The sequence below is a fragment of the Litoreibacter sp. JB4-2 genome, assembly GCF_055693445.1.
The window spans coordinates 3,823,719-3,936,026 of the sequence record NZ_CM146334.1 but is presented as its reverse complement, the minus strand read 5'-3'; the positions used below and the strand labels follow the sequence as shown (position 1 = coordinate 3,936,026).

Here is a 112,308-nt window from a genome sequence, read left to right as displayed (position 1 = left end):
GTATTTGCTTTGGCCATCAGATCATTGCGCAGGCTTTGGGTGGGCATGTCGAAAAGTTTGATGGCGGTTGGGCGCTGGGGCTGAATGAGTATGATTTCGGCGCAATGGGGCAACTCAGGCTGAATGCTTGGCATCAAGACCAAGTCACGCGCTTGCCCGAAGGTGCCACGCCCATCGCAGGGAACACATTTTGTGAAAACGCCGCGCTGATCTATGACAACCGCGCCTTTACAATCCAGCCGCATCCCGAATTTGCGGGGCCAATCATTGCAGACTACGTGACACTAAAGCGCGGCACGCTGGATTATGACGATCAGCTTTTGGACCGCGCCGCGGAAAAAGCGCCGGAACCGGATGACAACGTCAAGATTGCGGAACAGATCGCGTCTTTCTTCCTAAACGCCCGCGCGCTCAGCCATGCCTGACAGTTGGACCGACGCCTTGCCCCAACCGGCACAAACCTATCTCGAAGGCCGCCGGCTTGACGAGGTGGAATGCGTGATCGCGGACTTGCCGGGGATCGCGCGGGGCAAAGCCGTTCCGGCCTCCAAATTCGCACGTCAATCACAGTTTTTCCTACCCAATTCGATCTATTTTCAAACCATCACCGGCGGCTGGGGTGAAGCTGCGGGCGAAGAGGGATTTACCGAACCCGACATGGTTCTGAAGCCCGACATGGACACGGCCACAGTTGCCCCCTGGACCGGCGATTGGACCCTGCAAGTCATCCACGACGCCTATTTTCAGGACGGCGCGCCAGTGCCCTATTCACCGCGCAATGTGCTGAAACGGGTCTGTGCGCTCTATGAAAAAGAGGGTTGGACGCCGGTCGTCGCCCCGGAAATGGAATTCTTTCTGGTCGCGCGCAACATCAACCCGGCCGAAGAGATCGAGCCAATGATGGGCCGCTCTGGCAGACCAGCCGCCGCGCGTCAGGCCTATTCCATGTCAGCCGTGGACGAATTCGGGCCTGTCATTGACGACATCTACGACTTCGCCGAAAGCCAGGGTTTTGAGATCGACGGCATCACCCAAGAAGGTGGTGCAGGTCAATTGGAGATCAACTTGCGTCACGGCAACCCGGTGAAACTGGCAGATGAGATTTTCTATTTCAAACGCCTAATCCGCGAGGCCGCGTTACGTCACAACTGTTTTGCAACCTTCATGGCCAAACCGATCAAAGGTGAACCCGGCTCGGCCATGCATATCCATCATTCGATCGTTGATAGTGTGACGGGTAAGAACATCTTTTCAGGGCCGCGCGGCGCTGAAACCCCGGCGTTTTCACATTTCATCGGCGGGTTGCAACAGCATCTGCCCTCCGTCATCGCGCTGATGGCGCCCTACGTGAACAGCTACCGGCGCTATGTGAAAGATCATGCGGCCCCCATTAACCTTGAATGGGCCCGCGACAATCGCACGACAGGTATCCGAATTCCGGTATCAGACCCTGCCGCGCGTCGGGTTGAAAACCGGTTAGCGGGGATGGATTGCAACCCGTATCTGGCAATTGCCGCCTCGCTGGCCTGCGGATATCTGGGTCTGAAGAACGAAATCAAACCGAGCAAAATGTTCAAGGGCGACGCCTATGACGGGGATGATACGATCCCGCGCGACCTGTTCTCCGCGCTCGCCCTACTCCGCGCAAATAAGGAAATGGCGGAGATTCTTCATCCAGAGTTCGTGCGCGTTTTCTCCATCGTAAAAACCGCTGAGTATGATGAATTCCTGCAAGTGATCTCCCCCTGGGAACGCGAGCACCTGCTTTTGAACGTATGAACCTGCTCGACGCCAATGACCGGCGCGGCAGCTATCCGGCGAGCTTCTACGCGGCAAACGCCCAAGCGCTGGATCCATTCAAACAACTGAAAGGGCGGATCAGGGCAGATCTCTGCGTGATCGGTGGCGGCTATACCGGGTTGTCAGCCGCTTTGCATGCCGCCAAGGCCGGGCGCGATGTGGTGCTACTCGAAGCACAGCGCGTGGGTTTTGGCGCTTCGGGTCGCAATGGTGGACAGGTTGGATCGACATTCAACCTCGATCCGCAAGAGCTTGAAAAGATGTGTGGTTTGGAGAACGTCAAAGCACTGTTTTCGCTCGCTCAGGAAGCTGCGGTGTTGACCCGCGACTTGGCCGCCAAGCACGCCCCTGACGCGGGTTACCGCCCCGGCGTGATCCATGCTGACCGGTTTAAACGCGACGCATTGCATACAAAAAGCTCCATCAGTTATGCGCGCGATGTGTTCGGCGATATGTCGGTCACAGCTTTGGACCGCGCAGAAATTTCCGGGTTGATCGGAACCGATGCCTATGCGGGCGGCGCGCTTAACATGGCAGGCGGGCATCTGGACCCGCTGCGCTATGCATTTGGCTTGGCGCGGGCTTGCCGCGACGCAGGCGTGCGAATTTTTGAGCTGTCGCGCGTCCATGACCTAGCGCAGGGCGCGCCCGCTGTCGCGCGCTGTGATCAAGGTCAGGTCAGCGCAGATCAGGTCGTCGTCGCGACCAACGGCTATAGCACCAGCCTGGATCGCGGCACCCGCGCCCGTGTGATGCCGATTAACAATTTCATTATTGCGACTGAGCCGCTTGGTGCGCGCGGCCCATCCATTCTTAGCCAAGATCACTGCGCCTATGACGACCGGTTCGTGGTCAACTATTTCCGCAAAACCGAAGACAATCGGCTGCTTTTCGGTGGCGGCGAAAGCTATGGCTACCGCTTCCCAAAGGATATCGCCGCCAAGGTACGCAAGCCGATGATTGAGGTGTTCCCGCAATTGGCCAATGTCAAAATCGACTATGCTTGGGGCGGCACTTTGGCGATCACCATGTCACGCTTGCCCTATCTGGCCCGCCCTGCGCCTAACATTTTCGTCGCCAGCGGATATTCGGGAAGCGGTGTCGCGCTTGCCACTTTGGCTGGCAAGATCATGGCTGAGGCGCCGTCAGCCGCTTTTGATCTTTTGGCGGCGCTACCTACCCCGACCTTCCCGGGCGGCGGGGCATTCCGGACACCGATCCTGGCGCTCGCCATGTCTTGGTATGCGATGCGTGACAGGTTGGGCGTGTAGAAAAACTTTACGACAATCAAAAATGATGTTACCGAAATTCCGAAACTGTGTTTTCGAAAAAGGTGCATGTCATGCGCGACTTTCCGTCCGAAGCCCCAGACCTCCACGAAGCCGAACCTATTCCAGAAGCTGCGAAAGCCGCGATAGAGGCACTGCTGCGATCCGGTGATTTGTTCCGCTACACCGCGCCTGAAAACGCTCCGGTAGCACTTCTGGAACAAGAGTTTGCGCAGATGATGGGCGTGACATACGCGCTCGCGGTCTCGTCCTGTTCGGCAGCTTTGTTCTTGTCGCTCAAAGCATTGGACTTGCCAAAATGCGCGAAAGTGCTGATCCCGGCCTTCACATTTGCTGCAGTGCCATCAGCGGTCGTGCACGCTGAGATGCAACCTGTTCTAGTTGAAGTTGGGATGAACTACCGCATTGATCTTGCTGATTTCGAAGCCAAAATCAAAACCGCTGATGCCGTCCTGATCAGCCATATGCGTGGCCACACATCCGACATGGACGAAATTCTAGCGCTTGCCGATAAGCACAGCCTACCAGTGATCGAAGACGCTGCACATTCGCTAGGCACGGTCTGGAACGGGCAAAAAATCGGCACGCTTGGCCATGTAGGATGCTTTTCTTTCCAATCCTACAAGATGATCAACGCAGGCGAAGGCGGCATCCTAATCACCGATGATGCGGAACTTGTTGCGCGCGCCGTGATCATGTCTGGCGCCTATGAACACAACTGGAAAAAGCATGGCGATATCGCTGATGCTGCGCAAAAGTGGCAAAACAAACTGCCGCTCTACAATCTGCGCATGCAGAACCTGAGCGCGACAGTCATTCGGCCACAATTGGCAGAGCTGCCGCGCCGTGTGCGCGACGGGTTGGCCAATCACGACTATGTGGCGGCCAAGCTGCAAGCGAGCGGCTATTTTGATGTCCCCGCTCCACTAGGCCCCGAGACCCGCGCACCAGATTCAATTCAATTCAACCTGGTCGATTTTTCCGAAGAACAGGCTCGCTCCTTTCTCAGCACTGCAAAAACACGCGGCATAGGGGCGCAGGTCTTCGGGCTCAGCACCGACAATGCGCGCGCGTTTTGGAATTGGCAGTTCATTGACGGACCAGTACCAGACCTGCCAATGACCCGCGCGATGCTGGCGCAGGCCTGCGATGTGCGTTTGCCCGTGCGGCTGACGAAACCCGACCTAGATTATGTCGCGGACGCACTTATCGCCGCAGCTCAGTCGGTGAAAGGCTAGCCCAACACCCGCATTTGATCGCCTAGCCACGGCATACGGCCATGGCAGAATTCCAAAATTTCTTCGGCAATCAACGGGCGCAGCTGCCCGGCAAGCGTACTCGCCATATCATGGGCATCATCACGCCGCGCTATCAGTGAAATCTGGCGGCTGAGCGGTGCGAAAGGCAGCGGGAAAGCCTCCACCCGGTCCATGAAACGCTTGGCGCGCATCACGCCCAATGGGGTCAGAATTGTCCAGCCTTCGCCGCGCGCAACCATCGCCATGATCGAATGGTAGCTATCCAGCTCAAACCGATGCGACAGGACCAGATTGTGCCGTGTCAAATGCGCCGCGATCTGGCGTCCCATGACGTGGCGCGAAGTGTATTGGATGAGCGGATGCGTGCGCAGTACATCGAGCATCTTGTCGGGGTCACGGATCAGCCGTTTCGGCGCGACGACCACATAGGGGTCTTGCAGCAGCGGATGCACCTCAAGGGCGGCGGCCAGATCAGTGGGTTCAGCAGTCACGGCTACATCGAGGCCTCGTGTCTCCAACTTATCAAGCAGACGATGGCTAGCCCCCGTCTCCAGCAAAAACCGCGCTTTGGGCATGGTTTCTGACAATTGCATCAACAAAGCAGGCGTCACATCCGCATCGAAATCTTCGATCATTCCAAGGCGCAAACGCACGCGGTTTGACATGTCTGCGACAGTGAGTTCGGCGGTCGCTTGCGCGGCCTCATTCAAGATCGCATGGGCGCGTTTGAGAAACATCTCGCCGGCCGGCGTCATAGGCATTGGCCGCTCAGAACGTTCTAACAACCGCGTGCCCAATGCGCTTTCCAAGTTCGACAATTGTTGGCTGACGGCGGAATTTGACGCGCCCAAGCGGCGGGCGGCGGCGGAGATGGAGGCCTCTTCAGCCGCCGCCACGAATATCTCGACCTGCCACAGCGTGATTTTGCCCGGAGTGTCGACCATCTGTTCCACCTTTTGTTCAAGACGGATTGCCCCGCCGTGCCGCACCCTTTAGCCTAATTTTTGATCTTCAGGGAGACCCCAAATGCGCGATGACGCCCCCAATTCATGGGAAGCCCGGGCGGATGCCCATTCCTTCTACGGCTTCACAGATTTACCTTCTGTTGAGAGCCGTGGCGCGGTCGTGCTGACCCATGGTCAGGGACCTTACGTGTTTGACGTCCATGGGCGCAAATATCTCGACGCGAATTCGGGGCTTTGGAACATGGTCGCGGGGTTCGATCATCCAGGCCTCGCAGAGGCCGCAAAGGCGCAATATGATCGCTTTCCCGGGTATCACGCGTTTTTCGGGCGCATGTCCGACCAGACCGTGATGTTGAGCGAGAAGCTGATTGAAGTCTCTCCGTTTGAGCGCGGCAAGGTGTTCTACACCAACTCCGGCTCTGAAGCGAATGACACGATGGTCAAGATGCTGTGGTTTCTAAGCGGCAGCGAAGGCAAACCCGAACGGCGCAAAATCCTGACGCGCAAGAATGGCTATCACGGGGTGACGGCCGTGTCGGCCTCCATGACTGGAAAGCCTTATAACGAGGTGTTTGGCCTGCCATTGGATGGGTTCGTCCACCTCACCTGCCCGCATTTTTGGCGCGAAGGGCATGACGGGGAAAGCGAGCTGGATTTCACGGCGCGCCTGGCCCAAGAACTGGAAGACGTTATTGCCCGCGAAGGGGCGGACACGATTGCCGGTTTCTTTGCTGAACCGGTGATGGGCGCAGGCGGGGTAATCCCGCCCTCGGATGGGTATTTCCAAGCGATCCAGCCGATCTTGAAAAAACACGGCATCCCGCTGATTGCGGATGAAGTGATTTGCGGGTTTGGCCGCTGCGGGGAGGTCTGGGGCAGCGACGCTTTCGGGTTTGTGCCCGATGCAATCATCAGCTCTAAAAACCTGACGGCCGGGTATTTCCCGATGGGTGCCGTGATCCTTGGGCCCGAATTAACCGACAAGCTGCAAGCGGCCTCAGACGCGATTGAAGAGTTCCCGCATGGCTTCACCGCCTCCGGCCACCCCGTTGGTTGCGCAGTTGCGTTGAAAGCGATCGACGTGATCCTGAATGAGGGATTGATGGAGAATGTGCGCGCCCTGACCCCGAAATTTGAGGCCGGACTAAACTGGCTTCTTGAGCATCCAAATATAGGCGAAGCACGCGGAAAGGGTCTTATGGGGGCTGTTGAAGCTGTTCGTAACAAGGATGAAAAGACCCCGTTTGAGGGCCATCTCAGCGTTTCGGAGCGTATCGCAAACACCTGCACGGATCATGGGCTCATATGCCGCCCGCTGGGTCAGGCCGTGGTTTTGTGCCCGGCCTTCGTCATGACCGAACCGCAGATGGACGAGATGTTTGAAAAGCTGAAAACCGCATTGGATCAGGTGTTCGGCGAACTCACTTAAGCGATTGCGAACAACCACACGGCGGCAAACAACAAGGCTGACCCTGCCACCACAAATGCGTGCCAGATCGCGTTTGCGTATTTCAGCGTCTCCCAGCGGAAGAAGTAAATGCCGATTGTATAGGTGAGCCCACCTGCAACGACGCACCATCCGGCCGTCGCTGAGACTTGGGAAATATTCCAGATAAGCGTCACGCTGATCCAGCCTAAACCCAGATATATGAACGGTCCAAACGCACCCGGGCGGCGCCATGTGAACAAACGCCGGCCTGCGCCAAACAGCGCCAACAACCAGACCACAGCCAGCACTGCATAGCCGAAGCCAGTGTCCAGAACGACCACAAACGGCGTGTAAGTTCCTGCGATCTTGACGAAAATCATGGCTTGATCTGCCCGACGCAAGCCTTCGCGCAAATGTTCCCATGGGGTCATGTGATAGCAATAGCTGGTTGCAAGCAGCACTATCAGACTGGTCGCATAGAGCCCAAGCGCCGCCAGAACGGGCACGTCCATTTCGCCCCCATGGAGCGTCAGAAACGCCGTTACGGCCACCAGTGCCGCGCCGATGCCCAGCAAATGGACAAAGCCATCTACTACTTTTTCGGAGGTCGCGTAATCTGGATACTCACTAATTGAAACTTGGGACATGCCTAAAGCCTGTCCCAAAATGATTTAAAAAGCGAGAATATCCACAGGAAACACAGCGTTTACGTTTTTACGACTTTCCCATTTTCAACAGGGCGGCCTGCATATCAGCGAGTTGCTTCTTGATTTCTTCCAACTCAGTCGGGCTGGTGGTATCGTCGTCATCATCAGCCTCAGGTTGCGGGACAGAGCCCGCGGCCCAGCCCCCCATCATCGTTTTCATGAAGGCCTCTTGTTGCTGTTTGATCTGATCAAAGCCAGGCATCCCACCCATCGGTGAGGACATGCTTTCCATCATCTTTTCCTGCCCGTCGCGCAGCATGTCGAAACTTGCCGCGAGGAAATCTGGCACCATCGTCTGTGCGCCCTCGGTATAGCTGCGCACCAGGTCAGTCAGCACATTGGTGGGAAGCACGTTGTCGCCACGGCTTTCCCGCTCGGCAATGATCTGCAGCAGGTATTGCCGGGTCAGGTCGTCGCCGCTTTTCAGGTCAACAATCTGGACATCGCGCCCTTCGCGGATGAAACCTGAAATGTCATCTAGGGTCACATAATCGCTGGTCTCAGTGTTGTAGAGCCTGCGGCTCGCATAGCGTTTAATGAGCAACGGTGTGCTTTCGGACGTGGCCATGCAAACTCTCCCAATATTGCAGTGCAGAAAACGCTAGCGCAGCTGCGAAAGAAAAGAAAGGCCTGCCACCTACCCCGCGAAATATAAAAAGGCGCGCCGTAATTGGCGCGCCTTCTCAAAGTCGCGATCCATGAGGGAGGATCAGGATCGCGGAACTCGTGAACCGATTAAGCTTAGGCTGCTTTGGCAGCTTTCTTAGCTTGGGCGGTCAGGTCGTCAGTCGCTTTTTTGACAGCGGCAGTTGCTTCTTCAGAAGCGTCTTTGCCAGCAGCCATCAGCAGCTCAACAGTTTCCATTTGCGCTTTTTTCGCAACTTCAGCGAAAGCAGCCATGTGCTCAGCAGCAGATTCAGCTTGGGCCGAAGCGAAATCAGTCACGGCTTTGGAATAGTCAGCCGGCTCTTTTTGCGCTTTAGTGACCGAAGTCATTTTGGTGATTGTTTCTTTTGCGAACTTAGAAGACAGCTCAGCGGATGTTGCTGCGGCGTCCAATGCTACTTTCGACATTTTTTCGTTGAAAGCGGCGGTTGTTTTGAAGGCATCGTTGAACGCAGTCATGTCGACTGGGAATGCGGATGTCATGTCTGCGAATGCTTTAGTGAAGTCAGCTTGTTTAGCCATTGGTTTAGTCTCCGAATAGGTTGGGACCTAAATCCATGGTCCCGCTTCTGTTTGCGTCTGCAGCATAGATAGACGCTGCATCGCAGCATTTCAAGCATTTTTTCTGCGGTGCAGCAAAAAAATTTTGGTGAGATTTTCTGCTTTATTCAGAAGTCTTTACCTTTCGCAAAACATAGGTTCCGGGGGCTTTTGCCAAAACTGGATGAGATTTTATTCCCGGGATTCGCGCTTTGACCTGTCCGCCAGAATGCGATTTGAGCCACCCTTCCCAGCGCGGCCACCACGACCCTTCCTGAAAGTCAGCGCTTTGCAACCACTCTTCCGGCGCACCTGCAACGCGCGGATTGGTATAGTGGCCATATTTCTTCTTGGACGGCGGATTTATGATGCCGGCGATATGACCGGATTGCGACACGATGAACGACTTGTCTTTGGAACCGAACTGTTTGACTCCGTTAAAGCAGCCCTTCCAGGCAGCGATGTGATCGGTTTCACAGGCAATCGCACAAACTGGGTGCTGAACCGTATCCAAGCTCACAGTTTCGCCCAAAATCTCCATCTCACCGTTTGCAAATTTGTTCTTCTGGCACAGCGCGCGCAGGTACTCGACCACGAAGCGTCCGGCCAGGTTGGTGCTGTCACTGTTCCAATACAGAAGGTCAAAGGCCGGCGGGCCCTCCCCAAGCATGTAGTTTCGGATTGCAGGCTGATAGATCAGATCATTGGCGCGCAGGTAAGAAAAGGTGCGCGACATGTGGTAGGAATCCAGGTAGCCGGTGTCAGCCACCTCCCGTTCAATCCCATCAACAAAGTCATCATCCAAAAAGACACCCATCTCACCCGGATCTTCAAAATCCGTGAGCGTAGTAAACAAAGTGGCGGATTTGATCGACGTATCGCCGCGTTTTTCCATCAGCGACAAAACCATCGACAGCATGGTACCAGCGATACAATAGCCGACGACGTTGACCTGTTCTTGTTTGGTGATCTTCTTAACCTCGTTCACCGCAGCCAAATAGCCGTCCGATACGTAGTCATCGATGCCAACTTCGGCATATGTCTCGTCTGGGTTAACCCAAGACACGATAAATAGGGTGTAGCCTTGATCAACGATCCACTTGATCAGTGAATTGGCTGGCTTCAAATCCATAATGTAGAACTTATTGATCCATGGCGGGAAGATGATCAGTGGGGTCGCATGCACTTTCTCAGTGGTGGGGGTGTATTGGATCAGCTCGAACATACGGTTGCGAAAGACCACTGCGCCGTCGCTTGTTGCGATATTGCCACCGACTTCAAATGCGCTTTCATCGGCGAGGCTGACCAGCAGGTCACCATCATTGCGGTCGATATCCGCCACCAGATTTTCGAGCCCCCGAACCAGCGACTCCCCGTCTGTCTCAACCGCTTTTTCCAACGCGTCCGGGTTGGTGGCCAGAAAATTGGTCGGTGCCATCATATCCGTGATCTGCTGAGCGAAGAACGCTACACGGTCCTTGTCGTTGCCTTCCAACCCAGTCAGATCGCCCATCGATTGGGTGATAGCTTCGCTGGAATAGAGGTATTGCTGCTTGATAAAATTGAAATAGGGATGCGTATCCCAGAGCGGGTTCTTAAAACGACGGTCCGTGGGGCCTGTGTCTTCCGGCGGCTCCAGCTTGCCTGTCGCAAGCTGTTGTTGCGCCTCAACGTAGTGTTTTAGCGATTTTCCCCAATACCCGACCTGCTGTTCGATGATCTTGGCCGGGTTCGACATCATCTCCGCCATATAGGCGGCAGCGGCTTTTGCATAAAGCTCCTGCCCCGGCCCTTGCAGCCCGTGATCGGCGTGTTTTTTGCGTCCCATTGCCGACACAAGGCGTTTGCTCAACTCATCCATACGCGCCAAATTCGCGTTGAGGCGCTCAAGCCGCTCTTCTGAAAGTATCTCGTCAGGTTCTTTACTTTCAGTTGTCATCGAAATTCTTCCGCTCTAGTGTTGATGCTGCAGATGCATAATACCCTTAACACGGTAGTATCCTCCTGCTGGTATGACGAGTAGATGTGTTTTTGGTATTGCAGCTATGATAGCTGCGAAAGGAGCCCGATGTGAAGTACATGGCAACATATGATCTGATGGAGTCGATGCGGCTTACAAATCAATGGCTTGGAGCAACTGCGCAAGCCTTTGGAGCGCACCCCGTCGTTGCCATGGCTCCGCACCCAATGTTCAAAATGCTCGATGCTTGGGGCCAGGTGACAGAGCGCACATTTGCGCGGATGGTTGCCAAGCCTGACTGGAACATCCCTTCGGTCGTAGGCGAAGATGGTCGAGATCACTTGGTCGAGGTTGAAACCGTTTTGGCCCGCCCCTTTGGCGATTTGATCCGCTTTAAAGTCACAGAACGCTCCGCAAAGCCGCGCAAAATCTTGCTAGCGGCACCGATGTCGGGCCACTATGCGACCTTGCTACGCTCGACCGTATTGTCACTGCTACCTGACGCTGAGGTTTACATTACCGATTGGCACAACGCCCGCGATATCCCTGTCTCCGAAGGCAAATTCGACATCGAAGACTACACGCTTTACCTCGCTGATTTCATTCGTGAAATGGGTCCGGACACCCATGTGATCGCAGTCTGCCAACCTGCTCCGCTGGCGCTTGCCGCAACGGCCTATCTGGCGAGCGAAGACCCCGAGGCGCAACCTGCTACTTTGACCCTGATCGGTGGCCCAATTGATCCAGACGCAGCCGCTACAGACGTGACCGACTTTGGCCGCCGCATCACGATGGGCCAACTAGAGCAAACTGCCCTGCAGCGCGTGGGCTTTAAATATAGTGGCGTCGGCCGGATGGTTTACCCGGGCTTGCTTCAACTGCAATCCTTCATGTCGATGAACGCCGAAACCCATAGCAAAGCGTTTACCGAACAAATCCTGCGCATCGCCAAAGGCGAAGCCAGCGATCATGACCGCCACAACAAGTTCTATGACGAATACCTCGCTGTCATGGATATGACTGCTGAATTCTACCTCTCCACCGTGGAACGCATCTTCAAAAAGCGCGAGATCGCCAAAAATGCCTTTGTCGTCAATGGCACCAAAGTAGATATTGGCAAAATCACCGACGTCGCCGTGAAAACCGTGGAAGGGTCGAAAGACGATATCTCGGCACCCGGCCAATGCATCGCAGCGCTTGATTTGCTGACCGGGCTTCCAGACGCGAAAAAGGCGAGCCATCTGGAAGATGGTGCTGGCCACTACGGCATTTTTGCTGGGAAAAGTTGGCGTAAGAATATTCGTCCGTTGGTTCTGGACTTTATCGACGCCAATAGCGATACGCGCCCTAAGAAGCCTACGAAGACAGCGCGCAAAACGGCCAAGAAAACGGTCGTTGCGAATAAACCAGGGCGCTTGGCCAGCTAAGTTACCCTAAAGCCTTTCCAACCATCGCGACATTTCTTGCGTCAGACGGTCGGGCTGTTCCAGCGTCGGCAAATGGCCAGCACGTTCAACGACGACAAGTTCGGCAGGCTCGATAAGTTCCGCCATGAATTCGTGGCGGCGCACTGGGCAAAGCGCATCATCCTCGCCACACAGGATCAGCGTCGGCACATGCAGTTTTCGTAAGGTGGCTTGCTGGTCACGGCGTTTCTGCAGCGCGCGGGATTGGCGCAAAAACACGCCCTCCCCTTGATCGAGCGCCATTTCCAAAACCAGATCGAGAATGGCATCGCGTTCTGGAATATCGGCAAGGTAGTTCGGCTTCATTTCCTCGCGCATAACTTCAGGCAAAAGCCCGGCCATGACGCGCGCGATTTGCGGCTCCCTATTCGCCGCGACTTGCGGCGTCTCGGCCAGAGGGTTGGTATCCATCAACGCCAACCGGCTAACCCGTTCCGGCGCAAGGCGGACGACTTCCATCGCAATAATTCCGCCCAATGATAACCCTGCCAAGGCAAATCGGTCCGGCGCATCGCGCAAGACGTCGCGCGCAATGGCCTCGATATTATCGTGCTGGCCAACAGGAGGCAGATGGATAGCGCGGTCCTGCCCAAGTGCTTTGATTTGCGGCCCATAAAGTCGCGCGTCGCACATCATTCCCGGCAGCAGAACCAACGGTTCTTTCACCGCCGGGCGCAGGATAAGTGGCTCGCTCACAGACGCGCCCCGGCAATTTCAGCACCTTCCACGAGCGATCCGAGCTTGGCATAGGCGATATCAGGATCAACAGCACCAAACCCGGCAAATGTTCCAAAACCACAATCTGACGAGGCAATCACTCGCTCAGCACCCATAAAAGGTAGAAAACGTTCAAGCCGCTGTGCGACGACTTCCGGATGTTCGACGAAGTTTGTAGTCGAGATCCACAACGCCGGGGACTAAAATCTTGTCATCCGGGATCTCTGCCTCCCGGTCGCGAAACACGGTCCATTCATGGGCGTGACGCGGGTTGGACGTTTCAAAGAGCAACTGCGATGCATTTACGTTCATCAAGGTCGGGAAGACCTTCGCCATGTCGATATCACATACATGCGGGCCCTCGTAATTGCCCCAACAGATATGAACACGTACGCGGCTTGGGTCGATGCCTTCCAAAGCGTGATTGAGCGCTTCCACATGAGTTCCGGCGATCTTAAGAAACTCGTCGTCGCTGAGGTCCCCAAACAGCATGTGGCGCGACAAGGCCAGATCTGGGCAATCGAGCTGCAGGTATAGCCCGCTATCCACGATGGTGCGGTATTCCTCAGCCATGGCGTCGGCTAAAGCGGCTAGATATTCGTCACGCGAGGGATAAAAATCATTCTGCAAAAACAACGAAATCACACCTGGTGAAGCGGCATTCATGAAGCCCTCTGACACGCCATGCGTCGCTATCCCGGCCTTGAGGTTTTTGATATCGGCCAGCAGCTCATCCTGACCTTTCGACTTGACCGCTCCGGTGCACATTGGCCGCGCATATTGCGGTGTGCCCCCATCATCAGCAAGCCGTTTTAGGAATGACGGGAACAGTTTTAGATCCCCCGGCGCGTTGCGCGGACTGTCTCCCGAGAACCCGGTATAACGATCCTTAACATATGTGGCGTAGCTGATCTTGGAGGTCTCACCATCGCTCACAATACCGATCCCGGCATCAGCTTGGCGCTTTACCGTCGCGGCGCAGGCATTGGTCATTGCCGCATCAAATTCCGCCTGATCAAATGGTTGATCGTTCTCACGCGCGAAGATTAGGTCCACAACCTTTTGCGTACGTGGCAAGCTGCCAACATGGGTGGTTTTGATGGTCATGACTACTCCCCCTTTTTCTCTGATATCATCACGAAAAAGAGAGCGCCGAAACCCCTAACCGGCGGTCCACCCTCCGTCGACCAAAATTGAGGTGCCAGTCACAAGGCTGGAGGCGTCGGACGCGAGATAAACGACGGCGCCCATAATGTCTGCCACTTCTCCAACGCGAGGCAGTTTTATCTTCTCATCAATCCAAGCGCGTTTCGCTGGGTCGGCGAACGTGGCCTCTGTCAATGGCGTCAAGATGAAGGTCGGGCAAACGGAATTAACCCGGATATTGTCAGGTCCAAATTCGATCGCCATGGCTTTGTTGATACCTTCAATCGCATGTTTGGTGCCGCAATAAACGGCGCGTTCTTGCCCGCCAACATGCCCCATTTGACTGGAAATCTGAATGATTGACCCGCCGCGATCTTTCATGCCAATCGCGGCTTGCTGCGCCAAAAAATAGGCCGCTTTGACATTGATCGACATCACGGCATCATAATCCGAAGGATCGGTATCCACAGTCTTGGAATGACGCGCCAGCCCTGCGGAATTGCACAAGATGTCAAACGGGCCATGTGCAGAGAACGCTTCTTTGACCGCATCCAAATCGGTGACGTCCAACGCGATCCCCTTTGCTGACATGCCTGCAGCGACCATCTCAGCCACGGCGGCATCGACAGCTTCCTTGCCCCGCGCAGCGATGACAACATGGGAGCCCGCCTCAGCCAAGGCAACGGCACACCCCAGCCCGATGCCGCGCGATCCACCGGGCACCAGCGCGCGTTTTCCATCAAGGCGAAAGGACGGGGTTTTGGGCAAAGTCATTGAGGACACTCCTATCTTGGCGCAGGAATAGCGGGTTGTGTGACGCCACGGAAGGGCGGAAAATCGGCGTAACGTTTTTGGCGATCCGCCAAAGCTTCATCCGGATTGGCACCGGCTGCCAAGAGCTTGCCACGCGGCGCGATGTAGCTAGAGATCGTGCGGCGCGGATGCGGCTCCCACGTGAGATTGAAGGCTGCGAGCTTGGGGAAATACCATTGTTCCGAGTAGGGGATGTGGTCGTGTATCCACCATGCCAGGTCACGCCAATCGCGGCCCTGCGCATATTGATCGGCAAACCATGGGATCACAATCGAAGCGCCCCCGATGCGCGCGTCGCCCATGCCCCGATCCCAGATGTGGCATTCCCCAGGATAGTCATTGCGCGCGCAGTTGAGCTTATTCTCATTCCCAAACTTGTTGAGCGTCGGTGACCGGTAACCTGACCGAACCGAAACGCATCCAAAAGTCTCATGCAGCGGATCCAGAAGTTTTGTGCAAAAGGCGCGTCCGACCTCAATAGCCAGGTCTGGATTTTCAGGAATGTTTTTCTTTTCGTGAAAGTTGGAAATCTCGGAAAAGAGAAATTCCCGCATGAAAAAATACTTTGATAGCCGCACTCTGCCCAGCGTTTCCAGCGACCACATGGAAGCCGGTTTGCGCATCAGCCGTGTCCGTTCCAGCGAAACGCCCCGTCCTCGCTCAGGGGCGAAAACGGGTTAAACGCGACTTCCCAAAGATGCCCGTCCAGGTCTTCAAAATAGCCGTGATGGCCACCCCAAAAGACGTCTTGCGCGGGTTTGAGCACCTTGCCTTTGGCCGTTTTCACAAGGTCGAGCACCTCGGCCACCTGTTCCTTTTCACGCACATTGTAGGCCAAAGACATAGCCGCACGGCCTGACAAAGACCCCGGTGGCAAACCAAGCTCTTCTTCTAGGCCGGCACGCGGATAGAGCCCCAAGGTTTGTCCAATCAGATCAAATGCAATCACGCCGTCCTGGCTTTCGACGCGTTGCCACCCAAGCGCCTCATAGAACGACGCGGCGCGGTCCATGTCTTCGACGCCCAGAGTGATCAGGCTGACGCGTTGGTCCAGCTTCATGGCAATGTTCCAATCCAATCAAGTATCAATGCAACCGTGTCCACGTTTTGGCTCGGGCTCAGGATATCGCCGGCGATGACATGGTTAAATGGGTCATCCTCCGGGCCCATGACGCGCGGCGCGAGTGTTACGGGGCCGCCCCATTTGGTGCTCATTGCGCGGGTAGTTTCGGCATCGACGACCGCGTCGTCATCGGAAAACACGAACAAGGCCGGCGTCGGCACATCGGCGTAGTCCGCGTCGCGTGCATGTTTCACAATTGCCGCCATGGGGATCAGCGCAGTGGTCGGGTAGATCGTCGTCCAGTATTTGGCATGGCCTTCATTTTGCGGATCAAAACTACGTTCTGCTCCTGCAATCATTGTGCTGACGCTGCGCGCCAACGGCCATTCGAGAATGGTGGAGGTTGGGTTCTTGATCCGAAAATTCGGCGAGACAAAGACGATACCTTTTACGTTTTCGCGCAGCATCGGGTCTTTGGCCGCAATCGCTGCAACAGTGCCGCCGGTGGAGGTTGACAACACTATCACTTCACGGCCCAAACGTCTGCCAATTGCCAGTGCTTCGGCCATGTCCTCCATCCAATCGCCAGCGACCGGTTCCGCCATGGCAAGTGCGCCGCGCCCATGGCCGCGCAGCCGCGTGTAGAACAGATTGGCACCCAATTCTGCCGCGATCATGTCAGGCACAGGGCGGATTTCTTCTGAGGTCGCCGAAAATCCGTGAACATAGATCACTGCCAAGTCGGTCTGCGCGCCCTCCTGCCCGGCCCAAATGATGCGTTTTTCGACACCGTCATTGATGTCATCATAGCGCGCCTCGGATTGCGCCAGATACACATCCAGATTTTCGGGCAACACCCTGGCGTCAAAAAGAATATCCGTATCGACCGGTTCGCGTGGCCAGAATATCCAAATCGCAACAAGCGCGATCACGAATCCCAGCAGCACCCGTCCCAGCCATCTGCCAAATGACCTCATCCGGTTACCTCAATCACATTGCGGATGGCGTCTTCGATCAATTTCAGCGCAACGGGATCAGAGAACCGATGATCACCGCCCTTTAGTACGACCAAACGCATATCATCGCCGCTTGCATGCCCAATCAGACGCAATGCCACTGACATATCGACATCAGCGTCATCTGTGCCTTGCAACATGCGGGTCGGAAAAGGCAATTCCAGCCGGTTGCGCAACACCAGATGTTGGCGCCCGTCTTCGATCAGCTTTTTGGTTATGATGTAAGGCTCACCATAATCCGAGGGTAACGCGACCTGCCCCGCCTCCAGCTCAGCTTTCTGGGCAGCTGTAAACCCGCCCCACATACTGTCTTCAGTGAAGTCAGGAGCCGCCGCAATCGTGACCAAAGCAGCGATTTTTTCTGGGATACGTTTGGCCATCAAAAGCGAAATCCAACCGCCCATTGAGGACCCTACCAAGATTTGCGGCCCCTCCGTCAGTCCAGTGATAGCAGCCTCCGCATCCTCGGCCCAATCGCCAATGCAGCCATCGGTGAACGCCTCGGACGAATTGCCATGTCCGGAATAGTCGAATCGCAAGAAAGCGCGGCCTTGGGCGCGGGCCCAAGCCTCCAAATGCACCGCTTTAGTGCCGTCCATGTCCGATTTGAAACCACCCAGAAAAACCAAGCCAGGACCCGTTCCCTCGTGCCGGTGGTAGGCGATCTTGCGGTCCGATTTTGTCTGCAAAAACGACGGCATAGCGCGTCTCCCCTCTGTCTGGGGCAAAGCCTATGCGAGGCGTGTCTCAAAGGGAACCGCAACATCGCGTCAGATAATTTATTTAGGTGACTCTATTGTCACGTGATTATTTAGTCACCTATAAGCGATTCCATGGACGCGATTTTTAAAGCCCTCAACGACACCGCCCGGCGCGATATTCTGGACAGTCTTCGCAAGAAAGACGGCCAGACACTTAGCGAGCTGGAGGTCCAGTTCGACATGACCCGGTTTGGCGTCATGAAACATCTGGGAGTTTTGGAGGAAGCAAATTTAATCACGACCAAGAAAGTTGGGCGCTTCAAACATCACTACCTGAACGCCCTGCCCTTGCAGGAGGTCGTGGATCGCTGGGTGGAGCCGCTGCTGGCAAAACCCCTGATCCGCGGCGTTCTGGACCTGAAAACACAGTTAGAAGGAGCTGCTGACATGACTGAGAAACCTGATTTCCGGATGGAAACCTATATCCGCTGCACGCAAGACGCGTTGTGGGACGCCCTGACCGACCCGGAGAAAGAGGCGCAATACCACTTTGTGTGTGACAAGATCACCAAAGACGGAAACACGCTCACCTATCACACGCCCGACGGCGGTGTGATGTTGATCTGCACCGAAACGCATCAGGAACCGAAGACCCTGATTTCCTCGACCTTCGAGCCGAAATGGGAAGGTCCCGACATGACCAAATCGCGTTTTGACTACCTCATCGAGCCACAAGGAGATTTCTGCAAATTCGCGGTTGAACACTATGATATCCCGGCGGGTCAGGAAGGTGTCGCGGATGGATGGCACCGCATGGCAGCCGGGCTGAAAACATTCCTGGAAACCGGCGAAACCGCCAAATTTGGGTATGGGGGCTGAAATGGATTTTCCGACCGAACTGGGCATTCTCACGTGCCTGTCGATCCTCGCCGCGACCCTTTGGATGCCCTATATCATTGGAGTGAACAGCGCGCCAAAAGGGTCAATCCCGGCGAACGCCCCTGACGGGTTCACGCGCCCACCCGATCCGTCTTTTCATCGACCGTGGGTACACCGTGCATACCGCGCGCATCTTAACTTGTTGGAGCAATTCCTGCCCTTTGCGGTGATCGTCTTGCTGCTCGACCGGGTCGGCGGGTTCAACGCCATAACCTACTGGATTTGCATCGCATTTTTCTGGCTTCGCGTTGGTCACGCCGTGGGATACACGACCGGCTGGACCAAATTCCCGGCGCGCCCGATCATTTTCACACTGGGCTGGATCTGCGTTCTGGTCCTTGCAAGTCAGGTCTTTATGGCGCGCTAGAAAACGTCGAAATGAAAACCAAAAACGGCGGCCCCAAGAGCCGCCGTTTTTCATTTGGCTACGGTGACAACTACCCGCCGATATAGGCTTCCGTGCGCGGGCGGTAGAACACTTTTTGATTGTGCAACCGGCCCAGCAATTCGTGCGTTCCGCGTACAGCCGCCTCATTCACTTCGCACCCTTTTGACGCTTCGTCGACCATCTGCCGCTGCTTGTCGCGCAAGGCCGTTTCGATCAAATCCAAATCATTAGGTGTTAGGTCAAATGTCTTGTTATAGGCGGGCATATCCACTCCAACTTTAATGTTTCGTAGGTTTCCTATAGGCAACAATACACCACGCCATGCGCTTACGCACAATGCCAAATTGTCGCAAATGGCATGAATTATGTCGAAAATGGCGCATGCAGCTGTATACCGACGACCGCGCTTGACCCGCCAGAAACCCGGTGTAAAAGAGCTGAACACATAACCCGCAACCGGGCGTTTTGTAGGCGCCAAACAGACGAGGAGACGCCCAAGATGGCCTCTATTTCCCTGACTTTCCCCGATGGCAACGCCCGCGAATATGACGCCGGTGTAACCCCTGCAGAGGTCGCCGTATCCATCGCGACATCGCTGGCAAAAAAGGCTATTTCCGCGACGGTCAATGGCCAGCACTGGGATATGCAATGGCCGATTGATGAAGATGCATCCATCGCGATCAATACAATGAAAGACGACGCCCCTGCGCTTGAGCTGATCCGCCATGATCTGGCCCATATCATGGCCCGCGCAGTGCAAGAGATCTGGCCCGACGTTAAAGTCACCATCGGCCCCGTGATTGAAAACGGCTGGTATTACGATTTTGACCGCGCGGAGCCGTTCACACCCGAAGACCTCGGCGCGATTGAGAAAAAGATGAAAGAGATCATCAACAAGCGCGACGAGGTGCGTACCGAGGTCTGGGACCGCGCCCGCGCCGTGAAGTTCTACGAAGACAATGGCGAGCCCTACAAAGTTGAACTGATCGACGCCATTCCCGGGGACGAACCCTTGCGCATGTACTGGCATGGCGATTGGCAGGATCTGTGCCGCGGCCCGCATTTGCAACACACAGGCCAAGTGCCCGGCGATAGCTGGAAGCTCATGTCCGTCGCTGGCGCTTATTGGCGCGGGGATTCAGACCGCGCGATGCTGCAACGCATCTACGGCGTGGCCTTCCAGAACAAAGAGAAGCTCAAAGAATATCTGCACTTTCTTGAGGAAGCCGAAAAACGCGACCACCGCAAACTGGGCCGCGAAATGGACCTCTACCACATGCAGGAAGAGGCCCCCGGTCAGGTCTTCTGGCACCCCAATGGCTGGACTATATACACAACGCTGCAAGACTACATGCGCCGCCAGCAACGCAAAGGTGGCTATGTCGAAGTGAACACCCCGCAAGTGGTCGACCGCCGCCTTTGGGAAGCGTCAGGTCATTGGGAAAAGTACCAAGAGAACATGTTCATCGTCGAGGTGGATGAGGATCATGCGCGCGAAAAGGCGGTCAACGCGCTCAAGCCGATGAACTGCCCGTGCCATGTACAGGTTTATAACCAAGGCTTGAAATCCTATCGCGATTTGCCTTTGCGCATGGCCGAGTTCGGCTCCTGCGCCCGGTATGAGCCTTCCGGCGCTTTGCACGGCATCATGCGCGTGCGTGGCTTCACCCAAGATGACGGCCACATATTCTGCCGCGAAGACCAGATCGAGAGCGAGACAGCCGTCTATATCGACTTCCTGTCTTCCATCTACAAAGACCTCGGATTTGAAAACTTCCGGGTCAAATTCTCGGACCGCCCAGAGAGGCGCTCGGGCTCGGATGAAGTTTGGGACAAGGCCGAAGCGGCTCTGCTCTCGGCCACCCGCGCAGCAGGGATTGAGCCGGAAATGAACCCTGGCGAAGGCGCGTTCTACGGGCCCAAGCTGGAATTTGTACTGACCGATGCCATCGGCCGAGACTGGCAATGCGGGACACACCAGGTCGATTTCGTTTTGCCGGAACGGCTCGACGCCAATTACATCGGGGAGGATGGCGCGAAGCATCGCCCCGTCATGCTGCACCGCGCAACACTGGGCTCTTTCGAGCGGTTCATTGGCATTTTGATTGAGGAACATTCGGGCAAATTGCCGCTCTGGCTGGCCCCGCGACAGGTGGTCGTCGCCACCATCGTGTCGGATGCCGATGACTATGTGAGGCAAACAGTTGAGACCTTGAAAGCTGCGGGCATCCGGGCAGAGGCCGACATTCGCAACGAGAAGATCAACTATAAGGTGCGCGAGCATTCCGTGGCCAAAGTCCCGTATATCCTCGCCGTCGGGAAAAAAGAGGTTGAGGAGCAAACCGTTACGGTCCGGCGTCTGGGTGAGAAGCACACCAAGGTCGAACCGCTCATCGACGTCGTGTCAAGTTTGGCGGTCGATGCGACCCCGCCTGATTTACGCTGATTAAAGAAGGGCGTCCTGGACGTCCTTCTTCCATCCCAAATATAGCGCGTCAGCCTCAATCACTGGGCGTTTCATCAGGGTCGGGTGTGCGGCAAGAAGGTCCAAGGCAGGCTTGGCGCGTTCGCTTTCGTCCAGTCCGCGCCAGGTCGTAGAGCGCGTATTCATCAACGCATCGCCAAATTTTTCAGCGAACCGCTCAAGCGTGGAAGGCGGCAAAGGAGCTTCCCTTACGTCAACAAATTCAACGTCGTGGCCGGCGCTTTCCAATGATTTCAGCGCCTTACGACACGTATCGCATGCTTTGATGCCATATAATTTCACGGAAAAGCCTCCATCATTTGCGCCCAAAACACTGAGCGATAACCCGCCTAGAGGGAATCCCGAAGGCCTTGTCGTTGATTTTTTACATTAACCAACTATTTTTGGAAGTGTGACACAGACTTTACGTTTCGGCCCTCTTCTTCATGCGGATGTCCAAAGTAAGACTGACAGCCACCAGTCCGCCGGATGATCTGGGCGGAGCAAGAAGGAGAAGCGGTATGGCCACTGGCACCGTAAAATGGTTCAACACGACCAAAGGTTTTGGGTTTATTGCACCTGATGATGGCGGAAAAGACGTTTTTGTCCATATTTCTGCTGTAGAACGCGCCGGGATGACCGGGCTGCGTGATGACCAGAAAATTCAGTACGAAATGATTGAAGGCCGCGACGGTCGGCAATCTGCGGGCGATTTGGTCGCGCTGGACTAAAGCTTACTTACTGAGCTCAAAGACGAAATAAGCCCGCTCTGGCGGGCTCATTTTAGTGGTGTGACGGCGCCGCATTCGCGGAAGCCGCGGTCTAAACTGATTTGTTTTTACGACGCGACACTGCGCCAAAGACCAGCAGACCGCCCGCTAGCAAAGGCAATCCGCTCGGTAATGGCACAACAGCAAGGCTTGGAAAGCCCGACACGGAGACATCCGTGAACTCCAGAGCGACACTTCTGATAAGCAGCCCTTCGGACTCGTCCCATTCCTCGTCAAGGCGTCCCTTGCCACCTTTACCCAATTCGAAAAACGATGCGTTGGTAAAGTCGGTTGACTCAAACTGTGCGAACGTACTCGACGGTGTCGGCAACTCGAACGTTTCGATACCTGCATAGAGACAACTGAAACCGCCAATATCGCATGCTGCCTTTTCGACCGTCGTGCCCCAAGCATCAAAGCTGACGCGTAACTCCAATGAGCCCGATTTGATCATGTCTTTGGCAAACCCAAAAAACGGAGTCTTGTCAGCGCTCGGCACATCCAGCTTCGCAGGGCCGGAATCGAACACCAGAGCATCCGACACATCTGTCACCTTGGCGTCAAAATCAAAAATGAGGTCAAACGTCTGGCCCGAAAAATCATAGGGGGCCGTTGCCGCGTGAACACCTGACGCAATTACCGATACGGCAAGTGCGCCGAAAAAGGATTTGTACATAATAGTTCGCTTCCGCAAAAGATTGGTTAACCAACCATTCACAAAGCCGAGAAACATGTCAAAAATGAGGCGGCAAGATATTGCTAAAGCGGTGGCAAAAGACCGCTGATCACCAATATCATAAGGCCTATTGATACCTTTATTGCGATCTTAGTTTCCGCAGGAGCGGAAGCCAAAACACAGCCCCCAGTAACAGAATGATGCTTGCAGGGAGCGGCACTTGGACGCCGACTTTTTGGACCCAAAGCTGGCGCATCGACCAGGTTGAGCTGACGCGCATGCTGTATGGATCGTTTTGCGATCCGGCCAATTTGATGGGGTCGCCCAAAACCCAGTTCTCGTAAATCATCATGCTGCGACGATCAAACAAGGTCGATGTCGGGCCGCCATCGGTTAACAAAAACTGGTCATAGAAGTCGATCACACCATCATAGACGCCGCGACAAGCTAAGACCAAAGTGCATCGCGCCGATATTTCGCGCCCCTCTACACGGATTTCGATGCGTTCCTGCACTTCCATACCGACGGCAACGTTGTAGGGATTTGGTTGCCGCTCGGGCTGTGACCCCAAGGAGGATACGCGTGCATTGGCTTGTCGCGCATCAGAAAAAACCGGTTTGTAATCAACCTGTTCGAGGCGCGCTTTGAAGTTGATCGTAAAAAAATCGACGGGGGCAGCTTGGATGGGAATGGGGAGAATAATAAGAAATAGGAGAAATGATAGGCGCATGGGACCCTCGGGATACAAAAAATTAACACAGATTAATGCGACTAGGTTGAGACCTGGGGACGGCTCGATCAACGGTTAAGAGTCATTATGATTAACGCGGCGACGCGCCTGGGAAATTTGGCGTGTTTTTTAATCAAGCGCCCGGTTTGCAGGCGGGGCGTGTCGAAATTAACGTATAATCGCTGCGACGCAGCATGGCCTGGGCGTCAGGGAAGACGACCGCTCACTCTTTGATTTGCTCGGAGTTTTGTACAAATTGGGGCATTTTTTTTGGAGCTACACCCATTTTGTACAGAAGTTTTTTGGCCCATTTGGACTGATTTTGGGACGTTTTGAGTTGGAGTTCTTGGTTAAGAGAGTGTTGACCTGTCGGGCATAGTTTGGGTTTGAGCGAACTATGTCGAGCTAAGTGAAATGTGGTCGCTTAGTTCAATGCCCCGCGCCCGAACCGAGAGGTTCAAGCCGTCTTGGAAAGCGTCCGGTGGACGGTTTCAGGCTTGCACGGGCGGAGCCCCGGGGTGCATCGCGCCCGCCCGTGTGGGGGTCGGAAGGCTTCACAGAAACGGTCCGGGGGACCGTTTCGCCTGACGACAGGCGGAGCCCCGGGGGTGAGATATGCCTCGGAAACTGTCCAGTGGACAGTTTCAATATCGAACGCGCGAAGCGCCCGATCCTAGTTGGGTATCAACCCAATACCTCAACCGTCAATGGATATGGCTCGTGGGGTTTTGCAGTCAAAGTACGCCAATATTCTCTGAAAAAATTCTCGCAGTACATATTTGCCAAAATTATTCTTTTATCATAGTTTTTTGAGGAGATTTTAAAAATTTCGGCCAGCTCATTCTTTATTATCCGTTGGTCACTTGCAGAAACGCCACTTGCTGTCGCTAGAATCTCAACATCGGGGTTTCCTTTAATTTCAAGTAGGTCCAAATTTTGTCTATGAAACGCTGAGCCCAAGAAAACTATTCTCTCTGCATTCCTCAGGTCCTCCTGCATCTCGGCTTTCTGATTTGAGTCTTTCATACCTTGAGTGAACGTTCGGATATCTAATGCAGCAGCAGCGAGACTTTCGGACGAACCCCCGCCAAATTTTGACGCGGATGCGTCGCCATATTGCCAAGGAAGTTTTCCTGCAATCCCGTAGGGGCGATGAATACGAAGCTCCTGAACTAGCTCTTTGGTGACTTCTTCTGAGATTCCGTAGTAGTTCGCCAAGGATTTGGGTAGATATTGCTCAAGACATCGGTCGTAGTTGAAAGAAACGAAGCAAACATTCTGAAAAATGTTGTCGATATCATCATGTTTCCGGTTCTCGCAGATAATTTTGGTAAGGTGTGAATACCAGGTTTTTTTGAATTTCCTTAAGTCTAATTCTCCAGGACGTTCTTGCCTTTCCTGAAAGTAAACACTCTTTCCTTCAGCGGCGTGAATAGCGCGTACAATCCCTAGTTTTGCTACACGCTCAATCTGACTATCGTCCAATGCGTCAACGATGTTGTCAATTGAGATAGCCTGTTGGCCAGATGCAATTATCTGCCTCGCTGATTTTAGGTGTTCGTTATATTTCTCTACTGAATCTCCTTCATCGATCGATATCTTGAGTGCTTTCGCGATTAAACTATCGCCTTTTACAAGACGATTAAAATCGTACCGTAAATCGACTAAAGACGAGATCTCCTCCAAGAGAGTGTCACCGACGGGGAGGCCAACTTCGGCGCTTGCTCCTGCTCCGAGTACAAAGACTGTCTTTGCTCGAAACATAGCCCTACTTCAAAACCCCCTCAAACTCCCGCCACTCTCCTTTGCTCATCCCGGAGTTCTCCTGCGTGACCTCTTCGCCTTTCAGCATGCGGCGGAGGCAGTCGAGGGCTTTGCCGGATAGAGTGGCGCCGCCTAAGCGGTAGTCCTCGAACGCGCCGTAGGCGGCGGGGACCCAGTCGGCGACGATGTTACAAATCGCATCCGCGTAAACTCTAATTTCATATTGTGCATGTTTATCTGCCCGCAGGCGCAGGAAATGAAACAGATTATGGAGGTCCACCTTCCAGTACCATTGAGTGTAGATATTGGCCGGCAGGTTCATGCGGGCGAGTTCGCGGGCGAGGCCTTGTTGGCCCTCCTCGGAGATCATTTCCTCGTAGTGATCATAGGCGCGCATGCTGTCATCTTTGAGGTAGCGCAGGACGCGCTCCGCCTCCTCGCCTGACAGCGCTTCACCACGGCCCTGATTGTTGATGACGGATTGGGCGTTCAGATGCTCGGTCGCGGGGATGTAGAATTCGCGGTCCAGGATCGAATAGCGGGCAGAGTATTCGTTGACGTTGGCGGTGCGGTGCCGGATCCATTGGCGCGCCACGAAGACGGGCAGTTTGACGTGCAGCTTGATCTCGCACATTTCGAACGGCGTGGAATGCCAGTGGCGCATCAGGTAACGGATCAGGCCTTCGTCATTTTGCACCGATTTGGTGCCCTTGCCGTAGCTGACGCGGGCGGCCTGACAGATCGCGCTATCATCGCCCATATAGTCGATAACCCGCACGAAGCCGTGGTCGAGCACATCATGGGCTTTATAGAGATGCGCCTCCATCCCCGGCACGGTGGCACGCAGGGTTTGGGACGTTTCGCTGCGCAGAGCGTTGATTTCTTCCTGCTGCTCGGGGGAGATGGGCATTGCGGGGCCTCTTTTCTGCGTTTGTAAAGCCACATATTGGGGGCAAAGCGCATAATAGATCAAGATAATGTGGCGAGTTATCCCCAAGAGAATGGCGTTGCAGCGCCGGGCGCGCGCGGGCAGATTGCGGGTCATGGCAGATTGGGGCACACGCGCGTTGGAACATCGGCTGGGAGAGCGGCTGCGCGCCGCCCTGCCCGGCTGGGCGTCCGAAGTGGTGATGTTTTTCGCAAAACAGGCCTGGGCCGCGCTGTTCGGGCTGCTGTTTCTGGCGGCGCTGATGATCTCCAAGGCGGTGTGGCAGGAGAGCTGGGTGATCACCCGGTTCGACGGGCTGTTCATCTTCGCGGTGCTGACCCAGGCCTTCATGCTGTGGACCCGGCTGGAAAACTGGGAAGAGGCGCGCGTGATCGTCATCTTCCACCTGACCGGCACCATCATGGAGTTCTTCAAAGTGGCGCAAGGCAGCTGGTCCTACCCCGAAGAGGCCTGGATCATGATCGCAGGCGTGCCGCTGTTTTCGGGCTTCATGTACGCCTCCGTGGGCAGCTACGTGGCGCGGGCGACGCGGATTTTTGACATGCGCTACGCCCCCTACCCGCCCCTGTGGCTGACCTTTGTGTTTGGCGCATTGTGCTACGTCAATTTCTTCGCGCATCATTTCACCTATGACATCCGGATCGGCTTGTTCGTGGCCTCGGTGGTGATTTTCGGGCGCACCCGGGTGTGGTTTTTCGCCGGCAAAACGCCGCGCTGGATGCCGATGCCGCTGGCCGCGCTGATGTGCGGTTTCGTTTTGTGGGTGGCCGAATTCGTCGGCACCACCGTCACGGCCACCTGGGTCTACGCGGGCCAGGCGCGGTGGGAAATGGTGAGCCTATCCAAGATGGGGTCTTGGTACCTGCTGCTTTATGTGGCGTTCATCACGGTGACGCTGGTCAGCCGCTCGGCACTGATCAACCACCCGATCAGGCCACAAGACCGCGACGCCATTATCGGCACCGAACACATCAAACCGGGTGCTGGTCCCGCCCGCCCCGCAGGCTAAGTCAAACGCAAAGGAGACATGTTATGAAAATCGAATATTTGCACACGATGGTGCGCGTGAAAGACCTTGAGGCGTCAATCAAGTTTTACGAGCTTCTGGGCCTGAAAGAGCGGCGCCGCACCGATCATGAGGGCGGCCGCTTCACGCTTGTGTTCATGTGCCCCCCGGCCAGGAAGACGGGCGCGCGGATGTGGAGCTGACCTACAATTGGGACGGCGACGACGCGCTGCCCGCCGATAGCCGCCATTTCGGGCATCTGGCTTACCGGGTCGAGGATATTTACGCGAAATGCCAAGAGCTGATGGATGCCGGCGTGACCATCAACCGCCCGCCGCGCGACGGTCATATGGCCTTTGTGCGCTCGCCCGACAATGTCTCGGTTGAGTTGTTGCAGATGGGCGAGAGCCTGCCCGCGCAGGAGCCTTGGGCCAGCATGGAAAACACCGGTCATTGGTAAGGCTGCTTTGTCTTTGCGCGATCCTGATCGGGGCCGCGCCCGCAAGCGCCGCGTGCCGCCTGGCACTGGCCTTAGGTATGGACGTATCAGGGTCCGTCGACCCGGTTGAATACAGGCTGCAATTGGATGGGCTGGCCAATGCGTTGACGGACGCAGAGGTGCAGGCCCAAATCCTATCCGCCCCGGAGACCCCGATTTGGGTCGCGGCGTTTGAATGGGCCGGGCGTGGCAATCAACAGCTGTTGGTGAGTTGGACCCCGCTGGACAGTCCAACTGCGATAGCTGAGGTCGCAGCGGCACTGCGCAGCGCGACCCGCAGCACCGGCTCCAACTCGACGGGGTTGGGCGAGGCGCTGCTTTTCGGCGAGGCCTTGTTTGCACAGCGCCCCAATTGCTGGAGCTACACGTTGGATATTTCGGGCGACGGCAAAAACAATGTGGGCCCAGAGCCGGGTCAAGCCCGTCAAAATCTTGCGGGCCGCACTATCAATGCGCTGGTCATCGGTAGCGATCTGAGCGTGGGGCGCGACGAGCGACAAATGGAGATTATGGATCTGTCTGCCTATTTCCGAAAACTGGTGATCCAAGGACCAGACGCCTTCATCGAGGTTGCCCAAGGCTTTGAAGATTTTGAGCGCGCCATGACCCGGAAGCTCTTGCGCGAAACGCGTGGGATGGTGGTTGGCGCTTTGAAATAGGCGCGCGCCATCCCAGATCACTGTCCCACTACGCCGACAAGATCACGCTCGCACAATCACACAAACGGTAGAATTGGTGTAGGCTACGTCCCTTGCAGGACGCCGCGTTCGATCTGGTCGGCTTCGATGCTTTCAAACAGCGCCTTAAAATTGCCCTCGCCAAAACCGTCGTCACCTTTGCGTTGGATGAACTCAAAGAAAATCGGCCCAATCACAGTTTTGGAAAAAATTTGCAAAAGGATGCGTGTTTCTCCGCCGCCTACGACCCCTTCACCATCGATCATGATACCATGCTTCATCATCCGCTCCAGCGGTTCCTGATGACCTGTGACTCGGGTTTTGCTGAGTTGGTAGTAGGTCTCGGGCGGGCCTTTCATGAACTTAATGCCTCGCGACGCGATTTCGTCGGTTGCATCGTAAATATCGCGCGCGCCTACTGCGATATGCTGAATGCCTTCTCCATTGTAGCGCTTTAGATATTCGACGATCTGACCCTTTTCGCCGCGATCTTCATTGATCGGGATCCGAATGCGCCCGCATGGCGATGTCAACGCGCGGCTCAAAAGGCCGGTAAATTTGCCCTCGATGTCGAAAAAGCGAATTTCACGAAAGCCGAACAAATCGCCATAAAACTTGAACCAAACGTCCATTTGTCCTTTGTGAACATTGTGGGTCAGATGATCGAGATAGTGAAACCCGACGCCGGCTGGATGGCTCTCGGAAACCCAGTCGAACTCGGAGTTGTAAGGGTTTGTCTCGTAGTAATCTTCGATGAAGTAGATCAGGGAGCCGCCAATACCGACAATCGCAGGCACATCCATTGTCTTTCCAGCACCCTCATAGGGCGTAGCGCCTTTGGAAACGGCGTGCTCGAAAGCATGCTGCGCATTCACGACGCGCCAAGCCATTGATGGCGCGCAAGGGCCATGAATGCCCACAAAAGAAGTCGCATGGCTGTTTGGCTCGGCATTGATCACATAGGTGATGTCTCCCTGCTGCCAAAGCTCAATGGCTTTGGATTTGTGGTTGGCCGTGTGCACATACCCCATTCTCGCAAACAGATCGCGCAGGACCTCCGGCTCGGGATGTGCGAATTCAACAAACTCAAACCCATCGGTGCCAGCTGGATTGTCTTTCGAAATTTTCGCTTTCGGCGCGTCGTGTGGAAAAGGACCCATGATATACTCCTCTGGTTTGGTGAGAGTGTAACAAAAACCACATGCGATTTTCGCCCGGTAAACGCCCCTTCAGAAAGAATTGCGCGTGAAACTTGCATAAACCAGCCAACTAACTCAATATTGACGCATGCACAGACTAGACGCCAAAGATATAGTGCTTTTGTCCGCCCTGCAGAAAGATGCCCAGGCTTCTGTGCAGGAAATGGCCGAGAAACTCGGCATGTCCGCCTCACAAATCGGGCGTCGGCGGCAGCGGCTGGAGGCGGAGAACTATATTCTGGATACGCCGGCGCGATTGAACCCGGAACTTCTTGGCCTCAATGTACAGGCATTTATCCAGATCCAAACCGCTGCACAGACAGCTCAAACCCATGCAGATGTGGCGCGCTTGATCAACACCCAACCCGAGATAATCGCCGCGTGGACAATGACAGGTGAGGCTGACTACATTTTTCGCGTCTTTTGCGCAGATCTGTCACGGCTAAACCAGTTGGTGCAAGACATCTTGCTACCCCATCCCGCCATCGGGCGGGTTCATAGTCAAATCGTTATGGACCAACTGAAAGACAACACCGTTCTGCCCCTACCAATGTGACCGGAAAAATTATGTCGGGCCAGACTAGGCCGCCGCACCCGCCTCATCCTCAGAAAGCTGCCTGTGCCAGAGTTGCGAATAACGCCCTTCGCTTGCGAGCAAGTCGTCATGGGTGCCGCGTTCGGCGATTTGGCCGTTTTCCAGCACGACGATTTCGTCAGCATTGGCGATCGTCGACAGGCGGTGCGCGATGGTCAGGACCGTGCGTCCCGCGCCCAGGCCTTGTAGGGCCTCCTGGATGTCGGCCTCCGTCTCGGTATCGAGGGCCGATGTCGCCTCGTCCAGCAGCAAGATTGGCGGGTTCTTCAGCAAAGTGCGCGCGATGCCCACGCGTTGCTTTTCACCGCCCGACAGTTTCAGGCCGCGTTCGCCCACCGTGGTCTCATACCCATCTGGCAGGGACTGGATGAAGTCGTGGATCTTGGCGTCTTTGGCGGCTTTCTCAATCTCGGCGCGGGTGGCTTCGGGGCGACCATAGGCGATGTTATAAAGCACCGTATCGTTGAACAGCACCGTGTCCTGCGGCACGACGCCGATCTGGGCATGCAGGCTGTCCTGAGTCACGTCGCGCACGTCTTGCCCGTCAATGCTGAGCGCCCCGCCATTGACGTCATAGAAGCGAAACAGCAGCCGCCCGATGGTTGATTTGCCCGAGCCGGAGGGTCCGACAATGGCCACGGTTTTGCCAGCGGCGACTTTAAGCGATACCCCCTGCAAGATGGGCCGCGCGGCGTCATAGCCGAAGAAGACGTCCTTCAGCTCGACCTCCCCCTTGGTGACCTCAAGCGTGGTGGCGTCGGATTTGTCCTGCACCTCAGCCGGTTGGCCGAGCAGGTCGAACATTTCCGCCATATCGACCAAGGCCTGACGGATTTCGCGGTAGACCGTGCCAAGGAAATTCAGCGGCATGGTGATCTGGATCATGTAGGCGTTGACCATGACGAAATCACCGACCGTGAGGACGCCGTTTTGAACACCGATGGCGGCCATGACCATGACGGCGATGAGCCCGCCGGTGATGATGAGCGATTGACCGAAATTCAGAAATGCCAGCGAGTAGGAAGTTTTCAGCGCGGCGGCGACGTATTTCTCCATCGCGCCGTCATAGCGGTCGGCCTCCCGCTGCTCGGCCCCGAAATACTTGACGGTCTCGAAATTTAGCAGGCTGTCTATGGCCTTTTGGTTCGCGTCGGTGTCTTGGTCGTTCATCTCCTTGCGCATTTTCACACGCCATTCGGTGACCGCGAAAGTGAACCAGGTGTAAAGGACCAGCGTGACAAGAACGACGACCAAGTACCAGATATCAAAGACAAAAGCCAATATGACGGCGATCATCAACAGCTCAAGGATCAGCGGCCCGATGGAGAAGAGCAGGAAGCGGAGCAGGAATTCGACGCCTTTGACGCCGCGCTCGATGATACGGGACAAGCCGCCCGTTTTGCGCGTGATGTGGTAGCGCATCGACAGGCGGTGGATGTGGGTGAACGTCTCCAACGCGAGCATGCGCAGCGCGCGTTGACCGACGAGCGCGAAGACCACGTCGCGCATCTGCTGGAAGCCCACATTGATAAGACGCGCTACGCCGTAGGCGACAGTGATGCCAATGGCCCCTGCCCCCAACATCCAGGCCGGGCCAGCGCCCTGCCCACTGAGCACATCGGTGGCCGCACCAAAGAGCGGCGCTGCGAGTACGGCGACGACCTTGGACAACAACAAAAAGCCCAGCGCGATGACAACGCGGCGTTTCACCCATGGCTGATCATCAGGCCAAAGATACGGGATGACGCGCTTGACCACGCGCCAGCCATCTTTTCGCAGATCCTGGTTGAGGCGGGCGTCGGAGACTTCAGTGACCATGGGGGAGGATTTCTGACTGCTTCATCGGACCCCAGTATGTAGGGCCGCGCCCGAGCAATTGCCAGCCCCGCCGCGCGATGCAGCCCCGAATGCGGGGCCGCAGCTAATTGATTTAGGCAGTCTCGGTGGTTTTCTTAGCTTTTGAGGCCGTCTCCAGTTTGCGGGTCTCCAAGGCGAGACCCACGCCAGAGGCGCGCAGAGATTTGTTGAAGGCACCAAGATCCATTCCGGCCGCTTGCGCCATGGCAAGCATCGCGGCGAGGGTTTCGGGGTTGAACTCCTCAGGAATAAGCGCGCCGACGGATTGCTCCAGTTCCAGCGCGTTGCCGAGCCCCGGGAAGACCAGCCCGGTTTGCGGGATGATTTCATTGAGCGCGGCACCCGACGCGGTCGGCACACTGGCCTGCGTCTGGTCATTGATCGTGCCATCCGCGCCGAAATATGTCGCGCGATTTTGCGGCGTCAGCAACACTTGCACAGGCCCGTCCGCCTGCGGCTCGAACCCGAAGACCGGGCCAAGTGGGCCTTGGGAAATCTGCAACTGCGCAGGCAGGCTGATTTCGACATAGCCGCGGGCCTCAAAGTTTGGGGTTGGCGGTGGGCAACCGGGCATTGCAAATGGATCGCTGGGCAGCACCGCGACAAGTGCGGTCGCGCAGGCATCAATTGTGACCAGCGGGTTCAGGCGGAACCGCTTGGCCTCAGCCGCGCCCGACAGCGCGAAATCGAAGTTGTTGTTGTCGTCAGGCGTGTCGACGATGACAAATGTATTGTCGAACAGCGACCGGTCAGGATCGGTGGTCGATGAAGTGATATAGTCCAGCCGGAAAGACAGCGGCTGGTCTTCCAGATTGGTGATTTCAAGAAAATGGCCCTGAAGGACGGTATCGGCAGGGCCCGCCGGGGATTGGGGTTTGTAGATCAGCTCAAAATGAGAGACTTGCATCGAAATGCTCCTTAAAAAAATGGGTACATCAAAAGACAGCGGCTGCTAAAAATATGTGCAGCGGCTGAGGAAGTGTACCACATTTCAAGGTCGATCCCAAACGCACCCATACAGAGTGGCGTAAAGGCGCCTAGCCTTCGGGCAACTCGAATATTTGGCCGGGGTAGATGAGGTCGGGGTCACGGATCAGGTCGCGATTGGCCTCGTAGACGCGCACATACTCCACACCGGAGCCGAAACGATCCTCCGCAATAGCCCATAGGGTGAAGCCTTTTTGGACCGTTACGGCATTCGGGCGGCTGGCGGCCTCGACAACAAGCTCGGGCTCTTCGCGCTGAAACGGTGTCTCGACGCGGCTGGTGACGGTGCCTGCGGGATCAACTTCGTCGATACGCAGGCGGTAGACACCCGCATCCACGTCAGGCAGCGGCGCTTCCCACGTACCATCGGGCTGGATTTGTACCGTGTTGATAGGCGCATCATCGACATAGACCCGCGCGAAGCTTTCGCTGTCGCCACGCCCGGCAAGGGCAACATCGCCGGTCGCATCATAGGTGATCGTGTCGATCACCAGATTGGCTACAGGTTCGGTCGTCACGGCCTCTTTTTGCGGGGCGAGCGGTTGAGGTGCAGGTTGCAGGACCTTCACGCCGCTTTCATCGGCCAGCACGATAGTGGGGCTGTCTGGCACGGCGGGTTCCGCTGGCGCGGGAGTTTCTTCGACGCTGGCCACAACCGTTTCGTCAGTGGCGGGCGAGACCTGCGCGGGTGTTTGCGCCTCGGCGACGATGTCCTCGGCGGTCGGTTCTACCGTTTCATCAATGGCAGCGTCTGCCAGTTGTGGCGCTGCTGGCGCATCGTCAGGAACGGTCGGCGCTTCAACGACAGGCGTCTCATCTGGGGCGGCCTCGGCGGCTGGCGCGCTTTCGGCAAGGGCGGTCTCGGCGTCGGGTACATCTTCGGCGGCTGGAGTCTGCGCGACTTCAGTCTCTGGCGCCTCTTCCAGGGGTAGGTCTTCGGGTTCGGCAGCCGCAACTTCCAGCTCGGCTTCGTCAGCTGTGTCGACCACGGCAGGTGCGACTTCAGCCACGGCGACCGGACGTGTCGGTGCGATCAGCACTGTCCCGCTGGAAGCAATGACCGCGCCATCCGCGCCATCAAATTCCGCTGATAGGCTGCGCGGGTTTTCTGATGCTGGCAAATCGAACAATGCAACGAACTTCCCGCTGCGATCCGCGATAGCTTCGGCAACGACTTCACCATCGGCCAAAAGGCGCACCGTGGCGCCCGGTTCTGCATCGCCCGCGATCACAGCACCGCCGGTCGGGTCGATGCGAACAACGTCAAAGCTGGGGGCAATCGGCGCAACAGGTGCTTCGGGCGCAGCAGTAGAGGTTTGCTCGGCCACCTCTTCCGCCTCGACTTCTGCCTCGGTGGTCGCAGGATCGGGGCTGGCATCCGCTGTCTCGGCAGGCTCAGAGCTTTCGGGCACCGGCGTGATTTCAATTGGCGCTTCGGCAATACCCGGGCCAGCGTCACGGCCCCCGAAAAAGACAACGTAATTTGCCACTGCCAAAGCAATAATGCCCAGAAGCAATACCAGGTTACCGGCTGTCCATTTTGATCGCGGTTGATCCGCCATTTTGTGATCCTTTTCCCCGTCGATACCCCTTCCCCAAGGGGTGGCAGCGCCTTCAATCAGGCTAAGCTTGTACGTTACTAGCAGCCCCTCTATCACAAGGCAAAACACCAGACATCACCAAGACATCACAAGGGCCGAAGCGCGATGAACCAGCAACACCCAAAATCCGTTTGCGTCTATTGCGGCTCACGCTTTGGGGCCAACCCCGCCTACCGCGCCGCGGCTGACGCCGTTGGCACCGCGATTGCCCAAAACGGCTGGCGCCTGGTCTACGGCGCCGGGGACGTGGGATTGATGGGCGAAGTGGCCAATGCATGCCAAGCCGCAGGCGGTGATGTGTTTGGCGTCATCCCGATCCATTTGTTTGATCGGGAGGTCGGAAAACGCGACCTTACCAGCTTTGTGATCACCGAGAATATGCATGAGCGCAAGAAGGTTATGTATATGAATTCAGACGCAATTGTCGTGTTGCCGGGCGGCGCAGGCTCGCTTGATGAGCTGTTCGAAGTGCTGACCTGGCGGCAATTGGGCCTGCACGAAAAACCGATCTACCTGCTCAACACGGAAGGCTACTGGGACAAGCTTGTTGGGCTCGTCGATCATATCATCAACGAGGGTTTCGCCGACGCCACGCTGCGCGACTATATGAGCGTGGTGGACAGCCCCGCCGCGTTGACAGAACAGCTTCAATCGGCCCTGGCGCGTTAACACATCGCGCGCTTCCCCAAGTTGTGATGCGGCAATCCGGCGCTTGGCTGGTAAAGATTAACCAGAATCAAAAAACTTCAGGGAGACCCCATGTATCTCAGATCAACCTTGGCGGCATTGACCGCCGCGGCCGGGTTTGCCGCCCCCGCCTTCGCGGCAGAGGGCGAGCGGGTGCAAATCACCGGCGAAATCATCGACACGTGGTGCTATTTTTCGGGCGTCATGGGCGGCACGGACGCGGTCGTGGGCTCGGCACACCATACCTGCGCGCTTTGGTGTTCGGCTGGCGGGATCCCTGTCGGGCTGCTGGGCGATGACGGTGAGGTTTACATGGTTCTGAAGATAGAGGGCGACGACCAGTCGGCGTCCGGCGATACGCAGATGACCTTGGCCAGCCACGAGATCGTAGCCGACGGGATGCTCTACAAGCGTGACGGGCTGAACTATCTGGTGGTCGAAGCTGTGGTCGAAGATCGCGGCATCACCAACCTCAACCACGAGGATTACGGCGTCGTGCCGCCCTTCGCAATTCCGAAGCCAAAGAAGTGAGGGCCCTGATATGAAACGTTTTATTGCTCTTCTCGCCGTTGTGGCAACGCCTCTCACAGCACAGGATTTTTCGGAAGGCTCGAACGCGCGCGAATGGAACCTTTACGCCGAAAGCCCCGCTACATTTGAGGCCACGGTCGTCGATTTGCTCTGCACCGTTGCGGGCGACTGCGCCAATGAATGCGGCGACGGGCGCCAGTTGGGGCTGCTGCGCAGCGTAGATGACGTGTTGGTCTACCCCAACAAGAACGCGCAAAGCTCGTTCAACGGCGCGGCTTACGATTTGCACCCCTATTGCGGCAAGCTGGTCGACGTCGACGGGTTGTTGATCGAGGATGAAGATATCCCCGGCGCCAAGAACATTTACCTTGTGCAAACCATTAAAGAGGCAGGCGCCGACGAATGGGAAAAGGCAAATAAATGGACCAAAGTCTGGGCCGCGAAACATCCCGACGCCAAAGGCAAAGGGCCATGGTTCCGTCGCGACCCACGGGTGAACGCCTTTATCGCGGCTGATGGCTATCTTGGCCAAGGCCTGACACCCGAAGAGGCATACGAGATCACACAATGATCAAAGCGGCCCTGTTAACATTTGCCATGGCGACCCCCGCCATGGCCGAAACACCCCTGCCCTTCAATCTTGGTGGCAGCTTCGCCTTGACCGACCAGTTCGGCGCCGCCCGCACCGAGGTGGACCCAGACGGCAAGCACCAATTGCTGTTCTTTGGCTACGTCAATTGCCGTGAGATTTGCTCCGCCGTGTTTCCAATGATGGCGCAAGTTGTCGACGAGGTTGAAGCGCGCGGCATGGACATCACGCCGGTTCTGATCACCGTCGACCCCGCACGCGATACGGTCGAAACGATGGCCGAAGGGCTGGCCGAGCATCACCCCGATTTTGTGGGCCTGACCGGCTCTGCCGCGCAGCTTCAAGTGGCCTATGACGCCTATGCGATTGAGACTGAAGAAGTGTTCGTGGACCCCGAATACGGGCCGGTTCTGGCGCATGGCAGCTTTGTCTATCTGCTGGACGGGGACGGCAAGTTCCTGACGCTGGTCCCCCCCATTGTGACCCCTGACCAAGCGGCCGGGATCATCGCGAAATACGCCGGAGAAACCGGATAATGCCAAATAGCTGGACGCGGCGCGCGCTGCTTGGCGCCGGCATTGTCGCCTTGGGCGGCTTGGGGTTTTACGCTGTTGGCGGCCAAAACCTGTTCTATGAGGTCATCACAGAGGCTTCCGCCGCAGAGGCGCTTGATCCGGAAATGGCGCATCAGATGGCGGGTCAGGGCCAGATCGTTTTGGTTGATATTCGCAGGCCCGACGAATGGGCCAAGACCGGTTCGGGTGAACACGCTGTGCGGCTGGATTTGCGACGCGATGACTTTATCGAGCAGTTGGACCTGCTGGTCGCGGGCGATCGTGGAGCGCCTCTGGCGTTGATCTGCGCACGCGGCGTGCGCTCAGCGCGCGAGAACAACAAGCTGATTGCGGCTGGGTTCACCAACGTGATTGACGTGCCCGAGGGTATGCTCGGCAACAAGAAAGGCCCCGGTTGGATCAAACGCGGGCTCCCGTTAAACAAGGCTCCCTGACATGAAATTTTTTCTCTCGGCCTTCGCGCTATTTGCTTTTACCGGTGGCGTACACGCGGGCTGCGCTGACCTAGAAGACACCTGTAAAACGCAGCTGGGCGAATACCACATTGCCCTGCCTGAGGGCGTGGAAAACCCGCCGGCCTTGTTGTTTTTACACGGCGCCGGTGGCAGCGGCAAAATGGCAATTAACATGGACGCAGCGCTGCAACGCGGATACGCGCTGATCGGCCCCAATGGGCTGAAACGTCCCGGTACAAATTTTGGCCCCGGCTGGTCTTTCAACCCGGCGCGCGAAGAGCTGCGCGATGAAGAAGCTTTCATGCGTGAAGTCATCGCCGACGCCACCGAAAACCATGGGATCGACCCCGACCGCGTGCTTTTGGCTGGGTTTTCGATTGGCGGGTCGATGACCAGCTATCTGGCCTGCGATGCCCCAGACCTGGCCGCCGCATTTGCCCCTGTCGCGGGCAGCTTTTGGCGCCCCCACCCTGCGCTGGACGCTTGCGCGGGGCCTGTGCGGCTGTTTCATACCCATGGCTGGCGCGACATGACGGTCCCCCTTGAAGGGCGACAGCTGTTTGGCGGGGAGATTGCACAAGGCGACGTCTTTTTCGCCATGCAGATCTGGCGCGAGACCAATGGCTGCGACAACTGGCGCGCGAATGAATTTCAAACGGATGCACAATTTTGGCGCCGCGAATGGACCAATTGCGCCGCCGGCGCTTTGGAATTTGTGCTGCATCCCGGCGCGCATGGGGTGCCGAAAGGCTGGTCCGACATGGCGATTGATTGGTTTGAGGCGTTGCCTGACACCTAATCCCTGATCCCATAACGAAAAACGGCCTCCCGGGGGGATACCGGGAGGCCGTCTTGTGACGCGGATCGTGAGGGAGGGCACGATCCGTATCTGGTTATTCAGGTTATTTCACGTGACGCTCAGCAGCTGAGTCGTTGCCCAGTGCGAAGAATGCTTGGACTTCTTTGACGTCAACCGAACGGGCGCGGTCGAAGTTCACTGTGGTTTCAGCCGGGCTGTCGTTCACCAGAGCCAGGGCTTCAGCAGCACCGATTGGGTTGCCGACAGATGTTTCCGAGACGATGCGCTCAGCGGCGCTATCGTTGCCCAGTGCGAAGAATTCTTGCGCTGTTTCAGCGGCAGCAGGAGCGGCCAGGGACAGGGATACGAGGGCGGTTGCGATGATAGTTTTCATTGTGTTTCTCCAGTGTGTGTTGCCCGTCTTGGGCTTTGTGTGTGTCGGCGTGTTGCCGTTTGATGAGATGAATATGCGCCTTGTGCGGGCTCATCTCAATACACCAAAATACCCAAAATAGTATATTTAAGTGCGTATACGCACATATAGATCCCCCTCCCGCGCAACCCATCACGCCCGCGTGAGAAGCCGATCACAACGCGTGAGATCGGTGAAATAGGGCGATAAGTCGACCGATTCCGCCCAGCAGTTCAGCTCTGAATGAGAGTGGCTTTATTCCGCTGCGACACGGTCCGCATCAAGCACGTCGCGCATTTGCGCGCGCTCGCGGCGGGCGGCGCGGATGATGGCGGGGGCGTTAAAAACCTCCGCGGTGCCCATCTGACGGGCCATCCATTTGTGCCGCGTCAGTTTGAGCCCAGACAGCATCGACAGCGGCACCGCGCCAAGCAGGCTCACGGCAATTGGCGTCAGCCACAGCGTGATGATGCCTTCATACATTCCAAACACCAAAGCGGCGCCGATCACCGTTTCCGCCGCGTGGAATTTGATATGGGCCAGCAGGGAATAGCGCCCACCGGCGCGCTGTTGCGGCACCCAGGTCTCTCTCAGGCCCGCATAGGTGCGCAGCACTGCTATGGTTTGCTGCACCATCAGGATCGGCGCGTAGAGCACAGAGATGATGATCTCGGTGACAAAGCTGAAGGCGAATTGCAGCGGACCACCCAGATCACGCAGCGACAGCCCGGTACGTCGGAAGGCCGTGGCGCCAAGGAACTTCGGCGCGAGCAGCATGCCATACATAAAGAGCAGGATGAAAACGTTGTTCACATGGTTGATTTCGGGCCAGGAGACCTGCGGGTTCTGCCCCGTGAAATAGCGAATGACGTTTTCTTCCGCGCTGACGCCCATGACAGCCCAGACAGTGAGCAGCGCAAACCATGCAGGGCTGAGCAGGTAGCTCATCGCGCCGTGAAAGAGGTGGAAGCGTGTGACCGAGTGAAACCCTTTTGAGCCGAGAATATTGAGGTGCTGCAGGTTGCCTTGACACCAGCGGCGGTCGCGGCGGACATAGTCGATCAGGTTTGCGGGTACTTCTTCATAGCTGCCCTTGATGCGCGGCAGGAAACGCACCGCCCAACCGGCGCGGCGCAAAAGCCCGGCCTCAACGAAATCATGGCTGAGGATCAGCGCGCCCTTGGAGCGGAACGTATCTAGCTTGGGCAGCCCCGCAGAGGCCGCAAAGGCGGCGGTACGGATGATGGCGTTATGTCCCCAATAGTTGCCCTCACGGTCGGACCATGTGGCCAGCCCCTCCGCCAGCACAGCGCCATATACGGTGTTGGCAAATTGCTGCACGCGGCCAAATAGCGTGTCCGCCCCGATCAACTGCGGCACGGATTGGATCAGGCCAGCGGACGGGTCAGCCGACATCTCATCGGTCAGCGCAATGATCGCCTCCGCGCTCATCAGGCTGTCGGCGTCAAGCACCAGCATTGCGGCATAGCCCCCGCCCCAGCGTTCGACCCAATCCGCGAGATTGCCGACCTTGCGGTCGATATTGTCGTCGCGGCGGCGGTAGAAAACCTGCGCCTCAGCGCCGAGGCGCGCTTTGAGCGTAGCGAAGGCTTGTAACTCCGCCTCAGCGATTGCGTCGTCGCGTGTGTCGGACAGGATGAAGAGCGTGTAGTCATGCGCATGCGGGCGGTTTGCCAACTGGCCGAGCATGGCGGCGGCGTTGCCGAACACATCGCCGGGGTCTTCATTATAGACCGGCACCAGCAGCGCTGTTTTAAGCGGTTCCACAACAATGGGTGTAGCAACAGGCACACGGCGCAGCAGGTTAAAAATACCCACCGTCACGGTTGAGACTGACAGAGAAATCCAGAAAAACGTGATGGCCACCAACGTAATGAGCGCCGTTTCAAAGGCAGTGAGCCCGTCCATCGCAAAAAAATCCGTGAAGACAGCAATGAGCGCAACGGTGGTCAGGATCGCGGGAATGAAAGTAAGAACTCGCCAACCCCAAACCCCGCGTGCGGCATCAAAATCAGGCGCCTGCCCATCATGGTAGCTGTTGCTGAGATCCTGCTTGGGATGCGCCAGCGGGCGTTCAGGGGGCATCACGGCGGTCATATTGTCCACCTGTAGAGCCAGACCTCGGTAAGCGACGTGCCGTCTTTGACGAGTTGAACCCGCAGCTCCGCGCCAGTGGCCTCGCCGGGATCAAACTTGAAGGCAAGCCGCAGCCCGCCTGTGCCGGGGTTGCGCTGCAAAACGCCGTCGGACACGGTGCCGCGATTGGCAGAGATGAACCGCGTGATGTCGTCGAGATCGCCATCAAATTCCGCATGATCGGCAAAATCAACGGTGATGATCTGGTAGGGTACGGCCTTGTCATAGCCTTTGCCGATGCGTGTGTTCAGCACCTGTGCCACGTCGCGCGGCCTTGGGGGTTCACCGCCCCAAGCCATCGTGTAAGCGAATTGGTGCTCGGTGCCCGGCTGCATGGGTTCACGAGGGCGCCAGTAGGCGACGATATTGTCGTAGATTTCCTTATCCGCCGGAATTTCAACCAGCGTGACCGCGCCTTTGCCCCAATCGGCTGACGGCGTGATCCAAAGCGACGGGCGGTTGTGGTAATGCGCCTCAAGATCGGCGTAGTCTTCGACCTCGCGGGCGCGTTGCATCAGGCCGAACCCGCGCGGGCCGTCATCTACGAAGCTTGAGATTTCCAATTCCGTTGGGTTGGCGAGCGGGCGCCATAACAGCTCCCCCGCGCCGTTCCAAACCATCAAACCTTCGCTGTCATGCACGGCGGACCGGAAGTCATCAAACCGCGCGCGGTTGGTCTGATCGAAGAGGAACATGGAGGTCAGTGGCGCGATGCCAACGTGGTCGCATTCCGTGCGGGGAAACAGCGTGCAATCAACCTTCATCTCGGCGGGCAGGCCCGGCGTGATTTCAAACGTGTATGCGCCAGTTACGGACGGGCTGTTGAGGATCGCATGGACCTTGGTCATCCGCTCGCCTGGCTCAGCGGCCTCGACGTAAAAATGCGTGAATTCGGGGAATTCTTCGCCCGATGCGTCGCCGGTGTTCAAAGCAAGGCCGCGTGCTGAGAGGCCGTAGTTTTGCCCCGTGCCGATGGCGCGGAAATAGCTGGCGCCCTGGAAGACGAGGAATTCCTCAAAAATCTCTGGCGTCTTCAGCTCGGCCCGCAGGCGGAAGCCGGAATAGCCCATCGTATCATCAATCGGCAGATCAGGAAACTTGTCGGTCTTGTCAAAGAGCGAAATATCGAAGGCCAGCGTGCGGGCCATGCCGCTTTCGACGATATTGATCTCAACCGGGCGCGGGAAATAGAGGCCGGGGTGGAAGAAATCCATCTGGAACGGTCGTTTCGTGTCCGTCCAAAGCCCTTTTTGAGAGTTGAACCAGATCGAGCGGTATTCGTCGTAGGTCAGGTCACGCCATTCCTTGGGCACCTCCCCCATCGGCGCGTAGGGTGCGGCAGCCAAGCCGCGTGCTTTGTCCAACAACCATGCGCGCGAGAAACCCTGCGGCTCCCCTTTGAACATCGGCAACGCGTCGGCGCGCCCCGCTACGGCGGCGGCCCCAAGCATGGAGAGAAATGCGCGACGTGTCAGGCTCACTTGGGTTTCACCCTCCAAGGTTGTTGTTTCACATAGGCCACGAAATAGGCCACGCCGATCAACGCCCAGCAACCGATCAGGTTGCCTACGGTTACGGAAAGCGTGCTGCGGCCAATCTGATCATAGGCGAACCCAAGCACGCGGGCGAAGACCATGGAGAAGACGAACACGGCCAGCGATTGTTGCCCGACTTTCATGATAATCGTGACGATGCTGTCCCAAAGGCGAGAGAACTCACCCTTCCCTTTTGCGATCAACCGGTGCCCGCCGACGCCTGCCGCGACCCATGCCAGATAGGCCAGAGACAGGAAGTGGATGTAGCGGAACAGGCCGAAGTCGGACTTGGTGATCCACGCCTTGTTGGACACGCGCCAGTCAATAACCGGGTTGCCTTCAAACGCCAGGCCGAACCATTCGCGGTTCACAGCCCGCACGCCGATATTGGACAGCGGGATATTTGCGATGACGATCACGGCGGCCAGCACGATCAGCCATAGCTTCACTGGCGGCGCCGGTATCCAGCCGCGCATGAAAGCGAAGCCTGTGAAGAAGATCAATTGCCAGCCAAACGGGTTGAAGAACCACTCGCGCTCTGACCACGGCTCCGCCGGGAAATTGAGTGCCAAGTGATCTGCGCCCAGCCAGTTCAGGATCGTGCCTTGGGCAAACAACCAGACCGTCGCGATAACGGCAAACATTAGGTAAATATTGACCTTCGACAGCGCCATGACGACCGGCATCATCACCAAGATCACCATATACATGGGCAGAATGTCGAAGTAATTCGGCACATAGGTGAGCGTGAACAGCCCCACCAGCTGGTCGGCGGTGGTCGAGACCAGCTCACCGCCGCGCGTCACGCCATCGAAGAAGGGCACAAGGTTCAACGTGCCAATATATCGCTTCTCGAAAATGCCAAAACTGTCCCAAAAGGCCAGCATCATCGCGATGAAGAAAAACATCCCGATATGCGCCCAATAGACCTGCCACACGCGGTAGCCGACGCGCGCGGTGCCCAGCGTCCAGCCCGCGCGATCATAGGTCCGCCCGAACGCAATGGCAGAGGCCATGCCCGAGCAGAACACGAAGATCTCGGTCGCATCTGAGAACCCCCAACGGGCGGGGATCCAACTGGTGAAGAAATTGCCAGGCGTGTGTGCAAACAGAATGATGAACATCGCGATGCCGCGATAAAAATCAAGCCGTGGGTCGCGCGTCGTCACCCCGGACGTGCCGGAGACGGGCGCCGCCATCGAGGCGCCCTGAAATTCAGGAGTGGTCACAGCCATAGACATCCCCGCAGCCAGTCTAACTGCTTATTCCGCAGGCACGCGGCCCGCGCAACCCGCGGCGTCGCGCCCGGCGGTGATCAGGGCGATGCGCGCCTGTGCATAGCCATCTTCGCGTCCCGCGCGTTTCGCGGTGCGCTCGTTCAAAATGGCCTCAGCGTGATCAAGGAAGCCCGCGCGAATGCCCGCATCGATTGTCAGCCGCTCAAACACATCGCGTTGCGCGTGGGAACCGCCGGCCTGTTGCATCGTTTGCCGCGCGCGGCGCAGGTTAAGGAAGGCGGTTTTGAAATCTGCCTCACCGAAAGCTTCAAGACCAGCCGCAGCCGACAGGCCCGGCACGTCCATCAACGCATCCATTTCGCGAGACTTCGCCTTGGCGTCGCGGTGCATGCGCCCCATCAGCTTGGCGATCGCGTCCTTGCGCTCGCCCCCGATCAGCGCGAGCAAGTAGTGCAAATCCGCAAAAATCAGCTGGCCATCTTCGGTGCGGTTTGCCGAAAGCTCCGCCAGCTCTTCCCAGCGGTCGCCAACGTCAAAACCGTCTAGCTCAAGCCGCGACAGCAACGACGTGGCGTTCGAAATATCGCGGTAATCGTCGGTTTTGTCCTGGCGAATTTCGGTGTCGTAAAGGGCGAGAACCGTGTCCGCCTCCCCCAGATCGAGATGCATCAGGGCTTTGTGCCACCACACGTGATAGCGGAAATTGTTGCAATGTGCCCAAGCGTCTTCCCGGCCTGTTAACCAGTCGATGCCCCCACGCGCATTGGCGGTCATGTCATAGACGTGGGCGACAGCATGCAGCCCCCAAGCATCGTCCGGGCTAATTGCGAGCCCCATTCGGCCGACGGTTTCGGCACGGCTGTATTCGCCGGTTTCTTCCAAAGTGAACGCGTGACAGCCCATCATATAGCCGCGGCCCGCGTGGTCGGGCCCATAAGCGTGCATGACACTTTCGACCGAGGCGCGCATACCAACCCCGTCGCCCAACACAAAGCGGATCGCGTGGCTAAGCTTCATTGCCAGCGTGTCGCCCGGATGCGCTTTCAACACATCTTCGAGATGCGCAATCGCTTGGGTCGGTTGACCAGCCAGAAACGCTTTGAGAGCGGAAATGAAGGATTGTTCGCGCGGTGTAACTGGCGCGGCCATGGCGGAAGCTTCCGCCAGTCCCAGTGCCTCGCGCGCAGTCTCAACCAACTCAGACCGACCAAGAAGCAAGTAAAACATGCCTTTAACTGCATAACCGAGGGCAAAATCAGGGTCGGCCTCCAGTGTCGCAACAAGGTGGGTCGGCGTGCTAGCCCCATGCGCCATAAAGGCCAAAAGCGTTTGATCCCAGTGCGCGGCTGCGTCCCGCGATTTAAGACTGGTGTCTTGGCCGAAAACGTCTTGATACATGGTAAATCTCGATTCCTTTGCTCCCACGACTTGCGCCGCATGTCCTGCATAACGATGCGAGTCGCGCCCGGTAAACGGCGGAGATGCCCCCGTCACGGACATGTGAGACAGATCACGGAACCTGTGAACAGGGACGGGGAAATTGTGATTGGCAGCAGCAGCTTACGGCCCAAGAAGTCTCAGTTTATGGCAAAGTCTTGCGCGTTTTCGGCCAAATCAGGCAGGTCGCCTATGATTTGGGCAGCCAAACGATCCGCCCAGTGCGCGTAAACCTGCGCGCTGGGATGGAACCCATCAGAAGACATCAGCCCGTGCAGCTCCAAATCCGCGGGAATATGCGTCACGTCACGACGCGTAGCAGCAAGCGCTGCCAACCCCGCATCATAGCGTTGCCCTTGGCGCCCTAAAATCCAGCGCAGTACAGGTGGCAGCAGCGGAAAATCTGAAATGCGCGGGACGCCCGAGACGTAAATATGTCTAACGCCAAATTTGGACCGTAGCAGATCCCACATCAGCTCCGTATCCTCTAGCCAGTTCTCCCGCGACGCGCGACGCGTGATGTCATTGACCCCCAGCGCGGTGACTGCGATGTCGTATTGTACAGCCGGAATTTTGACGAGCCGTTTGAACATCACCCGCGTGGTGCGCCCTGTTTTAGCATCAAGATCCCAGTCAAGCTGCACATGCGCGCCAAGTAATGCTTCAAGCTGCCCGCTTAACGCCTGATCTTGTGTATCCGTGCCCACACCGGCAGCAGAGCTGTCGCCCAGAAGCAGCATTTTCAGTGGTTTGCCATCCCCGGCACGTCCCGTGCGCGCACCAGCCGGTTCGGGCAATTGCAACGCCGTGCGACGCAACCAAGCGCCTTGCGCGATCAAATAGGGAAAGAGTGCAAATTTGACTGCAATCTCCGGGTGGACCCGGGCATGGAGACGCGTCTTGAAAAAAGGCAATTGCATGGGCGCACGATGCTACACTTGGTTAACAATAGCATAAACCGAGCGCGCGCAGCATGCACCTGAAACGCAGCGTCGCCTAGTCTGTGGTATCGCCGCTGTTCGAATTTTGGCGCAAGCTGTCCAAAACCTGAGCCGTATCTTGCCCAAAGCGCGGCGGCGGACGGCGATATGTGACTGGCGTTTTTGACAGGTTCAGCGGGTTGCCGATCAGGCTCACATGGCCCTTTTCAACATCATCACGCGCCATATCGATTTTCATTTCCCGGGCTGCAACCTGCTCTGATGCGAAGACCTGTTCCAGCGTGTTCACCGGCCCGACGGGCACTTTGCGTGCTTCAAGCCCGGCGATCACATCGGCCATGGTGCGAGTTGCCAGCTCCGCCTCATATTCGGCGATCAATTGGGTCCGGTTCTTGACCCGATTGGCATTAACCGCATTCTCGCCCTCTGCCAGGTCGGGCCGCCCTAGATAGTCGCAAAACCGCGCGTATTGGCTGTCATTGCCCACAGCCACCAACACATGCCCGTCGCTGGTTTTGAAAGTCTGATAGGGCACAATCGTCGCGTGCTCATTGCCACGACGCGGGCGTGGTTTGCCCGTGGTCAAATGCGCCACGCCCTCATTGATCAGCCAGCTGATTTGGGTGTCGACCAACGCCACGTCGATATGCTGCCCCTCCCCCGTTTGGTCGCGATGCCTGAGCGCCGACAAGATCCCAACAGTGGCGTAAAGCCCACAAACCACATCGGCGATGCCGACAGCCACTTTCATCGGTTGTCCCTCAGGCTCGCCCGTCAACGACATGATCCCGCCATAGCCCTGCGCCATTAGATCATAGCCGGGCTTGTCGCGGTTGGGACCGGTCTGCCCAAATCCTGAGATCGAGCAATAAATCAGATGCGGATGCGCCTTCAGCATCGACGCATGATCTAACCCGTATTTCTTCAGGCCGTCCGGTTTGAAATTCTCGATGATGATATCGGCGGAGGCGGCGAGCGCGCGAATGGTCTCCTGCCCCTCCTCACTTGCGATATCGATGCCCACTGACAATTTGTTGCGGTTGGCCGACATGAAATAGGCCGACAGATCCGTCTGCGCGCCGTCGCTGCCGGTCACAAAAGGCGGGCCCCAGCCGCGCGTGTCATCGCCACCCGATTTGGGGTTTTCGATCTTGATCACCTCGGCGCCCAGATCGCCCAAAAGCTGCGTACAGGTGGGTCCCGCCAGAATGCGAGAAAGATCAAGAACGGTCAGCCCGTCCAGCGCGCCTTTGGGAAACATTTTTGGAACTTTCGATGGTGTAAAGCGCGCCGACCCTGTCGCGGGGCAACGCAGAGGTCAAGGCGCTAACCCGCCGCGGCTTGGGCAATACGCAGAAAAATCGCATCCAGTTCCTCAGCAGCCACGCCCAGATCGGCATCGGCCCCATCCATATAAGGCGCAAAAACGAGGCTCGGCGTTTTGTAAGACAAAGTCGCGCTGCCATCGTCGGCCTCAGTCACATAGACGCGTATCGGTGCCTCAATCATCGCAGGTGTCGACAGCCCCAAAATGCGTACGGCATAGACATTGTTGAATAGCCCAATCACACGATTTCCAGGGATAGTGATTCCGCGCTTTTTGGCAGCTCCTGTGGGGCCCGCCTGCGTTACCACCCCCATCTTATTGGCCTTGGCCGCCGCCTTCACATCGTCGACGAGCGCCGCGAAGCTCTTGGTTGTCGGCATCACAACCCAGCCGTCCCGCGGAGCCATTTCAGCTTGAGCCGACCCGCCCCAAAGCGCTGCCAGAACAATAATTAAGCGAAACATGCGCTCTCCATTTGATCAAAATACTCAAATAAAACCCTGCCAAAAGACGCCTCCATCAGCCAATCACGTTCCCGCCAGCAACGGGGCCCAGACAAAACATGATGCGCGCCCACAAGGGCGCTCCTTTAGGTCACGCTACCCGCTGCGCACGGTCACGAGCGTGATTTCAGGCATCACCCCAAGACGCAGCGGCACCAGCGAGCAGCCCAACCCAGCGGACACAACCAGATCGCGGCCTTCTTCGATCCGGTGCCCATAGGCATATTTGCTGCCATACTCCGATGGGATCACCGGACGCTTTCCAAACAGCTTGATCTGTCCGCCATGCGTATGGCCCGACATGACCAAATCAATTGGGCCATTCAAATCGCGACGCGGTAGTTTCGGGAAAATATCAGGCTCATGCGCCAATAGCAGCCCGAACGCCTCAAACGGGACGTCGCGCAACGCGGCTTCCAGATCATGCGCCCCGTCATGGCTATAATTCTTGCCCTCATAGGCATGCTGACTGTCGATACCCGCGACCCAGATGTGGCTCGGGTGATCCAGCTGCACCGCCTCGTTGCGCAGAACCGTCATCCCCGCCTCGCGCAAAAGCGGCACGCAATCCGGCTCGAAACTTTCGCGCCGCTGCGTGGCCTTATCATCCCACCAGTCGTGATTGCCCGTCGTTGCAAAAACCCCAAATGGCGCTCTTAAATCAGACAGGACGTCTACCAACTCCGGCAAGGGTTCCGGCGTCATCCAGCGATTGTCCTGCGCGCGCAAATCGCCACCTAGATAAATCAGGTCAGGCTTCAAAGCATTTGTCATCGCGACAGCCTGCGCCACCCGCGCGAGCGGCATGAAGCGTTTGTCGGCATGCACATCACTAAAAATAGCAATCGTCAGACTTTCGCCCGGCGCGAATTTAGGCGTCAGCACATCGCGCTTGATCACTTTGATACGCGTATAGGCCCCCCACCAGTAGTCGGCGAAGCCCTTAAAAAAACCTGCCCGATGCGGATCAGGCAGGTTTCTATTTTGCGATGTCGTCACTGGATTACATGCGCGAGGCGACGTTTTCCCAGTTGACCAAATTGTCGAGGAAGTTGGTCAGATAGACAGGACGTTTGTTGCGGAAATCGATGTAGTAGCTGTGCTCCCAGACGTCGCAGCCCAAAAGCGCTGTTTGACCAAAGCAAAGCGGGTTCACACCGTTTTCAGTCTTAGTGACCTTCAGGCCGCCATCGGCATCTTTTACCAACCAGCACCAGCCAGAGCCAAATTGACCTGCTCCCGCCGCGGAAAACTGCGACTTGAACTCGTCGACCGAACCAAAGCTGTCGACAATAGCTTTTTCCAGCTCAGACGGCATCGAAGACGCGCCAGGGCCCATCATTTCCCAAAACTGGTTGTGGTTCCACAGCTGCGAGATGTTGTTGAAAATACCGTTTTGCGCGACGGCGGAGGCGTCATAGGTGCCGACAATGATTTCTTCGATGGACTTGCCCTCCCACTCGGTGCCCGCAATCGCCGCGTTGCCATTGGTGACATAGGCGTTGTGGTGCAGGTCATGGTGATATTCCAGCGTCTCCTTGGACATGCCGTTATCGGCCAAAGCGTCATGAGCGTAGGGAAGTGGTGGAAGTTCAAAAGCCATTGGGGCCCCCATCAATTGGTGTGTAAATGCTGCACGTTAACTGAGCGCTTCTGCAAGAATGGTCAAGCCTTGCCCGCTCAGAAACGGAGTCTCCCTGAACTGTCACGTTGCCCTTCGCGCGCAATTCGACGCGCTATCAATGCGGTTTCGCGACAAAGATCAAACGCTTAACACTCGGCAATGCGGTCACAGGAGCAAGAAAAAATGCCGCCAAAACAGGACCCAAAAACTACCCTGAGAGTTGCCGGCACACGCCCCGGCCGCGAATGTCCGTGCCTGTATTGCCGCCGCCATAACGCTGGACGAAATCGCCTGTCATTTTCAGGCGCAGCGTTTTCACGTTCAAGCGTCCGCGGTAATTGACGACTGGCCGATACCAAGTGACCTCTTGCGGCATCAAAGCTCGTGGCACACCATTTACACTCCAAGAAAACAAAATCTCATCTTTGACGCGCCGGTCATATTTACCCTCAACCGCGCGCTTCCCCGCGGCTTTGATGAAACTGTCCGAAATGATCACATCGCCACGATCAAACTCAATTCGAACAGTAGAAGAAATCACAGCATTCTGTTTAAAACTGGCCGTAGGGGACACCTGGCATTCGTAAACCTCGGCAGATGCAGAACCACCCCCGACAACGAAAGCCGCAAAGATAAAAGGTTTTATTGAAAGGTTTTTCATATTAAGTCCGCTAACAAAAACTATCCCTAAGCTAAGCGCCGCAGCGCAGCACAACAACCTGATATTTGAGACGTGAGTAACTTATGCAACTCTGGCGAGTCCAAAACACTAAATCTTAGATCACAGCCCCGTCGTTCGGCCAAAATCAAAGAACACAATTTGCGCCAAAGCATCACAAACTGGCAGTGTTATTCGGTGCCAAGTTCGTAAAAGTACTGACAACTTTCAGCTACTATCGGCAGACAGGGTACAAAAACCTATTGATCGGGGCGCACTAGAAGCCGACGAGTTCCCACCGCCCATCTTTTGCCAACTCAACTTGGCTCTTCTTGTCGAACGATCAATCGACAAGCTAAATTTCAGCTTGTTGCTAATGTGCATATGAATTTTTTGAGTTATCGATTTTGGAACATTTTCAGTGACCCAACTTACTCTTAGTCCCTTAGCGTTGTCTTTCACTATCTTTGCATCAAGTGGCTGTGACGAACCAATACTTGCACGAAATGTGTCTTGAACCAGCGCCTTTGTTGAAGTCGCCACCTCAAGCTTGATGGTTTCTGGGACTACTATCCCTTTTTCGAAGCTGCAAATGTAAGTTTCAGAAAACAACTTGCTAGCGGGGAATGCCGCGGCGAAAAAAGCCAATAACACGACCGAAATAATCTTCATCTTTTTGACTTTCTCTGAAAACCGCACACTCGAATAGGATGGTATAAATACGACGAAATACTATATTTCTGTTCGGAGCATAGCGGCACGGCTCAAAACGCCGAACACGTACTCCGCCACCGAACGGAAACAGATCAGTTCAACCGTTTGCGCATCTGGCATCCAGAAGGCAGCCGGCGTTTGCGCCAGGCGTGTGCGGCGGAAATGGCCCGCGGGAAACGCGGCAGGCGACATGTCAACTGGGGCGAGTTTGGCAATGACGTTGCGGGCATCCGCGCCGGTGACGCGGAAAACCGCGCGCGCGTCTGACACATTCGCGGCCAAAAAATGCGTGCCGTTCAGAGTATCGCTCAATGTTGCAACTCCCGCTTCAGCCTCCGCATGGGGGCACAGGATCAGCAGTTCGTCCGGGCTCATCCATGCCGCAGCGTGCGTGTTGCCTGCGTTGCAACGGGTCTGCGCCGGCACGTCAACGCCCGTCAGAACCTTCACGGCCTTTTTGAATTTGGCGCTACCAAGATCACCCCGCAGAGTGATCATGCCGCGCAGGCCTTTTTCTTCGATACGGGCAAAACCTTCATAGGCCGCGCCTTGCAACGCGCTGACAGAGTTAGACATTTTGCTTCTCCCCATCCTTGTCATAAAAGACCGGGTCAACGATCTTCGCCTTGATCTCATTGCCGTCCAACGTCGGGAAGCATATCACCTCACCCATACGGTCGGGCCCGTTCAGCACCAGCCCCATTGCGATGCCGCGCCCCAGATTTGCGGAATAGTAGGTCGAGGTCACGCGCCCTTCCGTGTTGCGCTGCCCGTTCTCGTTGGTTCCATCTGTCGCCGCATAAGCGCCATCCGGGATGACGGAGCCGTCGACGGTTTCAAGCCCTACCAGCTGCCAGCGGTTCGGATCGGTCATATGTAGTCTCTCTTGCGCGCGCTTGCCAAGGTAGTCGTCTTTCTTCTTAGACAGCGCCCAATGCAGCCCCAAATCCTGCGGGATGACCGTGCCGTCGGTCTCATCTCCGATCATGATGAAGCCTTTTTCGGCGCGCAAAATATGAAGGCATTCAGTGCCATAGGCGGTGACGTTGAACTCCTGCCCTGCCTCATACAGCGCGTCCCAAAAGGCGCGACCTTGGCTGGCGGGCACTGCGATTTCATAGCTCAACTCGCCGGAGAAGGAGATGCGGAAGACGCGTGCGTCAAAGCCGCCGATCTGTCCCTCTTTCCACTCCATGAAGCCAAGCGCGGTTTTGGAGACATCCATGCCACCCAGCTTTTCCAGCAATTTGCGCGCGTTCGGGCCGACGACGGCGATTTGTGCATATTGCTCGGTCAGGTTGGCGGTGTAGACCTTCCAATCCCACCATTCGGTTTGCAGCCATTCCTCCATATGCCCGTGGATGCGCGCGGCGCCTCCGGTGGTGGTGTGGCACAGCCATGTGTCGTCATCGATACGCGCGACCACCCCGTCATCGGTCAGAAATCCGTTTTCGGTACACATCAGCCCGTAGCGGCATTTGCCGGGTTTCAGATTGGACATCATATTGGTGTACATCATGTCGAGGAATTTACCGGCATCCGGCCCTTTGACGACGATCTTGCCAAGGGTCGAGGCGTCCAGCAAACCGAGGCTTTCGCGGACCGCTTTCACCTCACGGTTCACTGCGTCCTCGGTGCTTTCACTGGGGCGTTTGTAGCAATAGGCGCGACGCCAATGGCCGACAGGCTCCCATTCCGCGCCATTGTCCTCGCCCCATGCATGCAGCGGGGTTTTGTCGATGGGTTGGAACAGCTCGCGCGAGGCTTCGCCAGCGATAGAGCCCATGGAGATCGGATGATAAGGCGGCCGGAACGTCGTGGTGCCAACCTGCGGAATATCAGCATTCAAACTGTCAGCTAAGACCGCCAGAGCATTGATATTACTGAGCTTTCCTTGATCAGTCGCCATGCCCAAAGTGGTATAGCGCTTGGCATGCTCGACGCTTTCAAAGCCTTCTTGCGCGGCCAACTGTACGTCGGAAACTTTGACGTCGTTCTGATAGTCCAGCCAGGTTTTTGAGCGCAGCTTGTAGCTGGCCCCTTGCGGCATTTTCCAGACCGGGGCGATTGGCGCCTCGTCACTTGCATCGGCTTTTGGAGCCTTCGTAGACGCAGCCTTGCCGCCCAAGGATTTCACAACGGATTTGGCGGTAGCGTCGGAATCAGCAAGCCCACCAGCGGTGTCCATCACCCCGTTGGCGCTGCCGATCACAGACACAAAACCCTGCCCTGCATCGCCCAAGGGCGGTCGGTCGGGATCAGGGCGGAAATGGGCTTGCGCGTCATCCCAGACCAGCTTGCCGCCGCAATGGGACCACAGATGCACAACGGGTGACCAGCCGCCCGACATGGCGACCGCGTCGCAGGCGATCTCCTCCAGCACCGCGCCCTCGCCAGCTTGGGCGCAAAGACCAACGCTTTCGACCCGCTTTCCGCCCTTGACCATTGCGATGCCTTTGCCGGTTTCAACCCGGATACCTGCCGCAAGCGCGTCCTGCATCAGTTGGCCGCCGCCCTGAGGGCGCGCATCAACAATCACGGGAACCTCCAGGCCGATCTCGTTCAGGATCAAAGCCGTGCGGTAGGCGTCGTCATTATTGGTCACAACGACGGTACGATCCCCAGCGGAGACGCCAAAGTTCACCGCATAGTCGCGCAAAGATGCGGCCAGCATCACGCCCGGGATATCGTTGCCCGCAAAAGACAAGGGCCGCTCAATCGCGCCGGTCGCAGTAATGATGTGCTTTGCCCGAATACGCCACAACCGGTGTCGTGGCGTCGTCGCAGGTGCAAGATGATCACCCAAACGCTCATAGCCCAGCGCGTAGCCATGATCATACACGCCTGCGCCCATATTGCGGCTACGCAGCGTGACATTCTCCATTTCTTCAAGGGCTTGAACTGTATTACTAATCCAATCCTCAGCAGGTTTCCCGTCAATCACGGCACCATCGACAGGCGCGCGACCACCCCAATGCGCGGTTTGTTCCAGCAGCAAAACGGTCTGCCCCGCCTCACCCGCGGCCTTGGCCGCTTGAAGGCCAGCGATCCCGCCGCCAATAATCAAAACATCCGCAAAGGCGTAGTAGTGCTCATAGATATCTGCGTCGCGATCCTTGGGCGCCTTCCCAAGACCTGCAGCCTTGCGGATGAACGGTTCAAACAGGTGCTTCCACGCGGCGCGCGGGTGGATAAATGTCTTGTAGTAAAAGCCCGCCGGCATGAACCGCGCGGCGTAATTATTGACGACGCCCACATCCATTTCCAAGGATGGCCAATGGTTTTGCGATGCCGCTTGCAGCCCGTCAAACAGCTCGGTCGTGGTGGCGCGTGCGTTGGGTTCAAAATGCCCGTCGCGGCCAAGGTTCATCAACGCGTTCGGCTCTTCCGGGCCTGCCGCCACGATCCCGCGCGGGCGATGATATTTAAACGAGCGGCCCACCAGCATTTGATCGGCCCCCAGCAACGCGGACGCGAGCGTGTCGCCCACAAACCCCTTCATCCGGCGGCCATTGAATTCGAAATAGAGCGCTTTGGAGCGGTCAATCAGCCGCCCGCCTTTGGACAAACGTGTGCTCATGAGAACGCTCCCCAGGACCAACCGGGCCGCTTTTTGGATATCTTGTCGCGCAGCGCTTTCGGCGGTTCTAACGTTTGTGCCGGATAAGTGCCGAACACCTCCAACGTGACCGTGCAGCGCGCGGCGTGAAACCACTTGCCGCAGCCATTGGCATGCCGCCAGCGTTCAAAATGCACGCCCTTGGGGTTCTCGCGCATGAACATGTATTCTTCAAACGCGTCATCTGATGAGCCCACGGTTTCGCGTTTGATATGCGCCTGACCGCCCGCGGCCAACTCGGTCTCATCGGCATCTATGCCGCAGCAGGGACAATGAAGGATCAACATGGGCAGGCCCTTTGAGCACGACAAAAGGCAGCCGCGAAAGCGCGACTGCCCATTGAATCGTAAGTGGTAGGTTTTGTGGTGGCGTTATTCTGTTGCGGCAGGTGCCGCTGCGTTTGGATCAGCGACTTGGCTTTCCAAAAGCCCTGCTGGCAGATCCGGTGCTTCGCCCGCGCCCATGAAGGCGAGGCCCAGGATGAAAATCCCGATAAGAACCGCGGCGACAACAAGTGCTTTGCCACCCAATGCTTCGTCGTGAGTGCTGTAGTCTGACATTGAACGTCCTCCTGTTGACTGGAGTGACATTCGCAAGATGTAAAACATGTCTCAACGGAAGGCCGCAAAGGCGGCAGATTTCGGCTGCTCACAGCCAAAAGCCCGGTGCGGCATTGGCAGACAATCGCCAATATAGCGCTAACAGGCGGCTCAAACCCTAAATATGCGAGTTGACAGGCCCGCATTCTAATGCGCCACCCCGGCGGCGACGCTTTCGTCGATGAAGCGGCCCTCTTTGAACCGGTCGAGCCCAAACTCGGCGGTCAGCGGCGAATAGCCCTTCGCCATCAGCTCGGCAAAGCCCCAGCCAGAGCCGGGGATCGCTTTGAACCCGCCCGTGCCCCAGCCGCAATTGATGAAGCAGTTCTCAAGCGGCGTTTTCGACAGGATCGGGGAGCGGTCGCCGGTGACATCCACGATACCGCCCCACTGCCGCAGCATTTTCAGCCGGGAGATCATCGGGAAGGTCTCAATCAGCGCGCGCACAGTTTCCTCGATATGATGGAAGCTGCCGCGCTGGGTGTAGTTGTTATGGCTGTCCGTGCCGCCGCCGATGACCATCTCGCCCTTGTCGGATTGCGACATATAGCCATGCACCGTGTTGGCCATGACGACGATATCCATGCAGGGCTTGATCGGTTCAGACACCAGCGCTTGCAGCGCTACGCTTTCTATCGGCAGCCGGAAGCCCGCCATATCCGCGACATGGCCGGAATGCCCCGCCACCACGATGCCCAGCTTGTCGCAGCCAATATGGCCGCGCGTTGTCTCGACCCCTGTCACCTTGCCGCCCTCTTTGGTCACACCGGTGACTTCGGTCTTTTGCAGGATATCCATGCCCATGTCTGAACAGGCCCGCGCATAGCCCCAGGCCACCGCGTCGTGGCGCGCCGTGCCGCCCCGCGCCTGCCACAACCCGCCCATGACCGGGTAACGCGGCCCGTCGATATTCATGATCGGGCAGATTTCTTTGACCCGGTCAGGGCCGATAAATTCGGTTTTCACGCCTTGCAGCGCGTTTGCATAGGCCGTGCGCTGGTAGCCGCGCACCTCGTGATGGGTTTGCGCCAGCATCAACACGCCACGTGGGCTGAACATCACATTGTAATTGAGGTCCTGAGACATGGTATCATACAGGCTGCGCGCCTTCTCGTAGATCGCGGCGGACGGATCCTGCAGATAGTTCGACCGAATAATCGTTGTGTTGCGGCCCGTATTGCCGCCGCCGAGCCAGCCCTTTTCGATGACCGCCACATTGGTGATCCCGAAGTTCTTGCCAAGGTAATAGGCTGAGGCGAGCCCATGCCCACCCGCGCCAATGATGATCGCGTCGTATTTCTTTTTCGGCTCAGGCGACGCCCAGGCCCGCTCCCACCCCTGATGGTAACGGGCGGCTTCGCGCGCAATTGCAAAGGCGGAGTAGCGTTTCATAGAGCACATCTCGACAGCTGGCAGGTCTCACTGGTTTTGCGACAGGATTGCCCGTCCCGTCGCGCCCAGCGCGACATTAAATGCGCATCTCGCGACATGTCCATCTTGCCATGCGCGCCGAACGGTCGCAGCTTGGTGGACTTTGCCCGCCGGGCATGAGTATCTGGCACCAAATGGAAAGGCAGGGCGTTGGGCGAAATTTTCGACGACATTGCGGAATTTGCGCAAACTGTAGGGCCGATGGCCCCGTTGGCTGGCCTCGATCTGGGCACCAAGACACTGGGCGTGGCCGTGACCGACGTGATGCAAAGCGTCTCGACGCCCTTGGAAACCATCAGGCGCACCAAATTCACCACCGACGCGGAAGCACTTTTGGCGATTTGCACCGCGCGCAGCATCGGCGGGCTGGTGTTGGGGCTGCCGTTGAACATGGACGGCTCGGACGGGCCGCGGGTGCAATCGACACGGGCTTTTGCACGCAACTTGTCACGACTGACCCCTCTGCCCATCACCTATTGGGACGAACGACTGTCCACCGTAGCGGCCGAGCGCGCATTGTTAGAGGCGGATACGTCACGGAAACGTCGCGGCGAGGTGATTGATCACGTCGCCGCCGGGTTTATCTTGCAAGGGGCATTGGACCGAATGCAGCACATAAGGCGAGAAAGTTAATGGATGATATCTGGAAGCGCGACGAAGTGCAGTCGCCCTGCGTCAAAGTCTGCGTGATCCATCCATCCGAGCGGCTCTGCACCGGGTGCTTGCGCTCCATTGATGAGATCGCCGCATGGTCGCGCATCAGCAATGACGAACGCGCCGCAATCATGGCGGAACTGCCCGAGCGCGCGCCGCGCCTGAAAAAACGTCGTGGCGGGCGCAGTGCCCGAATGGGGTCCCAACCACCGCAAATCTGAACCGACCAAATAATGAGGGACGCCTGAAAGGCGTGCATTTGGGTCACGCGATGCTGGCACTTACGTTTGCTGCACAGTAAGACGCGACGATGACGCGCTTTGAAATATTCGCCGTAGGCACCCCCGGGCTCGAACATTTTCTGCTTGAGGAAGTGCGGTCCCATAAATTCGACAGCATAACTGCGACCCCTGGTGGCGTGACATTCCAAGGCGGATGGCCCGATACCTGGCGTGCCAATCTGGAGCTGCGCGGCGCCAGCCGCATTCTGGTGCGGATCGGCAGTTTTATGGCCTTTCACCTGGCCCAGCTCGACAAGCGCGCAACCAAATTTCCTTGGGGCGATACCCTGCCACCGGGCAGCAGCGTCAAAGTCGAAACGACAACGCAAAAATCCAAAATTTACCACGCGGGTGCTGCGACCCAGCGGTTGGAAACCGCGCTGACATCAAACGGCTATAACATCAGCAGCGATGCTCAGATCACACTCAAAGCCCGGATCGACGACAACAAAGTCACACTGTCGCTCGATAGCTCGGGCGACGGGCTGCACAAGCGCGGCCATAAGGAAGCCATCGGCAAAGCCCCAATGCGCGAAACTCTGGCTGCGCTGTTTCTGCGACAAGCAGACTTTGACGGATCAGAACCGCTGCTGGACCCGATGTGCGGCTCCGGCACCTTCGTTCTGGAGGCCGCAGAAATCGCCGCTGGCGCGCAGCCGGGTCGCAGCCGCAGTTTCGCGTTCGAGCAATTTGCCGGGTTTGACCCAAAGGCGTTCGAAGCCCTGCGCCGCCCGTTGCTCGCCCCAGACGGCCCACCGCGATATTTTGGATCCGATAGGGACGCCGGGGTCATCTCCCAGGCGCAGGCAAATGCCAAACGCGCGCACCTTCAGTCCATGTGCAGCTTTGCTCACATACCCGTTGCGGCCCTCGCCCGCCCGGATGGTCCGCCCGGATTGGTCATGGTCAACCCGCCCTACGGTACGCGGATCGGCAACAAAAAACTTCTATTCGCATTGCACGTTGCGTTGGGTCGTGTCTTGCAGGAACAGTTCAAAGGCTGGCGTTTGGGCATCGTCACAACAGAGGCAGAGCTTGCCAAGGCAACAGGCCTGAAGTTCAAAAAACCCTCTGCGCCGGTGCCACATGGCGGTTTAAAGGTACGCCTGTTTCAAACCGACCCGCTTTAGGCCAGCCAATCGCTGATATCTGGCAGCTCTGGCCGGAAATAAGCAATGATGCGCCCCTCAGGCGGAGCTATCGCGCCATCGGTCCAAGCAGCCACACCGTGCAAGGCCAATCGGTCTACCAGATAGGCCTCGCCGGGTTGCGCTTGAACGATAACGCGGGCACAACGATCAAAACACACGCGCCGCGCGTCTTGGTATGTTTCGGTAAGATCGACCTCGCCCCACGTTTCCGGCCTATGCCCGGACAATGCATCCAGAAAAGCCGCGCGCATGATTGTGTGACTGCCTTCCCAAATGACCAGTGGGCTGGCCCCAACGCTGGTCTCGCTCAAAGGCAGGCCCAGAACAAACCCGTGCGGTTCATGCAAATAGCGACGGCGAGCCGTTCCCACGGGAAGCAAACCATCGACATGCGCCGCATCGCGGTCCCGGCGAAACCGAAATGCAGCCGCGCTTTCACCGTCCATCGGTTTTGGGTAGCCGGGATAGATGACCGAGACCTGCGCCTTGTCCCAGCTTTGCGCCCCAAACTGCGTTTCTACGAAATCAACAACCGCGCCGCGCAGCTCAGGGCCACCCGCAAGCTGACCGGAGGCGTCATTGGGCAAAATGTTGACCCCTGCAAACCAAGTACCGCCACAACGCAGCCAATCCGCGATATTTTGTTCGTTTTGTGCAAGTGCCTTTGCCACGTTTGCAGCATGCGCGACCCAAGCTCCAAGCTTTGCGTCATAGGGAAAGCGGCACCAGCCCTGCGTTGCAAGCGCCTGCGATGGTGTCATTGCGCGGCGTGGGATTGGGCGGTCACAGGCTCCAACGCACGAAGAACCAAATCGGAGTTTGCCCCGTCCTTCGATGCGCCCTCTGACAAAGTACGCCGCCATCCGCGGGCACCGGGCTGCCCCGCAAATAGCCCCAGCATGTGGCGCGTGACCTGATGCAACCGCCCGCCATTCTCTAGATGCGCGTCAATATATGGCAGCATCGCGAGCGCCACATCCTGCGGGGCTTCAAATGGCGTGTCGCCACCAAAGACGCGCGCGTCCGCCCGGCCCAAAATATCCCAAGGCTGGTGGTAGGCGGCGCGCCCGATCATCACCCCATCCATATGGTCAAGATGCGCCTCAGCGGCATCAAGCGTCGCAACACCCCCATTGATCGACAGGTGCATATCGGAAAACTGTGCCTTCATGCGCTGCACCAGCGCATAATCCAAAGGCGGAATATCGCGATTTTCCTTGGGGCTGAGCCCTTGCAGCCAGGCTTTGCGGGCATGGATCGTGACCCGGCGGACACCTGCGTCACGAATTCGGGTCAGGAAATCAGGCAGGACCGTTTCCGGGTCCTGATCATCCACCCCAATCCGGCACTTCACGGTGACCTCAACGGGTTGGGCCGCGATCATCGCAGCCACGCAGTCGGCGACCAAGCCGGGTTGTTCCATCAAAACGGCGCCAAAGCACCCCGATTGAACGCGGTCGGACGGGCAGCCAACATTGAGGTTGATCTCATCATAACCATGCGCCGCGCCAATGGTTGCCGCTTCCGCCAGCTCAGCCGGGTCGGAACCGCCAAGCTGCAAGGCTATCGGGTGTTCTTCGGTGTTGAAATCCAGCAAATGCAACGCGCCGCCACGCACCAACGCGGGTGCGGTGACCATTTCGGTGTAAAGCAGCGCTTCACGCGACATCAGCCGGTGGAAAAATCGACAATGCCTGTCCGTCCAGTCCATCATCGGGGCGACAGATAGACGTGCAGAACGCTCAACTGTTGATTTTATTGAATTATTTTCAATTTTGGATGTTTCAAGCATCATCTGATTTTGGCCTATTTGCCCTTATTTACGTCTATTTTTGAATCAAGTATGACTCAGATTCATACGAAACGCCCCGGAGTCATACCAAGTTGGCCACCTTTAGAGAGAGAACTTTGAAAAGCGGTAAACTGAGCATTACCGCGCAAATCAAACGTAAGAATCCCGACTTCTTTGATAGCAAGAGTGGCTTTACCACAATGAAAGCTGCGGAGAAATGGGCGGCAAAGCGGGAGCGTGAAATAGACGCTCAGGTTGATGCGGGTACCAAACCGACAAAGCGCAGCACACAACGGCGAACTTTAGGCGATGCAATCGATAAGTACATTGCAGTAGATCGCACCGGGATGGGAAAAACCAAAAAGCAGGTCCTCACTACGATCCGTGACGAATACGAAATTTCAGAAATGCGGTTCGACGAGATCACAAGTGCTGACATTGCAGACTTTGCGGACCAGTTATGGGATCGCCCTAAAGTTACGTCAGCAGCCACCGTCAATAATTACCTGCAACACTTGTCCGGCGTCTTTTCGGTCGCCCGCCCCTTATGGGGGTTTTCCGTCGACGAAATGGTAATGAAAGACGCGATGAAAGCACTAGGGAAACTTGGCGTTAGGGCAAAAGCCAAAAAAAGGTTCAGACGCCCAACTCTGCCAGAAATGAACCGGCTCATGGCGCATTTTCACAAGTCTAGCTCACATGATCCAAGGGCTGTCCCCATGCACATCATCACCGCCTTTGCCTTGTTCAGCACCCGCCGTCAGGCGGAAATTTGCCGGATCAGTTGGGCTGATTACGAACCAGACGAAAACACCAACGAAACCCGCGTAATGGTTCGTGACATGAAACACCCCGGCGACAAGGAAGGTAACGATACGTGGTGCACCCTGCCCGCCCCTTGCCGCGAAATAATAGCAGCGCTACCAAAACCGGATGGAAAACAGAAGTTCATATTCCCTTATCACTCCGATACGATCAGTCGCCGCTTTACTGACGCCTGCAAGTTCTTAGAAATTGATGATTTGCATTTTCATGACTTACGCCACGAGGGGACTTCAAGGCTGTTTGAAATGAATTGGAACGTTGATCGCGTTGCCGATGTTACCGGGCATAGGTCATGGGAGTCGCTCAAGCGGTATCGACACTACAAGAAGAGTGGCGACAAATATGAAGGATGGAAGTGGATCGACGCCGTAACGTAGTCCCGTTAAGTCTAACAGCCGCCAATAGCCGTTTCTGGACTGCCTACTGCGGATTGATTTGAGTTCTGACGCGCGTGAGCGCGGATGATTGCTTTCTCGATACGAGAACGCATCGTGTCCTTGAAGTTTCGCGCTTGCGGTAGAATCCGGTTTCCTTTGACACCGAACGTCTGTGAAGCACGCTTTAGGTAGCTGTAGAACGTCCAGCTTTTGTAGTCGTCCGTTAACATTCCCTTCTTTACGCGGCTAAAACGCTGACTGAACAAGGAGTAATTGAACGACCCGATAAGCTCCGCTGGAGAGGCCTGCGGATTGTCCAGAACGTGCTTCATCCCGTCTCGTTTCGCAGCGTTGGTAACTTTTCGATACAGACGGGACATGGTGCTGTCCCTTACAAAAACCTTCCTGCCGTCATATCGGAAACCAAGATATTCAAGCCCATTCTTCCCTTGCGGGCCAGTAAGATGTTCAAAGGTCAAATCTTCCCCCTCGCGTTCGAAACGTACAACGCAGGTTTTGGCTTCTTTAATAACGAGAGCCTCGCCGTGGTTTTTGATTTCATCAATCGCAAAAGTAGTTGCTTGCGCGGCCTCAGCTTCACCACCCGGAACGATGAGAAGAATGTCGTCTGAGTATCTCATGTATGAGCCACCGCGCTGACGCGCGTATGCGTCCATTTTGGCGTCGAAGTCCAACAGATAGAAGTTGGCTATCAAGTCTGAAATTGGTGCGCCTTGTGGTACGCCATGGGGCAGCTCGTTTCGTTGAACGAGGCTTTGATATTGCTTGCCGATCCCGCATATCTTGGCCCTAAAGTCATCATTTGAGCAAATCTGCTTGGGCATTTCATGATATGGTCGTGTGTATCCTTCGACCAAGAAACTTCCACGTTGGACGGGTCCAAGATAACCCAGCCGCCTGTAAACTGCTTTTTGATCCACAAAACGATAACGCGTGATGTTCTTAAATACCGCGTAATGATCTGGCGGCAATTCATCGACGCCCAGTAAGTCGCACCATATTTTTTTGATGCGGCTATGCGAAAGGCTTTCAAAGTACCCCTTAATATCCAAGGCCACGGCGACACAATCGCCAAGCCTATCGACTTCATCAAAAGCGTCTTTGGCGAAGTCAATATTGCACTTGCCGCCATTTGATCCGGGTTTGGGAATCTGGCGATAAGCGATTGGACAGTGTGAAATACCCATTTCGGCAAGCCGCTGTTCGTACTTCACCGCTAGCTTGCGGCGATAGTGCGCGAAAATATATGCGTCCCGCCTCGCCCCATATCGAATTGGTCGAGACTTCTTTTCAGGCTTCGCTGCGTCAGCGGTTCGGTACGGTTGCCATTCTTCAAGATATAAAAAGAAGGGGTAGAACGAGTTTGACGTTACTCTTTCTCTGTCCGTCACCAAGCGTTCAATCTCTTTCAACGAAAGAGGTGCGTCAAAGTGCGGATAGTGTTTTAGATCGGAAACTGTAAATGAAAAATCTTCTGTCATATGCCCCGCGAGTGGGGACGGAACTTCGGGTCAACGCACTTACCCTTTTCATTCCCGCCCCCGCCGTTCTGCGATGTGCGTTCGTCTACGACGTAGTAGTGTATACTGTAGTAAAGCTGACAATCTGGTATTGTCGCATTACCTACAAGATGCGCTGCGGACCGGCGAAAGGAGCCCCGATTATGGAACAAGCAATCTGCACTGACCTCGCAACGAGCCTTGACAGTTTAAACACCTAACTGAATACCCCAATCGGCATCATACCAGATACATGGGCATGACGATTTCGTGATACAAGGTTTGGTGTTCATTTTTTTTGCGACTTTTGGAAACTCTATTTCGGATACTAAGAAACACATGCGCTTTGGCTCTATTAACCAGATAGAATTTTGCGCCGTTCTGCCCGACGTTTTGCATCCCGCTTACAACCTGCGCAGTAGTTTCCGCTGCCATCGGGTTTGACCAAGATAACATCATGATGCCCATTTTTGCATGGAGCGGCTCGCACTAAGAACCGCTGCGCCTCATCCTCATCGACAAGACGCCTTACACCCCCATGGCAGGCTTTATACTGGGCCTGTGTGTCAAACGCTTCGCCGAATAGCTGTTGAGCCTCACAGGCGCTTAAAATGGCCCCTTGTGGATATGGGCGCGGCCCCATCACGGCCCACGGTAGTTGGTTACGCAAGGGCGTCATTTTACCAATTCGCAGACGCCAAAACCGGGTCCGCTTCCAAAACATTTGTCAGTCGAGAAAATGGGCGCATACCGTCGCCAATGCGCAAGTCCAATTCGCCAGTGACATGACCAAACTCGCCTTCTGCCAGAATAGGGTCAGCAGCCTGCCAGCTATGCAAAGTATCGCGCCGGGCTTGAATTGTCTGTGGCGTCATGGGCGCGAGGAGGCGTTACCACCGTCAATAATTTGAAAGGTAGCGCCACCGCCTGCACCGCTTGCCGCTTCCAAGTTGCTAAGGCGGGTATAGGCCTCGTCAATCAGTTCCCTCTCGTTTTGGGTATATGAGGAACCAGCGCGACGGTCGTCTGGATTATTGGAGCCCGGAGTCTTTTGGATCATCTTTGTCATTGCTAATCGTCCTGATATGGGAAGGTGGTCGTTAACATAACTATACCACATTTAAACGTGTTTTGCACGGCATCGACGGTATTGACCGAGCCAGCCAAAGGCAAAGCAGCCACTGGCGTAGAATGCGGCGAAAAGCCGGATTGAGCCCAGACCTACCAAGATGCCGCACCATGGCGAAGGTCTGCTTTTGCATTTGGTCATTTGCCTACAAGAACCGTCGGACCTTTGCCCTGTAGTTCTCGAAGGGGGAACCATATTGCTCCTCGAGCCATGGTTCCTCGGCGAAAGGCGCGGCAATTAGAACGGCTATTCCTGCAAAGCCGACTAGCGCCGCTCCAGACGACGCGCAAAGCACGACCCAGCCGATAATCATTGCTATGTCTGCGACGTACTGTGGATTGCGGGAATAGCGATACATGCCGCCCGTTCGAAGCGACCCTTTCGCGCCTCCAGTTTGGGCTATTCCGAACTGCGCGGCCTCTGACCACACGATGACGTTGCCAGCAACAATCAGCGGAATGCCAACTCCGATCCGCAGCCAAGTTGGGATTGGTAGGCTTCCCCAATTCATCAAGCCTAAGACGATCAGGATGCCGAATAGCGTGAATGTCGGAATCCAAACCAAGACAGGAGTCGCCTTGGTGTATCGCTTTGGCGGCCAAAGGCGGCGCTCAGGGTGTGTGATGGACCAAAGTATCGCTGCTAGGGTGCCTGCCGCGATCACAAGGCCGACGAGGATCAAGATCGCCTGCATCATACCTCCACATGCTCATGGTCGGTGATGGCGCGCCGCTCCTCCAAGGCTTGGCGCACGATCTGGAAGGCCGATGACAGGAACAATCCGGCCATAATGGTTGCCACGATCAGGTCAGGCCAACCCGTTGCCGTGCCCCATACGCCAAGTGCTGCAAACATCACTGCCACATTCCCAATGGCGTCATTGCGCGAGCACAGCCAGACCGACCGGACATTGGCATCACCATCTTTGTAGCGGACCAGCAGCAAGACGCTCGCCAGATTGGTGAGCAGTGCAAGAAAACCGACGATACCCATGATCTCTGCGGTGGGGACGCCGACATAGAAGACGCGATAGACCGTTGATCCGAACACCCAAAGGCCCATCAGAAGAAGGCTGAAGCCTTTGAACAATGCCGCGTTCGTTCGCGCGCGGAGTGAGGCCCCGATGACCGCAAGTGAAATGCCGTAGGTCAGCGCATCGCCTGCAAAGTCGAGGGCGTCCGCTTGCAACGCCTGAGACTTGGCCAGATGGCCTGCTGTCATCTCGACAAAGAACATCGTCGCGTTGAGCGCGATGACGATCCACAGCCGTCTTTTGTAATCATCTGAAACGCCGTCAAACTTGGCGTCATGTCCGCAGCAACCAGCCATGGGAATCCTCTTTCATCTTTGATTGCTCATAGTGTAATGTCTCTAGTGACTAGAGGTTCAAGAGGTTTCTTCATGCTTTCTATCGGCGAGCTATCAAAGCGCACCAAGGTAAAGGTTCCGACCATCCGCTATTACGAGGAAATGGGGCTATTGGCAGAGGCAGAACGCACGTCAGGAAACCAACGGCGATACGACAAAGCTGGGTTAGAGCGCCTGAGTTTCATCCGCCATGCGCGTGACCTTGGGTTTTCGATTGAAGCGATCTCGTCGTTGATTGAACTGCAAGAGCATCCAGATCGGTCGTGCGAAGCTGCGACGGAGATCGCCACGTCACAACTTGAAGACGTCCGCGCCAAGATCAAACGTCTCAGAACACTTGAGAAGGAACTCAGCCGAATATCGAAGGGCTGCGATGGTGAAGGCGTGTCGGAAGATTGTTATGTTTTGGCGTCACTGGCCGATCACAATTTGTGCGACAGAGAACATTAAAAACCTTTAATGCGGACATTGGACTGTCGAGAACGACTGGCAGCAAAGTCCGCATGGCGGACCTTTTCCCTCACAGCAGCAGAAGGTCGTTTTTGAAGTTAACATGTGCCAGAGAATTGTGTTGGTATTTACGGATGGCTGTAATTTTGAAACAAATTGGCCAGCTACAAGCTGGCACCTACTGGGGCGCGAGGGTGGCCCCTAGGGCATACCCCCAGTGGGACCCCAAGACATTCTCAAGCTGTTAAGGGGTGACCTGCTACGCAGGCTTCATCCAATCAAACAGGCACTTAGAGAGCCACACAGCATCGCCGACGCGGTACGGCTCAGGCGGTGTTATCATCGGGTCTGACTATCAATAGAAAGCGGGATTAACCGACTGTATCAACAGCGGAATATGTTGTGCGGTTGATTGGTTGGTATGTTGATGGAGGCCCGCGTCTAGCGGGCCGGTTGCCCATCACATTCCCCAGCGATTTAATGCTGTCTCGACTGCCTTTGGGTCTTGCTCGATACGATATACAATCTGACGCGATACGCCGTGTGTCCTCGCGATATGGGTACATGTGTGCGTCCCTGCCTTTAGCATGGCCTGAATGCCCTCAAACGTCTCGCGCGTATATGTTGGTTTCTTGCCGCGATACTTGGTTACATCGGCTTTAGCATGGGCAATCCCAGCGATCTGCGCGGCCTTGGTTGCTTCTGCCTGCGCCTGAGAAGTTGCTGCCATGAAGGCGATCAGCGCGTCTCTGACGGCCTTCTGTACTGGATCATCGGTTGCGCCGTCGAATGTGAAGTTGTTGATGACGGTGCGAATGACAACGCCTTGCTGCATGAGCCTGCGGATAGTGTCCGTCACATCGTCATAGTCGCGGCCCAAGCGGTCTACCCAACGCACCACCAGTACGTCTCCCTTGCGTAGCAGGTCAAACAGCCGCTTGGCTTGTGGGCGCTCTGCGAAGCGCACTGAGACGCCACTGACGCCTTCGTCAGATATGACCTGATCTATCTTAAAGCCCGCTTGTTCGGCTTGGGCTGTTTGGTGTTCCACTGTCTGGTCTGACGTCGATACACGGGAATAAAGTATCGTCTGCATAAGGCCTCCTTTCGTCCACAAGGGTTATGTCCATTTAATATCGTGTCCGTATGGATAGATCAACCCTTATGGACGCCCCTCACGCCGATTTTTGACCGCCCATAGGGGTATACCCTTGTGGACGTCCTTGATTGTTTCCTCACCAGCGTAGCGGGTAGATCGGTTAAATGCGGGGTGCTTGACTGTGTTCAAAATCAGAACGGTTTGATGCCAAAATGATAACGAATAAAGTTATCGACAAAGTATTCGAGGATGGCAGCCAAAAAGGGATTTTGGCCCAAAAGGTAACAAGTACTCAGGTAAATTATAGCTTAGGAGTGTTTTTGGTTAGTGCGGCTTAGGTTCGTTAGGGTGGTCTTGATAATGCAAAATCAAGCTCCAGTTTATTCGCTGTATTTGGAGGAAAAGGCGATATGTGTCCGCTTGACCAGCATCAACAAGGACAGAAAAAAGTGTGAAACCAGAACCGCCAAAACAGCCCCTTCAATCCTCCCCGAAAGGCTGGTGATCATCATTCCAACAAAGATCAACAGAGATAGGCAAGAGAGCAATATCAGGTATGAGACGTTATAATTTACGTCTGCGAAAAACTTCCTATCTCTCTTGAAGCGCTCAATTTCACGAGCATCTGAAGTTTCGTCTTTGCCACAAATAGGCTTCCTTGGGGACAACCCATAGAGCGCCATCTGGGCACTAAATAGAAGCGCCGCAAAAACTGAGAACACGGCAATAAGTGCGCCGTTTACTTCGGGTGGAATCTTAAATGGAAAACAGAAGTACAGCCCCCCAAGGACGAGCGGTAGCACATAAAAAAATGCAAAATCGCCGTATGAGAACTTATCCGTGGTATCATCATACAAAGTCGCGATGTGGTCTTTCACAACAATGAAGATGTTTACCTTATTCATGCTTTGCCCGCTGCAATATCTGCAAAGATGCTGGCTGTTTCAGAGCTTATTGAATCAAATTTCGGCATACCATTTGGCCCTCTTTGTACTTGGTCCGTCAAGTCGAACTTTCCTGTGTTCCGGCTAAGGCCCACCAATGTAACAGTACGCCTCTTGCCTCCGACCATGATCTCAGCGGTGGCTTCGTCAAACTGGGTGTCGTTGTACTCTAACACACTTCCAGCCTTAGTTGGCTTCACTCTGCCAGCAAAACTCATCAATCGCCCAAGGTGCGAGCGTGGCTTAGCGCTAAAGGATACACCTAGGTCCACCAAAGCGCCCGGATCACCCAGTTGGTTCTCAGCAGCGTCACTCGAATAGTCACGCTTTGTTAAGCTCAGCTTCTTAACCTCTGCCGCTTGGTATGATGCGATCTCTCCGGGGGCAACTGGGTTGAACACAATGCGATAATCTGAATTTGTTTGCCTGAAGCCCGTTTCCAATGCCATCTGAAAGCGCCCAACACACGACCTTTGACCAAAAGTTTGCAAAGCCAGCAATGCATACTCGCCAGCGGTGGGAACCCAAAGCCGATAGTACAAAGGAAAGATTTCTATATCGCTAATCTTCCGCTTGTACTGCGTGGAACGCGTTTCGCGATCTACAATGTCTGTCGCGAATCCAGAACTGCCATACATGATCGAACCCTCGAATGTTTGACCGTTTTGGCTCTTTGGATCAAGGTACCACGGGCGCGGAGTCTCGCCCTCTTCGTACTCAGCACTCTTATATTTATTGATGAAATGCGGGGTCGCCTTCAAAAGCCGTGCACCGTCACCACTTTCCGCATAAACGATCTTTTCAGGCTTTCGCGTCTTGTGCTGAGTAATAGCATAGATATGAAGGCCGATAGAATTTTCCAAACTTATTTCTCCAAATGCTCGAAACCAAACCAGAACCCCGGTCAGCGTAGTCTATCTACGGTTGCGCAAATGTCGATAGGTTCAGACCGCTTCCCAGATGCGATGAACACCCCAGAACTGACAATAATTCCGCTGACGCGGGACGGTAGCGGCATCACAAGGCATTCAATCGAAGGGCGGGCCAGAGCGGGCGTGGGCGGGCGTACCCCATTATGGCCCGCACCCCCTTATTTTCATGGTCGAAACGGCCCTCAGAGCGGGCGTGCGGGCCATTTTTTAGATACCTAGATTTATCTGGAAATAAAAAAATAATTCACTGCCCGCCACGCTCACTCCAATCAGAAAAAAATATATGTGGCGCTGTGCACGTACTTAGGCAATATGGCCCGCACCCCCGCCCAAACGTTCATATGAACCATATAAATAGGGGGTGCGGGCCATATTGACGTACCCCCGCCCTACGCCCGCCCACGCCCGCTCAAAAATGAAAAAGGCACGCAAGTATGTGCCCATTTTCATCGTATACATGTAGTTGTAACTTATTCTGGATCAGCGGACGCAATCTTTTCTTTGCGCATAATCCAGTAATATTGCCCGGTGTTCTTCGTGTCCGGGTGCTCATCAAAACGCAGGACGTAGCCACAGCCTTCTTGCGGGGCACGTACCTCTTTACGGAAATTGGCGATGATCTTCTTAGACGTCCCGTAGCGGATTTTGCCGTCTTCATCCTTTGAGAAACCCCAATTCGGGATTGGATGCGCACCACCATCTTCGCCGCAATCTTCCAGCACAGCCTTGATGGACTCAACAGTGCCACTATACCCACGGACTGCGCCCGTCCCACCAGCGCGGAAAATTTGACCATCTGGATATTCGGAAAGAGCGTTCCAAAGCGTCTGCGTATCGCTGTCCGCTGCGACTTCACCGTAGCTTTTCAATTTGTCCCGGTTCTCAAGGAATCCGCGCACGTTGCAGGCTTCGAGGATTCCGCCCAGCACGTACGACCAAGACTCAAAGCTATTGAGCGGCTTTCCTGCAAACGCGTCCATGCCTTTGGCGATCCAGTTGTTCACCAGCACCAGACACGCGTGCACAAGCTCGCCACGGTGCTCTTTGATGTAGCCTTGCAGGTCAGCATGCCGCCAATCACTGCGCGTATCAGGCGCAATCATATCGGCGTCGAGTTCCAGCATGACCATACGGCGCAAGTTTTCCTGTGACGCAGATAAATTGTTGGCGACGGCAACCCAAATCCAGCGAATAGCCGCCTCAGAAGTTGTGTTTTTACCCAACAAGCGGGCCTTGAAGACAGGGGCCGTAATTGCAGACGCCAGATTGCCAGACATGAGGGACGCGTTCATGTTGTCGAAGAAACACCAGCTAGAACCCTCTTCGACAAGAGACGTGATTGTCTTAGTGAACTCTTCGTCGCTGTCTGGCATGGTCAGCACCGGCGCTGACGCGCCATCCGTGATAAGCGACGTCGCTTCAACCAACAATCCACCGCCCGTACCGGGCTTTGGTTTAGTGATGGCATACATAGGGGTGACGCCAGTAATAATGTCGCGCACGAAGTGTTGTAGAAGCATGGCAAGCAAATGCGCGGCACTGGGATTGGCTTCGCCGTTCCCGTAAACCACGGAATCAATCAATGTATCCCTGTCCATTTTCCCAATCGGAAAGTCACCAAACACCTCTTCGAAGATCAACAAAAGTGCCGCCGTTACCTCTTCGTCGGTTGGCTCGTTTGGCACATCGGGAAGGTCAAGATCGCCAAGGCGCAACAGCGTCTTTGACTCAGCGTGATAGCCCTCATCTTTCACCAAGACCGCGTTAGCGGTGTAAAATGGCGTCGTCATAATGTTGTTGAGGGTTGGGAATGGCTTGGGGTCTACGTCATAAACGTTTTCTGTGATCTGCATTGGTGGCAACGCACTACGAAAGGTCTCACTATCACCGCTTCCATGCGCTGTCTGCCAAGAGGTGTGTTTGCTGACAAGCGCCTTAAATTGTGGCTTTGACGGCATGTAGCGCTTGCCTTGCTTCTCGGTGCAAACGTTGTCGTGGTATTCGTAAAGAAGCGGATCGCCGTTTTCGTCGGTGCCTTCCATCTTCTTATAGACGTACTCGACCATCTCTTCTTCGCCCCACCGATTTACAACAGGGATCGATTTCGCGGTAACTTTGGTAGGTTTTTCAGCGGGCGCGTTCGCCTTCTTATGCTCCTCGACCAGCGCCTTTACCTTTTTGCGGGCAGCAACTTTCCCAAGGCTCGTATTCTGCACCAATGCATCCACTAAGTAGGCCTCTGACATAGTATCCAGCCCGTACTTGATCCGCGCCTTTACGGCCTCATCAATGTCCGCTTCTTTGGTGCGTGGTGTGATTTTTGCGAACTCCGCGTCGATTTTATCGAAGGCCTTGTCGCGCATATCGGTTGATTTTGGCTTGGCGGGCGCAGCTTTTGCAGGCTTATCAATGTACTCCGCGCGAAACGCCAAGTAGTCGGCAACGGAGTCTTCACTATTCTTGAAAAGAGTTTCTTCTTGAAGGCCCCGACGTTCCAGTTCTTCCAAGACTTCGTAGCGCTTGATCCAAGGATGATCTAAGTCAATTTCGCCATTCTCTGCAAAATCTGCGCAGTTTAGATCATGCAGAATGTGGCCCAAAATCTCTTGCGAGATATTTTCGCCGTCCTGTGTGCCCATCCAAGCTAAGAGGCCTTTAAGTTCGTCGCGGGCCTCATCGCTTTCAACATCTTCAAGAAGTTTAGACGCGAATTTTGTTGTCAGTGTTTGCAAGTTCTTTCCTCAATTTTGACCAACACCACTGGACAGGAATCCGGCAAATAGTGTATAAGGTCGTATACAGTTTAGAACGCCGCCATGACCTTTTCCTCGGTCAGCCCTCGCCAAAGGGTAGCGCGGCGTTCAATTCGTTTATGGCATATTCGAATCGCGAAAGATACGGAGATCGGTCGTGAATCTGACATGTCAATAGAAATGCGTACTTGCTATATAGTTATTTTGTTCTTCATATAACCCGCTACGCGGTACGATATTCCAAAATAAGCCATAGAAACGCTACCCAATTCTACTAATTTGCTTTTTTCAGGAATTTCTTCCCTATTTTGATTCATGCGCAAAAATACGCACCTGCTAAACTTCACTTTCAGAACAATTACTTAAAGACCGCGCGGATTTGCGACAATCCCGAATTTTTGATATTATTTTCCCGTGGGTAACACATCGCTGACACTCCACCGCGATCAGAACGCCGCTGGTTTTGTCCTGCCAGCGGCGTTCTCCGTTTTAGCCCAGATAAATGCAGCCCTCATCCAGCATTTGACGTGCTTGATATTCATGCTTGCTAATCTTGGTCGTCCCATTCCAAGTACTTTGGTTCTCAACCCATTCGAGAATATCGCCGATGTCAAAAACCGAGCCATCATCCTTTTCGGCGATGAGAAACCGTCGCAAATCGTCTGAGTGTTGAATGCGCCTTGAACGCCCACTGACCTGCCCGCGCAGGGTGAAGGGATATCGCATGTACTCACACTCGCGCCCGTGGTGCGAAAAAACCTACCGTCTGGTGACAAGCGCATGTTGCTGATTACATCAGCCATTCGCAAGCCAACCGCGCAACAGTTCTTCATTTGTCGGCAGGACGCAGACGGGCAGCGATGGCTTAGGCGCAGTGCATGTCGCCCACCCCGCCCCCGCTTCCACCAGCCCCGCCAGACGCAGTGCTTTTTGCGTGATGGCGGCATAGTCGCTGATCTCACCCGATTGCTTCACGCGGCAATGCTCAACGCCTTGGTCGTCCAGATGCTTTTCAACATGGTTGCTGATGGCAGAAGACAACAAAAGCACCTCGCCAAGGTCGTCAAAATCGGACCAACAAATAGCGTCAATGAAGTGGGCAGTTGTGCTGCTTTCTTCCGGCGACAGGGCCTCAGTCATCGAGACCATGAGTTTAGCGCGGTCGAATTTTGTCAGTTCGAGGGTATTCAATTTGAGTTTCCTTTGACTTTCACTTGGCCGCAATCACCGCAAAGCTTCCCTTGCGCCGTCATGTGGGCAAGGAATCCGATTGCGTGAATGTCCAGCGGCTCTTCTACTGGCGCGGGCTGTTTTGGTGTTGGGGCGTCTTCTGTAATCAGGCCTTCGAGGCGCTTTAGATTACTTGAAAGTTGGGACGCCTCAATGACAAGCCGCTCAAGAGATTCTGCCTCTTCGATACGGGCTTGGTATTCTTTCAGCTTCGCAATCCCGGTCCGAATAAGAAAGATAGAGGACCGGGCGGAACGAGCTTTCAGGCTGTTTTCGTTTACTTGCACTTACAGAACCCCAAATTTGCCGCACGCGCCGCGATGGCGTCGATTACAGACGTGTCGCGCTCAACGGGGACGTCTTCCTCAGATAGCTTGGATTGCCTCCCTACGTGCTGAGATAGCACAGACCTAAGCCGCTCTAACTTTTGGGGAGAGACCCTCCCAACCCTCACGGCGGTTGTATACGCAGATTCAAGAATTTCGCTGATCTGTAGATTTAGCTCAACAATCGTTGTCTTGTCGAAAATCTCTGGCACGTCAGCTTGATAATCGCCCTCAAGTTCCTTGCGAATGTGCGCAATCCGCAACCGCACCTCAGCCTGTTTTTCGACGCGGTGCCCGCTGACCTTTGCACTGTTTTCATCGGGGACCCGCCCGCCCGGTTTGACGCCCGCCTGCCACGCTTTGGCGAGTGTGGCACCACGGGCGCGGGCCTGACAGAAGGCCTCTTGCCGCGCGTTCTTGAGTGGCAGAGAGGGGTCAGTCATTCCACTGGCCCACCACCTTTGAGGCCGCAAACCATTCAATGGCTGAGGCAAGGTCGCTATCGCGAAACTTCCAGCGCCCCCCTTCCCGATGGAAATGGGTGCGCACGTCTTGCACATCGCGGCCCGACAAGACCGCGATAATCTGCGCGACGTTGTTAACTGGTTGCGCAGATTGGACCACTGGCGAGAACGTCATTTCGGCGGTGCCTACAATGTGTGCTTGCGTCATCACAAAAGCCCGTGTTGGCGGGCGAACGCGGCGCGGCGGGCTGGCCCCATTTTCGACGCCTGCGCAACCAACGCGGTCTTGTCCTCAGCGCTGTATTCAGCGGGCTTTGCAGGTTCCGTTTTGGCGCTGATCAATCCGTTTGCACGGGCAAATGCCAGACGGTCAGGCCCGCTCATATCAGACAATCCAAGCGCCGCCTCAGCCGCCTCTTGCTTCGCAACATTGGCTTGCATGAGGTCTGCAATCTGTTCCGCCTCTTCATTGTCGCGGCGAAACACTTCAAAATTATCTGCCAGTTCTTGGGCGTAGTGGTTCGCGTCAACGTCGGTCTGGGCCAACGTCGCCAAACGAACGCTAACCAACCCGGCAAGTTGTGTCTTGGTCAAAGGGTGCTTACTTTCAGTGATCAAGCGATCCGCCAACGCATCGAATGTGCGTTGCATAGTTTTGTCAGCCGCCAAGAGCGCGTTGAAACTTTCGACATTACTCATGCTGCCACCCCCTCACGCGCTGGGATAGCCATCGCCAGCATCTTGGTTGCCATATCGTCGGAATAATACTTAAGCGTGCGCTGCGCCTCTGCGATCAAGGCGAATACTTCATAACCTTTGTGCGCCCGTGTCGCGCCGTCTGGCATAACATGTGCCGTTGGCAGGTCATTAAAGCAACGCGCCACGACAATCCGCGCTGCATGTTCAGGGGCATTGATTGCAGAGGCAATCATGCCCATCGTCAAATATTTCTTTTTGTGCATTTTGATAGTTTACTTTTAGCCGTTAATGTTGCAGCCATACTAAAGCATTGATTCGGATCTGTCAGCCAAAAGATTCAAAACGGGTCACACTTTTTCAACCTACCCCATTGATTCGCCGACAAAAGTTTAGCTTGGTGCGCACTTTCGGACGGCCAAAGGTAGTTTTCAGAATTTTTTTCAGCCACAAGCGCGGACTCAACCCGCTGATTGGACAAGAAAAATCCCCACATTGTTTAGCAATGGGCATTTTGTTATTCAAAAACAATACTTTACATGGCGTCACGTATCGGCATATACCGCCACCATCGAAACCCAAACAGCTAAGGATGGCTATTATGAAAGAAAGGTAGGTTAATGAATGACTGATACTATGTGGATGCTTATGGCCCGCTACCAAGGACTGCCAATCGTACCGGTAGACACGATACGAGCGGACTACTTCCCCCACCTCACCCTACCAAATTTTCTTCGTAAGATTGCAGACGGCGCAATCAAACTACCCGTGGTCAAAATGGAAGATAGCCAAAAGTCTTCAAGAGGCATACACTTGCAGGACCTTGCCATTTATCTTGACGAACGCGCTAAGCAGGCACGCCATGAGTGTGAGCTGATGTACGGCTGACCCCCCCACACACTGCGCCAATACCTAGATCTACAAGGCCCGCTGACGCGGGCTTTTGTCGTTTCAGCACTACATGGAAATATTTTTTAGTATGACTTATGTATGACTCGTCGATAAGCTGAACCCCAAACATCTGATATCAAAACGATAATCTATATGCCCCTCCAATCCATCATCGGGGCGACGGAGAGGCGTGCGGCTGAGGTGGCGTCTGGCTGTGTCATGATGCGGCAGGTAGCATTCCGAGCGCCGCTTTTAAAGGCCTAGCCGCGCTCGCCGGCCGCACGGTACCACCGTGCGAGCACGGCGCGGTCTTCGGGGTCCAGCTCAGTAATATTTGCAGGCGGCATCGCATGGCTAACCGCCGATTGCAGGTAAATCTGATGCGCATGGCGGGCGATATCGCCCGCGGTTTCCAGATAAACGCCTTTTGGGGCCCAATGCATCCCCTCCCAGACCGGCTCCCGCGCGTGGCACATCGAACACCGTCCCAGCACAATATCGGACGCCTCCTCAAAGCCATCGGCTTGTGCAAAGACCAACTCGGACGGGGTCAGGGGGCGTGCGTCAGCCTCCTCCCACGTCTCACCCGTGCCTGCGGTCGACAGCCAAGCCACGACTAAAAACAAGATCACCGTCGCCCCAATCGTCCAGCGCGGGCCTGCGCCGGTCATATGCATCGTATTGAAATAATGCCGGATCGTAACGCCCATCAGGAAGACCAGCGCCGCAATCACCCAGGCATATTGCGTGGCAAAGGCCAGCGGGTAATGGTTGCTCAGCATCAGGAAAATCACCGGCAGCGTGAGGTAATTGTTATGGGTCGAACGCAGCTTGGCGATCTTGCCGTATTTCGCGTCCGGCGTGCGGCCCGCTTTCAAATCCGCCACCACAATGCGCTGGTTGGGCATGATGATGAAAAACACATTCGCCGACATGATCGTGGCCGTGAACGCACCCAGATGCAGCATAGCGGCCCGGCCAGTGAACACCTGATGATAGCCCCAAGACATCGCCACCAGGATCACAAACAGAAGCACCATCAACAGCGTCGGCTGATCGCCCAGCGGCGATTTGCAAAGAAAATCATAGATCACCCAGCCAACAGCGAGCGACCCGGCGGAGATCAAAATCGCCTGCCACAACGCCAAATCGGCGCGGGCCGGGTCGATCAGATACAGCTCCGCCCCCGCCCAGTAGACGACCATCAACAAAGCCGCGCCCGACAGCCAGGTCGCGTAACTTTCCCATTTGAACCAGGTCAGATGCTCCGGCATCGCAGCGGGGGCGACTAAATATTTCTGGATATGGTAAAAGCCGCCGCCATGAACCTGCCATTCCTCGCCATCTGCGGGGCCATCAATGTCACGGTTCAGGCTCAGATCGAGCGCGATGAAGTAGAAGGACGAGCCAATCCAGGCAATCGCGGTGATCACATGCAGCCAGCGGATCGCGAAGGCGAACCAGTCCCACAAAATAGCAAGGTCGTACATCTAGCTGCCCCGATAGGTCGAATAGCCAAAGGGCGATAGCAGCAGCGGCACGTGGTAGTGATCTTCGGCCGACATGCCAAAACGGATCGGAATTTCGGACAAAAAGCGCGGGTCTTCCGGCGGAGTGCCGCTCGCATCCAGATAGTCGCCCGCGCTGAAGATCAGCTCGTACGTGCCTGTTTTAAAACTACCTTTCGGCAAAATAGGGGCGTCCGTGCGACCATCGGCATTGGTCACGGCCTCCGCGATCTTTCGGTGTGAATTGCCCGAAACACGGTAGAGCGTAATTTTGACACCTTCGGCCGGAACACCCCGCGCCGTGTCCAGAACATGTGTTGTCAAATAGCCCGGCATCTGCGCCACCCCTAAGTATCCGTGCCGCCTTGTTGCGACCTGTCGATTGAGCCTAGAGTGACGCGGTTGGGAAGAAAAGAGCGAGGGCGCAATATGGCGCATCAGATCAAAGCGGTTCCGCTGAGCGCAGCAGAGTTTGCGCCCTTTGGCGATGTCTTGGACTGCGCGGGTGCGCCCGACAAGTTGATCAATGCGGGGTTGTGCGGGCGCTACCATGACCGCGCCCAGCTAGAGTTTGATGGAGGCCATGCCGGGATAAGCCTCTTCAACGCAACGCCGCGCGCCCTGCCCTACACGCTTGATCTGGTGGAACGTCACCCGCTGGGCAGCCAGGCCTTTGTCCCGATGAGTGAACATCCGTTTCTGGTCTGCGTGGCCCCGGATGAAGCCGGTCAGCCGGGAACGCCACTGGCGTTTCTGACCGGACCGGGCCAGGCGATCAACTTTCACAAGGGCACTTGGCACGGGGTCCTGACACCGCTCAGCGCGCCAGGGCTCTTTGCTGTGGTGGACCGCATCGGCGACGGCGCTAATCTTGAGGAATTTACTTTCCCCGACCCGTTCCTCGTAACCGCCTAGCGCGCAATCTGGAACGACAATTCCGGCAGATCGGCGATCCCGGCCCTGACCTTGGCCCCCGGCCCAATCGCGGCCACCCCGGCGGGCGTGCCCGTCATGATCAAATCGCCCGGCGCAAGCGCCACAAGGCCCGACAGATGCGCGATGCAATCGGCGACGGGCCAGATCATCTCGGACAGGTCGGCCTCCTGCCGCATGCCGCCATCGACCGAGAGCCAGATTTTGCCTGCCGCAAGGCTTCCAACGTCCGAGATCGGCACCAGCGCGCCCATCGGCGCGGATTGGTCAAACCCCTTTGCCATATCCCATGGGCGGCCTTTCGACTTGGCCTGCGCCTGTAGATCGCGGCGGGTCAGGTCCACGCCCACGCCCGCGCCCCAGATCAACTCCAGCGCATCCTCGGCAGCAATGTCGCGCCCGGGGGCGCCTATGGCGACAACCAGTTCCACCTCGTGATGCAGGTCTTGTGTCGCCGAAGGGTAGGCAATCTCTGCGCCGCTTTCGACCACCGCATCGGCCGGCTTTGAAAAGAAAAACGGCGGCTCGCGCGTGTCATTGCCCATCTCGCGCACATGCGCCTCATAATTCCGCCCGACGCAGAAAATGCGGCGGATCGGGAAACGCGCGCTGCTGTTTTTGACGGCAAGCGAGGCCTGTTGCGGCGGGTCGAGCACAAAATCGGTCATTGGTCATGTCCTGTTCACTAGGATGCAATATGTGTTTTGACAGAGCCACGTCTCCGCGCCTAGATCCAATCAAGAGCAAAGGTTACGAGCAGACATGACCAAAACTTTCAGACAGCTGGCGCTCGCGCTGGTCCTGTGCGGCCCAACAGTGGGCCACGCGCAAGATGCAGACCTGATTGCAGCGGCCAAGGCCACGCTGACGAGCATTCAAAGTAACTCCTTCAAAGCTGACCGCGAATATTGCGGCATGCTGGGCCGCAATGCACAGGGAAACATCGTCATCACCCGCCCACGCAAAGGCCGACGCGACAGCTGCCAACCGCGGTCATTCTATAGCGATAGCGTTGAAACGCTGGCCTCCTATCACACTCATGGAAGCCATGACGTCGACGCCGACGCGGAGGTGCCGTCATCAGATGACCTGCTGGCAGACGGCCAAGAAGGCGTGTTGGGTTTCGTGTCCACCCCCGGCGGCCGGTTTTGGATCACTGAACCGAAACTGAACCGCGTGCGCTTGATTTGCGACGTCAGCTGTCTGCCGCGCGACCCCGATTACGAACCTGTTTCAGAGGGTAACGTGCGTGACACATACTCGCTGCAGCAGCTGCTTGACCGTGAGGAAGGCATTGACGACTAAGAAAGAATGGTCATGTATTGTATTGGGGAAATGGGAGCCAGGACGGAATGAAAACGCTGCTTGCGAGCACTTCGATCGCTATTTGCGCCCTGACAAACTTATGTCAGGCGGCAGATACCGCTTTGATTGAAAAGGCAAAAATGGCGCTTTCTTCCCTTCAAAACCAGTCTTTTGTTTCAGGCCGCGAATATTGCGGCATGATTGGCATGACATCGGCCAATGAGCTGATCGTGTCCCCCGCGCGGCGCGGGCGCAGCTCGGGCTGTGACCACCGGGGCTTTGTCGATAGCTCAATCACGCCTGTGGCATCTTACCACACACATGGGTCCTTTAGCGAATTTGACGACGCGGAGGTGCCCTCCGTCGACGACATGGATATGGACTATCACAACAAGGTGTTCGGCTTCGTGTCGACCCCGGGTGGGCGGTTTTGGATGGTTGATTACCGGTCCCGCACAATCCATCAGATTTGTGGCATTGGCTGCTTGCCAAGTGACCCTGCCTTCAAAGTTGATATGGCCGGCGAAATTCCCAAGACAATGACCCGCCGTCAGGTGGCGCAGCGCAAAGGGCTCGGCGGACCGCGACATCTGCGTGCACGGGCTTTAGCTGAGAATAAGTCGCAACTAGATTGACTTCTTGAGAATCATTCGCATATAGATGGGTAAGTTCAATCGCGAGGCTGACCCATGCGTTTTCTGTTTCTTTCGATACTTTTGGCGACCGCGAGCCCGCTTTGGGCGCAAGACAAATTCAAAGCCGTCACTACATTCACTGTCATCGCGGATATGGCGCGCAATGTCGCGGGCGACGTGGCCGTTGTTGAAAGCATCACCCGCCCCGGCGCCGAAATCCACAATTACGCACCGACCCCACGCGACATTTTGAAGGCGCAGGATGCCGATCTGATCCTTTGGAACGGGCTCAATCTGGAATTGTGGTTTGAACAGTTTTTCCGCAACCTGCGCGATGTGCCCTCCGCGGTGGTCACAGATGGCGTGGAGCCGATGGGCATCACCCAAGGTCCCTACACCGGCAAACCCAACCCGCATGCCTGGATGTCGGTCGATGCTGCGCTGATCTATGTCGACAATATCGTGGCGGCATTTTCGGAACATGACCCGGAAAACGCCGCGACCTACGCCGCGAATGGCGAGGCATACAAACAAGAATTATTGAATGTTGTCGGGCCCTTGCGCGATCAAATTCAAGCGGTTCCCGAGGCGGATCGCTGGCTGGTGACGTCGGAGGGTGCGTTTTCCTATCTTGCACGCGATCTTGGGTTGAAAGAGCTCTACCTCTGGCCGATCAACGCCGATGCGCAAGGCACGCCAAGCCAGGTTCGCAATGTGATCGACACGGTGCGGGCCAACGAGATCAAAGTGGTGTTCTCGGAATCGACAGTGTCTTCTGCCCCGGCAGAACAGGTCGCGCGTGAAACCGGAGCGAAATACGGTGGCGCACTCTACGTTGACAGCCTCAGTGCTGCGGACGGGCCGGTGCCAACCTATATCGACCTGCTGCGCGAAACTGTCGGCACCATCGCGAAGGGCCTGACTGAATGAATGCATCCGGGCTATCTGCGACTGGCATCACCGTGACCTACCGCAACGGCCATACGGCCTTGCGGGACGCCACGTTTGAGCTGCCCACGGGTACAATCGCGGCCCTTGTAGGGGTAAATGGTTCGGGCAAATCGACCTTGTTCAAGGCGATCATGGGCTTTGTCGCGACCTCCGCCGGCACGATCACTGTACTGGGTGGCACCGTGCAAGATGCGTTAAAAAGCAACGTGGTAGCCTACGTCCCTCAAGCGGAGGAGGTTGATTGGTCCTTCCCCGTCCTCGTCGAAGATGTGGTGATGATGGGCCGCTACGGCCATATGGGCTTCCTACGTATTCCCAAACCTGCCGATCACCGCGCTGTCGAGGATGCGTTGGAGCGTGTCGGCATGTCGGATTTCCGCAAACGCCAAATCGGAGAGCTTTCCGGCGGCCAAAAGAAACGCGTTTTTCTGGCCCGCGCTTTGGCACAAGACAGCAGAGTTATTCTGCTTGATGAGCCCTTCACAGGCGTCGACGTGCAGACCGAAGACGAGATCATCAAGCTGCTACGCGAAATGCGTGATGAGGGACGGGTCATGCTGGTGTCCACCCACAACCTGGGCTCTGTGCCCGAGTTTTGCGACCGCACGATCCTGATCAAGGGCACTGTTCTGGATTACGGGCCGACGAAAGAAATTTTCACCTCCAAAAACCTCGAACGCGCCTTTGGCGGTGTGCTGCGCCATTTCGTCATGCAAGGCGCCGACCTGCACGAGGATGACGGCGACACCCGCCGCCTGACCGTAATCTCCGACGATGAGCGGCCATTCGTGATCTACGAGGACGACGAAGATACGAAGGAAGGCGGCGATGGAAAGCCTTCTTGAGCCTTTCAGCTACCTTTACATGCTCAACGCGATGTGGGTGTCCGCCCTTGTCGGCGGAGTCTGCGCGTTCTTGTCGGCCTACCTTATGCTCAAAGGCTGGTCGCTGATCGGCGACGCGCTGAGCCATTCCATCGTGCCGGGCGTCGCGGGCGCCTATATGCTGGGCTTGCCCTTCGCCTTGGGCGCGTTTCTGGCGGGCGGGTTGGCGGGCGGCGCGATGCTGTTTCTCAATCAGCGCACCGGGTTGAAGGAAGACGCAATCATCGGGCTGATCTTCACCTCCTTCTTTGGGTTGGGGCTGTTCATGGTGTCGCTTTCGCCCACCTCGATCAATGTGCAGACCATCATCCTGGGCAATATACTGGCGATCTCACCCACTGACATTTTGCAGCTGGCCATCATCGGCTTCGTCTCACTGGCCGTGCTATTGGCCAAGTGGAAAGACCTGATGGTGGCGTTTTTCGATGAAAGTCATGCCCGCTCTATTGGGCTGAACCCCGACAGGTTGAAGCTGATGTTTTTCATCCTGCTGTCCGCCAGCACGGTGGCGGCACTGCAAACCGTTGGCGCGTTTCTGGTCATCGCGATGGTCGTAACCCCTGGGGCGACGGCCTATTTGCTGACCGACAGGTTCCCGCGCCTTTTGATCGTCTCCGTGGCCATTGGCGCGCTGACGTCGTTCTTCGGCGCCTATATCAGCTATTTCCTCGACGGGGCCACGGGCGGCGTGATCGTTTGTTTGCAGGCTTTGGTCTTTGGGGTCGCGTTTCTGTTTGCCCCGAAACACGGGATTTTGGCGTCGCGCCGCCGCGCACGGGAGGCCGTGTAGATGGAAGACCTGCTACTGCCTTTCCAGTTCCAATTCATGCAGGACGCATTTCTGATCACCACAATGCTGGCCATCCCTGCCGCGATACTGTCGTGTTTTCTGGTGCTGAAGGGCTGGTCCCTGATGGGTGACGCAATCAGCCACGCTGTGCTGCCGGGCATTGTGATCGCCTATGTGATCGGCATCCCGCTGGTCATCGGTGCGTTTGTGGCCGGCATGGCCTGCGCGCTTCTAACCGGCTGGATCGACGAGAATTCGCGGGTGAAGCGCGACACGGTGATGGGGGTGGTCTTCTCGGCCATGTTCGGGCTTGGCATCGTGCTGTACACAAAGATCGAAAGCGACGTGCATCTCGATCACATCCTGTTTGGCAATATGCTGGGTGTGGGCGTGAACGATCTATGGCTCACTGGTGTGATCGCGGTCTGCGTCACGCTTCTGTTGCTGATGTTCTGGCGCGATTTGTTGCTGCACGCCTTTGATGAGCAGCAGGCCCGCGCCTTGGGCCTCAGCGTCCGGTGGCTGCATTTCGGCCTTTTGGCGGTGATTTCGCTCACGGTTGTCGCCGCTTTGAAAGCTGTTGGGATTATCCTTGCGATTGCCTTTCTTGTGGCCCCGGGGGCCGTCGCATTTCTGGTCACGCGGCGTTTTGGCCAAATGATGTTTGTGTCCGTTTTTGTAGCGATTTTCTCAAGCATTGCGGGGATCTACCTAAGCTTCTTCATCGACAGCGCACCCGCGCCCACCATCGTTTTGATCATGACAGCCTTGTTTGTGGCGGCCTTCGTTAACTCCGTCAGACGGGCGCGCACCGCTTAACACTTGGCGGCAAGCCCGGATTTGCCTAATGCTGGGCACATGAACAGATACCCCAGAGACATGCGCGGCTACGGGCCGCAAACGCCTGACCCTCGCTGGCCTAATGGTGCCAAGATCGCAGTCCAGATCGTCGTGAATTACGAGGAAGGCGGCGAAAACAATATCCTGCATGGCGACAAAGCGTCTGAGGCGTTCTTGTCCGAAATCGTGGGTGCCGCCGCCTGGGACGCGCAACGCCATTGGAATATGGAATCGATCTACGAGTACGGGGCGCGCGCAGGGTTCTGGCGGCTGCACCGGCTGCTCAAGGACCTACCTGTTACGGTCTACGGGGTGGCAACCGCGCTCGCCCGCTCCCCCGAACAACTGGCCGCGATGCAAGACGCGGGCTGGGAGATTGCCAGCCACGGGCTGAAATGGATCGAATATAAAGACTTCACCGAAGACGAAGAACGGGCGCATTTGGAACAGGCCATTGCTCTGCATACCCAAGTTGTGGGCAGCCGCCCACGCGGTTGGTACACGGGCCGCTGTTCGGAAAACACGCTGCGCCTTGTGGCGGAAGAAGGCGGGTTCGATTACTGCGCTGACAGCTACGCAGACGACCTGCCCTATTACTTGCGCTTCAATGACCACGATCAGCTGGTTGTGCCCTACACGCTTGATTGCAACGACATGCGCTTTGCCACGCCGCAAGGGTTCAACTCTGGCGACCAGTTTGAGGCCTATCTGCGCGACACATTCGATGCGCTTTACGCAGAGGGGGCCGAGGGCGCGGCAAAGATGATGTCCATTGGCTTGCATTGCCGTCTTGTTGGACGCCCAGGCCGCGTGCAGGCGCTGAAACGTTTCATCGACTACGCCAACAGCCATGACGGCGTCTGGTTCGCCACTCGCCAGCAAATCGCTGAACATTGGCGCGACACGCACCCGCCGCAGCCCGCCACGCGCCCCTCCCAGATGGATGAAGACGCGTTTGTCACGGAGTATGGTAGCATTTTCGAGCATTCGCCTTGGGTCGCCAGCGACGCTTGGAAAATGGAACTGGGCCCGGCCCATGACAGCGCCACTGGGCTGCACGGCGCATTGGTGCGCGCCTTCCGCGCAGCACCTGCACCACGCAAGCTCGAAGTGCTTGACGCGCATCCCGATCTTGCAGGGCGGCTTGCGGTTGCCAAAAAGTTGACCGCGGAAAGCACGTCGGAACAGGCCTCCGCCGGGTTGGACGTGCTCAGCGATGAGGAACGGCTGACACTGACAGATTTGAATGAAGAATACACCGCAAAGCACGGATTTCCCTTCATTATTGCCGTGCGTGACCATGACAAGGCGTCGATCATCGAAACGTTCAAAAAGCGCATCAACAGCGACAGCGAGAGCGAATTCAACGAGGCATGCCGCCAGGTCGAACGGATCGCCTATTTCAGGCTGAAAGACAGGCTACCCTAGCTTTCATAGCAATCCCCACAGCTTCTAAACATGATGCGCAAATGCACAAGATTTGAGCATTTGCATCATAAATTGACTAGGTATTGACGCCGCCCAGAGAAATGCTGACGGTCGTCTGCGATCTGCCGTGCGGCTGCGCGCCCGTTCGGGCAACAAGCCAAAGGGTAGAAAACGGCGCGTGGGACTGCGCCCGACCAAGACTAAGTGATGGGGAGTAAGACTAAAATGACTGACACGACGAGCACTCTGGGGGCGTATTCCGATCCGAATACAACGCCTCCGCTGGCACAGGCGGCCCCGCTGGGGCTGCAACACGTCCTGGCGATGTTCGCCTCCAATGTGACGCCTTCAATTATCGTTGCCGGGGCCGCGGGCCTTGCTTTCGGTTCCGCCGAGCAGGTTTACCTGATCCAGATGGCAATGCTGTTTGCCGGGGTCGCAACGCTGTTTCAGACCGTGGGGCTGGGCCCAGTTGGCGCGCGGCTGCCGATTATGCAAGGGACATCTTTCGCCTTCGTCGGCGTGCTGGCTGGTGTGGCTGCAACGCAAGGCCTTGGCGTGGCGCTTAGTGCCTGCATCATCGGTGGGGTCATCCACTTTCTGTTGGGCGGCGTGATCCAGCATCTGCGTTGGTTGTTTCCGCCGCTCGTCACCGGGCTGGTGATTCTGGCCATCGGGCTCTACTTGATCCCGGTTGCAATCAAATACGCTGCAGGCGGCGCCGCCAGCTTTCAGATGGAGGCCGAAAGCTTTGGCTCGCTGAAACACTGGTCGGTTGCTTTGACCGTGGTGATCGTCAGTTTGGCTCTGAAATTTTTCACCAAAGGCCCGATCTCAAATGCCGGCATTCTGATCGGCCTTCTGGCGGGCTACGTGCTGGCATTCGTGCTCGGGATGGTAAATTTCAGCGCTGTCGGCAAAGCCGCCTGGGTCACATCCATCCAGCCGCTGCCTTACGGGTTTGAATTCTCTCTGGGCGCGGTGATTGCCGTGACACTGGTGTCGATTGTTTCGGCAATCGAAACGGTTGGTGATTGTTCAGCAACAACCAAAGCCGGTGCAGGCCGCATCGCGACGGACCGCGAAATCGCTGGCGCAACCTATGCGGACGGGCTCGGAACGGCTGTGGCCGGTGTGTTCGGCGGCTTGCCCAACACATCTTTCAGCCAGAACGTTGGCATCGTTGGCATGACGGGCATCATGTCGCGCCATGTGGTGACCATCGCGGGGCTAATCATGATCGTCTGTGGGCTTCTGCCAAAAATCGGCGCCATCATCGCTTCCATGCCCCTGCCCGTCCTAGGCGGCGGTGTGATTGTGATGTTCGGCATGGTTGCAGCGGCTGGCCTGAACATGCTGACCGAAGTCACCATGAACCGGCGCAACATGATCATCATCGCCGTCTCGCTTGCAGCGGGACTTGGTCTGAACCTTGTGCCTTCCGCAGTGCAATACCTGCCGGGCGTTGTCAAAATTCTGATGACCTCCGCCGTGGCGCCAACAGCGATCATCGCGATTGCAATGAACCTGATCCTGCCTGAAGAGGTCTAGGCCTGAAAACAAACAATGTGACCGGCCCGCCCCAACAGGCGGGCCGTTTACGTTTGATGACTTGGTTTTGTCACGGTCAGGCGTTACTCACAGCTCAAATTATTTAGGAGCGCACCCCGCCATGATGAGCTGTTTCAAGAGTTACGATGTCCGAGGCAAATTGGGCGAGGAGTTGAACACCGACATCGCCTACAAAATCGGCCGCGGTTTTGCAGTCGCGATGACGCCTGGCACCGTGGTGATCGGCTATGACGTGCGCCCCACCTCCCCCGAACTGGCCGAAGCCCTGACCCGCGGTCTCCGCCACGAAGGCGTTGACGTGATCGACATTGGCCTCTGCGGCACTGAGGAGGTCTATTTTGCGACGACTCATCTGAAAGCAGGTGGCGGGTTGATGGTGACGGCCTCGCACAACCCGATTGACTATAACGGCATCAAAATGGTGCGCGAAGGTTCCCGGCCCATTTCGGCTGCTGACGGGCTTGGCGACATTTCGGACCTGTGCGAAGCCGACGCATTTGGACCAGCGAAGACCCAGGGCAGCTACACGCAGCAAGACCCGCGCGACGCCTATGCCAACCGGGTCGTAAGCTTCGTTGATCTACCTGCCTTGGCGCCCATGAAGGTGGTGGTGAACGCTGGCAACGGCGTCGCAGGCCCCTCCTTTGACGCAATCGCTGAAAAGCTGGCAGTGGCCGGCGCGCCGTTTGAGTTCATTCGCCACAACCACGAGCCTGACGGAAGCTTCCCAAATGGCATCCCCAATCCGCTGCTGCCCGAAAACCGTTCCCACACCGCCGACCGCGTCGTTGCTGAGGGCGCCGCGATGGGTGTCGCGTGGGATGGCGATTTCGACCGCTGTTTCTTCTTTGACGAAACAGGCGCCTTCGTGGACGGTGAATATGTGGTGGGCTTGCTCGCCTCCGCCTTCCTGCCCAAACACCCGGGCGCAAAAATCATTCATGACCCACGCGTGATCTGGGCGTTGCTCGATCTGGTCGCCGATGGCGGCGGTGAGGCCGTGGTGTCCAAATCGGGCCATTCTCATATCAAAGCCAAAATGCGCGAGGTCGACGCGGTTTACGGCGGCGAGATGTCAGCGCATCACTACTTCCGCGACTTCATGTATTGCGACAGCGGCATGATCCCCTGGCTGCTGGTGGCAGAGCATATGTGCCGCACCGGCCAGCCCTTGTCGGCCTTGGTGGCGGACATGCAGGCGCGCTTCCCGTCCTCAGGCGAAATCAATTTCAAGCTCGACGACAAACAACCCGCCATCGACGCGTTTGAGGCGACCTATGTGGCCCAGGCCAATGATGTCGACCGGTTGGACGGCGTGTCGCTCGATATGGGCGATTGGCGAGTCAACCTGCGCCAGTCCAACACCGAACCTGTGCTGCGCCTCAATGTGGAAGCGAAAGGCGACCGTGCTCTGCTCGCTCAGAAAGTCGAGGAAATCAGCACGCTGATAAAAAGCGCGTAACTCCCTTTCATTGTTTCAAAAATATTCTGGGGGTCCGGGGGCAAAGCCCCCGGCGGATCGGCACGGCACACGCCGCGACGAAACGTCATCAGAGCCAAGAAAAATTAGCCGCGAAGCTGGTCGACCAATTGCTTCATCTGATCCAGCTCTATCGCGCCGGGTACAAGCTGATCTTCAAAGACAAAGGCGGGCGTCCCGTTCAGCCCAAGCGCCTGCGTCAACTGGCGGCTCATGTCGATATGGGCATCCACTTCAGGGCCTTCCATATCAGCGCGCAACTGGTCGATATCCATCCCAAGATCATCGGCGATGCTCAGCACATTTGCTTGGCTGGCGCGCCCCTGATTGGCCATCAAAGCGCTGTGAAATTCCTCATATTTACCTTGCTTGCGCGACGCCAGCGAGGCGCGCGCGGCAAAGACGCTTTCCTCGCCCAGGATCGGCCACTCGCGCATCACCACACGAATGTTTTTATCCCCCGCCATCAAGGCCTTCACATTCGGATAGACCCGGCGGCAATAACCGCAATTATAGTCAAAAAACTCGACAATCGTGATATCACCTTCCGGGTTCCCAAGCACCGGTGCGTTGGGGTCATTTTGCAACGCAGAGAGTTGCGTTTGCAGCGCTTGCGCGGAGGCCGCAGCTTGCGCCTCCTCCTCACGCGCTTGCAATATCCCGATGGCTTCACGGATGATTTCGGGGTTGTCGCGGATCGTCTCTAAAACCAATGCCCGCAGGGCCTGCTCGTCCATCTGTTGGGCCGATCCCGGCCCGCTCAGTGCCAAAGCCGCAGCCGCGGCACATATAAATCGCATCATGTCGAGCATCCTATGGGAAATTCAGGTGGAATTTGTTGGCAGAAGACTGAGCCTTGCCGCACCAATTGTCAAACAGCCCTGTGATCACGTGCCGGTGAGTTTGCCTTTGTTTTCTTGCGCTCACAGCGTTGTTGATTGATCTTGAAAGGGCTACGCCGCATGACGCGCGCAGCACAGGAGACACACCCAAAATGACGCTGTTGCGCCGCATTCTTACTGCCCTCACCGCCGCCCTGTTTTTGGTCAGCGGGCCCGGTTTTGCGGGCAGTTCGCTGACCTATACAAGCGAAAGGATCACGGCGCGGCTGATCACCGCTGAAAACGGACTTTCGCCTGACACGCGCGATATCTCCGCCGCACTCGAAGTTACCTTGGCGGACGGCTGGAAGACTTATTGGCGCGCCCCTGGCGTGGTCGGCTACCCGGTCGAGATTGACTGGACAGGCTCAGCCAATCTTGACAGCGCCCAGCTTCAATGGCCGGCACCCAAAAGGTTTGAGGCGTTTGGTATTGAAAATTACGGCTATGAAACCGCTGTGACGTTTCCAATCAGAGTGACCGCAGACGCGTCGGGCGAAACACTGATCCTGAACGCTGACATCAACCTGCTTGTCTGCGCCGATCTTTGCGTACCAGAGCTGTTTTCGCTGTCGATGGTCCTGCCGCCAAACAGCGCGATTGACCGCGACGCGGGCACGATCATTGCTAAAGCTGTCAGCAAGCTGCCAGTCGATGCCGCGGCGTCAGACATCCAAATCACTCGCGCCGCACTAGACCAAGATGCCGCGCGGCTTGAGCTTTCCCTCAGCAGCGAAACCGCCTTTCAAATGCTTGAAGTGATCCCTGATCTTGGCCTCGACACGGCCTTCGGCCCGCCCGAAATCACCTTGGGCGCAAACCCCAAAACGGCCCGCGTCGGCTTTGACATCCTGTCCGCCCCTGACACATTGCCCGCGCTTCGCGTGGTCGCCACCGATCAGGGCCGCGCCGTCGAATTCACGCCCGCACTGTCCGACGCCTTGCCCACCCGTGGCGCCGCCATGAGCCTGGCTTGGGTTATCTTGCTGGCCTTTCTCGGCGGCGTGATCCTGAATGTCATGCCCTGCGTTTTGCCGGTGCTGACAATCAAATTCGCCTCGGTTCTAAAAGCGGGTGGCCAAAGCCGCGCCCGCATCCGCGCGGGCTTTCTGGCCACAAGCTTGGGCGTGCTGGGGTTCATGTGGGCGCTAGCGCTGGTCCTGATCGCAGTGCGGGCGGGCGGCGGCGCGGTTGGATGGGGCATCCAGTTCCAAAGCCCGCATTTTCTAGCCGCGCTCGGCGGGCTGATTTTGCTGTTTGCAGCCAATCTTTTGGGGCTGTTCGAATTCTCCCTGCCGCAAAGCTGGAACACCAAAATGTCGGGCGCGGGCGGACAAGGTCTTGTCGGCGATTTTGCCACCGGCGCGCTTGCCGCCGTTTTGGCAACGCCCTGCTCCGCGCCCTTTTTGGGCACAGCCGTCGCCGTAGCATTGGCGGGCAGCGCACCGCAAACCTTAGCGATTTTCACCGCATTGGGGGCCGGGCTCGCGCTTCCTTACTTGCTGGTGGCTTTGCAACCCAGCCTGTTGCGTGGCTTGCCCAAACCTGGCGCGTGGATGATCTGGGTCAAATACGCGATGGGGGTTCTCCTTCTGGCAAGCGCGGCATGGCTCTTTTGGGTACTGACGTCGCTGGTGGGCACCGGGCCCGCCCTATTAGGGCTGGCTTGCTTTGCCGCGTCCCTTGCTGTGATTGCCGCCGTAAAACAACCGAAACGCTGGGCTGGGGTCGCCATTCTGGGCGTCGCGGGCATTTGTTTGCCCGCGTTGATCGCCCAGCCGACGGCGAGCGTCGCCAAGGCCGACGACCCGATCGGCTGGACCACTTTTGCGCCACATGAGATCGCCGCGCTGATCGCAGAAGATCAGGTCGTTTTCGTCGACATCACCGCCGATTGGTGCCTCAGCTGCAAGGCCAACAAAGCGCTGGTGCTGGATCGCGACCCGGTGCTGGCGGTTTTGGCCGATGACGATGTTACGGCCATGATGGGCGATTGGACCAAGCCCGACGCGCAGATTTTGGAGTATTTGCAGATGAACGGTCGTTACGGCATCCCGTTCAACATCGTCTACGGGCCAGACGCGCCTGAGGGGATTGCGCTGCCAGAGTTGCTGACCCCGTCTGCCGTGCTTGACGCTATCGAGCTGGCGGGCGGTTAGTCTCCGCCGAAGCGCTTCAAACCCTCTTCAACCATGCGGCGCTGCGGGTCGTCTTCGGCTAAATCGGCCACCAGTGGTTCCGCATTTTGCAACGCCGCGAAGGCGCGGTCCTGCTCACCCAAGACGACGAAAGCGCGCGCGAGTTGGAGCCAGCCGTCAAGGTTCTCCGGCTCATCTTGCAGCCGCTCTTCCAGGCCATCCACCATCGATCGGATGAAGGCCTGACGTTCCTCAGGTGACATTTCAGCGGCGGAATCGATATCTTCCTGACTAGGGCCGCGCACTGTTTCGAATTCGGGCAAAACCGCCGGGTCCAACCCAAGGGCATTGCCCATTTGGTTGGCGGTTTGCAGGAATGTCGGCATCCAAGGCGCGGGCTGTCCTTCCTGCGCGATCCGCTCCAACAGCAGCGCACGCGCCCCGACTGTGTCGCCCGCCTGTTCCATCTCAATGGCACGATAATAGCTGGCGGCCGGGTTGAGCGGGTCAAGGTCCTGCGCGCGGGTGATCGCCCGGCTGGCGAGCGGTGTGACGATCCCGTTCTCCGCTGAAATCAGTGCCTCGGCATATTGCGACCATGTGGCAGACGTCGCGTCTTCGCGCTCCACCACCTGTTCAAACGCCTCTACTGCCTGTCCCGGGCGACCAATATTCATCAGCGTGCTGCCCAGAAGTGTCCAACCACGGGTCTCACCGCCTTGCGGGTCGGCCTCAAGCCGGGAGCGCAGCTCGGTGATCAGGGCTTGCAGCTGGCGGGCGTCTTGTTGTTCCGCACCACGCTCAGCAAAGGGGATCGCGGGAATGTCCGGGCTGCCGATCTGCGTGTAAAGCGCAGCCCCCGACAAAGGCACAAAAAGGGCGGCCGCCACGATCAATTTCTTGCCCGATGTGCTTCGCGCCGTTTCTTCAACATGGGTCAGCGCCAGCATCCGGCGCTTGATTTCAACACGCGCGGCGCGCGCTTCCTCGGGCGTGATGAGGCCGCGTTCGGTGTCGCGGTCAAGTTCACCCAGTTGATCTTGATAGATAGCCATGGCCTTGGCCTGCCGTCCGCCGGCTTGCGGCTTGGCACTGCCCAAGGGCCAGATCAGGCCCAATACGGTGGCCAGCCCCATCATTGCAGCAAGCGCCCAAATCATGATTTATCTTTCAAAAATGCATCAAGCTTGGCCTGCTCTTCTGGGCTGAGGCTTGTATCCGCCACGCCGCGCTTGCGGTAGAGTGAGATAACGACCGCCAAAAACCCAAGTGCCAGGATGATGAACGGGCCCAACCACAGCGCATAGGTGGAAGGCTTCCAAGGCGGGTTGAACAGCACGAAATCGCCGTAGCGCAGGACCAGATAGTCGAACACTTCCTGATTGGTGTCGCCCGCCACAAGGCGTTCGCGGATGATCATCCGAAGATCGCGCGCGATACCTGCGTTGGAGCTGTCAATCGGCTCGTTCTGGCACACAACGCAGCGCACTTCGGCGCTGATGGCGCGGGCGCGTTCCTCAAGCACCGGATCATCGAGCACCTCATCGGGTTCCACCGCGAAAAGCGGCGAGGCGATGAGGCAAAGGATTAAGACAAAGCGCTTCATTGCGCGGCCTGCGCGGCGTCCAGCGCCTCCTGAAAGCGGCGCTGCCCGTCGCCCACGATGGGACCGGCAAACCGGTGCACCACGACGCCGTCATCATTGACGATGAAGGTTTCAGGCACGCCGGTCACGCCCCATTCAACGCCGCCGCGCCCCGAATAATCTGCGCCGATGCGCGCGTAGGGATTGCCCAGCTCGTCCAGCCAATCGGCGGCATCTTCCGGCTTATCTTTGTAGTTTATCGCCACCAGCCGCAAGTCTTGGGTTTCGCTCATGCGGGTCAGGATCGGGTGTTCCGCCCGGCACGGCCCGCACCAGCTAGCGAAGACATTGACCAAGGTCAGCCCTTGGCCCTTGAGGTCCGCCGTTTTGAGCCCGGGCGTGTCCACGCCGTCAATCGGCCCCAAATCAAATTGCGGCGCAGGATTTGAAATCAGTACAGAGGGGATGGCACCCGGATCGCGCCCACCCCGAAGGCCCCAAAGGGCAAAGGCACCAAGGATAGCGGCGACAACAAGCGGAAGGAGGTAGAGGAGGCGTTTCATCAGCGTGTCACTCGGCAGGTGTGGCGTTCAAAGGCGCTTTGGACCGCGGCGCGCCGACGCGCAACCGCCTGTCAGACAGCGACAACGCGCCGCCCAGCACCAGCATCACCGAGCCGATCCAGAGGAAATTCACCAACGGTTCATAGATCAAACGCAGGGTCCAAAGACCTTGGGCCTGATCCGATGCAGGCTCCGCGATTGATACATAGAGATCACCCGCCAGCGTTTGGCGGATCGCGCTTTCGGTTGTCGTGGACCCGGCGACCGGATACACACGGCGCTCGGGGAAAAGTTGCGTCACAAAACCGCCTTCACGCGTGACGTTCAGCGTGGCGACTTGCGCGATATAGTTGGGGCCGCGGACCTGATTGACCTCGACAAATTCGACGTCGAACCCGGCAATTGGAACAACCGTCCCGGGTTCGGCAAAGCTGACAGTATCGGATTTCCATGCGCTCGCGCCAATGGCTCCAACCATCAGGACAGCAAGGCCCAGATGCGCCATGCTCATCCCGTGGCTGGCGCGCGGTTGGCGCTTGATGCGCGTCCATGCCCCTGGCTGGAACAGCTTGGCGCGGCGCGCCCAGTCCTGGATTGTGGACCCGATCAGCCAAAACGCGATACCCATCGAAATCGTGGCCAGCAACGGACCACCATGGGTGAACCAACCCACCACCAGTGTGGCGACCAGCACCAAAACGCCCAGCCATTTCAGCCGCGCAAGCACGCCCGGCAGGTCAGCGCGTTTCCAACTGAGATGCGGGCCGAGGCCCATAATAATGATCAATGGCAGGGTGATCGGGATGAAAGAAGCGTTGAAAAACGGCGGCCCGACAGAGATTTTCTCGCCTGTTATGGCTTCCAGAAAAAGCGGGTAGAGCGTGCCGAACAGCACCGTCGCCGTCGCCGTGGCTATCAGCAGATTGTTGATCAACAACCCGGCTTCGCGCGAAATTGGCGCGAAAAGCCCGCCCCCTTCCATCGACGGTGCCCGCCACGCAAACAGCGCAAGGGAGCCGAGGATGGAAACGCCCAAGAGACCCAAAATATACATGCCGCGTTCAGGATCGACCGCGAAAGCGTGGACCGAGGTCAGCAACCCTGACCGGACGATGAACGTGCCCAGCAATGACAGTGAGAAGGTCAGGATCGCCAAAAGGATCGTCCAGGCTTTGAACGTGTCGCGCTTCTCGGTCACGATGGCCGAATGCAACAGCGCCGTACCCGCGAGCCATGGCATGAAGGAGACGTTCTCGACCGGGTCCCAGAACCACCAACCGCCCCAGCCGAGCTCATAGTAAGCCCACCAGGAACCTAGCGCGATGCCGCCCGTGAGCGCCATCCAGGCCGCCAGCGTCCATGGCCGCACCCAGCGTGCCCAAGCAGGATCGACGCGTCCTTCGATCAGCGCGGCGACGGCAAATGAAAAGACGATCGAGAACCCGACATAGCCGATGTAAAGCAACGGCGGGTGGATCGCCAAACCGAAATCCTGCAGGAGCGGGTTGAGGTCCTGACCGTCCAAAGGCGGCGGGAAAACGCGTTCAAACGGGTTGGAGGTGAAGATCATGAAGCTTAAAAAGCCAACGCTGATCCACGCCTGAACGCTCAGGGTGCGCGCCTTGAGCCCAGCAGGGATATTTGTGCCCAGAAGCGCGACGCCCGCGCCAAAAAGCGCAAGGATCAGGACCCATAAAAGCAACGATCCCTCGTGATTGCCCCACGTGCCAGCCACTTTGTAGATCATCGGCTTCAGCGAATGAGAGTTTTCCACCACGTTCAGCACCGTGAAATCGCTGACGACATAAGCCTGCATCAGTGCGCCAAAGGCGAAGACGCAGAGCGCGGCTTGCACCACCGCCGTCGCCTGCCCGCTGGCCATCCAGACGGTATTTCCGCGCGCAGCGCCCCACATTGGCAAAACCGACTGCACCACCGCCGCCATCAAAGCGAGCGCGAGAGCGAATTGGCCGAGTTCGGGGATCATTGGACAGGTCCTGACTGCATATGATGCTAATGAATGTGTTATAGGTTAAAGGTCAAGCATAGGCACCGCGACGATCTGCCTCCTCACATAACATCTGCGTCAGAATTCTCACGCCGTGAATAAGGTTGAATACGTATTCATAGATGCTAAGCTATCTCCAACGCAGCGTCAGCGAAGGATTGAGACATGGCCATTGAGTATTTGAAACGCGGGAAATCTGAGGCTGACCGTCAGGACGATGACACCAAGGTGCGCGCCGTTGTTGAAAGCACTTTAAACGATATCGAGACCCGTGGCGACACTGCCGTGCGCGAATTGTCCGAGAAATTTGACAGCTATTCGCCCGCCAGTTTCAAACTGTCGCAAGACGATATCGATGCGCTGATGGCCAAGGTTTCTGACCGCGACATGGCCGATATTAAATTCGCGCAGGCGCAGGTGCGGGCCTTCGCACAAGCGCAACGTGATTCCATGCTCGATATCGAGGTGGAGCCGATGCCCGGCGTCATTCTGGGCCATAAAAACATCCCCGTTCAAAGCGTCGGCTGCTACGTGCCGGGCGGCAAATTCCCGATGGTGGCAAGCGCGCATATGTCGGTGGCCACGGCCTCCGTCGCGGGCGTGCCGCGCATCATCGCCTGCACCCCACCCTTCAAGGGAGAGCCGAACCCGGCGGTGATTGCCGCGATGCACCTGGGCGGCGCGCATGAGATTTACGTCCTTGGCGGCATCCAAGGCATCGGTGCTATGGCAATTGGGACTGAAACGATTGAACCGGTCCATATGTTGGTCGGCCCCGGCAACGCCTTTGTGGCGGAAGCCAAGCGTCAGCTGTTTGGTCGGGTTGGCATTGATTTGTTTGCGGGCCCAACCGAGACGATGGTGATCGCGGATGACACCGTCGATGGCGAGATGTGTGCCACAGATTTGCTGGGACAGGCGGAGCACGGGTACAACTCCCCCGCCGTGCTGGTCACGAATTCGCGGAAATTGGCTGATGACACGATGTCGGAAATTGAACGCATTCTAAAGATCATCCCCACGGCAGATACCGCATCGAAATCCTGGGAGGATTACGGCGAGATCATCCTGTGCGACACATATGAAGAAATGCTTGAGGTGGCCGATGATATCGCGTCCGAGCATGTTCAGGTGATGACCGACCGTGACGACTGGTTCCTTGAGAAAATGACCTGCTACGGCGCGTTGTTCCTTGGTCCCCGCACCAATGTGGCCAATGGCGACAAGGTGATCGGCACCAACCACACGCTGCCCACCAAGAAGGCGGGGCGTTACACAGGCGGGCTTTGGGTCGGAAAATACCTGAAAACGCATAGCTATCAGAAAGTCACAACCGATGAGGCTGCGGCAGATATCGGGGCCTATTGCTCCCGACTATGCCTGCTCGAAGGGTTCGTGGGCCATGCAGAACAAGCCAACCTGCGCGTGCGCCGCTACGGCGGGTTGAACGTACCATACGGCGGGCCCGCGCCTTACAAGGATGCGGCGGAATAACTGCGTGCCCAGCGTCAAAGTTACTTCCCAGGACGTGGCACGCCTGGCGGGCGTGTCGCAACCCACTGTCAGCCGGGTGTTCACACCCGGTGTTAAGGTCTCCGCGGCGATGGAAGCGAAGGTGCGCAGGGCGGCCGATGAGCTGGGCTACCGGCCCAACACGCTCGCGCGGTCGCTGATCACTGGGCAGTCGATGACCATCGGTCTGATCGTGGCCTATTTCGACAACCCGTTCTATGTCGAAGCGCTGGAAAAGATGAGCAGGGCTTTGAAGGACAAAGGCTATAACATCATGATCTTCATGGCCGCCAACCACGCGGGCGACGTGGATCAGGTGGTGCATGATCTGCTTGATCACCAGGTCGATGGGATCATTTTGGCCTCCGTCTCGACCTCCTCTGGATTGACGGAACGGCTGTTGGACGAAGGCGTTCCGCTGATCCTGTTCAATCGCGGCCATGACGATAAATCGCTCAGCGCCGTGACCTCAGCCAATACGACGGGCGGGCGCAAGGTCGCTGAATTCTTGCTCGCGGGCGGGCACACGCGGATCGCGCATATTTCGGGCTGGCAAGGCGCGTCTACCGGGCGGGACCGTTGTGCGGGTTTTACGCAAGCGCTCAGCGATCATGGCTTGGAGGCGCATGCGGTCGTCGATGGGCTGTTCTCTCGCGAAGCCGCCGCCGCCGCAACACGCAGCTTTTTCGCCTCAGGCAGCAGCCCGGACGCCATCTTTGTCGGCAATGACCATATGGCCTTTGCCGTGATCGAGGTCTTAAAAGGCGAGATAGGTCTCAAAATAGGCCAGGATGTATCCGTCGTGGGCTATGACGACGTCGCAATGTCAGCCTGGCCCAGCTTTGATTTGACCACGGTGCGCCAGCCCGCAAACCGAATGGTGGATGCCATCGTCTCCCAGCTGATCGCCCAAATCGAAGGCCGCGCGACCGAGCCGCGCCAAATTGAAATTGATGGGCCTTTGATTGTCAGAGGCTCAGCCCGCAAACCAGAAGGATGGGTGGAATGAGAGGTTTTTCTAACAAGTTCGAGGACCTGCCCGACTACATCCTGAAGATCACCCGCGAGATCTGGGAAGATCGCGGCCTCGCTACTTTGCACGACTACTACGCAACTGACCTACCAATGCGGTTTCCCTCCGGCCTCGTGACGGGCAACCAGAATGTGATCAATGGGACCATGGCAACTTTAGCGGAATTCCCAGATCGGCAGCTTCTGGGTGAAGACGTGATCTGGTCGGGCGACGAAGACGCGGGCTTTCTGTCATCGCACCGCATCCTGACCACCGGCACGCATCTGGGCCACGGCGCCTTTGGCAAGTCGACTGGCAAACGTTTCGTCATCCGCGCGCTTGCCGATTGCGCCGCGAAGGACAACGCAATCAACGACGAATGGCTGATCCGCGATGTCTCGGGCATCGTCATCCAGCTGGGCAAGGACGTCAAAAAATTCACCCGCAAGATGATAGAACGCGAAGGTGGGCCAGAACATGCAACCCGCCCCTTCACGCCCGCCGATGACGTGCAAGGCCCCTACACTGCGCGCGGAAATGACAATGAATGGGGGCAGCGATTGGCAAGCATCCTGACCCGCATCATGGACAAGGATTTCGCCGTGATCCCGGCGGAATACGACCGCGCATGCCACATCCACCACCCCGGCGCACGCGACAGCATCAGCCATGACGGCGCGGACCAAGCATGGCTACCGCTTAGATCATCTTTCCCAAACGCAAAATTCGAAATTCACCACCAGATTGGCCGCGAAGATCCTATGATGTCGCCCCGCGCCGCGATCCGCTGGTCGCTGACCGGCAAGCATGAGGGCTATGGCCTGTTCGGCGTGCCCAGCGGGGCAGAGGTGCATGTCATGGGCATCACCCATGCGGAGTTCGGGCCTTGGGGCCTGCGCCACGAATTCACCCTGTTTGATGAGGTGTCGATCTGGAAACAGATCATGCTGCACCAGGGGTGAAAGAAGAAAGTTAACAACGTCTGAAACTTTAAGGGCGCGCGGAACGTTTCTTACTTGAAGAGGCGCGGATCACCTGCGTCCCAGCAGAGAGGACGACACACGTGACCCTTCGTTCAATAGTAACCACCCTTGGCCTTACCCTTGTTTGCGCAACGCCCGTTGCAGCAGCAACCGTGACCATTAATTTCGAAACCTTTTCCCGTGGCGACCGCGTCACCGCAGGCACCGACATTGGGGGTGGGCTGGTGCTCGACCGCGATATCTCTTTTGAGGATCGCGGCTTTATCCAAAACGCGCCCGCGACCGTCGGCACCGTGGCCTTGGCCCGCAGCGCGGTGAATTTTCAAGGCGATGACGTTGCCGGCATGTTCGCAAAAGCAACCAGCTTTCTGCGCATTGGCGCAGGCGACGTGAAAGGGTTCGACACCGACGTGATCACGCTGACCGGGTTTGATGCCGATGGCAACGTCGTCGACAGCGCCGGGTTCAGCAACAATACCGGCGCTGAAATCATTGAAATCCGGGGCGCAGGCATCGTGTCATTCTATCTCGACATTGATGATATCGCCAGCGGGCGGCTTGATCAGAACGGCTCCGCCGGGTTTGACAATATCAGTTTTGAGGTTCCTGCGGTGCCCCTGCCCGCCTCCCTTCCTCTGCTTGGGTTTGGTGCGGTGCTGTTGCACGCTTTAGGGCGTCGCAAACGGGCCTAACCCGTCCAGCGCAAACTGCCACTTGCGCGCACCATTGAGACGCGGCCCTGCGCATCTTCGCTCAGCGCCAGCGTCGCGCGGCGTAGCAGGGCAATGCCGTCTTCAGATCGCCGCGGCAAGGCGGCAGCCGAAATCGGCTCGCCCACCGTGATCGTGTAGGGCTGCCGCGCCTTGTTGAGCGTCTCATAGAACAGGGTGATGTCGCGCAAAGTTGGGTGGATCAGGTCAAGCGCGTAAAACAGCACCGAATTGCGTGCCTCAATATGGACGGGGATCACGGGCAGGTCGAACTTGCGCGCAATCATCGCGGCAGAGGCCATCCAAGGCCGTTCATGCAGCGCCAGCCCCCGCCGCTTGGCCAGCCGTCCCGAGGGGAAGATCACCCCCAAACGTTGGCGGGCCACGGCGGTACGTGTGTAATCCATAGTCTGCCGGGTCTTGGCCACAGAGCGTTTCTCATGCCGCCATTCCACCGGAGCAATCATCTGCGCCATTTGCGGCAGCACTTTCAGGATGTCGGCATTTGCATAGAAAAACAGATCAGGGCGGATCGGCGACAAGACATGGTTGAGCATGATGCCGTCTGCAACGCCTGTGGGATGGTTGGCCACAACCAAAGCGGGTCCGCGCCGTGGGATGTTCTGCAGCCCGGTGCATTCAACGCTTTCGGCCAACAACCGCCCCATATGCCCCATCAGCGCATGCGCGTCCTGATGGCGTAGCTGCGAGGCGAGCTCGATCGTGTCACGATACCGCAATGCCCCCATAATCGTTTCGCGCGCTATTCGAGCAGTCAGGCCAGCCCGGTAGAGCCAGGGCGCCCGCTCAGCAATAAGAGGGTCGATGCGCTGTCGCATGTCCGTGTTTGAGCAGACGCGGACGACAGTTTCATGACGGTTGTGTTTCGGCGCTGTGATCTGCGCGCAATCCTGCGCACATGCGGGCAGGCTCTAGGCGCTTTGCGGCGCAGCGCGGCTGTATTTGGCCCAAACGCCACCGATGGAAAAGGCCGCGAAAATGAACATCGCGTCGGCAGCGGCCACATCATTGATCCAAACAGCCATGGCAAGAAGGGCGAGTGCTACGAAAAGCGTGAGACGAATGAGCGTCGCGTTCATGAAATCAGTCCTCGTTAAAAACCGGGTGCGCAACGCTCCCAAGGTTTTGGGGCAAAACTGTGTCAAAAGCTGGGAAAATGCCGCAAATCCTAACGTTCGCCGGGAGCGGCAGCAGAAACTGTCAAAACGGCCAATGCGTCGGACCTTGGTCCAAACGGAACACATGATCCGCCTTATCCTGCGCGAAAATTGTCCGAACCAACGGGTCATGCCCCGGCACGATCAGCTGCGGTGTGGAGGCCAATTCATGCAACCGCGCGAAGCCGCGCATCATGTCTTCAAGGTCAACAACGATTGGGAAAGGTTTGTTTTCAAATACATTCTCATAGTAGTGGGTCGCATCGGACGCAAGGCACAGCCAACCGGCTTCGGTGCGGACCCGTACCGCCTGCAAGCCGCGCGAATGCCCGCCCAGACAATGCACGGTGACACCTTCAGCAACCTCGCCGTCGCCTTCGTGAAACACGCAGCGCCCGGAATAAACACGTTTGACCGCTTCGCAGACATGATCCGCCGTGAATGGCATTTTGAGAACCCCGTGGCACATGCAGGGGCCCGTCGCGTAGGCCATCTCGGCAGCTTGCAGATGGATCGTGGCATTTGGAAACAGGTGCAGCCCGCCTGCATGGTCGTAGTGCAGATGCGTGATGATCAACTGGGTGATGTCCTCGGCCCGCAGCCCCAAAGGCTTCAATGCCTCGCGCGGGTCCATCTGGATCGGGCGATCGCGGGCTGCGGCCTCCTCGCTGTCATAACCGGTGTCGACAAGGATAACCTCATCCCTGCGCCGCAGCACCCAGATAAAGTAATCCATTGCATGCGACGCGTCGTGATTGTCGTCAAAGATGAAGCTGTCGGCGCGGGTACGGGCGTTGCGCTCTGCGTATTTCAATGCGTGGACCTGCCATGGACCGCTCATTGGGCAACGACGCTGAAGAGCCGTGCTTGTTTGTCGGCCACCATATCCGCAACAGCCGCGTCAAAGCTTTTGAAATGGTCCGAGGCAAGATGCGCGTCAAACGCGGCGCGATCCGTGTAAAGCTCGTAAAGAAACAGCTCCGAAGGGCGTTCAGGGTCGGTGCAGACGTCAAACTGGTGACAGCCCACCTCTTCCCGCAGGGAGGTTTGCGCGTTCTGCCTCATCAAAGGCAAAAACACCCCCATTTGCCCGTCCTTTAAGGTGAACGTCACGGTGACAGCATACATATCCGGGGCTCCTTTGGGTTTGCGTGGCAGTGAAGCCCGAAACCCCGGATTGCGCAAGCATTTTAATGTATTCGTTAATTAATGCGCAGACCTATTCAGCCGCCTCCAGATACTCCTCCATCGGCGGGCAGGTGCAGGTCAGATTGCGGTCGCCCCAGACATTGTCCACGCGCCCAACGGGCGGCCAATACTTGTCGATCCGGAACGCGCCCGCCGGGAAGCAGCCCGTCTCGCGGCTATAGGGCCGGTCCCAATCCCTGACCAAATCCTCCATCGTATGTGGCGCATTTTTGAGCGGGTTGTTGTCTGGGTCCATGGCTCCGCTTTCAATGGCGCGGATTTCTTCGCGAATGCCCAGCATCGCATCGACGAACCGGTCAAGCTCCGCCTTGGTCTCGGACTCCGTGGGTTCAATCATCAAGGTGCCTGCCACCGGCCAAGACATAGTCGGCGCATGGAACCCGCAATCGCTTAGCCGCTTGGCGATGTCATCCACCGTCACATGCGCACTTTCATTGAACGGCCTTGTGTCGATGATGCATTCATGCGCTACGCGCCCCGTTGGCCCTTTGTAAAGCACGTCAAACGCGCCCTCCAATCGTTTGGCCAGATAATTCGCGTTCAGGATCGCGACACGCGTCGCCTGCGTCAGCCCGTCGCCACCCATCATCAGGCAATAGGCCCAGGAGATCGGCAAGAGCGAGGGGGAGCCGAAAGGCGCCGCACTCACCGCACCTTCACCAGAATTAGGATCGCCCGGCAAATGCTTGATAAGGTGCGACTTAACGCCAATCGGACCCATGCCCGGTCCACCCCCGCCATGCGGGATGCAGAAGGTCTTGTGCAGGTTCAGGTGGCTCACATCGCCGCCCAGATCGCCGGGTCGTGACAGCCCCACCATCGCGTTCATATTGGCCCCGTCGATATAGACCTGACCGCCCGCGTCATGGGTCATTTGGCAGACCTCAATGACGGTTTCCTCGAACACGCCGTGTGTCGACGGGTAGGTGATCATGCAGCCCGCAAGTGTGTCTTTGTGCTGTTCGACCTTGGCCCGGAAATCATCGAGGTCAATGTCCCCTCTCTCATCCGACTTCACCGGAACGACTTTCCAACCCACCATCTGGGCGGAGGCTGGGTTGGTGCCATGCGCGCTCATCGGGATCAGGCAAATGTCGCGATGCCCCTCGCCGCGGGCACGGTGATAAGCGGCAATAGTCAACAGTCCGGCATATTCGCCCTGAGCGCCCGAATTGGGCTGCATGGAAATCGCGTCGTAGCCGGTGACATCGCACAGCTTGGCCGACAGATCTTCAATCATCTCAGTATACCCCGCCGCCTGATCCTTGGGGGCAAACGGGTGCAGCAGTGAAAACTCATCCCATGTCACAGGCATCATTTCAGCCGCGGAATTGAGTTTCATGGTGCACGACCCCAGCGGGATCATCGCGCGATCCAGCGCCAGATCGCGGTCGGCAAGACGGCGCATATAGCGCATCATTTCCGTCTCAGCCCGGTTCATGTGGAACACTGGGTGAGTCAGATAAGATGTGGTCCGGATCAGCTTTTCCGGCACGCTGTAATGAGGGGTGTAATCCTTGTCCTCCTGATCGATCCCGAAGGCGCGCCAAACGGCTTCAATGGTCTCAGGCGTTGTGCGCTCATCCAGTGTGATCCCGACCTTGGTCTCACCCACTTTGCGAAGGTTAATACCTTCGCGCACGGCAGAAGCCATGACAGCGGCTTGAAGCGCGCCGACCTCAACAGTGATCGTGTCGAAATAGGTTTTCGGTCGAATGTCGAACCCCGCCAGCTTTAAACCCTCGGCCATACGCGCAGTTTTGCGGTGGATGCGCTGCGCAATCGCCTTCAGGCCCACTGGACCATGAAACACCGCATAAAAGCCCGCCATGACGGCTAGCAAAGCCTGCGCGGTGCATACGTTTGAGGTCGCTTTTTCGCGGCGGATATGCTGCTCGCGCGTTTGCAAAGACAGCCGGTAGGCACGGTTGCCATGGCTGTCGATGGAAACGCCCACGATCCGGCCCGGCATATTGCGCGCGTAATTCGCCTTGGTCGCCATATATGCCGCGTGCGGGCCGCCATAGCCAACCGGCACGCCGAAACGCTGGGTTGTGCCTACGGCGATGTCAGCCCCCATTGCACCGGGTTCCTTGAACAGCGTCAGCGACAGCGGATCGGCGGAGATGATGCCGATCGCTTTGTGCTCATGCAGCGCTCCAATCTGCGACGTGAAATCGCGCAATTGCCCATGCGTGCCGGGATACTGAAAGATCGCGCCAAATACCGCGCTTGCGTCCAGCGTGTCGGGATCACCGACGATGATATCTATACCCAAAGGCGCTGCGCGCGTTTTCATCACAGCGATGTTTTGCGGGTGGCAGTTTTCATCGACGAAAAACGCCTGTGCCTTAGATTTGCCCACGCGCTGCGCCATGGTCATCGCCTCTGCGCAGGCCGTCGCCTCATCAAGAAGCGAGGCATTTGCGATCTCTAGACCTGTCAGATCGGACACCATCGTTTGAAAGTTCAAAAGCGCTTCCAGCCGACCTTGGCTGATCTCGGGTTGGTAGGGCGTGTAGGCTGTATACCACGCCGGATTTTCCAGGATGTTGCGCTGGATCGCAGGCGGCGTGACCGTGCCGTGGTAGCCCTGCCCGATAAGCGAGGTCAGGACTTTGTTCTTGGCCGCCACGCCTTTCATATGATGCAGCAATTCACGTTCCGACAGCGCTTTTCCAAAATCGAGCGGCGCCGCCTGACGGATGTTTTCAGGCAAAGTGTCGTCGATCAAAGCGTCCAAATCCTTGGCGCCAACAACGTCTAACATCTCCGCCATCTCGGACGGGGACGGGCCAATATGGCGACGGTTGGCAAAGTCGTAAGGCAGGTAGTCGGTAGGCGTGAAGGTCATCGTCTAACCCCTTTTATCCGATGAATTTTTTGTAGGCGGCTTCATCCATATAGTCGTCCATGGGCGACAGGTCGGAAGGCTTGATTTTGAAGAACCACGCACCCTCCATAGGGTCGTCATTGACCTTGCCCGGCTCATCGCCCAGCGCTTCATTCACTTCGACAATTTCGCCATCAAGCGGCGCAAGGATGTCTGAGGCGGCCTTGACGGATTCGATCACAACGATCTCATCATCCTTGGACACGGTCGTGCCCACATCAGGCAGCTCCACGAAAACGACATCGCCCAGTTGCTCGGCCGCGTGCTCGGTGATGCCGACGATGATCAAATCACCGTCCTCGTGCAGCCATTCGTGATCTTCTGTGAACTTCATTCTGTATCTCCTTGTTATCGTTTGAAATTGGCGGGTGTGAAGGGCAGTTTTGCGACGGTGACGGGTTGCCGTTTGCCGCGCAACTCCCCCCAAAGCTGGGTACCGGGCTGGTGCAAGCTGTCGGCAACAATGCCCATCGCGACGGGCGAGCCGACGGTTGGGCCAAAACCACCAGAGGTGACAAAACCTATCTGTGTCTCGCTGTCTTCTGACGCGAACAAAGCAACGCCTTGCCGCATGGGCGCGCGCCCTTCCGGCAGCAGGCCGACGCGGTATCGACCGACGCCATCTTCAAGCGCCTTGAGGATCGTATCGGCCCCCGGAAAACCACCAGCACGCGCGCCGCCTGTCCGGCGCGCCTTCTGAATGGCCCAAGTGAGCGACGCCTCAACCGGGTTCAACCCGGCGTCCATGTCTTGGCCGTAGAGACACAGCCCGGCCTCCAACCGAAGCGAATCCCGCGCGCCAAGACCAATGGGCTCGACATCATCATGATCCAAAAGCGCCCGCGCCAAAGCCTCAGCCGCATCAGCAGGCACCGAGATTTCATACCCGTCTTCGCCCGTATATCCGGAACGCGACACCCAAGCCTCGACACCGTTCAAGTCCAGCGTCGCGACGTCCATAAACCGCATCTCAGCGGCGCGCGCGTCCAATCCGGACAGCACATTTTCTGCCACAGGGCCCTGCAAAGCCAGCAAAGCACGACCAGTGATTTCTTCAACCTTTAGAGCAGGCTCCAAGGCGGCTTTCATAAGCGCGACGTCAGCTTCTTTGCACGCGGCATTCACGACGACCAACACATGGTCCCCGCGATTGGCCAGCATCAGATCATCCTCGATCCCACCGGCATCATTGGTGAAAAACCCGTAGCGTTGCCGGCCTTGGCCAAGCCCCAAAATATCAACCGGGATCAGGCGTTCTAACCCCAGCACTGCATCCGCGTAGCTGTCGCCCTCAACACGCACCTGCCCCATATGGCTCACGTCAAACAGGCCGGCCTTTTCACGGGTGTGCTGGTGTTCCTTCATCACGCCAAGCGGATATTGCACCGGCATATCGTAGCCTGCGAAAGGCACCATTTTGGCGCCCAATGACAGATGCAACGCATGCAGCGGGGTGGTTTTCAGGTCGGCCATTTAGGTCTCCGGCATCAAGGGCGCAAAGCGGGCTTTGCGCGGGTGATGCCCCCTCTGTCCGTTTGCCTGAGATCGCTATCCCTTCGGCGGACGCGTCACGCGCCACTCTCCAGAGTCTTGGTCATACGCCGGTCCATTGAGCCTGAGAGTTTCCGGGGCGGTTGCTCCTTCGGCATCGAGCTTTCCTCGATTCTCCCGTCGTATACGGCGGCACACTAGGCATGTTTCCGATACGAAACAAGAGTGATTATCGCAGCAACCGATTGATCAAGGGTGCGCCGACAATAACCACCACGATGCGGGCAATATGATGGGTCACAACATAGGCCAGATCGACGCCTGCGACGATGGCCAACACAGTCATTTCCGCCTGCCCACCCGGTGAAAAAGCAAGCAAGGCAGAGGCCTGCGGCGCGAGGCCCAAGAAGACGGCGGCCTCGGCAAAGCACACCGCAATGACGAAAATAATCGCGGTATAGCCAATCGCGGCCAACACGACGCGGGTCAGTTCCCCCCAAGTGACGCCCACATATTTCACCCCGATGCTAAGCCCGATGAAAAACTGCGCCATCAAAATTGCCTCAGCAGGCGGGCGGGAGTGGATCAGGCCTGTCAGGCTCGCAAGCGCGGCCAAGATCATCGGCCCAAGGATTGACGCCCCAAACAGCCCAACCGTTTTGGCGCCCCACCAGCCAAGTCCAGCGATCAGAACCATCAGGCCCAGCTCATGCGGCGGCACGTCAAAAACCGGGGCACCAATTGGCTGATCAAGGTTCAGCCCCAACCCAAAAGCCAGCACCACCGGCAGGACCGTCACGACGATCAGGACGCGCGTCGCATGGATCAGAGAAAGTTGCCGAACATTGCCACCCGCCTCCTCGCCAAAGACCAGCATGTCCTGCAACCCGCCGGGCATGGCGCCGTAATAACTCGTCGCCTTGTCAAGCTTGCAGACCCGGCGAAAGAACGGGTAGCCCGCGCATCCAATGGCCGCAATGAAAGGCGGTATGAACATCAGCGAAATGGCCATGTCCGGGATGCGCCCCAAAACGTCTGGAGTGATCGACGATCCAACCGCGACGCCCAGCACCGTGCGCATCGCGTTCCCGACAACCTGCGGGCCTTGAAGTGGCGCCCCCGCTAGCGCTGTGATCAGGCAGGCAAACATCGGTCCAAGCAACCAGGGCAGCGGCATGCCCACGAATTGAAACGCCAAGCCGCCTGCTCCGGCCAAAGCCATCGTCAGGCTCACCGCTAACCACTTCGGGGTGTTGTTCGACTGTGTCATGGCGATTGCTCAAATTGGCCCTTGTAACAGGGCGCCGCCTCAGTTGCGGGCAACCTAGCGCCCGGCGCGCGGAAGATACAGTGCCCTAATCGGGCGCGTCCGTTTTGCCTTGGCCCGTCACGCGCCGCGCAAAGGCCTGAAAATCCTCAATCTGATCCGCACGGGGCGTAACCCCGGTAAAGACAAACAAGTATCCCGGCACGCGGGCGAGCCGTTCTTCGACCGTTTCATTAAGCTCAAGCGCGTAATACCCGATCTGCTGATAATAGAGCACGCGGGCGCGGATATCGGCCTCATCCTCTGTATACCCGTGCCGCGCGAACATGCGCGCGACGGCGTCTTGGCGGGCCGTGTCGCTGCGGTCCACCACCCGCCGCACAGCCCCGTCGCGCCGCGCCCACTCCCGGATTGCAAAGTCCAGCTGGTGGTTAAACCCGTCCGGATCGACCACGCAGCGAAAGAAGTTATTGAGCGCGTCGATGATATCACCCGCAGGCAGCTCACTATGCGCGATCATGACGGCGGTGTTGGTCCGCTCCCATTCCGCCAGAAGCTGTTCCAGCAGGTCCTTGCGACTTTTGAAATACCAATAGAAGCTCGAACGCGACACATCCAGACGCTCGCCGATGGTCAGCACCTTCACCTCGGACATCCCGTCAGAGATCAGCAAATCCATCGCCACATTCAACCAATCCTGCCGCGTGACCTTGGTGTTGCCCGGCAGTTCGCTTACGTCCTCCATCAGCTTTCGGGCGGGGCGCCGCCCGCCTCGCTGCGCTTGGCGATGAATTCCTTCAGCGCGCCGATGCGGGCGTGATCGGTCGGCGGCTTATATTCGGCTGCAACGATATCTTTCCACACTTGCGTCGCGCGGCTGGACGCATCGGGTGCGCCCGCCTCCGTCCACGTCCCGAAATTCGTGTAGTCATGCACGATCGGCTCATAGAATTCGGTGCTGTAGCGCGCCATCGTTTGGGGCGCGGCAAAGAAATGGCCGGACGGCTCCACATGCGAAAGCGCGTTTTCAAACCCAATCTCATCTGCGCCCGCAGCTCGTCCGGCACAAAGCTCCGCCACCATATTCAAGACCTCCACATCTGTAATGATCTTTTCATAGGAGACGCTCAGCCCGCCCTCAAGCCAGCCTGCCGCGTGGATCACCACGGTCGAACCCGCCATAAGACACCCCCAGAGACCCAGCTGATTTTCATTCGCCGCTTGGACATCGTTCAAGTTCGACGCGGACCCGGCGGCGGAGCGCCACGGCAGCCCGATCAACCGCGCCAACTGACCTGCGGCAAGCGAGGCTTGAAAATGCGTGGGCGTCCCGAAAGCGGGCGCGCCGGATTTCATATCGACATTCGAAGTGAAGGTGCCATAGCAGATCGGCGCGCCGGGTTTGACGAGCTGGGTCAGCGTGATCGCTGCAAGCGCCTCGGCATGGGACAGGGTGATCGCGCCCGCAACAGTGATCGGGGCCATGGCACCCATCAGCGTGAAGGGCGTGACGATGGACATTTGCCCATGCTTGGCAAAATCAATCAGCCCCTGTGCCATCGGGATATCAAGCGTGCGGGGGAGTTGGTGTTGATAATCGTGTAGCAATGCGGATTGGTCGCAAAACCTGCTTCAGAAAGCCCGCGAAAATCGCGGATCATCTCAAAACAGTCCAACACCTGCGGCGTTCCCCGCGAAAAAACGAAAGGAAACTTGTCGCTATAGCTCAGCTGCACCTCGGTCGTGAAATAGTGCCGCAAATGCGTCTCCACATCCTGCGGCTCAACCGAAGGGGACAGCATTTGCAGCACGTCGAAATGCTGGTTCAACTGAGTATATTCAATGTAGTCGCGCCCGGACCCGGGACGCCGACCGCGTTCCAAATCAGTGGCATGCGGCGCGCCTGCACCGGGTTGAAACATCAGGCTGCCCAGCTCCAAAGTCAGGTCGCGGTGCCGCTCGCCCGCGCGGGCTTCAATGGATTTTGGCGCAGTTGCGAGCGCGGCCTCAACCATGTCGCGACCGATATAGACCATGTCCTCCACGATGCGCGCCCCGCCCTTGCGAAAGCGCTCCACCGCCTCAGGCAGCAAAACGCGCATCCCCAGATCTTCCAACGTCCTGAGCGCCGTTTCATGCATATTGGTGATCTCGTCCTTCGAGAACACCTCCATCAGTGGAAACGGGTTTTTCAACTGCCGGTAATTGGGCGTGCGGGCTGACGGTGCCGCCACCCCCGCCCGCCTGCCGCCGCGCGCCTTACGCACCGCGCATGGCCTTGCCCATCGGATCATAGGGCGAGGCCGCAATGACCGTCGCCTTGCGTTCCTGCCCCACGATATGGGCCATAAGCGGCGTGCCAACGCCCGAACAATCGCTGTCGATCATCGCCATGGCCAGCGATTTTCCGGTCGTATGACCATACCCGCCGGAGGTGACAAAACCCACGCGCTTGTCGCCGTTCCAGACCGGCTCATACCCGCTGGCATCGGCATCTGTCGCGTCAATCTCAAGCGTGACGATGACCTGATCAGGCGTACCCGCATCACGCTCTTTCAGAGCCGCCTCACGTCCTACAAAGTCACCTTTGTCCCAGGCGATCCACCGGTCCATGCCGGTCTGACCCGGCGTGTAACCCTGCGTGAACTCCGCCGACCAGATGCCGAAGCTCTTCTCCAGCCGCAGCGACAAAAGCGCGTTGAACCCGACCTCCCGTATGCCAAGATCAGACCCCGCCTCCAGCAGCATACGCCGCAACGCGATGTGATCGCCTGCACGGCAGTTGATCTCGTAGCCACGTTCACCAGTGACGGACATGCGCGCCACCTTGGCCCGGATCAGCCCGACATCAAAGCTGGCGCAGCCCATGAAGGGCATCGGGGCCAGATCATCGGTGACCAGACGGTCCAGCACCTCCAGGGATTTTGGTCCGGCCAAAGCGAACCCGCCAACCTCTTCCCCAAGATCACGGACCTCAACCCCGTCCATCATGTGGTCGTCGAACCACCGCATATGCCATTCGCGCAAATAGTAGGACCCCATGATCCACCACGTATCGCCATCCCAATTGAAAACCGTCAGGTCCCCTTTCAGCTTGCCATTCTCGGCCAACATCGGGGCCAATCGTGCATAACCGGGCGTGGGCAACTTGGACGCCATCAGGCGGTCCAGCCAGACCTCCGCATTCGGGCCGGACACTTCAAAGCGCGAAAAACCGGAGGTATCGATCAGCCCAACCCCATCGCGCACCGCGCGGCATTCCGCCCCGACGAGGTCATGCGCATTGGAGCGCTTCAACGACGGTGTTTCTTCAAATCCGTCAGGCGCAAAATAAAGCGGCACCTCCAGATCATAGCTCGCGCCCCAACGGGCACCCGCAGCCGTCATGTCGCTATAGGCGCCGGCCATTTTCAAAGGCCGACCGGCAGGCAGTTGCTCATTCGGGTAGGTCATCACGAAGCGGCGGGTATAGAACTGACCAGTCGTCTGGCGGATATATTCTCGGTTCTCCGCAAAGCGGCCATATCGGGCGACATCCATGCCGAAGACATCTGCCTCGGGCTCCCCATGGATCATCCATTCGGCCAGCGACTTGCCGACACCACCACCCTGCAGGAAGCCTGCCATCACCGCACAGGCGCACCAATAGCCGGGCTTACCGCGCACCGGGCCTACCAGCGGATTGCCATCGGGGGAGAATGTGAACGCGCCGTTTACCCAGGTTTTGACGCCGGTGTGCTGCAAGGCCGGGTAGCGCTCAAACCCCAATGTCAGCTCATTTTCAATCCGGTCGGTCTGCTCTTGAAACAGCTCCATCCCGTAATCCCACGGCGCGCCGTCCATCGCCCAATGCTCGTGGTCAATCTCGTAAATGCCCAGCAGGATGCCCTTCTGATCCTGGCGCATATAGGTGAAGCCTTCCAAGTCCACCGTCATCGGCACTTCGAAATCCAGCTCTTCCAGCTCGGGGATGGTGTCGGAAATCAGGTAGTGATGTTTCAGCGGCGAGACGGGCAGCTCGATCCCTGCCATCCGCCCGACCTGCTTGGCCCAAAGACCTGCGGCATTGACGACATGCTCGCAGGTGATCGTGCCCTTATCGGTCACAACCTTCCAACCGTCCTTGGTCTGGATCAGCTCTTCAACCTTGGTGTGTTCATACACTGTCGCCCCGCGCTTCTTGGCCGAAATCGCGTAGGCATGAACCGTCCCCGTGGTATCGACATAACCCTCGCGATCCGCCCACATGCCGCCGATAATCCCGTCGGTGGAAATGATCGGGCAGGCTTTCTTGATCTCCTCTGGCGTCATCAAATAGCAGTCTTCGATGCCAATGGATTGGAACGTCCGGTAGGCGGCTTGCAGCCATTCCCAGCGATCAGGCGTGCCCGCCAGCGTCATCCCGCCGGTCATGTGCAGCCCGATGGACTGGCCCGACTCCGCCTCAATCTCCGAGAGCAGATCAATCGTATACGCCTGAAGCTGGGCAATGTTCGGGTCCGCGTTCAGCGCGTGTATGCCGCCCGCCGCGTGCCAACTGGAACCTGCGGTCAGGACGGAACGTTCAAGCAGGCAGACGTCAGACCAGCCTAACTTGGCGAGATGATACAGCACCGACGTGCCCACAACACCGCCCCCAATGACGACAACCCGGTAATGAGAATCCATGGTCCAGCCTCCGCAAAAACAACTGCAGGAGACGCTAAAATCAGCGCAGATCAAAGTCTAGACAGAAATGTCCAGAGCTTGAATTTTGACGCGAAACAGCGTTGGGGCTTTACATTTTCCAACATAAATCGAATTTTAAGAGAAATATGAAAGAAACCGAGCAGTATCGAGCACATTGCCCCTGGTTCAGTTGACTAAGCACTTCCGCTTTGGCCCGATTGGCCGAACAAAAACCAGACGCACAGGCTGCGACGAACGGAGACAGCACCCCGATGCAAATTGCCCTGCACCTAGGCGCGCATTGCACAGATGAAGGTCGATTGCTGGGCTGTCTGCTGAAAAATACAGACAAGCTGGTCGAGCAGGGCATTCTGGTCGCCGACCCGACGCGCTACCGCCCCATCATCCGCGAAGCGCTTCAGGTCCTCAAAGACAACCCGCCCACTTTTGAAACAGAACAAACGCTGATCGACGCGATCCTCGATGAGGAGGAAGTTGACCGCATCATTCTCAGCCATGACGCGTTCCTGGGC

Annotated in this window: 114 protein-coding genes, 3 pseudogenes and 1 riboswitch (2 of these 118 running past the window's edge); of the genes and pseudogenes, 42 read left to right on the top strand and 75 right to left on the bottom strand. The window is 57.0% G+C overall.

Translation table 11 applies throughout. From position 1 onward, the window contains the following. From ACZ1G7_RS19755 to ACZ1G7_RS19740, 4 genes are all read left to right on the top strand, one after another. Positions 1–425: the 3' portion of a type 1 glutamine amidotransferase gene (locus ACZ1G7_RS19755; protein WP_472661136.1), read on the top strand. The gene continues 274 nt to the left of window position 1, outside the view; 425 of the gene's 699 nt are visible here — the last part of the coding sequence; the start codon falls outside the window, past its left edge; it ends in the stop codon at positions 423–425. Further along, positions 418–1,779 carry a glutamine synthetase family protein gene (locus ACZ1G7_RS19750; protein WP_472661134.1) on the top strand — a complete coding sequence of 454 codons (1,362 nt, stop codon included), beginning with the start codon at positions 418–420 and terminating at the stop codon, positions 1,777–1,779. Before ACZ1G7_RS19755 ends, ACZ1G7_RS19750 begins: the two co-directional genes overlap by 8 nt. Then, entirely contained in the window at positions 1,776–3,071 is a 1,296-nt protein-coding gene (locus ACZ1G7_RS19745) for an NAD(P)/FAD-dependent oxidoreductase (RefSeq protein ID WP_472661132.1), read from the top strand. The genes ACZ1G7_RS19750 and ACZ1G7_RS19745 overlap by 4 nt, the downstream gene beginning before the upstream one ends. A 71-nt stretch (positions 3,072–3,142) precedes the next feature. Further along, positions 3,143–4,327, top strand: coding sequence for a DegT/DnrJ/EryC1/StrS family aminotransferase (locus tag ACZ1G7_RS19740; RefSeq protein WP_472661130.1), 1,185 nt, complete (start codon positions 3,143–3,145; stop codon positions 4,325–4,327). Here ACZ1G7_RS19740 and ACZ1G7_RS19735 read toward each other — a convergent pair. Further along, complete coding sequence (locus ACZ1G7_RS19735; RefSeq protein ID WP_472661128.1) at positions 4,324–5,292, bottom strand: LysR family transcriptional regulator; 969 nt, start codon at positions 5,290–5,292, stop codon at positions 4,324–4,326. The two genes, ACZ1G7_RS19740 and ACZ1G7_RS19735, sit on opposite strands and share 4 nt — an antisense overlap. A gap of 82 nt (positions 5,293–5,374) precedes the next feature. Between ACZ1G7_RS19735 and ACZ1G7_RS19730 the strand changes: the two genes are divergently transcribed. Next, positions 5,375–6,742: an aminotransferase gene (locus ACZ1G7_RS19730; RefSeq protein ID WP_472661126.1), complete on the top strand. Its 1,368-nt coding sequence runs from the start codon at positions 5,375–5,377 to the stop codon at positions 6,740–6,742. Here ACZ1G7_RS19730 and trhA read toward each other — a convergent pair. The 4 genes from trhA to ACZ1G7_RS19710 all read right to left on the bottom strand — a co-directional run bounded on the left by trhA (position 6,739) and on the right by ACZ1G7_RS19710 (position 10,594). Next, on the bottom strand, positions 6,739–7,389 hold the full coding sequence (trhA, locus tag ACZ1G7_RS19725) for a PAQR family membrane homeostasis protein TrhA (RefSeq protein ID WP_472661124.1): 651 nt from the start codon (positions 7,387–7,389) through the stop codon (positions 6,739–6,741). The two genes, ACZ1G7_RS19730 and trhA, sit on opposite strands and share 4 nt — an antisense overlap. A 67-nt stretch (positions 7,390–7,456) precedes the next feature. Then, the gene (gene phaR / locus ACZ1G7_RS19720; protein WP_472661122.1) at positions 7,457–8,017 is read right to left on the bottom strand and encodes a polyhydroxyalkanoate synthesis repressor PhaR; all 561 of its coding nucleotides are present in this window, start codon (positions 8,015–8,017) and stop codon (positions 7,457–7,459) included. Between the two features lie 173 nt (positions 8,018–8,190). Continuing rightward, complete coding sequence (locus ACZ1G7_RS19715; RefSeq protein ID WP_472661120.1) at positions 8,191–8,637, bottom strand: phasin, PhaP; 447 nt, start codon at positions 8,635–8,637, stop codon at positions 8,191–8,193. 142 nt (positions 8,638–8,779) lie between these two features. After that, the gene (locus tag ACZ1G7_RS19710; protein WP_472661118.1) at positions 8,780–10,594 is read right to left on the bottom strand and encodes a PHA/PHB synthase family protein; all 1,815 of its coding nucleotides are present in this window, start codon (positions 10,592–10,594) and stop codon (positions 8,780–8,782) included. Between the two features lie 131 nt (positions 10,595–10,725). On the opposite strand from ACZ1G7_RS19710, the gene phaZ reads away from it, so the two are divergent. After that, on the top strand, positions 10,726–12,042 hold the full coding sequence (gene phaZ, locus ACZ1G7_RS19705) for a polyhydroxyalkanoate depolymerase (RefSeq protein WP_472661116.1): 1,317 nt from the start codon (positions 10,726–10,728) through the stop codon (positions 12,040–12,042). Between the two features lie 6 nt (positions 12,043–12,048). Here the strand turns inward: phaZ and ACZ1G7_RS19700 are convergent, their stop codons facing one another. From ACZ1G7_RS19700 to ACZ1G7_RS19670, 7 genes and pseudogenes are all read right to left on the bottom strand, one after another. Further along, the gene (locus ACZ1G7_RS19700) at positions 12,049–12,717 is read right to left on the bottom strand and encodes an alpha/beta fold hydrolase (RefSeq protein WP_472663770.1); all 669 of its coding nucleotides are present in this window, start codon (positions 12,715–12,717) and stop codon (positions 12,049–12,051) included. A 56-nt stretch (positions 12,718–12,773) separates the two neighbouring features. Next, positions 12,774–13,905: pseudogene (locus ACZ1G7_RS19695) on the bottom strand (cobalamin-independent methionine synthase II family protein). A 54-nt stretch (positions 13,906–13,959) separates the two neighbouring features. Continuing rightward, entirely contained in the window at positions 13,960–14,718 is a 759-nt protein-coding gene (locus tag ACZ1G7_RS19690; protein ID WP_472661114.1) for an SDR family NAD(P)-dependent oxidoreductase, read from the bottom strand. Positions 14,719–14,729: 11 nt separating this feature from the next. Further along, on the bottom strand, positions 14,730–15,362 hold the full coding sequence (locus ACZ1G7_RS19685; protein ID WP_472663769.1) for a hypothetical protein: 633 nt from the start codon (positions 15,360–15,362) through the stop codon (positions 14,730–14,732). A gap of 17 nt (positions 15,363–15,379) precedes the next feature. Beyond that, positions 15,380–15,811: a VOC family protein gene (locus ACZ1G7_RS19680; protein WP_472663768.1), complete on the bottom strand. Its 432-nt coding sequence runs from the start codon at positions 15,809–15,811 to the stop codon at positions 15,380–15,382. Between the two features lie 2 nt (positions 15,812–15,813). After that, positions 15,814–16,797, bottom strand: a complete 984-nt coding sequence (locus ACZ1G7_RS19675) for an alpha/beta hydrolase (RefSeq protein ID WP_472661112.1) — start codon at positions 16,795–16,797, stop codon at positions 15,814–15,816. Continuing rightward, on the bottom strand, positions 16,794–17,537 hold the full coding sequence (locus ACZ1G7_RS19670; protein ID WP_472661111.1) for an alpha/beta hydrolase: 744 nt from the start codon (positions 17,535–17,537) through the stop codon (positions 16,794–16,796). The genes ACZ1G7_RS19675 and ACZ1G7_RS19670 overlap by 4 nt, the downstream gene beginning before the upstream one ends. A 132-nt stretch (positions 17,538–17,669) precedes the next feature. On the opposite strand from ACZ1G7_RS19670, the gene ACZ1G7_RS19665 reads away from it, so the two are divergent. Further along, the gene (locus ACZ1G7_RS19665) at positions 17,670–18,416 is read left to right on the top strand and encodes an ArsR/SmtB family transcription factor (RefSeq protein ID WP_472661109.1); all 747 of its coding nucleotides are present in this window, start codon (positions 17,670–17,672) and stop codon (positions 18,414–18,416) included. Between the two features lies 1 nt (position 18,417). Then, positions 18,418–18,843 (top strand): MAPEG family protein, encoded by a 426-nt coding sequence (locus ACZ1G7_RS19660; protein WP_472661107.1) that lies wholly within the window; start codon positions 18,418–18,420, stop codon positions 18,841–18,843. 70 nt (positions 18,844–18,913) lie between these two features. Here the strand turns inward: ACZ1G7_RS19660 and ACZ1G7_RS19655 are convergent, their stop codons facing one another. Then, positions 18,914–19,129 carry a hypothetical protein gene (locus ACZ1G7_RS19655; RefSeq protein ID WP_472661106.1) on the bottom strand — a complete coding sequence of 72 codons (216 nt, stop codon included), beginning with the start codon at positions 19,127–19,129 and terminating at the stop codon, positions 18,914–18,916. A 234-nt stretch (positions 19,130–19,363) separates the two neighbouring features. Between ACZ1G7_RS19655 and thrS the strand changes: the two genes are divergently transcribed. Then, on the top strand, positions 19,364–21,310 hold the full coding sequence (gene thrS / locus ACZ1G7_RS19650; protein WP_472661104.1) for a threonine--tRNA ligase: 1,947 nt from the start codon (positions 19,364–19,366) through the stop codon (positions 21,308–21,310). On the opposite strand, the gene ACZ1G7_RS19645 is transcribed toward thrS, so the two are convergent. Further along, positions 21,311–21,631 (bottom strand): arsenate reductase family protein, encoded by a 321-nt coding sequence (locus ACZ1G7_RS19645; protein WP_472661102.1) that lies wholly within the window; start codon positions 21,629–21,631, stop codon positions 21,311–21,313. A gap of 218 nt (positions 21,632–21,849) precedes the next feature. Here ACZ1G7_RS19645 and ACZ1G7_RS19640 point away from each other — a divergent pair, with 218 nt between their 5' ends. Then, a complete protein-coding gene (locus tag ACZ1G7_RS19640) occupies positions 21,850–22,059 on the top strand; it encodes a cold-shock protein (protein ID WP_298292475.1) in 210 nt (69 codons plus the stop codon). Between the two features lie 91 nt (positions 22,060–22,150). Here the strand turns inward: ACZ1G7_RS19640 and ACZ1G7_RS19635 are convergent, their stop codons facing one another. From ACZ1G7_RS19635 to thyX, 4 genes are all read right to left on the bottom strand, one after another. Beyond that, positions 22,151–22,774 carry a hypothetical protein gene (locus tag ACZ1G7_RS19635; RefSeq protein ID WP_472661100.1) on the bottom strand — a complete coding sequence of 208 codons (624 nt, stop codon included), beginning with the start codon at positions 22,772–22,774 and terminating at the stop codon, positions 22,151–22,153. 139 nt (positions 22,775–22,913) lie between these two features. Beyond that, the gene (locus ACZ1G7_RS19630) at positions 22,914–23,504 is read right to left on the bottom strand and encodes a hypothetical protein (protein WP_472661098.1); all 591 of its coding nucleotides are present in this window, start codon (positions 23,502–23,504) and stop codon (positions 22,914–22,916) included. 684 nt (positions 23,505–24,188) lie between these two features. Further along, positions 24,189–25,268, bottom strand: coding sequence for a hypothetical protein (locus ACZ1G7_RS19625; protein WP_472661096.1), 1,080 nt, complete (start codon positions 25,266–25,268; stop codon positions 24,189–24,191). A gap of 4 nt (positions 25,269–25,272) precedes the next feature. Continuing rightward, positions 25,273–26,178, bottom strand: coding sequence for an FAD-dependent thymidylate synthase (gene thyX / locus ACZ1G7_RS19620; protein ID WP_472661095.1), 906 nt, complete (start codon positions 26,176–26,178; stop codon positions 25,273–25,275). A 67-nt stretch (positions 26,179–26,245) separates the two neighbouring features. Here thyX and ACZ1G7_RS19615 point away from each other — a divergent pair, with 67 nt between their 5' ends. The 3 genes and pseudogenes from ACZ1G7_RS19615 (at position 26,246) to ACZ1G7_RS19605 (ending at position 28,381) form a co-directional block, all read left to right on the top strand. Then, complete coding sequence (locus tag ACZ1G7_RS19615; protein ID WP_472661094.1) at positions 26,246–27,226, top strand: DUF817 domain-containing protein; 981 nt, start codon at positions 26,246–26,248, stop codon at positions 27,224–27,226. A 23-nt stretch (positions 27,227–27,249) separates the two neighbouring features. Further along, positions 27,250–27,683, top strand: a pseudogene (locus ACZ1G7_RS19610) (VOC family protein). 77 nt (positions 27,684–27,760) lie between these two features. Further along, complete coding sequence (locus ACZ1G7_RS19605) at positions 27,761–28,381, top strand: DUF1194 domain-containing protein (RefSeq protein WP_472661092.1); 621 nt, start codon at positions 27,761–27,763, stop codon at positions 28,379–28,381. Positions 28,382–28,464: 83 nt separating this feature from the next. Here the strand turns inward: ACZ1G7_RS19605 and hppD are convergent, their stop codons facing one another. Continuing rightward, positions 28,465–29,559, bottom strand: coding sequence for a 4-hydroxyphenylpyruvate dioxygenase (gene hppD / locus ACZ1G7_RS19600; RefSeq protein ID WP_472661091.1), 1,095 nt, complete (start codon positions 29,557–29,559; stop codon positions 28,465–28,467). A gap of 127 nt (positions 29,560–29,686) precedes the next feature. On the opposite strand from hppD, the gene ACZ1G7_RS19595 reads away from it, so the two are divergent. Continuing rightward, positions 29,687–30,154 carry an Lrp/AsnC family transcriptional regulator gene (locus ACZ1G7_RS19595; RefSeq protein ID WP_472661089.1) on the top strand — a complete coding sequence of 156 codons (468 nt, stop codon included), beginning with the start codon at positions 29,687–29,689 and terminating at the stop codon, positions 30,152–30,154. A gap of 24 nt (positions 30,155–30,178) precedes the next feature. Here the strand turns inward: ACZ1G7_RS19595 and ACZ1G7_RS19590 are convergent, their stop codons facing one another. The 3 genes from ACZ1G7_RS19590 to ACZ1G7_RS19580 all read right to left on the bottom strand — a co-directional run bounded on the left by ACZ1G7_RS19590 (position 30,179) and on the right by ACZ1G7_RS19580 (position 34,599). Further along, positions 30,179–32,011 carry an ABCB family ABC transporter ATP-binding protein/permease gene (locus tag ACZ1G7_RS19590; protein ID WP_472661087.1) on the bottom strand — a complete coding sequence of 611 codons (1,833 nt, stop codon included), beginning with the start codon at positions 32,009–32,011 and terminating at the stop codon, positions 30,179–30,181. Positions 32,012–32,123: 112 nt separating this feature from the next. Beyond that, a complete protein-coding gene (locus tag ACZ1G7_RS19585) occupies positions 32,124–32,957 on the bottom strand; it encodes a hypothetical protein (protein ID WP_472661085.1) in 834 nt (277 codons plus the stop codon). Positions 32,958–33,087: 130 nt separating this feature from the next. Next, complete coding sequence (locus tag ACZ1G7_RS19580; RefSeq protein WP_472661084.1) at positions 33,088–34,599, bottom strand: LysM peptidoglycan-binding domain-containing protein; 1,512 nt, start codon at positions 34,597–34,599, stop codon at positions 33,088–33,090. Between the two features lie 144 nt (positions 34,600–34,743). On the opposite strand from ACZ1G7_RS19580, the gene ACZ1G7_RS19575 reads away from it, so the two are divergent. The 6 genes from ACZ1G7_RS19575 (at position 34,744) to ACZ1G7_RS19550 (ending at position 38,274) form a co-directional block, all read left to right on the top strand. Beyond that, the gene (locus ACZ1G7_RS19575; protein WP_472661082.1) at positions 34,744–35,307 is read left to right on the top strand and encodes an LOG family protein; all 564 of its coding nucleotides are present in this window, start codon (positions 34,744–34,746) and stop codon (positions 35,305–35,307) included. 90 nt (positions 35,308–35,397) lie between these two features. Beyond that, positions 35,398–35,856 (top strand): hypothetical protein, encoded by a 459-nt coding sequence (locus ACZ1G7_RS19570; RefSeq protein WP_472661081.1) that lies wholly within the window; start codon positions 35,398–35,400, stop codon positions 35,854–35,856. A gap of 10 nt (positions 35,857–35,866) precedes the next feature. Continuing rightward, complete coding sequence (locus ACZ1G7_RS19565; RefSeq protein ID WP_472661080.1) at positions 35,867–36,427, top strand: hypothetical protein; 561 nt, start codon at positions 35,867–35,869, stop codon at positions 36,425–36,427. Further along, the gene (locus ACZ1G7_RS19560) at positions 36,424–36,981 is read left to right on the top strand and encodes an SCO family protein (protein WP_472661078.1); all 558 of its coding nucleotides are present in this window, start codon (positions 36,424–36,426) and stop codon (positions 36,979–36,981) included. The genes ACZ1G7_RS19565 and ACZ1G7_RS19560 overlap by 4 nt, the downstream gene beginning before the upstream one ends. Continuing rightward, entirely contained in the window at positions 36,981–37,454 is a 474-nt protein-coding gene (locus tag ACZ1G7_RS19555; RefSeq protein WP_472661077.1) for a rhodanese-like domain-containing protein, read from the top strand. Before ACZ1G7_RS19560 ends, ACZ1G7_RS19555 begins: the two co-directional genes overlap by 1 nt. A gap of 1 nt (position 37,455) precedes the next feature. Continuing rightward, entirely contained in the window at positions 37,456–38,274 is an 819-nt protein-coding gene (locus ACZ1G7_RS19550; RefSeq protein WP_472661075.1) for a CE1 family esterase, read from the top strand. Positions 38,275–38,377: 103 nt separating this feature from the next. Here ACZ1G7_RS19550 and ACZ1G7_RS19545 read toward each other — a convergent pair whose 3' ends face one another. The 17 genes from ACZ1G7_RS19545 to ACZ1G7_RS19465 form a co-directional block, all read right to left on the bottom strand. Continuing rightward, positions 38,378–38,668, bottom strand: coding sequence for a hypothetical protein (locus ACZ1G7_RS19545; protein ID WP_472659505.1), 291 nt, complete (start codon positions 38,666–38,668; stop codon positions 38,378–38,380). A gap of 273 nt (positions 38,669–38,941) precedes the next feature. Next, on the bottom strand, positions 38,942–40,804 hold the full coding sequence (mdoH, locus tag ACZ1G7_RS19540; RefSeq protein WP_472661073.1) for a glucans biosynthesis glucosyltransferase MdoH: 1,863 nt from the start codon (positions 40,802–40,804) through the stop codon (positions 38,942–38,944). Beyond that, positions 40,801–42,324, bottom strand: coding sequence for an OpgD/OpgG family glucan biosynthesis protein (locus ACZ1G7_RS19535; RefSeq protein ID WP_472661071.1), 1,524 nt, complete (start codon positions 42,322–42,324; stop codon positions 40,801–40,803). The genes mdoH and ACZ1G7_RS19535 overlap by 4 nt, the downstream gene beginning before the upstream one ends. After that, positions 42,321–43,613, bottom strand: coding sequence for an OpgC family protein (locus ACZ1G7_RS19530; protein ID WP_472661069.1), 1,293 nt, complete (start codon positions 43,611–43,613; stop codon positions 42,321–42,323). Before ACZ1G7_RS19530 ends, ACZ1G7_RS19535 begins: the two co-directional genes overlap by 4 nt. 27 nt (positions 43,614–43,640) lie before the next feature. Further along, positions 43,641–45,014: a tetratricopeptide repeat protein gene (locus ACZ1G7_RS19525; RefSeq protein ID WP_472661068.1), complete on the bottom strand. Its 1,374-nt coding sequence runs from the start codon at positions 45,012–45,014 to the stop codon at positions 43,641–43,643. A 179-nt stretch (positions 45,015–45,193) separates the two neighbouring features. Next, positions 45,194–45,973 carry an SGNH/GDSL hydrolase family protein gene (locus ACZ1G7_RS19520; RefSeq protein WP_472661066.1) on the bottom strand — a complete coding sequence of 260 codons (780 nt, stop codon included), beginning with the start codon at positions 45,971–45,973 and terminating at the stop codon, positions 45,194–45,196. A gap of 76 nt (positions 45,974–46,049) precedes the next feature. Continuing rightward, positions 46,050–47,255, bottom strand: coding sequence for a CaiB/BaiF CoA transferase family protein (locus tag ACZ1G7_RS19515; protein WP_472661065.1), 1,206 nt, complete (start codon positions 47,253–47,255; stop codon positions 46,050–46,052). Between the two features lie 65 nt (positions 47,256–47,320). Further along, a complete protein-coding gene (locus ACZ1G7_RS19510) occupies positions 47,321–47,785 on the bottom strand; it encodes a DUF302 domain-containing protein (RefSeq protein WP_472661063.1) in 465 nt (154 codons plus the stop codon). Positions 47,786–47,920: 135 nt separating this feature from the next. Next, positions 47,921–48,823 carry a metallophosphoesterase gene (locus ACZ1G7_RS19505; protein WP_472661061.1) on the bottom strand — a complete coding sequence of 301 codons (903 nt, stop codon included), beginning with the start codon at positions 48,821–48,823 and terminating at the stop codon, positions 47,921–47,923. Positions 48,824–48,827: 4 nt separating this feature from the next. Further along, the gene (locus ACZ1G7_RS19500; protein WP_472661059.1) at positions 48,828–49,427 is read right to left on the bottom strand and encodes a superoxide dismutase; all 600 of its coding nucleotides are present in this window, start codon (positions 49,425–49,427) and stop codon (positions 48,828–48,830) included. 229 nt (positions 49,428–49,656) lie between these two features. After that, positions 49,657–50,109: a hypothetical protein gene (locus tag ACZ1G7_RS19495; protein ID WP_472661057.1), complete on the bottom strand. Its 453-nt coding sequence runs from the start codon at positions 50,107–50,109 to the stop codon at positions 49,657–49,659. 225 nt (positions 50,110–50,334) lie between these two features. Continuing rightward, on the bottom strand, positions 50,335–50,778 hold the full coding sequence (locus ACZ1G7_RS19490; protein ID WP_472661055.1) for a hypothetical protein: 444 nt from the start codon (positions 50,776–50,778) through the stop codon (positions 50,335–50,337). A gap of 60 nt (positions 50,779–50,838) precedes the next feature. Beyond that, a complete protein-coding gene (locus tag ACZ1G7_RS19485; RefSeq protein ID WP_472661054.1) occupies positions 50,839–51,396 on the bottom strand; it encodes a sarcosine oxidase subunit gamma in 558 nt (185 codons plus the stop codon). Beyond that, the gene (locus tag ACZ1G7_RS19480) at positions 51,389–54,400 is read right to left on the bottom strand and encodes a sarcosine oxidase subunit alpha family protein (RefSeq protein ID WP_472661052.1); all 3,012 of its coding nucleotides are present in this window, start codon (positions 54,398–54,400) and stop codon (positions 51,389–51,391) included. The genes ACZ1G7_RS19485 and ACZ1G7_RS19480 overlap by 8 nt, the downstream gene beginning before the upstream one ends. Then, positions 54,397–54,726 carry a sarcosine oxidase subunit delta gene (locus ACZ1G7_RS19475; RefSeq protein ID WP_472661050.1) on the bottom strand — a complete coding sequence of 110 codons (330 nt, stop codon included), beginning with the start codon at positions 54,724–54,726 and terminating at the stop codon, positions 54,397–54,399. The genes ACZ1G7_RS19480 and ACZ1G7_RS19475 overlap by 4 nt, the downstream gene beginning before the upstream one ends. 84 nt (positions 54,727–54,810) lie before the next feature. Next, positions 54,811–54,999, bottom strand: a complete 189-nt coding sequence (locus ACZ1G7_RS19470; protein ID WP_472661049.1) for a hypothetical protein — start codon at positions 54,997–54,999, stop codon at positions 54,811–54,813. Between the two features lie 186 nt (positions 55,000–55,185). Beyond that, a complete protein-coding gene (locus tag ACZ1G7_RS19465) occupies positions 55,186–56,430 on the bottom strand; it encodes a sarcosine oxidase subunit beta family protein (protein WP_472661047.1) in 1,245 nt (414 codons plus the stop codon). 240 nt (positions 56,431–56,670) lie between these two features. Between ACZ1G7_RS19465 and ruvX the strand changes: the two genes are divergently transcribed. The 3 genes from ruvX to ACZ1G7_RS19450 all read left to right on the top strand — a co-directional run bounded on the left by ruvX (position 56,671) and on the right by ACZ1G7_RS19450 (position 58,534). Beyond that, entirely contained in the window at positions 56,671–57,102 is a 432-nt protein-coding gene (gene ruvX, locus ACZ1G7_RS19460) for a Holliday junction resolvase RuvX (RefSeq protein ID WP_472663767.1), read from the top strand. Beyond that, on the top strand, positions 57,102–57,344 hold the full coding sequence (locus ACZ1G7_RS19455; protein ID WP_472661045.1) for a DUF1289 domain-containing protein: 243 nt from the start codon (positions 57,102–57,104) through the stop codon (positions 57,342–57,344). The genes ruvX and ACZ1G7_RS19455 overlap by 1 nt, the downstream gene beginning before the upstream one ends. An 89-nt stretch (positions 57,345–57,433) precedes the next feature. After that, positions 57,434–58,534, top strand: a complete 1,101-nt coding sequence (locus ACZ1G7_RS19450) for a THUMP domain-containing class I SAM-dependent RNA methyltransferase (protein ID WP_472661043.1) — start codon at positions 57,434–57,436, stop codon at positions 58,532–58,534. Here ACZ1G7_RS19450 and ACZ1G7_RS19445 read toward each other — a convergent pair. Then, positions 58,531–59,316 carry a hypothetical protein gene (locus tag ACZ1G7_RS19445; RefSeq protein WP_472661041.1) on the bottom strand — a complete coding sequence of 262 codons (786 nt, stop codon included), beginning with the start codon at positions 59,314–59,316 and terminating at the stop codon, positions 58,531–58,533. The two genes, ACZ1G7_RS19450 and ACZ1G7_RS19445, sit on opposite strands and share 4 nt — an antisense overlap. After that, positions 59,313–60,347 carry a tRNA dihydrouridine(20/20a) synthase DusA gene (dusA, locus tag ACZ1G7_RS19440; protein ID WP_472663766.1) on the bottom strand — a complete coding sequence of 345 codons (1,035 nt, stop codon included), beginning with the start codon at positions 60,345–60,347 and terminating at the stop codon, positions 59,313–59,315. The genes ACZ1G7_RS19445 and dusA overlap by 4 nt, the downstream gene beginning before the upstream one ends. Positions 60,348–60,463: 116 nt before the next feature. Between dusA and ACZ1G7_RS19435 the strand changes: the two genes are divergently transcribed. Next, entirely contained in the window at positions 60,464–61,549 is a 1,086-nt protein-coding gene (locus ACZ1G7_RS19435) for a tyrosine-type recombinase/integrase (RefSeq protein ID WP_472661040.1), read from the top strand. A gap of 11 nt (positions 61,550–61,560) precedes the next feature. Here the strand turns inward: ACZ1G7_RS19435 and ACZ1G7_RS19430 are convergent, their stop codons facing one another. From ACZ1G7_RS19430 to ACZ1G7_RS19415, 4 genes are all read right to left on the bottom strand, one after another. Further along, positions 61,561–63,051: an RNA-dependent RNA polymerase family protein gene (locus ACZ1G7_RS19430; protein ID WP_472661039.1), complete on the bottom strand. Its 1,491-nt coding sequence runs from the start codon at positions 63,049–63,051 to the stop codon at positions 61,561–61,563. Between the two features lie 698 nt (positions 63,052–63,749). Beyond that, complete coding sequence (locus tag ACZ1G7_RS19425; protein ID WP_472661037.1) at positions 63,750–63,944, bottom strand: hypothetical protein; 195 nt, start codon at positions 63,942–63,944, stop codon at positions 63,750–63,752. Positions 63,945–64,343: 399 nt separating this feature from the next. Next, on the bottom strand, positions 64,344–64,895 hold the full coding sequence (locus ACZ1G7_RS19420; RefSeq protein WP_472661035.1) for a methyltransferase family protein: 552 nt from the start codon (positions 64,893–64,895) through the stop codon (positions 64,344–64,346). Continuing rightward, on the bottom strand, positions 64,892–65,527 hold the full coding sequence (locus ACZ1G7_RS19415) for a cation efflux transmembrane domain-containing protein (protein ID WP_472661033.1): 636 nt from the start codon (positions 65,525–65,527) through the stop codon (positions 64,892–64,894). Before ACZ1G7_RS19415 ends, ACZ1G7_RS19420 begins: the two co-directional genes overlap by 4 nt. Positions 65,528–65,599: 72 nt before the next feature. Here ACZ1G7_RS19415 and ACZ1G7_RS19410 point away from each other — a divergent pair, with 72 nt between their 5' ends. Beyond that, positions 65,600–66,016, top strand: a complete 417-nt coding sequence (locus tag ACZ1G7_RS19410) for a MerR family transcriptional regulator (RefSeq protein WP_472661031.1) — start codon at positions 65,600–65,602, stop codon at positions 66,014–66,016. A gap of 460 nt (positions 66,017–66,476) precedes the next feature. Here ACZ1G7_RS19410 and ACZ1G7_RS19405 read toward each other — a convergent pair whose 3' ends face one another. The 11 genes from ACZ1G7_RS19405 to ACZ1G7_RS19355 all read right to left on the bottom strand — a co-directional run bounded on the left by ACZ1G7_RS19405 (position 66,477) and on the right by ACZ1G7_RS19355 (position 74,696). Then, positions 66,477–67,112, bottom strand: coding sequence for a recombinase family protein (locus tag ACZ1G7_RS19405; RefSeq protein ID WP_472661029.1), 636 nt, complete (start codon positions 67,110–67,112; stop codon positions 66,477–66,479). Positions 67,113–67,495: 383 nt separating this feature from the next. Further along, positions 67,496–68,020: a hypothetical protein gene (locus tag ACZ1G7_RS19400; RefSeq protein ID WP_472661027.1), complete on the bottom strand. Its 525-nt coding sequence runs from the start codon at positions 68,018–68,020 to the stop codon at positions 67,496–67,498. Beyond that, a complete protein-coding gene (locus ACZ1G7_RS19395; protein WP_472661025.1) occupies positions 68,017–68,922 on the bottom strand; it encodes a hypothetical protein in 906 nt (301 codons plus the stop codon). The genes ACZ1G7_RS19400 and ACZ1G7_RS19395 overlap by 4 nt, the downstream gene beginning before the upstream one ends. A 539-nt stretch (positions 68,923–69,461) precedes the next feature. Next, positions 69,462–71,591 (bottom strand): hypothetical protein, encoded by a 2,130-nt coding sequence (locus ACZ1G7_RS19390; RefSeq protein ID WP_472661023.1) that lies wholly within the window; start codon positions 71,589–71,591, stop codon positions 69,462–69,464. Positions 71,592–72,233: 642 nt separating this feature from the next. Next, the gene (locus ACZ1G7_RS19385) at positions 72,234–72,470 is read right to left on the bottom strand and encodes a hypothetical protein (RefSeq protein ID WP_472661022.1); all 237 of its coding nucleotides are present in this window, start codon (positions 72,468–72,470) and stop codon (positions 72,234–72,236) included. A gap of 69 nt (positions 72,471–72,539) precedes the next feature. Beyond that, positions 72,540–72,935, bottom strand: coding sequence for a hypothetical protein (locus ACZ1G7_RS19380; RefSeq protein ID WP_472661020.1), 396 nt, complete (start codon positions 72,933–72,935; stop codon positions 72,540–72,542). Then, positions 72,932–73,261 carry a hypothetical protein gene (locus ACZ1G7_RS19375; RefSeq protein ID WP_472661018.1) on the bottom strand — a complete coding sequence of 110 codons (330 nt, stop codon included), beginning with the start codon at positions 73,259–73,261 and terminating at the stop codon, positions 72,932–72,934. The genes ACZ1G7_RS19380 and ACZ1G7_RS19375 overlap by 4 nt, the downstream gene beginning before the upstream one ends. After that, positions 73,252–73,743 (bottom strand): hypothetical protein, encoded by a 492-nt coding sequence (locus tag ACZ1G7_RS19370; RefSeq protein WP_472661016.1) that lies wholly within the window; start codon positions 73,741–73,743, stop codon positions 73,252–73,254. The genes ACZ1G7_RS19375 and ACZ1G7_RS19370 overlap by 10 nt, the downstream gene beginning before the upstream one ends. After that, on the bottom strand, positions 73,736–73,972 hold the full coding sequence (locus tag ACZ1G7_RS19365; protein WP_472661014.1) for a hypothetical protein: 237 nt from the start codon (positions 73,970–73,972) through the stop codon (positions 73,736–73,738). The genes ACZ1G7_RS19370 and ACZ1G7_RS19365 overlap by 8 nt, the downstream gene beginning before the upstream one ends. Then, positions 73,972–74,463, bottom strand: a complete 492-nt coding sequence (locus ACZ1G7_RS19360) for a hypothetical protein (RefSeq protein WP_472661012.1) — start codon at positions 74,461–74,463, stop codon at positions 73,972–73,974. Before ACZ1G7_RS19360 ends, ACZ1G7_RS19365 begins: the two co-directional genes overlap by 1 nt. Then, positions 74,460–74,696 (bottom strand): hypothetical protein, encoded by a 237-nt coding sequence (locus tag ACZ1G7_RS19355; protein ID WP_472661011.1) that lies wholly within the window; start codon positions 74,694–74,696, stop codon positions 74,460–74,462. The genes ACZ1G7_RS19360 and ACZ1G7_RS19355 overlap by 4 nt, the downstream gene beginning before the upstream one ends. 388 nt (positions 74,697–75,084) lie before the next feature. Between ACZ1G7_RS19355 and ACZ1G7_RS19350 the strand changes: the two genes are divergently transcribed. Next, positions 75,085–75,348: a pyocin activator PrtN family protein gene (locus ACZ1G7_RS19350; RefSeq protein WP_472661010.1), complete on the top strand. Its 264-nt coding sequence runs from the start codon at positions 75,085–75,087 to the stop codon at positions 75,346–75,348. Between the two features lie 263 nt (positions 75,349–75,611). Here the strand turns inward: ACZ1G7_RS19350 and ACZ1G7_RS19345 are convergent, their stop codons facing one another. Next, on the bottom strand, positions 75,612–76,841 hold the full coding sequence (locus ACZ1G7_RS19345; protein WP_472661009.1) for a urate hydroxylase PuuD: 1,230 nt from the start codon (positions 76,839–76,841) through the stop codon (positions 75,612–75,614). Continuing rightward, positions 76,842–77,195, bottom strand: a complete 354-nt coding sequence (gene uraH / locus ACZ1G7_RS19340) for a hydroxyisourate hydrolase (protein ID WP_472661007.1) — start codon at positions 77,193–77,195, stop codon at positions 76,842–76,844. It abuts the gene before it with no gap. A 93-nt stretch (positions 77,196–77,288) separates the two neighbouring features. Between uraH and ACZ1G7_RS19335 the strand changes: the two genes are divergently transcribed. Then, positions 77,289–77,774, top strand: a complete 486-nt coding sequence (locus ACZ1G7_RS19335; RefSeq protein ID WP_472661005.1) for an ureidoglycolate lyase — start codon at positions 77,289–77,291, stop codon at positions 77,772–77,774. Here the strand turns inward: ACZ1G7_RS19335 and ACZ1G7_RS19330 are convergent. Beyond that, positions 77,771–78,460, bottom strand: coding sequence for a fumarylacetoacetate hydrolase family protein (locus tag ACZ1G7_RS19330; protein ID WP_472661004.1), 690 nt, complete (start codon positions 78,458–78,460; stop codon positions 77,771–77,773). The genes ACZ1G7_RS19335 and ACZ1G7_RS19330 overlap by 4 nt on opposite strands. Positions 78,461–78,554: 94 nt before the next feature. On the opposite strand from ACZ1G7_RS19330, the gene ACZ1G7_RS19325 reads away from it, so the two are divergent. The 9 genes from ACZ1G7_RS19325 to ACZ1G7_RS19285 all read left to right on the top strand — a co-directional run bounded on the left by ACZ1G7_RS19325 (position 78,555) and on the right by ACZ1G7_RS19285 (position 87,659). Next, the gene (locus ACZ1G7_RS19325) at positions 78,555–79,097 is read left to right on the top strand and encodes a DUF4329 domain-containing protein (protein WP_472661003.1); all 543 of its coding nucleotides are present in this window, start codon (positions 78,555–78,557) and stop codon (positions 79,095–79,097) included. A 140-nt stretch (positions 79,098–79,237) separates the two neighbouring features. Beyond that, positions 79,238–79,732 carry a DUF4329 domain-containing protein gene (locus ACZ1G7_RS19320; protein ID WP_472661002.1) on the top strand — a complete coding sequence of 165 codons (495 nt, stop codon included), beginning with the start codon at positions 79,238–79,240 and terminating at the stop codon, positions 79,730–79,732. A 54-nt stretch (positions 79,733–79,786) separates the two neighbouring features. Further along, the gene (locus ACZ1G7_RS19315) at positions 79,787–80,662 is read left to right on the top strand and encodes a metal ABC transporter substrate-binding protein (protein WP_472661001.1); all 876 of its coding nucleotides are present in this window, start codon (positions 79,787–79,789) and stop codon (positions 80,660–80,662) included. Beyond that, positions 80,659–81,528 (top strand): manganese/iron ABC transporter ATP-binding protein, encoded by an 870-nt coding sequence (locus ACZ1G7_RS19310; protein ID WP_472661000.1) that lies wholly within the window; start codon positions 80,659–80,661, stop codon positions 81,526–81,528. Before ACZ1G7_RS19315 ends, ACZ1G7_RS19310 begins: the two co-directional genes overlap by 4 nt. Further along, a complete protein-coding gene (locus ACZ1G7_RS19305; protein ID WP_472660999.1) occupies positions 81,512–82,357 on the top strand; it encodes a metal ABC transporter permease in 846 nt (281 codons plus the stop codon). The genes ACZ1G7_RS19310 and ACZ1G7_RS19305 overlap by 17 nt, the downstream gene beginning before the upstream one ends. Beyond that, positions 82,358–83,176 carry a metal ABC transporter permease gene (locus ACZ1G7_RS19300; protein WP_472660998.1) on the top strand — a complete coding sequence of 273 codons (819 nt, stop codon included), beginning with the start codon at positions 82,358–82,360 and terminating at the stop codon, positions 83,174–83,176. 39 nt (positions 83,177–83,215) lie between these two features. Next, the gene (gene puuE / locus ACZ1G7_RS19295; RefSeq protein WP_472660997.1) at positions 83,216–84,625 is read left to right on the top strand and encodes an allantoinase PuuE; all 1,410 of its coding nucleotides are present in this window, start codon (positions 83,216–83,218) and stop codon (positions 84,623–84,625) included. Between the two features lie 225 nt (positions 84,626–84,850). Continuing rightward, positions 84,851–86,176 (top strand): uracil-xanthine permease family protein, encoded by a 1,326-nt coding sequence (locus tag ACZ1G7_RS19290; RefSeq protein ID WP_472660996.1) that lies wholly within the window; start codon positions 84,851–84,853, stop codon positions 86,174–86,176. A 124-nt stretch (positions 86,177–86,300) separates the two neighbouring features. After that, positions 86,301–87,659: a phosphohexomutase domain-containing protein gene (locus tag ACZ1G7_RS19285; protein WP_472660995.1), complete on the top strand. Its 1,359-nt coding sequence runs from the start codon at positions 86,301–86,303 to the stop codon at positions 87,657–87,659. 104 nt (positions 87,660–87,763) lie between these two features. Here ACZ1G7_RS19285 and ACZ1G7_RS19280 read toward each other — a convergent pair whose 3' ends face one another. Beyond that, a complete protein-coding gene (locus ACZ1G7_RS19280) occupies positions 87,764–88,480 on the bottom strand; it encodes a DsbA family protein (RefSeq protein ID WP_472660994.1) in 717 nt (238 codons plus the stop codon). 191 nt (positions 88,481–88,671) lie between these two features. Between ACZ1G7_RS19280 and ACZ1G7_RS19275 the strand changes: the two genes are divergently transcribed. Next, positions 88,672–90,717 (top strand): protein-disulfide reductase DsbD family protein, encoded by a 2,046-nt coding sequence (locus ACZ1G7_RS19275; protein ID WP_472660993.1) that lies wholly within the window; start codon positions 88,672–88,674, stop codon positions 90,715–90,717. On the opposite strand, the gene ccmI is transcribed toward ACZ1G7_RS19275, so the two are convergent. Genes ccmI through ACZ1G7_RS19255 form a run of 4 tightly spaced genes read right to left on the bottom strand, consistent with a single transcriptional unit; the run spans position 90,714 to position 94,831 of the window. Further along, on the bottom strand, positions 90,714–91,856 hold the full coding sequence (gene ccmI / locus ACZ1G7_RS19270; protein WP_472660992.1) for a c-type cytochrome biogenesis protein CcmI: 1,143 nt from the start codon (positions 91,854–91,856) through the stop codon (positions 90,714–90,716). The genes ACZ1G7_RS19275 and ccmI overlap by 4 nt on opposite strands. After that, complete coding sequence (locus tag ACZ1G7_RS19265; protein ID WP_472660991.1) at positions 91,853–92,302, bottom strand: cytochrome c-type biogenesis protein; 450 nt, start codon at positions 92,300–92,302, stop codon at positions 91,853–91,855. The genes ccmI and ACZ1G7_RS19265 overlap by 4 nt, the downstream gene beginning before the upstream one ends. After that, a complete protein-coding gene (locus ACZ1G7_RS19260; RefSeq protein WP_472660990.1) occupies positions 92,299–92,844 on the bottom strand; it encodes a DsbE family thiol:disulfide interchange protein in 546 nt (181 codons plus the stop codon). Before ACZ1G7_RS19260 ends, ACZ1G7_RS19265 begins: the two co-directional genes overlap by 4 nt. A 7-nt stretch (positions 92,845–92,851) precedes the next feature. Then, positions 92,852–94,831 carry a heme lyase CcmF/NrfE family subunit gene (locus ACZ1G7_RS19255; RefSeq protein WP_472660989.1) on the bottom strand — a complete coding sequence of 660 codons (1,980 nt, stop codon included), beginning with the start codon at positions 94,829–94,831 and terminating at the stop codon, positions 92,852–92,854. 186 nt (positions 94,832–95,017) lie between these two features. Between ACZ1G7_RS19255 and hisD the strand changes: the two genes are divergently transcribed. The 4 genes from hisD to ACZ1G7_RS19235 all read left to right on the top strand — a co-directional run bounded on the left by hisD (position 95,018) and on the right by ACZ1G7_RS19235 (position 99,051). Next, on the top strand, positions 95,018–96,346 hold the full coding sequence (gene hisD, locus ACZ1G7_RS19250; protein WP_472660988.1) for a histidinol dehydrogenase: 1,329 nt from the start codon (positions 95,018–95,020) through the stop codon (positions 96,344–96,346). A 4-nt stretch (positions 96,347–96,350) separates the two neighbouring features. Beyond that, on the top strand, positions 96,351–97,373 hold the full coding sequence (locus ACZ1G7_RS19245; RefSeq protein ID WP_472660987.1) for a LacI family DNA-binding transcriptional regulator: 1,023 nt from the start codon (positions 96,351–96,353) through the stop codon (positions 97,371–97,373). Next, a complete protein-coding gene (locus ACZ1G7_RS19240; protein ID WP_472660986.1) occupies positions 97,370–98,338 on the top strand; it encodes a nuclear transport factor 2 family protein in 969 nt (322 codons plus the stop codon). The genes ACZ1G7_RS19245 and ACZ1G7_RS19240 overlap by 4 nt, the downstream gene beginning before the upstream one ends. 173 nt (positions 98,339–98,511) lie before the next feature. Then, positions 98,512–99,051, top strand: coding sequence for a hypothetical protein (locus ACZ1G7_RS19235; RefSeq protein ID WP_472660985.1), 540 nt, complete (start codon positions 98,512–98,514; stop codon positions 99,049–99,051). On the opposite strand, the gene ACZ1G7_RS19230 is transcribed toward ACZ1G7_RS19235, so the two are convergent. The 11 genes and pseudogenes from ACZ1G7_RS19230 to ACZ1G7_RS19180 form a co-directional block, all read right to left on the bottom strand. After that, positions 99,048–99,908 carry a lysophospholipid acyltransferase family protein gene (locus tag ACZ1G7_RS19230; RefSeq protein WP_472660984.1) on the bottom strand — a complete coding sequence of 287 codons (861 nt, stop codon included), beginning with the start codon at positions 99,906–99,908 and terminating at the stop codon, positions 99,048–99,050. The genes ACZ1G7_RS19235 and ACZ1G7_RS19230 overlap by 4 nt on opposite strands. A 93-nt stretch (positions 99,909–100,001) precedes the next feature. Further along, positions 100,002–100,169 carry a hypothetical protein gene (locus tag ACZ1G7_RS19225; RefSeq protein ID WP_472660983.1) on the bottom strand — a complete coding sequence of 56 codons (168 nt, stop codon included), beginning with the start codon at positions 100,167–100,169 and terminating at the stop codon, positions 100,002–100,004. Positions 100,170–100,290: 121 nt separating this feature from the next. Further along, positions 100,291–101,088 carry an N-acyl homoserine lactonase family protein gene (locus ACZ1G7_RS19220; RefSeq protein ID WP_472660982.1) on the bottom strand — a complete coding sequence of 266 codons (798 nt, stop codon included), beginning with the start codon at positions 101,086–101,088 and terminating at the stop codon, positions 100,291–100,293. Continuing rightward, entirely contained in the window at positions 101,085–101,375 is a 291-nt protein-coding gene (locus tag ACZ1G7_RS19215; RefSeq protein ID WP_472660981.1) for a putative quinol monooxygenase, read from the bottom strand. The genes ACZ1G7_RS19220 and ACZ1G7_RS19215 overlap by 4 nt, the downstream gene beginning before the upstream one ends. Before the next feature lie 91 nt (positions 101,376–101,466). Next, positions 101,467–104,310 (bottom strand): aminomethyl-transferring glycine dehydrogenase, encoded by a 2,844-nt coding sequence (gene gcvP / locus ACZ1G7_RS19210; RefSeq protein ID WP_472660980.1) that lies wholly within the window; start codon positions 104,308–104,310, stop codon positions 101,467–101,469. A gap of 13 nt (positions 104,311–104,323) precedes the next feature. Continuing rightward, the gene (gene gcvH, locus ACZ1G7_RS19205) at positions 104,324–104,683 is read right to left on the bottom strand and encodes a glycine cleavage system protein GcvH (protein ID WP_472660979.1); all 360 of its coding nucleotides are present in this window, start codon (positions 104,681–104,683) and stop codon (positions 104,324–104,326) included. 14 nt (positions 104,684–104,697) lie between these two features. Further along, complete coding sequence (gcvT, locus tag ACZ1G7_RS19200; protein WP_472660978.1) at positions 104,698–105,822, bottom strand: glycine cleavage system aminomethyltransferase GcvT; 1,125 nt, start codon at positions 105,820–105,822, stop codon at positions 104,698–104,700. Between the two features lie 119 nt (positions 105,823–105,941). Then, a riboswitch (glycine riboswitch) is annotated at positions 105,942–106,030 on the bottom strand. A gap of 39 nt (positions 106,031–106,069) precedes the next feature. Continuing rightward, entirely contained in the window at positions 106,070–107,110 is a 1,041-nt protein-coding gene (locus tag ACZ1G7_RS19195; RefSeq protein WP_472660977.1) for an AbrB family transcriptional regulator, read from the bottom strand. An 85-nt stretch (positions 107,111–107,195) separates the two neighbouring features. Next, entirely contained in the window at positions 107,196–107,852 is a 657-nt protein-coding gene (locus ACZ1G7_RS19190) for a TetR/AcrR family transcriptional regulator (protein WP_472660976.1), read from the bottom strand. Next, positions 107,852–109,401, bottom strand: a pseudogene (locus ACZ1G7_RS19185) (trimethylamine methyltransferase family protein). The gene ACZ1G7_RS19190 and the pseudogene ACZ1G7_RS19185 overlap by 1 nt, the downstream one beginning before the upstream one ends. Beyond that, on the bottom strand, positions 109,367–111,775 hold the full coding sequence (locus tag ACZ1G7_RS19180) for a GcvT family protein (protein WP_472660975.1): 2,409 nt from the start codon (positions 111,773–111,775) through the stop codon (positions 109,367–109,369). The pseudogene ACZ1G7_RS19185 and the gene ACZ1G7_RS19180 overlap by 35 nt, the downstream one beginning before the upstream one ends. 209 nt (positions 111,776–111,984) lie before the next feature. On the opposite strand from ACZ1G7_RS19180, the gene ACZ1G7_RS19175 reads away from it, so the two are divergent. Then, positions 111,985–112,308: the beginning of a hypothetical protein gene (locus tag ACZ1G7_RS19175; RefSeq protein ID WP_472660974.1), read on the top strand. It continues 615 nt past the right edge of the window; 324 of the gene's 939 nt are visible here — the first part of the coding sequence; its start codon is at positions 111,985–111,987; the stop codon falls past the right edge of the window.

Bases quoted from the DNA above. Each gene is read 5' to 3' on its own strand.
- mdoH (WP_472661073.1), bottom strand. From the start codon at position 40,804: ATGACCGCCGTGATGCCCCCTGAACGCCCGCTGGCGCATCCCAAGCAG.
- ACZ1G7_RS19325 (WP_472661003.1), top strand. From the start codon at position 78,555: ATGACCAAAACTTTCAGACAGCTGGCGCTCGCGCTGGTCCTGTGCGGC.
- ACZ1G7_RS19215 (WP_472660981.1), bottom strand. From the start codon at position 101,375: ATGTATGCTGTCACCGTGACGTTCACCTTAAAGGACGGGCAAATGGGG.
- ACZ1G7_RS19525 (WP_472661068.1), bottom strand. From the start codon at position 45,014: ATGTATCAAGACGTTTTCGGCCAAGACACCAGTCTTAAATCGCGGGAC.
- ACZ1G7_RS19510 (WP_472661063.1), bottom strand. From the start codon at position 47,785: ATGTTTCGCTTAATTATTGTTCTGGCAGCGCTTTGGGGCGGGTCGGCT.
- trhA (WP_472661124.1), bottom strand. From the start codon at position 7,389: ATGTCCCAAGTTTCAATTAGTGAGTATCCAGATTACGCGACCTCCGAA.
- ACZ1G7_RS19410 (WP_472661031.1), top strand. From the start codon at position 65,600: ATGCTTTCTATCGGCGAGCTATCAAAGCGCACCAAGGTAAAGGTTCCG.
- ACZ1G7_RS19585 (WP_472661085.1), bottom strand. From the start codon at position 32,957: ATGCAAGTCTCTCATTTTGAGCTGATCTACAAACCCCAATCCCCGGCG.
- ACZ1G7_RS19480 (WP_472661052.1), bottom strand. From the start codon at position 54,400: ATGAGCACACGTTTGTCCAAAGGCGGGCGGCTGATTGACCGCTCCAAA.
- ACZ1G7_RS19310 (WP_472661000.1), top strand. From the start codon at position 80,659: ATGAATGCATCCGGGCTATCTGCGACTGGCATCACCGTGACCTACCGC.
- ACZ1G7_RS19605 (WP_472661092.1), top strand. From the start codon at position 27,761: ATGGACGTATCAGGGTCCGTCGACCCGGTTGAATACAGGCTGCAATTG.
- ACZ1G7_RS19495 (WP_472661057.1), bottom strand. From the start codon at position 50,109: ATGAAAAACCTTTCAATAAAACCTTTTATCTTTGCGGCTTTCGTTGTC.
- ACZ1G7_RS19665 (WP_472661109.1), top strand. From the start codon at position 17,670: ATGGACGCGATTTTTAAAGCCCTCAACGACACCGCCCGGCGCGATATT.
- ACZ1G7_RS19220 (WP_472660982.1), bottom strand. From the start codon at position 101,088: ATGAGCGGTCCATGGCAGGTCCACGCATTGAAATACGCAGAGCGCAAC.
- ACZ1G7_RS19635 (WP_472661100.1), bottom strand. From the start codon at position 22,774: ATGTACAAATCCTTTTTCGGCGCACTTGCCGTATCGGTAATTGCGTCA.
- ACZ1G7_RS19400 (WP_472661027.1), bottom strand. From the start codon at position 68,020: ATGAATAAGGTAAACATCTTCATTGTTGTGAAAGACCACATCGCGACT.
- ACZ1G7_RS19335 (WP_472661005.1), top strand. From the start codon at position 77,289: ATGGCGCATCAGATCAAAGCGGTTCCGCTGAGCGCAGCAGAGTTTGCG.
- ACZ1G7_RS19570 (WP_472661081.1), top strand. From the start codon at position 35,398: ATGTATCTCAGATCAACCTTGGCGGCATTGACCGCCGCGGCCGGGTTT.
- ACZ1G7_RS19445 (WP_472661041.1), bottom strand. From the start codon at position 59,316: ATGACACCATCGCAGGCGCTTGCAACGCAGGGCTGGTGCCGCTTTCCC.
- ACZ1G7_RS19730 (WP_472661126.1), top strand. From the start codon at position 5,375: ATGCGCGATGACGCCCCCAATTCATGGGAAGCCCGGGCGGATGCCCAT.
- ACZ1G7_RS19640 (WP_298292475.1), top strand. From the start codon at position 21,850: ATGGCCACTGGCACCGTAAAATGGTTCAACACGACCAAAGGTTTTGGG.
- ACZ1G7_RS19690 (WP_472661114.1), bottom strand. From the start codon at position 14,718: ATGACTTTGCCCAAAACCCCGTCCTTTCGCCTTGATGGAAAACGCGCG.
- ACZ1G7_RS19565 (WP_472661080.1), top strand. From the start codon at position 35,867: ATGAAACGTTTTATTGCTCTTCTCGCCGTTGTGGCAACGCCTCTCACA.
- thrS (WP_472661104.1), top strand. From the start codon at position 19,364: ATGGCCTCTATTTCCCTGACTTTCCCCGATGGCAACGCCCGCGAATAT.
- ACZ1G7_RS19630 (WP_472661098.1), bottom strand. From the start codon at position 23,504: ATGCGCCTATCATTTCTCCTATTTCTTATTATTCTCCCCATTCCCATC.
- ccmI (WP_472660992.1), bottom strand. From the start codon at position 91,856: ATGATTTGGGCGCTTGCTGCAATGATGGGGCTGGCCACCGTATTGGGC.
- ACZ1G7_RS19575 (WP_472661082.1), top strand. From the start codon at position 34,744: ATGAACCAGCAACACCCAAAATCCGTTTGCGTCTATTGCGGCTCACGC.
- gcvT (WP_472660978.1), bottom strand. From the start codon at position 105,822: ATGGCCGACCTGAAAACCACCCCGCTGCATGCGTTGCATCTGTCATTG.
- ACZ1G7_RS19470 (WP_472661049.1), bottom strand. From the start codon at position 54,999: ATGTCAGACTACAGCACTCACGACGAAGCATTGGGTGGCAAAGCACTT.
- ACZ1G7_RS19580 (WP_472661084.1), bottom strand. From the start codon at position 34,599: ATGGCGGATCAACCGCGATCAAAATGGACAGCCGGTAACCTGGTATTG.
- ACZ1G7_RS19355 (WP_472661011.1), bottom strand. From the start codon at position 74,696: ATGATTGCCTCTGCAATCAATGCCCCTGAACATGCAGCGCGGATTGTC.
- ACZ1G7_RS19550 (WP_472661075.1), top strand. From the start codon at position 37,456: ATGAAATTTTTTCTCTCGGCCTTCGCGCTATTTGCTTTTACCGGTGGC.
- ACZ1G7_RS19625 (WP_472661096.1), bottom strand. From the start codon at position 25,268: ATGTTTCGAGCAAAGACAGTCTTTGTACTCGGAGCAGGAGCAAGCGCC.
- ACZ1G7_RS19735 (WP_472661128.1), bottom strand. From the start codon at position 5,292: ATGGTCGACACTCCGGGCAAAATCACGCTGTGGCAGGTCGAGATATTC.
- ACZ1G7_RS19545 (WP_472659505.1), bottom strand. From the start codon at position 38,668: ATGAAAACTATCATCGCAACCGCCCTCGTATCCCTGTCCCTGGCCGCT.
- dusA (WP_472663766.1), bottom strand. From the start codon at position 60,347: ATGCTTGAAACATCCAAAATTGAAAATAATTCAATAAAATCAACAGTT.
- ACZ1G7_RS19475 (WP_472661050.1), bottom strand. From the start codon at position 54,726: ATGTTGATCCTTCATTGTCCCTGCTGCGGCATAGATGCCGATGAGACC.
- ACZ1G7_RS19265 (WP_472660991.1), bottom strand. From the start codon at position 92,302: ATGAAGCGCTTTGTCTTAATCCTTTGCCTCATCGCCTCGCCGCTTTTC.
- ACZ1G7_RS19285 (WP_472660995.1), top strand. From the start codon at position 86,301: ATGAGCTGTTTCAAGAGTTACGATGTCCGAGGCAAATTGGGCGAGGAG.
- ACZ1G7_RS19275 (WP_472660993.1), top strand. From the start codon at position 88,672: ATGACGCTGTTGCGCCGCATTCTTACTGCCCTCACCGCCGCCCTGTTT.
- thyX (WP_472661095.1), bottom strand. From the start codon at position 26,178: ATGCCCATCTCCCCCGAGCAGCAGGAAGAAATCAACGCTCTGCGCAGC.
- ACZ1G7_RS19315 (WP_472661001.1), top strand. From the start codon at position 79,787: ATGCGTTTTCTGTTTCTTTCGATACTTTTGGCGACCGCGAGCCCGCTT.
- ACZ1G7_RS19330 (WP_472661004.1), bottom strand. From the start codon at position 78,460: ATGACCGATTTTGTGCTCGACCCGCCGCAACAGGCCTCGCTTGCCGTC.
- ACZ1G7_RS19290 (WP_472660996.1), top strand. From the start codon at position 84,851: ATGACTGACACGACGAGCACTCTGGGGGCGTATTCCGATCCGAATACA.
- ACZ1G7_RS19240 (WP_472660986.1), top strand. From the start codon at position 97,370: ATGAGAGGTTTTTCTAACAAGTTCGAGGACCTGCCCGACTACATCCTG.
- ACZ1G7_RS19300 (WP_472660998.1), top strand. From the start codon at position 82,358: ATGGAAGACCTGCTACTGCCTTTCCAGTTCCAATTCATGCAGGACGCA.
- ACZ1G7_RS19465 (WP_472661047.1), bottom strand. From the start codon at position 56,430: ATGAAACGCTACTCCGCCTTTGCAATTGCGCGCGAAGCCGCCCGTTAC.
- ACZ1G7_RS19255 (WP_472660989.1), bottom strand. From the start codon at position 94,831: ATGATCCCCGAACTCGGCCAATTCGCTCTCGCGCTCGCTTTGATGGCG.
- ACZ1G7_RS19740 (WP_472661130.1), top strand. From the start codon at position 3,143: ATGCGCGACTTTCCGTCCGAAGCCCCAGACCTCCACGAAGCCGAACCT.
- ACZ1G7_RS19700 (WP_472663770.1), bottom strand. From the start codon at position 12,717: ATGATGTGCGACGCGCGACTTTATGGGCCGCAAATCAAAGCACTTGGG.
- hisD (WP_472660988.1), top strand. From the start codon at position 95,018: ATGGCCATTGAGTATTTGAAACGCGGGAAATCTGAGGCTGACCGTCAG.
- ACZ1G7_RS19350 (WP_472661010.1), top strand. From the start codon at position 75,085: ATGACTGATACTATGTGGATGCTTATGGCCCGCTACCAAGGACTGCCA.
- ACZ1G7_RS19615 (WP_472661094.1), top strand. From the start codon at position 26,246: ATGTGGCGAGTTATCCCCAAGAGAATGGCGTTGCAGCGCCGGGCGCGC.
- ACZ1G7_RS19520 (WP_472661066.1), bottom strand. From the start codon at position 45,973: ATGCAATTGCCTTTTTTCAAGACGCGTCTCCATGCCCGGGTCCACCCG.
- ACZ1G7_RS19685 (WP_472663769.1), bottom strand. From the start codon at position 15,362: ATGTGGTCGCTGGAAACGCTGGGCAGAGTGCGGCTATCAAAGTATTTT.
- ACZ1G7_RS19670 (WP_472661111.1), bottom strand. From the start codon at position 17,537: ATGCCGTCGTTTTTGCAGACAAAATCGGACCGCAAGATCGCCTACCAC.
- ACZ1G7_RS19455 (WP_472661045.1), top strand. From the start codon at position 57,102: ATGGATGATATCTGGAAGCGCGACGAAGTGCAGTCGCCCTGCGTCAAA.
- ACZ1G7_RS19450 (WP_472661043.1), top strand. From the start codon at position 57,434: ATGACGCGCTTTGAAATATTCGCCGTAGGCACCCCCGGGCTCGAACAT.
- gcvP (WP_472660980.1), bottom strand. From the start codon at position 104,310: ATGACCTTCACGCCTACCGACTACCTGCCTTACGACTTTGCCAACCGT.
- ACZ1G7_RS19415 (WP_472661033.1), bottom strand. From the start codon at position 65,527: ATGGCTGGTTGCTGCGGACATGACGCCAAGTTTGACGGCGTTTCAGAT.
- ACZ1G7_RS19360 (WP_472661012.1), bottom strand. From the start codon at position 74,463: ATGAGTAATGTCGAAAGTTTCAACGCGCTCTTGGCGGCTGACAAAACT.
- puuE (WP_472660997.1), top strand. From the start codon at position 83,216: ATGAACAGATACCCCAGAGACATGCGCGGCTACGGGCCGCAAACGCCT.
- ACZ1G7_RS19420 (WP_472661035.1), bottom strand. From the start codon at position 64,895: ATGATGCAGGCGATCTTGATCCTCGTCGGCCTTGTGATCGCGGCAGGC.
- ACZ1G7_RS19305 (WP_472660999.1), top strand. From the start codon at position 81,512: ATGGAAAGCCTTCTTGAGCCTTTCAGCTACCTTTACATGCTCAACGCG.
- ACZ1G7_RS19225 (WP_472660983.1), bottom strand. From the start codon at position 100,169: ATGAACGCGACGCTCATTCGTCTCACGCTTTTCGTAGCACTCGCCCTT.
- ACZ1G7_RS19745 (WP_472661132.1), top strand. From the start codon at position 1,776: ATGAACCTGCTCGACGCCAATGACCGGCGCGGCAGCTATCCGGCGAGC.
- ACZ1G7_RS19190 (WP_472660976.1), bottom strand. From the start codon at position 107,852: ATGGAGGACGTAAGCGAACTGCCGGGCAACACCAAGGTCACGCGGCAG.
- ruvX (WP_472663767.1), top strand. From the start codon at position 56,671: ATGGCCCCGTTGGCTGGCCTCGATCTGGGCACCAAGACACTGGGCGTG.
- ACZ1G7_RS19490 (WP_472661055.1), bottom strand. From the start codon at position 50,778: ATGAAGATTATTTCGGTCGTGTTATTGGCTTTTTTCGCCGCGGCATTC.
- ACZ1G7_RS19595 (WP_472661089.1), top strand. From the start codon at position 29,687: ATGCACAGACTAGACGCCAAAGATATAGTGCTTTTGTCCGCCCTGCAG.
- ACZ1G7_RS19515 (WP_472661065.1), bottom strand. From the start codon at position 47,255: ATGTTTCCCAAAGGCGCGCTGGACGGGCTGACCGTTCTTGATCTTTCT.
- ACZ1G7_RS19750 (WP_472661134.1), top strand. From the start codon at position 418: ATGCCTGACAGTTGGACCGACGCCTTGCCCCAACCGGCACAAACCTAT.
- phaR (WP_472661122.1), bottom strand. From the start codon at position 8,017: ATGGCCACGTCCGAAAGCACACCGTTGCTCATTAAACGCTATGCGAGC.
- ACZ1G7_RS19500 (WP_472661059.1), bottom strand. From the start codon at position 49,427: ATGGCTTTTGAACTTCCACCACTTCCCTACGCTCATGACGCTTTGGCC.
- ACZ1G7_RS19555 (WP_472661077.1), top strand. From the start codon at position 36,981: ATGCCAAATAGCTGGACGCGGCGCGCGCTGCTTGGCGCCGGCATTGTC.
- ACZ1G7_RS19180 (WP_472660975.1), bottom strand. From the start codon at position 111,775: ATGGATTCTCATTACCGGGTTGTCGTCATTGGGGGCGGTGTTGTGGGC.
- ACZ1G7_RS19195 (WP_472660977.1), bottom strand. From the start codon at position 107,110: ATGACACAGTCGAACAACACCCCGAAGTGGTTAGCGGTGAGCCTGACG.
- ACZ1G7_RS19485 (WP_472661054.1), bottom strand. From the start codon at position 51,396: ATGTCTAACTCTGTCAGCGCGTTGCAAGGCGCGGCCTATGAAGGTTTT.
- ACZ1G7_RS19715 (WP_472661120.1), bottom strand. From the start codon at position 8,637: ATGGCTAAACAAGCTGACTTCACTAAAGCATTCGCAGACATGACATCC.
- ACZ1G7_RS19365 (WP_472661014.1), bottom strand. From the start codon at position 73,972: ATGACGCAAGCACACATTGTAGGCACCGCCGAAATGACGTTCTCGCCA.
- uraH (WP_472661007.1), bottom strand. From the start codon at position 77,195: ATGCCGGGCTATTTGACAACACATGTTCTGGACACGGCGCGGGGTGTT.
- ACZ1G7_RS19655 (WP_472661106.1), bottom strand. From the start codon at position 19,129: ATGCCCGCCTATAACAAGACATTTGACCTAACACCTAATGATTTGGAT.
- ACZ1G7_RS19280 (WP_472660994.1), bottom strand. From the start codon at position 88,480: ATGATGCGATTTATATGTGCCGCGGCTGCGGCTTTGGCACTGAGCGGG.
- ACZ1G7_RS19590 (WP_472661087.1), bottom strand. From the start codon at position 32,011: ATGGTCACTGAAGTCTCCGACGCCCGCCTCAACCAGGATCTGCGAAAA.
- ACZ1G7_RS19675 (WP_472661112.1), bottom strand. From the start codon at position 16,797: ATGAGGTCATTTGGCAGATGGCTGGGACGGGTGCTGCTGGGATTCGTG.
- ACZ1G7_RS19260 (WP_472660990.1), bottom strand. From the start codon at position 92,844: ATGAAACGCCTCCTCTACCTCCTTCCGCTTGTTGTCGCCGCTATCCTT.
- ACZ1G7_RS19230 (WP_472660984.1), bottom strand. From the start codon at position 99,908: ATGCGACAGCGCATCGACCCTCTTATTGCTGAGCGGGCGCCCTGGCTC.
- ACZ1G7_RS19710 (WP_472661118.1), bottom strand. From the start codon at position 10,594: ATGACAACTGAAAGTAAAGAACCTGACGAGATACTTTCAGAAGAGCGG.
- ACZ1G7_RS19405 (WP_472661029.1), bottom strand. From the start codon at position 67,112: ATGCAGACGATACTTTATTCCCGTGTATCGACGTCAGACCAGACAGTG.
- ACZ1G7_RS19385 (WP_472661022.1), bottom strand. From the start codon at position 72,470: ATGCGATATCCCTTCACCCTGCGCGGGCAGGTCAGTGGGCGTTCAAGG.
- ACZ1G7_RS19370 (WP_472661016.1), bottom strand. From the start codon at position 73,743: ATGACTGACCCCTCTCTGCCACTCAAGAACGCGCGGCAAGAGGCCTTC.
- ACZ1G7_RS19320 (WP_472661002.1), top strand. From the start codon at position 79,238: ATGGCGCTTTCTTCCCTTCAAAACCAGTCTTTTGTTTCAGGCCGCGAA.
- ACZ1G7_RS19425 (WP_472661037.1), bottom strand. From the start codon at position 63,944: ATGACGCCACAGACAATTCAAGCCCGGCGCGATACTTTGCATAGCTGG.
- gcvH (WP_472660979.1), bottom strand. From the start codon at position 104,683: ATGAAGTTCACAGAAGATCACGAATGGCTGCACGAGGACGGTGATTTG.
- ACZ1G7_RS19430 (WP_472661039.1), bottom strand. From the start codon at position 63,051: ATGACAGAAGATTTTTCATTTACAGTTTCCGATCTAAAACACTATCCG.
- hppD (WP_472661091.1), bottom strand. From the start codon at position 29,559: ATGGGTCCTTTTCCACACGACGCGCCGAAAGCGAAAATTTCGAAAGAC.
- ACZ1G7_RS19530 (WP_472661069.1), bottom strand. From the start codon at position 43,613: ATGGCTGTGACCACTCCTGAATTTCAGGGCGCCTCGATGGCGGCGCCC.
- ACZ1G7_RS19560 (WP_472661078.1), top strand. From the start codon at position 36,424: ATGATCAAAGCGGCCCTGTTAACATTTGCCATGGCGACCCCCGCCATG.
- ACZ1G7_RS19345 (WP_472661009.1), bottom strand. From the start codon at position 76,841: ATGTACGACCTTGCTATTTTGTGGGACTGGTTCGCCTTCGCGATCCGC.
- ACZ1G7_RS19660 (WP_472661107.1), top strand. From the start codon at position 18,418: ATGGATTTTCCGACCGAACTGGGCATTCTCACGTGCCTGTCGATCCTC.